92 protein-coding genes and 1 pseudogene are annotated in these 111596 nt (G+C 72.4%); 67 read left to right on the top strand and 26 right to left on the bottom strand.

Translation table 11 applies throughout. The features are described 5' to 3' along the window. Positions 1-318 precede the first annotated feature (318 nt). The 3 genes from ACZ5D2_RS25530 to ACZ5D2_RS25520 form a co-directional block, all read right to left on the bottom strand. Complete coding sequence (locus tag ACZ5D2_RS25530) at positions 319-600, bottom strand: metal-sensitive transcriptional regulator (protein WP_371675972.1); 282 nt, start codon at positions 598-600, stop codon at positions 319-321. 9 nt (positions 601-609) lie between these two features. Next, on the bottom strand, positions 610-2868 hold the full coding sequence (locus ACZ5D2_RS25525) for a heavy metal translocating P-type ATPase (protein ID WP_371675971.1): 2259 nt from the start codon (positions 2866-2868) through the stop codon (positions 610-612). A gap of 96 nt (positions 2869-2964) precedes the next feature. Beyond that, entirely contained in the window at positions 2965-3246 is a 282-nt protein-coding gene (locus ACZ5D2_RS25520) for a cation transporter (protein ID WP_371675970.1), read from the bottom strand. Positions 3247-3431: 185 nt separating this feature from the next. On the opposite strand from ACZ5D2_RS25520, the gene ACZ5D2_RS25515 reads away from it, so the two are divergent. From ACZ5D2_RS25515 to ACZ5D2_RS25495, 5 genes are all read left to right on the top strand, one after another. Then, positions 3432-4415 carry a hypothetical protein gene (locus ACZ5D2_RS25515; protein WP_468932258.1) on the top strand — a complete coding sequence of 328 codons (984 nt, stop codon included), beginning with the start codon at positions 3432-3434 and terminating at the stop codon, positions 4413-4415. A 95-nt stretch (positions 4416-4510) separates the two neighbouring features. Further along, complete coding sequence (locus ACZ5D2_RS25510; RefSeq protein ID WP_371681121.1) at positions 4511-4816, top strand: metal-sensitive transcriptional regulator; 306 nt, start codon at positions 4511-4513, stop codon at positions 4814-4816. 233 nt (positions 4817-5049) lie between these two features. Then, positions 5050-9015, top strand: coding sequence for a Pls/PosA family non-ribosomal peptide synthetase (locus tag ACZ5D2_RS25505; protein WP_468932255.1), 3966 nt, complete (start codon positions 5050-5052; stop codon positions 9013-9015). A 50-nt stretch (positions 9016-9065) separates the two neighbouring features. After that, entirely contained in the window at positions 9066-10445 is a 1380-nt protein-coding gene (locus tag ACZ5D2_RS25500) for a M1 family metallopeptidase (RefSeq protein ID WP_371675967.1), read from the top strand. A gap of 118 nt (positions 10446-10563) precedes the next feature. Then, complete coding sequence (locus ACZ5D2_RS25495) at positions 10564-11019, top strand: DUF7144 family membrane protein (RefSeq protein ID WP_468932251.1); 456 nt, start codon at positions 10564-10566, stop codon at positions 11017-11019. A gap of 1 nt (position 11020) precedes the next feature. Here ACZ5D2_RS25495 and ACZ5D2_RS25490 read toward each other — a convergent pair whose 3' ends face one another. The 3 genes from ACZ5D2_RS25490 to ACZ5D2_RS25480 all read right to left on the bottom strand — a co-directional run bounded on the left by ACZ5D2_RS25490 (position 11021) and on the right by ACZ5D2_RS25480 (position 12792). Further along, positions 11021-11644: a 4'-phosphopantetheinyl transferase family protein gene (locus ACZ5D2_RS25490; protein WP_371675965.1), complete on the bottom strand. Its 624-nt coding sequence runs from the start codon at positions 11642-11644 to the stop codon at positions 11021-11023. After that, a complete protein-coding gene (locus ACZ5D2_RS25485) occupies positions 11635-11865 on the bottom strand; it encodes an acyl carrier protein (protein ID WP_371675964.1) in 231 nt (76 codons plus the stop codon). The genes ACZ5D2_RS25490 and ACZ5D2_RS25485 overlap by 10 nt, the downstream gene beginning before the upstream one ends. 69 nt (positions 11866-11934) lie before the next feature. Further along, complete coding sequence (locus ACZ5D2_RS25480) at positions 11935-12792, bottom strand: class-II aminoacyl-tRNA synthetase family protein (protein WP_371675963.1); 858 nt, start codon at positions 12790-12792, stop codon at positions 11935-11937. A gap of 564 nt (positions 12793-13356) precedes the next feature. Here ACZ5D2_RS25480 and ACZ5D2_RS25475 point away from each other — a divergent pair. From ACZ5D2_RS25475 to ACZ5D2_RS25455, 5 genes are read left to right on the top strand one after another with little or no spacing between them, the layout of a single operon-like run. Continuing rightward, positions 13357-14439, top strand: a complete 1083-nt coding sequence (locus tag ACZ5D2_RS25475; RefSeq protein ID WP_371675962.1) for a phytanoyl-CoA dioxygenase family protein — start codon at positions 13357-13359, stop codon at positions 14437-14439. Next, the gene (locus tag ACZ5D2_RS25470; protein ID WP_468932245.1) at positions 14421-15758 is read left to right on the top strand and encodes a DUF6271 family protein; all 1338 of its coding nucleotides are present in this window, start codon (positions 14421-14423) and stop codon (positions 15756-15758) included. The genes ACZ5D2_RS25475 and ACZ5D2_RS25470 overlap by 19 nt, the downstream gene beginning before the upstream one ends. Beyond that, positions 15755-17527, top strand: coding sequence for a condensation domain-containing protein (locus ACZ5D2_RS25465; RefSeq protein ID WP_468932243.1), 1773 nt, complete (start codon positions 15755-15757; stop codon positions 17525-17527). The genes ACZ5D2_RS25470 and ACZ5D2_RS25465 overlap by 4 nt, the downstream gene beginning before the upstream one ends. 1 nt (position 17528) lies before the next feature. After that, positions 17529-18785: an MFS transporter gene (locus ACZ5D2_RS25460; RefSeq protein WP_371675959.1), complete on the top strand. Its 1257-nt coding sequence runs from the start codon at positions 17529-17531 to the stop codon at positions 18783-18785. A gap of 58 nt (positions 18786-18843) precedes the next feature. After that, positions 18844-20127 (top strand): NAD(P)/FAD-dependent oxidoreductase, encoded by a 1284-nt coding sequence (locus ACZ5D2_RS25455; RefSeq protein WP_468932239.1) that lies wholly within the window; start codon positions 18844-18846, stop codon positions 20125-20127. Positions 20128-20184: 57 nt separating this feature from the next. Here ACZ5D2_RS25455 and ACZ5D2_RS25450 read toward each other — a convergent pair whose 3' ends face one another. The 8 genes from ACZ5D2_RS25450 to ACZ5D2_RS25415 all read right to left on the bottom strand — a co-directional run bounded on the left by ACZ5D2_RS25450 (position 20185) and on the right by ACZ5D2_RS25415 (position 30021). Beyond that, a complete protein-coding gene (locus tag ACZ5D2_RS25450) occupies positions 20185-20958 on the bottom strand; it encodes an enoyl-CoA hydratase/isomerase family protein (RefSeq protein WP_371675957.1) in 774 nt (257 codons plus the stop codon). Beyond that, positions 20955-22202, bottom strand: a complete 1248-nt coding sequence (locus ACZ5D2_RS25445; protein WP_468932236.1) for a cytochrome P450 — start codon at positions 22200-22202, stop codon at positions 20955-20957. Before ACZ5D2_RS25445 ends, ACZ5D2_RS25450 begins: the two co-directional genes overlap by 4 nt. A gap of 104 nt (positions 22203-22306) precedes the next feature. Then, the gene (locus ACZ5D2_RS25440; RefSeq protein ID WP_371675955.1) at positions 22307-23686 is read right to left on the bottom strand and encodes a cytochrome P450 family protein; all 1380 of its coding nucleotides are present in this window, start codon (positions 23684-23686) and stop codon (positions 22307-22309) included. Positions 23687-23696: 10 nt separating this feature from the next. Then, positions 23697-24257 (bottom strand): GTP-binding protein, encoded by a 561-nt coding sequence (locus ACZ5D2_RS25435; RefSeq protein ID WP_371675954.1) that lies wholly within the window; start codon positions 24255-24257, stop codon positions 23697-23699. A 3-nt stretch (positions 24258-24260) separates the two neighbouring features. Further along, positions 24261-24653: a DUF742 domain-containing protein gene (locus ACZ5D2_RS25430; RefSeq protein WP_371675953.1), complete on the bottom strand. Its 393-nt coding sequence runs from the start codon at positions 24651-24653 to the stop codon at positions 24261-24263. Continuing rightward, entirely contained in the window at positions 24646-25488 is an 843-nt protein-coding gene (locus tag ACZ5D2_RS25425; RefSeq protein ID WP_371675952.1) for a roadblock/LC7 domain-containing protein, read from the bottom strand. Before ACZ5D2_RS25425 ends, ACZ5D2_RS25430 begins: the two co-directional genes overlap by 8 nt. Beyond that, entirely contained in the window at positions 25485-26672 is a 1188-nt protein-coding gene (locus ACZ5D2_RS25420) for an ATP-binding protein (RefSeq protein ID WP_371675951.1), read from the bottom strand. Before ACZ5D2_RS25420 ends, ACZ5D2_RS25425 begins: the two co-directional genes overlap by 4 nt. Positions 26673-27195: 523 nt before the next feature. Next, the gene (locus tag ACZ5D2_RS25415) at positions 27196-30021 is read right to left on the bottom strand and encodes an AfsR/SARP family transcriptional regulator (protein ID WP_468932230.1); all 2826 of its coding nucleotides are present in this window, start codon (positions 30019-30021) and stop codon (positions 27196-27198) included. A gap of 185 nt (positions 30022-30206) precedes the next feature. Here ACZ5D2_RS25415 and ACZ5D2_RS25410 point away from each other — a divergent pair, with 185 nt between their 5' ends. The 30 genes from ACZ5D2_RS25410 (at position 30207) to ACZ5D2_RS25265 (ending at position 62735) form a co-directional block, all read left to right on the top strand. Next, positions 30207-30506, top strand: a complete 300-nt coding sequence (locus ACZ5D2_RS25410) for a trypco2 family protein (RefSeq protein ID WP_371675949.1) — start codon at positions 30207-30209, stop codon at positions 30504-30506. 8 nt (positions 30507-30514) lie between these two features. Continuing rightward, entirely contained in the window at positions 30515-33430 is a 2916-nt protein-coding gene (locus ACZ5D2_RS25405) for a trypsin-like peptidase domain-containing protein (protein ID WP_468932226.1), read from the top strand. After that, complete coding sequence (locus tag ACZ5D2_RS25400; RefSeq protein WP_468932224.1) at positions 33403-34455, top strand: DUF6801 domain-containing protein; 1053 nt, start codon at positions 33403-33405, stop codon at positions 34453-34455. Before ACZ5D2_RS25405 ends, ACZ5D2_RS25400 begins: the two co-directional genes overlap by 28 nt. Before the next feature lie 348 nt (positions 34456-34803). Continuing rightward, positions 34804-35007, top strand: a complete 204-nt coding sequence (locus ACZ5D2_RS25395; RefSeq protein WP_189725621.1) for a cold-shock protein — start codon at positions 34804-34806, stop codon at positions 35005-35007. A 272-nt stretch (positions 35008-35279) separates the two neighbouring features. Further along, on the top strand, positions 35280-36800 hold the full coding sequence (locus ACZ5D2_RS25390) for a DEAD/DEAH box helicase (protein ID WP_468932220.1): 1521 nt from the start codon (positions 35280-35282) through the stop codon (positions 36798-36800). A 39-nt stretch (positions 36801-36839) separates the two neighbouring features. Further along, entirely contained in the window at positions 36840-37139 is a 300-nt protein-coding gene (locus ACZ5D2_RS25385; RefSeq protein WP_468932217.1) for an SCO5918 family protein, read from the top strand. 193 nt (positions 37140-37332) lie between these two features. Further along, on the top strand, positions 37333-37671 hold the full coding sequence (locus ACZ5D2_RS25380; protein WP_371675944.1) for a MerR family transcriptional regulator: 339 nt from the start codon (positions 37333-37335) through the stop codon (positions 37669-37671). Between the two features lie 203 nt (positions 37672-37874). After that, positions 37875-38279, top strand: a complete 405-nt coding sequence (locus ACZ5D2_RS25375; protein WP_371675943.1) for a hypothetical protein — start codon at positions 37875-37877, stop codon at positions 38277-38279. A 252-nt stretch (positions 38280-38531) separates the two neighbouring features. Further along, on the top strand, positions 38532-39194 hold the full coding sequence (locus ACZ5D2_RS25370; protein ID WP_371675942.1) for a hydrolase: 663 nt from the start codon (positions 38532-38534) through the stop codon (positions 39192-39194). Positions 39195-39199: 5 nt separating this feature from the next. Next, positions 39200-39721, top strand: a complete 522-nt coding sequence (locus ACZ5D2_RS25365) for a DoxX family protein (protein WP_371675941.1) — start codon at positions 39200-39202, stop codon at positions 39719-39721. Positions 39722-39825: 104 nt separating this feature from the next. Further along, positions 39826-40404 (top strand): Dps family protein, encoded by a 579-nt coding sequence (locus ACZ5D2_RS25360; protein WP_468932211.1) that lies wholly within the window; start codon positions 39826-39828, stop codon positions 40402-40404. Continuing rightward, positions 40404-41828 carry a dihydrolipoyl dehydrogenase family protein gene (locus tag ACZ5D2_RS25355; protein ID WP_371675939.1) on the top strand — a complete coding sequence of 475 codons (1425 nt, stop codon included), beginning with the start codon at positions 40404-40406 and terminating at the stop codon, positions 41826-41828. The genes ACZ5D2_RS25360 and ACZ5D2_RS25355 overlap by 1 nt, the downstream gene beginning before the upstream one ends. A gap of 115 nt (positions 41829-41943) precedes the next feature. Continuing rightward, complete coding sequence (locus ACZ5D2_RS25350) at positions 41944-42075, top strand: hypothetical protein (RefSeq protein ID WP_468932208.1); 132 nt, start codon at positions 41944-41946, stop codon at positions 42073-42075. Further along, positions 42072-43019, top strand: coding sequence for an alpha/beta hydrolase (locus ACZ5D2_RS25345; protein ID WP_468932205.1), 948 nt, complete (start codon positions 42072-42074; stop codon positions 43017-43019). The genes ACZ5D2_RS25350 and ACZ5D2_RS25345 overlap by 4 nt, the downstream gene beginning before the upstream one ends. Continuing rightward, positions 43016-44932 carry an amidohydrolase gene (locus ACZ5D2_RS25340; RefSeq protein ID WP_468932202.1) on the top strand — a complete coding sequence of 639 codons (1917 nt, stop codon included), beginning with the start codon at positions 43016-43018 and terminating at the stop codon, positions 44930-44932. The genes ACZ5D2_RS25345 and ACZ5D2_RS25340 overlap by 4 nt, the downstream gene beginning before the upstream one ends. A 16-nt stretch (positions 44933-44948) precedes the next feature. Then, positions 44949-45686: a GPR1/FUN34/YaaH family transporter gene (locus ACZ5D2_RS25335; protein ID WP_468932199.1), complete on the top strand. Its 738-nt coding sequence runs from the start codon at positions 44949-44951 to the stop codon at positions 45684-45686. Positions 45687-45731: 45 nt separating this feature from the next. Continuing rightward, on the top strand, positions 45732-46061 hold the full coding sequence (locus tag ACZ5D2_RS25330) for a GNAT family N-acetyltransferase (protein ID WP_468932196.1): 330 nt from the start codon (positions 45732-45734) through the stop codon (positions 46059-46061). 65 nt (positions 46062-46126) lie between these two features. After that, positions 46127-46852: an alpha/beta fold hydrolase gene (locus tag ACZ5D2_RS25325; protein WP_468932193.1), complete on the top strand. Its 726-nt coding sequence runs from the start codon at positions 46127-46129 to the stop codon at positions 46850-46852. Positions 46853-46954: 102 nt separating this feature from the next. Beyond that, complete coding sequence (locus ACZ5D2_RS25320) at positions 46955-48295, top strand: ABC transporter substrate-binding protein (RefSeq protein WP_371675933.1); 1341 nt, start codon at positions 46955-46957, stop codon at positions 48293-48295. Continuing rightward, the gene (locus tag ACZ5D2_RS25315) at positions 48295-49260 is read left to right on the top strand and encodes a carbohydrate ABC transporter permease (RefSeq protein ID WP_468932189.1); all 966 of its coding nucleotides are present in this window, start codon (positions 48295-48297) and stop codon (positions 49258-49260) included. The genes ACZ5D2_RS25320 and ACZ5D2_RS25315 overlap by 1 nt, the downstream gene beginning before the upstream one ends. Then, the gene (locus tag ACZ5D2_RS25310) at positions 49257-50144 is read left to right on the top strand and encodes a carbohydrate ABC transporter permease (protein ID WP_371675931.1); all 888 of its coding nucleotides are present in this window, start codon (positions 49257-49259) and stop codon (positions 50142-50144) included. Before ACZ5D2_RS25315 ends, ACZ5D2_RS25310 begins: the two co-directional genes overlap by 4 nt. Further along, entirely contained in the window at positions 50141-52909 is a 2769-nt protein-coding gene (locus tag ACZ5D2_RS25305) for an ATP-binding protein (RefSeq protein WP_468932184.1), read from the top strand. Before ACZ5D2_RS25310 ends, ACZ5D2_RS25305 begins: the two co-directional genes overlap by 4 nt. A 134-nt stretch (positions 52910-53043) precedes the next feature. Beyond that, positions 53044-53880: an alpha/beta fold hydrolase gene (locus ACZ5D2_RS25300; protein ID WP_371675929.1), complete on the top strand. Its 837-nt coding sequence runs from the start codon at positions 53044-53046 to the stop codon at positions 53878-53880. A gap of 103 nt (positions 53881-53983) precedes the next feature. Further along, positions 53984-55069 (top strand): LLM class flavin-dependent oxidoreductase, encoded by a 1086-nt coding sequence (locus ACZ5D2_RS25295; protein ID WP_468932180.1) that lies wholly within the window; start codon positions 53984-53986, stop codon positions 55067-55069. Further along, the gene (locus tag ACZ5D2_RS25290) at positions 55066-55680 is read left to right on the top strand and encodes an FMN reductase (protein WP_468932177.1); all 615 of its coding nucleotides are present in this window, start codon (positions 55066-55068) and stop codon (positions 55678-55680) included. Before ACZ5D2_RS25295 ends, ACZ5D2_RS25290 begins: the two co-directional genes overlap by 4 nt. Positions 55681-55800: 120 nt before the next feature. Continuing rightward, a complete protein-coding gene (locus ACZ5D2_RS25285) occupies positions 55801-58632 on the top strand; it encodes a helix-turn-helix transcriptional regulator (RefSeq protein WP_468932174.1) in 2832 nt (943 codons plus the stop codon). A 136-nt stretch (positions 58633-58768) separates the two neighbouring features. Further along, a complete protein-coding gene (locus ACZ5D2_RS25280; protein ID WP_371675924.1) occupies positions 58769-60016 on the top strand; it encodes a PucR family transcriptional regulator in 1248 nt (415 codons plus the stop codon). A 138-nt stretch (positions 60017-60154) separates the two neighbouring features. After that, positions 60155-61006, top strand: coding sequence for an alpha/beta fold hydrolase (locus ACZ5D2_RS25275; protein WP_371675923.1), 852 nt, complete (start codon positions 60155-60157; stop codon positions 61004-61006). A 149-nt stretch (positions 61007-61155) separates the two neighbouring features. Continuing rightward, entirely contained in the window at positions 61156-61980 is an 825-nt protein-coding gene (locus tag ACZ5D2_RS25270) for a helix-turn-helix domain-containing protein (RefSeq protein ID WP_371675922.1), read from the top strand. 41 nt (positions 61981-62021) lie between these two features. Further along, entirely contained in the window at positions 62022-62735 is a 714-nt protein-coding gene (locus tag ACZ5D2_RS25265) for an alpha/beta fold hydrolase (protein WP_371675921.1), read from the top strand. A gap of 153 nt (positions 62736-62888) precedes the next feature. On the opposite strand, the gene ACZ5D2_RS25260 is transcribed toward ACZ5D2_RS25265, so the two are convergent. After that, complete coding sequence (locus ACZ5D2_RS25260) at positions 62889-65135, bottom strand: WD40 repeat domain-containing protein (protein ID WP_468932169.1); 2247 nt, start codon at positions 65133-65135, stop codon at positions 62889-62891. A gap of 202 nt (positions 65136-65337) precedes the next feature. On the opposite strand from ACZ5D2_RS25260, the gene ACZ5D2_RS25255 reads away from it, so the two are divergent. The 3 genes from ACZ5D2_RS25255 to ACZ5D2_RS25245 all read left to right on the top strand — a co-directional run bounded on the left by ACZ5D2_RS25255 (position 65338) and on the right by ACZ5D2_RS25245 (position 66675). Continuing rightward, complete coding sequence (locus ACZ5D2_RS25255) at positions 65338-65580, top strand: hypothetical protein (RefSeq protein ID WP_371675919.1); 243 nt, start codon at positions 65338-65340, stop codon at positions 65578-65580. 366 nt (positions 65581-65946) lie between these two features. Beyond that, positions 65947-66207: an SDR family oxidoreductase gene (locus ACZ5D2_RS25250; RefSeq protein ID WP_371675918.1), complete on the top strand. Its 261-nt coding sequence runs from the start codon at positions 65947-65949 to the stop codon at positions 66205-66207. Between the two features lie 30 nt (positions 66208-66237). Continuing rightward, positions 66238-66675: an NUDIX hydrolase gene (locus tag ACZ5D2_RS25245; protein WP_371675917.1), complete on the top strand. Its 438-nt coding sequence runs from the start codon at positions 66238-66240 to the stop codon at positions 66673-66675. Positions 66676-66744: 69 nt separating this feature from the next. On the opposite strand, the gene ACZ5D2_RS25240 is transcribed toward ACZ5D2_RS25245, so the two are convergent. After that, entirely contained in the window at positions 66745-68127 is a 1383-nt protein-coding gene (locus ACZ5D2_RS25240) for a hypothetical protein (RefSeq protein ID WP_371675916.1), read from the bottom strand. A gap of 231 nt (positions 68128-68358) precedes the next feature. Between ACZ5D2_RS25240 and ACZ5D2_RS25235 the strand changes: the two are divergent. From ACZ5D2_RS25235 to ACZ5D2_RS25225, 3 genes and pseudogenes are all read left to right on the top strand, one after another. After that, positions 68359-69066, top strand: a pseudogene (locus tag ACZ5D2_RS25235) (helix-turn-helix domain-containing protein); the annotation flags it as partial. Next, a complete protein-coding gene (locus ACZ5D2_RS25230) occupies positions 69063-69617 on the top strand; it encodes a flavoprotein (protein ID WP_371675915.1) in 555 nt (184 codons plus the stop codon). The pseudogene ACZ5D2_RS25235 and the gene ACZ5D2_RS25230, both read left to right, overlap by 4 nt. Before the next feature lie 54 nt (positions 69618-69671). Beyond that, positions 69672-70085, top strand: coding sequence for an NUDIX hydrolase (locus ACZ5D2_RS25225; RefSeq protein WP_371675914.1), 414 nt, complete (start codon positions 69672-69674; stop codon positions 70083-70085). A 70-nt stretch (positions 70086-70155) separates the two neighbouring features. Here ACZ5D2_RS25225 and ACZ5D2_RS25220 read toward each other — a convergent pair whose 3' ends face one another. Together ACZ5D2_RS25220 and ACZ5D2_RS25215 are read right to left on the bottom strand one after the other, a co-directional pair. Next, positions 70156-70863, bottom strand: a complete 708-nt coding sequence (locus ACZ5D2_RS25220) for a plasmid mobilization protein (protein WP_371675913.1) — start codon at positions 70861-70863, stop codon at positions 70156-70158. A 353-nt stretch (positions 70864-71216) separates the two neighbouring features. Further along, positions 71217-72377, bottom strand: coding sequence for a magnesium and cobalt transport protein CorA (locus ACZ5D2_RS25215; RefSeq protein ID WP_371675912.1), 1161 nt, complete (start codon positions 72375-72377; stop codon positions 71217-71219). 160 nt (positions 72378-72537) lie between these two features. On the opposite strand from ACZ5D2_RS25215, the gene ACZ5D2_RS25210 reads away from it, so the two are divergent. From ACZ5D2_RS25210 to ACZ5D2_RS25165, 10 genes are all read left to right on the top strand, one after another. Beyond that, on the top strand, positions 72538-73638 hold the full coding sequence (locus ACZ5D2_RS25210; RefSeq protein ID WP_371675911.1) for a winged helix DNA-binding domain-containing protein: 1101 nt from the start codon (positions 72538-72540) through the stop codon (positions 73636-73638). A 140-nt stretch (positions 73639-73778) separates the two neighbouring features. After that, positions 73779-75320 (top strand): AMP-binding protein, encoded by a 1542-nt coding sequence (locus ACZ5D2_RS25205; RefSeq protein ID WP_371675910.1) that lies wholly within the window; start codon positions 73779-73781, stop codon positions 75318-75320. Positions 75321-75700: 380 nt separating this feature from the next. After that, positions 75701-77701, top strand: a complete 2001-nt coding sequence (locus ACZ5D2_RS25200; RefSeq protein WP_468932160.1) for a hypothetical protein — start codon at positions 75701-75703, stop codon at positions 77699-77701. A gap of 27 nt (positions 77702-77728) precedes the next feature. Continuing rightward, positions 77729-78916: a hypothetical protein gene (locus ACZ5D2_RS25195; RefSeq protein WP_371675908.1), complete on the top strand. Its 1188-nt coding sequence runs from the start codon at positions 77729-77731 to the stop codon at positions 78914-78916. Further along, on the top strand, positions 78913-81465 hold the full coding sequence (locus tag ACZ5D2_RS25190; RefSeq protein WP_371675907.1) for a hypothetical protein: 2553 nt from the start codon (positions 78913-78915) through the stop codon (positions 81463-81465). Before ACZ5D2_RS25195 ends, ACZ5D2_RS25190 begins: the two co-directional genes overlap by 4 nt. Beyond that, positions 81462-82802 (top strand): hypothetical protein, encoded by a 1341-nt coding sequence (locus ACZ5D2_RS25185; protein WP_371675906.1) that lies wholly within the window; start codon positions 81462-81464, stop codon positions 82800-82802. Before ACZ5D2_RS25190 ends, ACZ5D2_RS25185 begins: the two co-directional genes overlap by 4 nt. Continuing rightward, the gene (locus ACZ5D2_RS25180; RefSeq protein ID WP_371675905.1) at positions 82799-84382 is read left to right on the top strand and encodes a vWA domain-containing protein; all 1584 of its coding nucleotides are present in this window, start codon (positions 82799-82801) and stop codon (positions 84380-84382) included. The genes ACZ5D2_RS25185 and ACZ5D2_RS25180 overlap by 4 nt, the downstream gene beginning before the upstream one ends. Beyond that, positions 84379-85038 carry a 4Fe-4S single cluster domain-containing protein gene (locus tag ACZ5D2_RS25175; protein WP_371675904.1) on the top strand — a complete coding sequence of 220 codons (660 nt, stop codon included), beginning with the start codon at positions 84379-84381 and terminating at the stop codon, positions 85036-85038. The genes ACZ5D2_RS25180 and ACZ5D2_RS25175 overlap by 4 nt, the downstream gene beginning before the upstream one ends. Beyond that, the gene (locus tag ACZ5D2_RS25170; protein WP_371675903.1) at positions 85028-86395 is read left to right on the top strand and encodes a hypothetical protein; all 1368 of its coding nucleotides are present in this window, start codon (positions 85028-85030) and stop codon (positions 86393-86395) included. The genes ACZ5D2_RS25175 and ACZ5D2_RS25170 overlap by 11 nt, the downstream gene beginning before the upstream one ends. Further along, positions 86392-89019 carry an AAA family ATPase gene (locus ACZ5D2_RS25165; RefSeq protein ID WP_371675901.1) on the top strand — a complete coding sequence of 876 codons (2628 nt, stop codon included), beginning with the start codon at positions 86392-86394 and terminating at the stop codon, positions 89017-89019. The genes ACZ5D2_RS25170 and ACZ5D2_RS25165 overlap by 4 nt, the downstream gene beginning before the upstream one ends. Here ACZ5D2_RS25165 and ACZ5D2_RS25160 read toward each other — a convergent pair. Then, positions 89009-89956 (bottom strand): coiled-coil domain-containing protein, encoded by a 948-nt coding sequence (locus ACZ5D2_RS25160; protein WP_371675900.1) that lies wholly within the window; start codon positions 89954-89956, stop codon positions 89009-89011. The two genes, ACZ5D2_RS25165 and ACZ5D2_RS25160, sit on opposite strands and share 11 nt — an antisense overlap. A 94-nt stretch (positions 89957-90050) precedes the next feature. Here ACZ5D2_RS25160 and ACZ5D2_RS25155 point away from each other — a divergent pair, with 94 nt between their 5' ends. Continuing rightward, a complete protein-coding gene (locus tag ACZ5D2_RS25155) occupies positions 90051-90380 on the top strand; it encodes a CU044_2847 family protein (RefSeq protein ID WP_371675899.1) in 330 nt (109 codons plus the stop codon). Positions 90381-90385: 5 nt separating this feature from the next. After that, positions 90386-94792 (top strand): tetratricopeptide repeat protein, encoded by a 4407-nt coding sequence (locus ACZ5D2_RS25150; RefSeq protein ID WP_371675898.1) that lies wholly within the window; start codon positions 90386-90388, stop codon positions 94790-94792. A gap of 74 nt (positions 94793-94866) precedes the next feature. Here the strand turns inward: ACZ5D2_RS25150 and ACZ5D2_RS25145 are convergent, their stop codons facing one another. After that, positions 94867-95355 (bottom strand): glutathione peroxidase, encoded by a 489-nt coding sequence (locus ACZ5D2_RS25145; protein ID WP_371675897.1) that lies wholly within the window; start codon positions 95353-95355, stop codon positions 94867-94869. Between the two features lie 86 nt (positions 95356-95441). Next, positions 95442-96248 carry a hypothetical protein gene (locus tag ACZ5D2_RS25140; protein WP_371675896.1) on the bottom strand — a complete coding sequence of 269 codons (807 nt, stop codon included), beginning with the start codon at positions 96246-96248 and terminating at the stop codon, positions 95442-95444. Between the two features lie 267 nt (positions 96249-96515). Here ACZ5D2_RS25140 and gcl point away from each other — a divergent pair, with 267 nt between their 5' ends. After that, positions 96516-98303 (top strand): glyoxylate carboligase, encoded by a 1788-nt coding sequence (gene gcl / locus ACZ5D2_RS25135; RefSeq protein ID WP_371675895.1) that lies wholly within the window; start codon positions 96516-96518, stop codon positions 98301-98303. Between the two features lie 159 nt (positions 98304-98462). Here the strand turns inward: gcl and ACZ5D2_RS25130 are convergent, their stop codons facing one another. Together ACZ5D2_RS25130 and ACZ5D2_RS25125 are read right to left on the bottom strand one after the other, a co-directional pair. Next, positions 98463-99044, bottom strand: a complete 582-nt coding sequence (locus ACZ5D2_RS25130) for a TetR/AcrR family transcriptional regulator (RefSeq protein WP_371675894.1) — start codon at positions 99042-99044, stop codon at positions 98463-98465. Between the two features lie 108 nt (positions 99045-99152). Next, on the bottom strand, positions 99153-99872 hold the full coding sequence (locus tag ACZ5D2_RS25125) for a TetR/AcrR family transcriptional regulator (RefSeq protein WP_371675893.1): 720 nt from the start codon (positions 99870-99872) through the stop codon (positions 99153-99155). A gap of 129 nt (positions 99873-100001) precedes the next feature. Here ACZ5D2_RS25125 and ACZ5D2_RS25120 point away from each other — a divergent pair, with 129 nt between their 5' ends. Then, complete coding sequence (locus ACZ5D2_RS25120) at positions 100002-101399, top strand: MFS transporter (protein WP_468932149.1); 1398 nt, start codon at positions 100002-100004, stop codon at positions 101397-101399. Positions 101400-101835: 436 nt separating this feature from the next. On the opposite strand, the gene ACZ5D2_RS25115 is transcribed toward ACZ5D2_RS25120, so the two are convergent. The 3 genes from ACZ5D2_RS25115 to ACZ5D2_RS25105 all read right to left on the bottom strand — a co-directional run bounded on the left by ACZ5D2_RS25115 (position 101836) and on the right by ACZ5D2_RS25105 (position 105340). Then, on the bottom strand, positions 101836-103293 hold the full coding sequence (locus ACZ5D2_RS25115; protein WP_371675890.1) for a catalase: 1458 nt from the start codon (positions 103291-103293) through the stop codon (positions 101836-101838). Positions 103294-103540: 247 nt separating this feature from the next. Then, positions 103541-104431 carry a 2-hydroxy-3-oxopropionate reductase gene (locus tag ACZ5D2_RS25110; RefSeq protein WP_468932145.1) on the bottom strand — a complete coding sequence of 297 codons (891 nt, stop codon included), beginning with the start codon at positions 104429-104431 and terminating at the stop codon, positions 103541-103543. A gap of 75 nt (positions 104432-104506) precedes the next feature. After that, positions 104507-105340, bottom strand: coding sequence for a TIM barrel protein (locus tag ACZ5D2_RS25105; RefSeq protein ID WP_371675889.1), 834 nt, complete (start codon positions 105338-105340; stop codon positions 104507-104509). A 126-nt stretch (positions 105341-105466) separates the two neighbouring features. Here ACZ5D2_RS25105 and ACZ5D2_RS25100 point away from each other — a divergent pair, with 126 nt between their 5' ends. The 7 genes from ACZ5D2_RS25100 (at position 105467) to ACZ5D2_RS25070 (ending at position 111451) form a co-directional block, all read left to right on the top strand. Further along, positions 105467-105718, top strand: a complete 252-nt coding sequence (locus ACZ5D2_RS25100) for a thiamine-binding protein (RefSeq protein ID WP_371675888.1) — start codon at positions 105467-105469, stop codon at positions 105716-105718. After that, positions 105715-106110: a helix-turn-helix domain-containing protein gene (locus ACZ5D2_RS25095; protein WP_371675887.1), complete on the top strand. Its 396-nt coding sequence runs from the start codon at positions 105715-105717 to the stop codon at positions 106108-106110. The genes ACZ5D2_RS25100 and ACZ5D2_RS25095 overlap by 4 nt, the downstream gene beginning before the upstream one ends. 154 nt (positions 106111-106264) lie before the next feature. Then, positions 106265-106783, top strand: coding sequence for a 2-oxo-4-hydroxy-4-carboxy-5-ureidoimidazoline decarboxylase (gene uraD, locus ACZ5D2_RS25090; protein ID WP_371675886.1), 519 nt, complete (start codon positions 106265-106267; stop codon positions 106781-106783). Positions 106784-106785: 2 nt separating this feature from the next. Next, positions 106786-107190 (top strand): hydroxyisourate hydrolase, encoded by a 405-nt coding sequence (gene uraH, locus ACZ5D2_RS25085; RefSeq protein ID WP_266843595.1) that lies wholly within the window; start codon positions 106786-106788, stop codon positions 107188-107190. A 2-nt stretch (positions 107191-107192) separates the two neighbouring features. Beyond that, complete coding sequence (pucL, locus tag ACZ5D2_RS25080; protein ID WP_266843597.1) at positions 107193-108116, top strand: factor-independent urate hydroxylase; 924 nt, start codon at positions 107193-107195, stop codon at positions 108114-108116. A gap of 190 nt (positions 108117-108306) precedes the next feature. Next, positions 108307-109710: an 8-oxoguanine deaminase gene (locus tag ACZ5D2_RS25075; RefSeq protein WP_371675885.1), complete on the top strand. Its 1404-nt coding sequence runs from the start codon at positions 108307-108309 to the stop codon at positions 109708-109710. 349 nt (positions 109711-110059) lie between these two features. After that, the gene (locus ACZ5D2_RS25070; protein WP_371675884.1) at positions 110060-111451 is read left to right on the top strand and encodes a nucleobase:cation symporter-2 family protein; all 1392 of its coding nucleotides are present in this window, start codon (positions 110060-110062) and stop codon (positions 111449-111451) included. Positions 111452-111596: the final 145 nt, after the last annotated feature.

Genomic DNA, 111596 nt, shown 5'->3' with positions numbered 1-111596 from the left:
CGCGTACTGGACGTACTTGGGCTTTCGGTCGGTGCGGCGAGAGTGCGTGCCGGGCGTCGCGACGCCGCGGATATCCGTCAGACACCCCCTAGCCCAGCCCCCTCGCGCTGCTGTGGCCTGCAGACTCGCGTGATCAACGGGACTTTGAAACGCCCCTGATGCCGGTCCTGAGCCCGCACGGGCCCAGAATGGCGGGCAATTCGGGTGGTCGGGCAGCCGGGTTGGGTCCGCTACGCCGGCCCCGGGCGGGCACGGAAAAGCCGACCGCCCCTCCACGAACTGCCGTGTGTGGAGGGGCGGTCGGCGCACCGGCCGGGTTTATGCGCGGATCAGCCGGGCGATGGCCCGGGTGGCCTCGCCCACCTTGGCCTTCGCCGCATCCCCGCCCTCGGCGATGGCCTCGGTGACGCACGAGCCCAGGTGTTCGTCGAGCAGGGTCACGGCACAGGACTGGAGCGCGGCGTTGACGGCGGACACCTGGGTGAGCACGTCGATGCAGTAGACGTCCTCTGCGACCATCCGCTGCACGCCGCGGACCTGGCCCTCGATCCGCCGCAGGCGTCTGATGACGTCTTCCTTGTGTGGTTCGTAACCGGCCACGGGAGCTCCTCAGTTGGCGGCGGCCCGGAAGCCGCGCAGACGCAGGCTGTTGCCGACGACGAAGACCGAGGAGAAGGCCATGGCCGCTCCGGCGATCATCGGGTTGAGCAGTCCGGCCGCGGCGAGCGGCAGGGCGGCCACGTTGTAGGCGAAGGCCCAGAACAGGTTCGAGCGGATGGTGCCGAGCGTCTTGCGGGCGAGCCGGATCGCGTCGGCCGCGGCCCGCAGGTCACCCCGTACGAGGGTCAGGTCGCCGGCCTCGATGGCGGCGTCGGTGCCGGTGCCCATGGCCAGGCCCAGGTCGGCCTGGGCGAGCGCGGCCGCGTCGTTGACGCCGTCGCCCACCATCGCGACGCTGCGGCCCTCGGACTGCAGCCGCTTCACGACGTCGACCTTGTCCTGCGGCATGACCTCGGCGATGACCTCGTCGATGCCGACCTCGGCCGCGACGGACTCCGCGACGGCCTTGTTGTCGCCGGTCAGCAGGATCGGGGTGAGGCCCAGGGCGCGCAGCCGGCGGATCGCCTCGGCGCTGGTGTCCTTGACGGCGTCCGCGACCTCCAGGACCGCCCGCGCCTCACCGTCCCAGGCCACCGCGATGGCGGTGCGCCCGGCGCCCTCCGCCGCGGCCTTGGCGTGCTCCAGGTGAGGGGGCAGCGCCATCGCCCACTCGGCGAGCAGCTTCTCGCGGCCCACCAGGACCGCGTGCCCGTCGACGACGCCCTGGACGCCGAGGCCGGGGATGTTGGCGAAGTCCTCGGGGGTGGGCAGGGAGCCGACCCGGGCGGCCGCGCCGGTCGCGACGGCCTGGGCGATCGGGTGCTCGGAGGAGTGCTCCAGGGCGCCCGCCAGGCGCAGCACGTCGTTCTCGGCGACGCCCTCCGCGGTGTGCACGGCGAGCAGGGTCATCCGGCCGGTGGTGACGGTGCCGGTCTTGTCGAGCACGATGGTGTCGACCTTGCGCGTGGTCTCCAGGATCTCGGGTCCCTTGATCAGGATGCCGAGCTGGGCGCCGCGGCCGGTGCCGACCATCAGGGCGGTGGGGGTGGCCAGGCCCAGGGCGCAGGGGCAGGCGATGATCAGTACGGCGACGGCGGCGGTGAAGGAGGCCGCGAGGCCGGAACCGGTGCCGAGCCAGAAGCCGAGGGTGGCCAGGGCGAGGCCGATCACGACCGGGACGAACACGGCGGAGATCTTGTCGGCGAGGCGCTGCGCGGCGGCCTTGCCGTTCTGCGCGTCCTCCACCATCTTGGCCATCCGCGCCAGTTGGGTGTCGGCGCCGACCCGGGTGGCCTCGACGACCAGGCGGCCGCCCGCGTTGAGGGTGGCACCGGTGACGGAGTCCCCGACGGAGACCTCGACCGGGACGGACTCGCCGGTGAGCATGGAGGCGTCCACGGCGGAGGAGCCCTCGACCACGGTGCCGTCGGTGGCGATCTTCTCGCCGGGGCGGACCAGGAAGCGCATGCCGGCCTGGAGTTCGGCCGTCGGCACGGTGACCTCGTGGCCGTCGCGGAGCACCGTGACCTCCTTGGCGCCCAGTTCGAGCAGCGCCTTGAGGGCCGCGCCGGCCTTGCGCTTGGAGCGGGCCTCGAAGTACCGGCCGGCGAGGATGAAGGCGGTGACGCCGGCGGCGGCCTCCAGGTAGATGTTCCCGGCGCCGTCGCTGCGGGCGATGGTGAACTCGAAGGCGTGGGTCATGCCGGGCGTGCCCGCGGTGCCGAAGAACAGGGCCCACAGCGACCAGAGGAAGGCGGCGGTCGTGCCCACCGAGATCAGCGTGTCCATGGTGGCCGCGCCGTGCCGGGCGTTGGTCCAGGCGGCACGGTGGAAGGGCCAGGCGGCGTAGGTGACGACGGGGGCGGCCAGGGTCAGCGACAGCCACTGCCAGTAGTCGATCTGCAGGGCCGGGACCATGGCCATCGCGATGACCGGCACGGCCAGGGCGACGGCGGCGGTCAGCCGCTGGCGCAGGGGGCGCAGTTCGTCGGCCTCCTCCGGCTCCTCCCCGGCGCCGGACGGGCCCTGGGCGCGGACGGGGGCCGGCTCCTTGGCGGTGTAGCCGGTGGCCTCGACCGTGGCGATCAGGTCCGCGACGGAGACGTCGGCGTCGAAGGTGACCCTGGCCTTCTCGGTCGCGTAGTTGACGGTGGCCTCGACGCCGTCCATGCGGTTGAGCTTCTTCTCGATGCGGGCCGCGCAGGAGGCACAGGTCATGCCGCCGATGGCGAGCTCGACCTGGGCGGCGCCGGGAGTGATGGTGGTCATGAGGGCTGCTCCTCGTTCGAGCGCGGGGTGGGGGCCGGGGCCCGGTGGTGTAGGGACGGGGCCCCGGCGGCCGGTGGGTCGGGGCCGGGCGGTGTGTCAGGCCCGGCCGGTCAGCTCGTAGCCGGCGTCGTCGATCGCGGCGCCGATCGCGGCGTCGTCGGGGGCGCCCGCCGTCGTCACGGTGACCAGGCCGCCGTCCACGTCCACGTCCACGGAGACGACCCCTTCGAGGGCGCCGACGGAGGCGGTGATGGCGGTCCTGCAGTGGCCGCAGCTCATGCCGGACACGCGGTAGGCGGTCGCGGTGCTGTCGACGACGGCCGTGACGGTGGTGGTGCCGGTACCGCAGCTGCCGTCAGGGGTGCAGCAGGAAGACATACGTTTCTCCTTGATCCGTTCGGATACCCACTGGGGGTATCCGGTTTCTGGTCTCAGGTATACCCCCCAGTGGTATCCGGCGCAAGCGTCGGCCCGGCTTGACTTGGTACCCCCCAGGGGTATGGTGAAGTCATGAAACCGCTGGATGCGGCCTTACGTCGTCTACCTCGTACGGGAGAGCAGCCATGAACACCGGAGTGAGGATCGGCGTCTTCGCCGCCGCGCTAGCAGCGACCTTCGGGACCGCGTACGGGGTCGGCGTGGGCGTGGGCCCCGTGGGCGCGCCGGCCGCTGCCGGGCACGCCGCCCACGCGGCGCCGGCCGGCGGGGGAGCCGCCGGACACGCGGAGCACGAGAAGCCCGGCAAGGGCCCGGCGGCCGGCGGGCTCCAGGTCTCCGAGGGCGGCTACACGCTGAGCCTGGAATCCCCGCGCAGGACGTCGGGGCAGGGTGAGCTGCGGTTCTCCGTCAAGGACGCCGCGGGCCGCCCCGTCACCGCCTTCAAGACCGAGCACGGCAAGGAACTGCACTTCATCGTCGCCTCGCGCGACCTCACCGTCTACCGCCACCTCCACCCGGTGAGGGCCGCCGACGGCACCTGGTCGACCCCCGTCGACCTCCCGGCGGCGGGCGCGTACAAGGCCTTCGCCGACTTCACCCCCGCCGCCGAGGGCGCCGAGGGCGTCACCCTCGGCGCGGACCTGTCGGTCGCGGGCGCCTACACCCCCGAGGCGCTGCCCCCGGCGGAGAGGACGGCGGAGGTGGACGGCTACCGGGTCGCCCTGGCCGGCGACCTCGACCCCGGCAAGGCCGGCGAGCTCAGGCTGACCGTCAGCAAGGACGGCAGGCCGGTCACCGACCTGGAGCCGTACCTCGGGGCCTACGGACACCTGGTCGCCCTGCGCGACGGGGACCTGGCCTACCTCCACGTCCACCCCAACGAGGGCGGGCCCGGCCCCGACGTCTCCTTCACCGCCACCGCGCCGAGCAGCGGGACCTACCGGCTCTTCCTGGACTTCCAGCACCAGGGCAAGGTCCGCACCGCGGCCTTCACCGTCCGGGCGGGCGCCGCTCCCGCGTCCCCCGCCGAACCGCCCGCGTCCCCGGCCGCCCCGGCCGCCCCCGCCGCCCCGGCCGCCCCCGAGCAGTCGGACGGGCACTCCCACTGACCGCGCCCGCCCCGGCCCGCTACCGTCGCGGGCCCGGGGCGCCGCGGGTCCGGACCGCCCGGCGGAACACGAAGCCGCCGGCCGTCGTTGCATGGATACCCCCCAGGGAAGGAACCGCCGTGCAGGGGTACAGCGGACACAAGGACGAGGTCCTCAAGCGGCTGCGCCGCATCGAGGGCCAGGTACGCGGCCTCCAGCGCATGGTCGAGGAGGAGACGTACTGCGTCGACGTGCTCACCCAGGTGAGCGCCACCACCAAGGCCCTGCAGTCCTTCGGGCTCGCCATGCTCGAAGACCACCTCCACTCCTGCGTCGCCGACGCCGTCGCGGAAGGCGGGGACGCCGCCCGCGACAAGGTCACGGAGGCCTCGCGCGCCGTCTCGCGCATGGTGCGCGTCTGAATCCGGCGCCCGGCCGCGTCCGACCGCGCACGACCGCGTCCGACCGCGTCCGGACGGCGCTCCGGACGGTCTCTCCCGGTGTCTCCTTCCCGGCCACGCCACAGGCTTCAACGAGAAAATCCTTGATGCCGCACTAGACTGGCGGGTTGTTTGGCGCTGGACCGGAACAACCCGGGCGAACCCGGGCTCCGTCCGGCGACCCGGACGTTTCCGGGAACGAGACGCGAGGGCCCATGACAGCCACACCGGAGCACGGTGAAGTCACCCTGCTCGACGACGACGGGCACACGGACGGGCGTACCGGCGGGCGTACGGACGGGAACACGGACGGGCACCCGTACGAGGAGCCCGGGAAGTCCGCCCGGTTCACCGCGGGCCCCGCGGCCCCGGTCCGCACCCTCGTCGACGTCTTCGAGGCCTCCGTCCGGGCCCACCCCGACGAGCTCGCCCTCGACGACGGAACCACCCGTCTGACCTACCGGGCCCTCGCCGCCGAGGTGGAACGCCGCCGGCGCGCCCTGGACGCGGCCGGAGTGGGCCTCGGCGACCGGGTCGGCGTACGCGTGCCCTCGGGCACCACCGAGCTGTACGCGGGCATCCTCGCCGTCCTCGCCGCGGGCGCCGCCTACGTGCCGGTCGACGCCGAGGACCCCGACGAACGCGCCGAGCTGGTCTTCGGCGAAGCCGGCGTACGGGCCGTACTGGGCGACGGAGGCCGCATCGACCCCGTCGGAACCCCCGGCGGCGCCGGCGTCCGCGCACCGGCCGCACGGCCCGGACCCGAGCACGACGCCTGGATCATCTTCACCTCCGGCTCCACCGGCCGGCCCAAGGGCGTCGCCGTCAGCCACCGCAGCGCCGCCGCCTTCGTCGACGCCGAAGCCGCCCTGTTCCTCACCGACGAACCGATCGGCCCCGGCGACCGCGTCATGGCCGGACTCTCCGTGGCCTTCGACGCCTCCTGCGAGGAGATGTGGCTCGCCTGGCGCTACGGAGCCTGCCTCGTCCCCGTACCCCGCTCCCAGGTGCGCAGCGGCGCCGACCTCGGCCCCTGGCTGGTGGAGCAGGAGATCACCGTGGTCTCCACCGTGCCGACCCTGGCCGCCCTCTGGGAGCCGGAGACCCTCGACGAGGTCCGGCTGCTGATCTTCGGCGGCGAGGCCTGCCCGCCCGAACTGACCCAGCGCCTGGTCACCGAGGGCCGCGAGGTCTGGAACACCTACGGCCCCACCGAGGCCACCGTCGTCGCCTGCGCCGCGCTCCTGACCGGCGAGGAACCGATCAGAATCGGCCTTCCTCTCGCCGGCTGGGAGCTGGCCGTCGTCGACGGGGCCGGTGAACCGGTGCCCATGGGCGGCAGCGGCCAGCTCGTCATCGGCGGCGTCGGGCTCGCCCGCTACCTCGACCCCGAGAAGGACGCCGAGAAGTACGCCCCGCTGGAATCCCTCGGCTGGCAGCGCGCCTACCGCAGCGGCGACCTCGTCCGCGCCGAACCGGAAGGGCTGGTCTTCCTCGGCCGCGCCGACGAGCAGATCAAACTCGGCGGCCGCCGCATCGAACTCGGCGAGGTCGACGCCGCCCTCCAGGCCCTGCCCGGGGTCGCCGGCGCCGCGGCGGCCGTCCGTACCGCGCGCAGCGGCAACCAGCTGCTCGTCGGCTACCTCGTCACCCAGGACGGCTGGGACCACGCGGCGGCCGTCACCCGGCTGCGCGCCGAACTGCCCGCCGCGCTCGTCCCCCTGCTCGCGCCCGTCACCGAACTGCCGACCCGCACCTCCGGCAAGGTCGACCGCGACGCCCTGCCCTGGCCGCTGCCCGAGCTGGAGACCACCGGGCCGGCGGAGCAGCTGTACGGCACCGAGGCCTGGCTCGCCGAACAGTGGAGCGAGACCCTCGGGGTGGCCGTCACCGGCGCGGCCGACGACTTCTTCGCGATCGGCGGCAACAGCCTCGCCGCGGCGCAGCTCACCACCCGCCTGCGCACCCGCTACCCCAGAGCGGCCGTCCTCGACATCTACCAGCAGCCCGTCCTGCGCAAGCTGGCCCGGCGCCTGGAGAAGTCCGTACGGGACGACGACGCCATCCGCACCATCGCGCCCGTGCCGCGGCGGGCCAAGGCGGTGCAGGCGCTCCTGCTGCTCCCCCTGTTCACCCTGGTCGGAGCCCGCTGGACGGTGGCGCTGCTGGCCCTGGGCAACGTACTGCACCACTTCGGGCCCTATCCGTGGGCGCCGGCCGCCTCGTGGTGGCTCGTCGCCGCCGGTGCGGCCCTGCTCTTCAGCCCGCCGGGGCGCCTCGCGATCGCGGCCGGCGGGGCGCGGCTGCTGCTGCGCGGGGTGAAGGCCGGGCGGTACCCGCGCGGCGGAAGCGTGCACCTGAGGCTGTGGACGGCCGAGCGGCTGGCCGAATGCGCCGGCGCCACCTCGCTCACCGGTTCCTGGCTGGAGCGCTACGCGCGGGCGCTCGGCGCCAAGGTCGGCCCCGAGGTGGACCTGCACTCGCTGCCGCCGGTGACGGGCATGCTCAAGCTCGGCCGCGGCTGCGCCGTGGAATCCGAGGTGGACCTCTGCGGGCACTGGCTGGACGGGGACCGGCTGGAGATCGGCCCGGTCAAGGTCGGTGCCGGCGCGGTGGTCGGCACCCGCAGCATGCTGTTCCCCGGCGCGCGGGTCGGCAAGCGGGCCGAGGTGGCGCCCGGCTCCGCCGTGGCCGGGCAGATCCCGACCGGGCAGCGCTGGGCCGGGGCGCCCGCCGTCAAGCTCGGCCGGGCCAAGCGGAACTGGCCCAAGGAACGCCCGCCGCGCGGGCTGCTCTGGCGGGCCGCCTACGGGGCGGCCGGCTTCGGCCTCACGGCCCTGCCCGTGCTCGCCGCCCTGCCCGCCCTGCTCGTGGCGAGCCGGTTCGTGCCCGCCGACGCCGGGTTCGCGCAGGCGCTGCGCGGGGCCCTGCTCGCCGTGGTTCCCGGGGCACTCGCCTTCGGGTTCGCGTACGCGCTGCTGCTTCTGGTCTCCGTACGCCTGCTCAGCCTCGGACTGCGCAGGGGCACCCACCCCACGCACAGCCGCACCGGCTGGCAGGCCTGGACCGTCACCCAGCTGATGGACCTGGCCCGCGAGACGCTCTTCCCCCTGTACGCCGGGCTGATCACACCGGTGTGGCTGCGGCTCCTCGGCATGAAGATCGGCCGCGGCGCCGAGGTCTCGACCGTGCTCGCCCTGCCCAGCCTGACCACCGTCGGCGAGGGCGCCTTCCTCGCGGACGACACCCTTACCGCCCCCTACGAGCTGGGCGGGGGCTGGATGCGCGTCGGACACTCCGAGATCGGCCGCCGGGCCTTCCTCGGCAACTCCGGGATGACCGCGCCGGGGCGCAGCGTCCCCGACGACGGACTCGTCGGCGTCCTGTCCGCCACCCCGAAGAAGGCCAAGAAGGGCAGCTCCTACCTGGGCCTGCCGCCGGTCAGGCTGCCGCGGTCCGCCGCGGGCGCCGACGACAGCCGCACCTACGACCCGCCCACCCGCCTGCTGTGGGCGCGCGGCCTGGTCGAGCTGTGCCGGCTCGTCCCCGTGTTCTGCTCGGCCGCGCTGGCCGTGCTGACCGCGGCCGCGCTCTGTGCCCTGATCACGGCCCCGGGCCCCGGGCTCCGGCAGGCCGCGCTGCTGTCCGGCGCCGTCCTGCTCGCCGCCGGAGCAGCCGCCTGCGCGGTCTCCGTCGCGGCCAAATGGCTGCTGGTGGGCCGCCACCGCACCGGCGAGCACCCCCTGTGGAGCGGCTTCGTCTGGCGCAACGAACTGGCCGACACCTTCGTCGAGGTCCTGGCCGTGCCCTGGCTCGTCGGATCGGTGCCCGGCACCCCGCTGCTGTCCCTGTGGCTGCGCGGCCTGGGGGCGCGGATCGGGCGCGGAGTGTGGTGCGAGAGCTACTGGCTGCCGGAGACGGACCTGGTGGTCCTCGGCGACGGGGTCACCGTGAACCGGGGCTGCGTCCTGCAGACACACCTCTTCCACGACCGGATCTTGAGGACGGATACTGTGGTCCTCCGCGAGGGCGCCACCCTGGGCCCGGGCGGCATCGTCCTGCCCGGGAGCACGGTCGGGGCCCGGAGCACACTGGGACCCGCCTCGCTCGTGATGGCCGGGGAATCCGTCCCCGCCGACACCCGGTGGCTGGGCAATCCGATCGAGGCGTGGCGGTCCTGAACGGCCGGGCACAGCGGCACAGCGGCACACCGCAGGGAGCAGGGACGGCCATGAACCTCAGCGGCCAGAAGACAGCGGCGTCGGACCCGTACTTTCCGGCCAACGGCGACCCCCGTTACCGCGTGCACCGGTACGAACTCGCTCTGGAGTACCGTCCCGGCCCCAACCGGCTGTCCGGGACGGCCCGGATCAGCGCGATCGCCGGCCGGGCCCCGCTCGCCGAGTTCGCCCTGAACCTGGCCGAGTTCAAGGTGGGCCGCGTCCTGGTCGACGGCCGCGTCCCGCACTACGCCCACCGGGGCGGCAAGCTGCGCATACGGCCCGCCAAGCCCCTGCCCGCCGGCGCCGCCTTCACCGTGGAGGTGCACTGGGCGGGCAACCCCAAGCCCGTGCGCAGCCCCTGGGGCGGCCTCGGCTGGGAGGAACTGACCGACGGCGCGCTCGTGGCCAGCCAGCCCGTCGGCGCGCCCTCCTGGTACCCGTGCAACGACCGGCCCGCCGACAAGGCCTCGTACCACATCTCCGTCAACACGCCCTCCGCCTACACCGTCGTGGCGGGCGGCCGCCTGCTGACCCGGACCACCCGGGCGAGCACCACCACCTGGGTCTACGAGCAGCCGGCACCGACCTCCAGCTACCTGGTCGGCCTCTCCATCGGCCTCTACCAGACGGTGCTGCTCGGCGACCCCGGTCTCGAAGGCGTCGCGCAGACCGCCCACGTACCGGCACACCTGCTGCCGCGGTTCTCCCGCGACTTCGCCCGGCAGCCCGCCATGATGCGCCTCTTCGAGGAACTCTTCGGGCCCTACCCCTTCGGCGAGTACGCCGTCGTCATCGCCGACGAGGAACTCGACGTCCCCGTCGAGGCCCAGGGCCTCTCCCTCTTCGGCGCCAACCACGTCGACGGCGCCCGCGGGTCGGAGCGCCTCATCGCGCACGAACTCGCGCACCAGTGGTTCGGCAACAGCGTCACCATCGCCGACTGGCGGCACATCTGGCTCAACGAGGGCCTCGCGAAGTACGCGGAATGGCTCTGGTCGGAGCGTTCCGGCGGCCGCCCCGCGCACGACCTCGCCGCCACCGCCCACCGGCTGCTCTCCGCTCAGCCACAGGACCTGCGCCTGGCCGACCCGGGCCGCAAGCTGATGTTCGACGACCGCCTCTACCAGCGCGGGGGGCTGACCGTCCATGCGATCCGCTGCGCCCTGGGCGACACCGCGTTCTTCCGCATGCTCCGCGACTGGGCGGGCGTGCACCGCCACGGGGTGGTCACCACCGCCGTGTTCACCGCCCACGTGGCCCGCTACGCCACCGAGCCCCTGGACGACCTCCTCACCGCCTGGCTCCACACCCCCGCGCTCCCGCCCCTCCCGGCGCCCCCCGTCACCCCGGCCCGCCCGCCCTACCCCCCGCATCCGGCCTCGGCGTAGCCACGGGCGGGTGCCGGGGCGCCCGGAGTGCCGATGCGGGTCCGCCGTGCCAGGCTGAAACGGGGAATTCCGCCGGTCGCGGTACGCCGGACCGGCTCCGCAACCCATGGAGGCCGACATGGCCAGTGACGCCAGCAGAGCCCGCGCGGGCCACGAACACCCCCAGCCCTGGCACGCGCCCACGTCCGGCCGCACCCAGGTGGCCGCAGCCCTGATGATCCTCGGCGGCGTGATGGCGCTGCTCGAAGGCATCTCCGCCGCCTCCAGGGACCCGGTGTTCGTCGCGACCCGCCACTACGTGTTCGAGTTCAGCCTGGTGGGCTGGGGGTGGGTGCACATCATCCTCGGTGCCCTGCTCCTCTTCGCGGGCGTCGCCGTGCTCCGAGGGGCCCTGTGGGCCCGCTACTTCGGCGTCACCGTCGCCGGCCTGGGAGCGATCGCCAACTTCCTGTGGCTGCCGTACTACCCGTGGTGGGCCATGGTGCTGATCGCCGTGAACCTCCTCGTCGTCTGGGCCCTCCTCACGGGCGTCCACCACGAGGCGGACGCGGCCCATGCCGCCCGCACCGCCTGACTCATCCGGTCGACAGGACCGTGACGGGGGCCGCGCAGGCCACGGCCGCGACGGCCCCCCGTTCACGGTCCGACCACTCGACGAGCCGCAGACCGTCCCGCCCCGCCTTGAGCGAGGCTTCCGCGCGGACCCACAGCCGGAGCAGCGCCGGGCCGGGATCCGGCCCGGCGCCGGCCTCGCGGAGGTCCGCCTCGGGCAGCAGGCGGCGGAGCACGCGCAGCGGGCCGGGGCGGCGCGTCGAGGGCTCGACGTCGATGCCGACGGCGCCCGGACCGACGGCCGCCGCGACCAGACCGTCCGCGTGGCTCATGCTCAGCCCCAGCCCGGGACGGCCGCGCAGGTACGGGCGCCCGTGGCCGTGCCGTCCGCACCCGGGGCACCTCTGCGCCGGGGCCGACTCGTGCAGGGACAGGCCCGTGTGACGGGCGACGCACAGCCGGACGAGGAGCCGCGCCGCCAGTACGTCGTCACGGCGGCCCGGCACCCGTATCCCGGCGAGCCGCCGCCGTTCCCAGGGCGCGAGCAGGCCCTCGTGGAGCCCGGGGCGGGCCAGGACCTCCCGGGTGGTCGCCACCACCGCGATGCCCGTGTCCCGGCCCCGCGCCGCGCCGTCGGTCAGGGGCACGCGCTCAGGAAGCGCTTCTGGACGCTGTCGAGGGTGCGGAAGTCGTCGATGGTGACCTCCTGGAGGTCGATGGTGGCGCCCGAGAGCTCCTCCAGGAGGTCGACGAACTCCAGGAAGTCCATGGAGTCGATGAGACGTGCCTCGATGAGGTCCTCGTCGGTGCCGATGGGGCCGTCGAGGCCGGGGTTCTTCTCGTGAAGCCACGTGGCGATGCGGTCCATGGGGGAGAGTCGCTCCTTGCTGCTGTTGCGGTGACGTGAGGGTGGGGCGGGCAGCCTCAGAGGGCCGCCTCAGAGGGCGGCGTCGCGGAGCCGGTCCAGGGCCCGTTCGGGGGTGCCGTGGGCGAGGACCATCGCGTGGACCCAGCGTTCGAGGCCGAAGGCGACGCAGGCGCTGTACGCCGGGCCGGCGGAGCCCGCGCGGATGTCCAGCCGCTCGCCGAAGAAGTTGCGGTGCCGGTTCACGGAGGCGATGGCCGTGCCGTCGGGGGCGGAGAACTCGTGCTTGACGGGGTCCAGGGCCATCAGCCGGGCCCGGGCGCCCCCCTTGTCGTAGAACGGGTCGTCGGCGACGGCCCTGTCCAGTTCCAGTCCGAGGCGCGCGGCGGCCTCCAGGATGAAGCCGGCGCCCTGTTCCAGGTGCTCGACCGCGCCCTGTTGGGTGCCGAGGTAGAGCACCTCCCGCATGTGGAAGCCCCACAGGCGCCGCAGCCCGTCGTAGTGGGTCTCATTGCGGAAGCAACGGCCGGCGGCGGAGAGGCGCAGGCCTTCCTCGCCCACGTCCCCACCCTCCAGGGAGAGCAGCAGCCCGTAGCAGGTGGCGGACGGCAGGAGGTAGCCGGTCGGCCGCAGCGGCAGCTCTCCCGGCGCCTCGCCGGCGGCGAGCCCGTCGAGCGCGTCCGGGGCGAATCGCGCGGCGGAGACGCCGAGGTGGGGGAAGTTGCGGAAGAAGTCGAGCCGGGCCAGCCCCTCCACGGACAGCAGCGGCGGACCGACGACCTCGGGGGCGCACAGCCGTGCGGCCAGCCCCGTGAGCAGGTCGTCCAGTCCGCGCAGGAGGGCGGTCCGGACCGGATCCAGCGTGATCAGGCCCGCACCTGGGCTCTTCAGGCCGCCGTCCGGCAGGGCCGTGGTGCTGGGTGTGCTCATGGGAACCGCTTCCTCTGGGCGTGGGTGAACAGTCGGACGGGGCCGGCCGTACGGATGGGCGCGCCGATCGCGCCAAGGCTTCTGCGCGGTGGCGCCGACGCGCTTCCACCGGGGCGCGGACGGGTGTGGTCGAGGTCCGCGCGCACGGTCGGCGTTGACCGCGACGGGTGCGCAGCGGCGAAGAAGTCGAATGTCCGATTAGGGGCGGACTGCGCATCAGGACACTAAGCCGCCCGTGCGGCTATTGTCTAGACCAAACCTGGCGGACGGTCGAGTGGAGCCCCAGGCTCCGTTTCGGCGCAACTCCGTCTCTTGAGATGCCACTTGGCAGCGGTTATGGTCTAAACCAATTCCGCCGAACGGCACGGTCCACGCACCCGCGCCACGGCGTGACCACCCGTCCGTGCCGTCCGCCACCGGCCCGCGCCGAGGGCCGCCCCGCGCTGTCCTCCGGCCGAGGAGGAGCGCGCGTCACCGCTCTCCTCCCCCCTTCGCACCCGCCGGCGCGGCCGCGCCCGCCGACGAGCCGAACCGCCGCCCCGACTCCCTTTCTGGAGGGACCGCATGACGACACCCGCTCCCCGCCGCCCCCGTCTCCACCGGGCGGCCTCGGACCTGCCGTACTTCAGCGCGGACGGCGAGTCCTACCTGGCCCAGACCACCCTGCGGGAGCTGAAGAAGTCGAGACCGCTGCGGGTGCTGTCGGACGAGGACTTCGCCCACTGGCAGACGTACGGCTACGTCATCGTCCGCGAGGCGGTCCCGGCGCAAGCGGCGCGGCGCCTCCTCGACTTCACCTGGGAATTCCAGGGCCTCGACCCGGACCGGCCGGACAGCTGGTACGAGGACCGGCCGTTCCGCTCCGACCTGGACCGGCAACTGCACGTGTACGGCTTCGTGGAGGCCTACCACCACCAGCTCCTGTGGGACAACCGGCAGGCCCAGCGCGTCTACGACGCCTTCGTCGACGTGTGGGACTGCGAGGAACTCTGGGTCACCCAGGACCGGCTCAACCTCAACCCGCCCAACGTCGGGAACCGCGACCGCGCCCTGATCGAGCCCACGGACCGCGGCTTCGACATCGAACTGCACTGGGACATCGACACCACGCTCGGTGTTCCGCCGCAGCGCGTCCAGGGGATCATCGCGCTCAACGACACCCGGCCGGAATCGGGCGGCTTCCAGTGCAGTCCGGAGCTCTTCCGGCGGTTCGACGAGTGGAAGGCCGGCCGGCCGGCCGACCGGGACCCCCTGCGCCCCGGCGCCGACCCGGCGGAGTACCCCGTCGTCCGCCCCGACCTGCACCCCGGAGACCTGCTGATCTGGAACGGCCTGCTCGCCCATGGCGTGGCGCGCAACACCTCCCGGGACCAGGTGCGGGCGGTCCAGTACCTGTCGATGATGCCGGCCCTTGAGGAACACGAGCGGCTGAGGCGCTCCCGCGTCGACTCCTGGCGGCACCTGCGGACCCCGCGCTGGAACCGCACCCTGGTCGGCGACCCCGTGCTGCACGAGTCCGAGCGGTACCCCACGGCCACCCTGAACGAGCTCGGCAGCCGACTGCTCGGGCTCACGTCCTGGAAGGAGACGGGCACCGCCGCCCGCACCGACCGGAGCGGGGAGCCGGCGTGCGCCGTGTCTGCCTGACCCTTCCCACCAACCGGCCCTGCGCGGCGACGATCAGGGCCGTGGCCGAGGAGGCCGCGTACGGCGCCCGCCGTTTCGGCGCCGAGGTGCACCTCCTCGTCCTCGACTCCTGCGACGCCCCGGCACTCGCCGGGCACCGGGAGACGGTCGCGGCCCTGCCCGCGGTCCCCGGCGTGGTCGTGCACCACCTCGACGAGGACGCCCAACGGGCCTTCCTGGACGCGGTGGTCACCCGGTCCGGAGCCGCCGCGCCCGAACGGCTGCTGGAACTGATGCTGCCGTCCGGCGTCTCCTACGGAGCCTGTACCAACCGCGCCTTCCTGATCGCGGAGGCCCTGGGCTGCACCTCGGTCCACCGCCGGGACTCGGACAGCCGCTACCAGTACCTGGACGGAGAGCCGGTCTTCCCCCTCCACCACGAGCTGACGTCCCTCGGGCGGCCCGCCGCCGACGTGTCCGCCCTGGTCACCCGGAGCAGGCTCGACCCCGCCTGCGCGGACCGGCCGGTGGCCCTGGTCGGCGGTTCCTTCGTCGGCGAGATGTCCGTGGACGTGGAGGAGATCCGCCGCCTCGACCCGTCCGTCTACGAGGAGGTGGTGGGCCTCTCGGTCCCCGCCGGCCACCCCGAGATCTGGCGCAGGAACCTGATCGCGGAGTCCTTCCGGGGCGCCGGGACCGCCGCGTTCACCGGCGACCTCACCACCCTCACCAGCGTCAGCCCCATGCGCGTCGACATGTGCAACATCGCCCTCGACCGCGAGGTCTACGGCCGGGTGCCCCTGCCGCCGGCCACCGACACCATCGGCAGCGACTACTTCCTCCTCCACCTGGTCCACGACGCACGACTGCCGGGAGTCCTCCACAACCGGCACATCGTCAACTTCCACACCGGGGAGCGCCGTTCCGACGCCGGCTTCCTCGCCTACCAGCTGCGCTTCGTCAAGTTCCTGCTCTCCGGCCCGCACCTCGACGCCGTGTACGCCGCCACGAAGCGGGCCGGTGACGCGCTGCTCGACCCCGACGGCCACGTCCGCACCGCCGCCGTCGCGGGCTTCCTCAGGGACGGCGCCCGCGTCGCCCCCGAGGAGGGCGCACGACGGCTCGACGTCCTCGACCGCTCGTACCGGACCCTGGGCGGCCGCTACGCCACGGCCGCGGAAGCGCTCACCGCCCGCCGCGCACGGCTCCTCGACGACGCCCGGCAGGACATGGAGGACTTCGCCGTCCTGACCGACGCCTGGGAGGACCTGACCCGCGCGAGCCGGGCGCAGGGCCGCCCCGGCCCGACGCACCCGGAGTCCGCGCGATGCACCGCATGAGCCGCTCCCGTCAGCCGGGCGGCACGCACGTCCTCACCGTCACGTACGCGGGCGGGGAGGAGCGCCGGGGTCCCGTCACGATGGGGCAGGCCAACATGATCCGCTGCATGCTGCGGGACGAACCCGCGCACATCAACATCCACGACGTGTGGCCGGTTCCCGAGGGGACCCGGACGGACTCGGTGGTCGAAGCCCTGCGCGCCCTCGTCGTACGGCACGAGGCCCTGCGCACGACCTTCCCGCACGCCCCGGGCAGCGCGCCCCGCGAGCAGGTCGTGGCGTCCCGGGGATCGTTCACCGTCACCGTCCTCGACCACGGGGAACTCCCCGAGGGCCCCCTCGGGTACGCCGAGTCGCTGGCCCGCCGGGCGCGCGAGGAACGCTTCCGCCTGGACCGGGACTTCCCCCTCCGCCTCTCCCTGGTGACACGCGCCGGCACGCCGGTGTGCGTGGCCATGGCGGCGAGCCACGCCCTGACCGACGCCGGCGCCCTCGCGGTCCTGAAGGAGGAATGGCTCGGCCTGCTCGCGGGCGAGGAGCTCGCCCCGCCCGCCTCGCTCACCCCGCTCGGCCTCGCCGAGGAGGAGGCCACCCCGGCCGGTCTGCGCAGGTCCGAGGCATCCCTGCGGCACTGGGAGCGGATCATCCGCACCGGACCCCAGGCGATGTTCGCGGAGCCGGGCGCGGAGGGCACCGAGGTGCGCACGCCCCTGCTCACCCTCCGGTCGCGGCGGGCCGCCCGCGCGCTGGCCGGCGTGGCCGAACGCACCGGCGCCCTGCCGTCCACCGTGCTGCTGACCGCCTGGTGCGCGATCGTCGCCCACCGCGCCGGGCAGGACGCCTGCGTCGTCGCCGCCCCGACCTCCAACCGGTACCACCCCCGGCTCGCGCGCTCGGTGAACACCCTCTCCCAGGACGCCCTGCTCTCCCTCGACGTCCGGGTGCCGTCCTTCGACGTGCTCCTCAAGAAGGCCTGGGGAGCGGCCCTCAACGCCTACCGGCACAGCCGGTTCGACGCGCTCGGCCTGTGGGAGGTGATCGGCAGGGCCACCTTCGAGCGGGGCAGCCGGTTCGCGCGCGACGTCGTGTTCAACGACGTGAGCACGCTCCCGGCCACCGTGGCATCCCTCACCGCGGACGGGCCGCCGGAGGGCCGGGACCCGTACGGGCCGGAGCTGGAGCTGACCTGGGGCCCGGAGCAGGTCCTGCCGACCCGCGTCCTCGCCTTCGTCCACGCGACCGATCCGCTGCTGCACCTCGGCATGTGGGCCGACCCGGCGCTGTTCGGGCCCGAGGAGGCCGAGGGGCTCCTCACCGGTCTGGTACGGCTCCTGGAGGCCGCCGCCACGCGGGACGTGCCGCTCGCGTCGCTCACCGGGGCGACGGGGGTCCGGCCGGTGGAACGCGGACCCCACTGGCTCCGGGTGGACGGCTCCTGGACCTCGCCGCCGCTCGTGGCCGCGACGCTGAGCCGCGCCCTCGACGGCCTCCCCGTACACGTCACCGCGGACGCCCCGGCCGGGAGCGCGGCGGCCGGGAGCGCGCCGGCGGAGAGCGCCCTGACGGCGTACATCGCCGCGGGCGACACCCCGCTCACCCCGGCGCAGGCCCACACCGCGCTGATGGACGCGCTTCCCGGCCGCCCCGGAGTACTGGCCCCGAGCCGGTACGTGATCGTCCGGCACCCGCCGGCGGAGGCGGACCGGAGCGGCGCCTGGCTCCACCGGAAGATTCTCAGGGAAGGGACCGGCCGGCAGCGGCCGATGTGACATGACGATGGATGAGGCAACCGCGCGGCGGGAACAGCAGACCCCGCCGCCCAGCCCGTGGCGGTCGAGTCGCTTCCGGCTGTTCTTCACCGCCCGCAGCACCTCGCTGCTCGGCGACGGCATGCTGATGGTGTCGCTGACGACCGCCGTGCTCGGGGCGGGATACGGGGCGGCCGGCGTCGGCTACGCGCTGGCCGCGTGGATGGCGCCGATCGTCCTGCTCGTGCTGTTCGGCGGTGTCCTCGCCGACCGGTTCACCCCGCAGGTGATGATGGTCGGCGCGGACGTGGTGCGCACGGTCGTCATGCTCGCGCTCGCGCTGCTGCTGGTCGGCGACCACGTACGGCTGTGGCACGTCATGGCGCTGCTGGCCCTCAGCGGCGCCGCCACCGCCATGTTCCAGCCGGGCCTGGCGAGCCTGGTGCCCCGGGTCGCCGAGGACATCCAGCGGGCCAACGCCCTCCTGCGGATCTCCGAGGCCATCTGCACCCTGCTCGGTCCCGGGGTCGCCGGTCTCCTCGTGGCCTACTGGAACGTGGCGGGATCCTTCGTGGTCATCGCGGCGGCGTACGCGCTCAGCGCCCTGGGCCTGGCGCCGCTGCGCGGGCTCGGCGCCGCCCGGGACGAGAGCGACGACCCGATGTGGCACCGACTGGCCGCCGGATGGCACGAGTTCCGGTCCCGCTCCTGGCTGTGGGGGGTCATCTCCGTATGGGCGGTGTACGGCCTCTTCGTCTTCGGCCCGGCCCTCCCGCTGGGCGCGACGCTGCTCACCGAACAGCACGGCGCCGGGGGATACGGCTGGATCGCCTCGGCCGACGGCGCCGGGACGATCGTCGGCGGCCTGCTCGGCATGCGGGTCCGGCCCCGCCGCCCCCTCGTCGCGGGGGCCTGCGCGATGTTCTTCTTCGCCCTCAACCCCCTCGCGCCCGCCCTGGGCTGGTCCTTCACCGTGACGGCGCTGACCGGGGCCGTGGCGGGCTGCGGGTTCGCGTTCTGGGGCGTGATGTGGGCGACGAGCGTGCAGTCCCACATCCCGCTGGCCGTCCTGAGCCGCGTCTCGGCCTATGACGTGGCCGGCTCCATCATGGTCATCCCCGTGGGCCGCGCCCTGGCCGGCCCGGCGGCGGCCGCCTTCGGAGCGGACCGGGTGCTGCTGTTCTCCTCGGCCGTGGGCGTCGTGTGCATCGGCGTGATGCTGAGCGTCCCCGCGATCCGCGCACTGGAACGAGCACCGGAGAAACCGCAGTCCGCCTAGAGTTGGTCATGTTCCTGACAGCAGGAGCACTGCACCACCCGGAGGGGGCGATCAGCGCATGACCAACCCTGAGAGCGCGGGAGACGGCTACGACGTCGTCATCAGCGGAGCCGGCCCGGCCGGCTCCGCCGCGGCGATCCTGCTCGCCCGACGCGGCGTCCGCGTCGCACTCCTGGAACGCCGCTCGGACCCCGCGGTGTACAAGGTGCTGTGCACCCACTCGATCACGGCCAACGCCTATCCGGTGCTGGACGAACTCGGCCTCGTTCCCGCTCTCGAAGAGGCGGGGGCCGTCCGCAACGAGGCGCGCTGGTACACCCGTTGGGGGTGGATCGAACCGAAGGCCGCGCCGGGCGGCCCCGAGCTCCCGTACGCGTACAACATCCGGCGCAGCGTCCTCGACCCGCTGATCAGATCCCGCGCGGCGCAGACCCCCGGCGTCGACCTGCTCCCCGGTCACCGGGTGACCGGGCTGCTCCGGGAAGCCGGGCGGACCGTGGGCGTGCGCGCGTCGACACCACAGGGCGAACGGGAGCTCCGGGCCCGACTGGTGGTCGGCGCCGACGGCAAGGACTCGGCGGTGGCGAAGCTCGCGGAGGTGCCCACCCGGCTGCACGAGAACGGGCGTTTCGGTTACCTCGCCCACTTCCGCGGCCTTCCGCTGCACGGCGGGATCGGTCAGACCTGGTTCCTCGAACCCGACATGGCCTACGCGTTCCCGAACGACGACGGGGTGACGGTTCTCGCGGTGCTCCCGGACAAGAGGCGACTGCCGGCCTTCCGGGAAGACCTGGAGGGCAGCTTCTTCGAGTTCGTCCGCGCCCTGCCCGAGGCGCCGCCCATCGACTCCGCCGAACGCATCACCAAGATCATCGGTACGGTCGACTACCCCCTCGTCACCCGGGATCCGACCGCACCGGGCATCGCCCTGATCGGCGACGCCGCCCTGACCGGGGATCCCCTGTGGGGCGTGGGCTGCGGTTGGGCCCTGCAGTCCGCGCACTGGCTGGCGCGGGCGGTGGCGCCGGCCGCGGCCGGCCGCGGCGACCTCGACAGGTCCCTCGCGGCGTACGCCCGCACCCACCGCCGCCGGCTGCGCGGCCACCAGGGCCTGGCGGTCGACTTCGCCAAGGCCCGCCCGTTCAACCCCGTGGAGCGGCTGGTCTTCTCGGCGGCGGCGCGCGACGCGTCGATGGCGCGGCACATGTACCTGTTCGCCTCCCGCCTGATCGGCCCGCCGCGCTTCCTGAACCCCGTGGCACTGGCCAGGGCCGCGGCGGTCAACATCAGACACCGCCGGGCATCCACGCCGACCACGCAGCGCCCACACCCGGACTCCTGAGCGGCTCCCCTCCCACCCCGACCGGTGAGCCGGCCCGGCGGTCCGCGGCCCCGGGGATCAGCACGTCGGCGGCTGGTGGAGCGAGGCCGCCAGGAGATGGGAGTCGAGGAGGGAGACGTCCGCCGTCCTGTCCGCCCGCGCGTAGCCGGCCAGCATCCGCTTGGTCAGGACGAGCGCTTCGGGCGAGCGCCGGGCGAGGGGCCCGGTCCAGGCATCGATGACCTTGTCCAGCCGGTCGAGCGGGGCGGTCCGGTGGAGCAGACCGAGCCGGTGGGCCGTGTCGGCGTCGAAGACGTCGCAGGTGAGCATGAGCTCGCGGATCCGGGAGGCGCCCACCTCGGAGACCAGGCGCCCCATCGCCCCGCCCCACGCCGGCGGCAGCCCTATGCCGACCTCCGGCATCCGGAAGCGGCTGGTGTCGGCACCGGCGCGCAGATCGCAGAAGGAGGCGAGGGCGAGACCCGCGCCGATGACCCGCCCGTGCAGGCGGGCGATGGTGACCGCGTGAGTGTTCTCCAGCGCCTGGCACAGCCGGTGCGCCTTGTCGGCGATGCGCCGCAGGCCCGCTCCGGACGGATCGGCGGCCAGTGCCTCCCGGTACTCGTCGCGGTCGGCACCCAGGCAGAAGTCCGTACCCATGGACGACAGCGTCAGGATCCGTACGTCGGGTCTCTCGTGGAGGTCGTCCAGCAGGGTGATGAGGTCGTCCAGGACCGCGGAGTCCAACGTGTCCTCCTGCCCCCAGGGGTTGAGGCGGACGCGCAGTACGGGGCCGTCCTGCTCGGCGGTGATCGCCTTGGGCACGGTCCGGGTGCGGGTGGATTCGGTCATGCGACGGCCACGTCCAGGTTCAGCAGGCGCCGGAACGCCACGCGGGGCGCCATCGACGGGGGGCGTACGAGGGTGAGGCGGGGAAGGCGCCGGATCAGCTGGCGGAGGAGGGTCTGGGCTTCGAGGCGGGCCAGCGGCGCGCCGAGGCAGTAGTGGATGCCGCCGCTGAACGCGAGGTGGCCGGGCGTGCGCTCGGGGTCGAACCGGTCCGGGTCGCCGTGCCTGGCCGGGTCCCGGTGCGCGGCCCCGACCATGAGGTGGACCATCTCGTCGCGGCGGATCTCGACGCCCCCCAGCACGCAGTCCTGCGAGGCGACCCTGCTGATCACGTGGGTGGGCGGGTCGTAGCGGAGCGTCTCCTCCACGAACCCGGGCACGAGGTCCGGGTTGTCGGCGACCATGTCCCAGCGTTCCGGGCTCTCGACGAGCCGCAGCGTCATCGTCGAGAGGAGGGTCGCGGTGGTTTCCAGGGCGGCCAGCAGGACGAACAGCACCAGGAAGTAGACCGCCTCGTCGGCCTCGTCCCGGTCGGGCTCGATCGCGTCCCACGTCCGGATCCACCGGGTGACGGGGTCGTCGCTGGGGTGGGAGCGCCGGTCACGCACCAGCTCCATGAAATAGGTGCGGAGTTCGGCCGTGGCCGCGTCGGACAACGCCAGCTGGCTGGCCGAGGGCAGCAGCTCCTGGGTGAAGACCTGATCGTGCGTCAACTCCCGTAGTCGGGGCCAGTCGGCTCGTGGCAGACCCAGCCAGTCACCTATGGTGGCCACGGGCAGCTCCTCGCAGACGAGCGCCGAGATGTCCGCCTCGCCGGTGCGTATTCGCTCCGTGAACGCGTCGAGGAGCTGGTCCGCGGTCCGCTGCACGTTGCGGCCGATGCGCTCCACGCTGCCCCGGTCGAACGTGCCCGCCGCCCGTCGCACCCTGGTGTGGTCCGGGGTGTTGAGCGCGGCGAGCGTGTTGCTCATCTCGCGCGAGCTGGGCGCGTTCCAGCGGGTGCCCGGCCCCTGGCGCTCCCGCCATTCCCTGTCGGGCTCCAGCCATTGCCTGCTGCGCAGAACCTGGTCGCAGGCGGCGAAGCCGGTGACCGCCGAGCCGCCCCAGGGTGCGGGCACCACTTCGCCCCGCGAGAGGAGTTCGGCGTATATCGGGAAGGGGTCGGCCTGCCCTCTGGCCGTCCGCAGACGGGAGAAGAGGGAGGCGGACGCCCGGCGGTCGTACGACGGACTTGCGGCAACGCCCATGATGGCGGCTCCTTTCTGAGAACCAGCCGCCATGCATACCCACATGATCGTTAAAGACTCCACTACCACTGAGTACTCAGGACGTTACTAGAATCACACTCGATTCACCCGCCCTTGGTCCACGCCAGGAAGCGGCTGAACAGGCCGCCCTTGGGCTGCGGCGCGGCGCCGGCGCTCGTACGCGAGGGGCCTGCGTTGGAGGGGGAGGATGCGGCCGCCTGCTGCTGCGACGTTTGGACGGCGTTCGATCCGGCCGACTCGGCAGCCGGGGGAGCGGCCCTCGGGGTGAACCGGATCGGGAGGGTGACCAGCGAGCGGATCCACGGGCTCGGCGCCCAGGTGAGCGCCTTGAACGGGACGCGCATCTCGACGTCGGGAAGCTGGTTGAGCAGCGTCTCGACGGCGGTCACGGCGATCATGAAGGCCGGATCCTTGGCGGGGCAGGCGTGCGGGCCCGCCCCGAACGCCAAGTGCGCCTTGGCGCTGAGCTGTTCGCGGTGCCTGGTCAGCTTCGGGTCGGTGTTGGCCGCGGCGAACGAGATCAGGACCGGATCGTTGGCCCGGACCAGCCTGTCGCCGAGCTCGACGTCGTGAGTCGGGTAGTGGGCCGCGTAGTTGGCGATCGGCGCGTAGTTCCAGAGGGTCTGGGAGACCGCGTCCTCGACCGGGAGGCCGATCTGCCAGTCCTCACCCAGGTACAGGGCGCTGCTGGTGCCGATGGCCGCGGCCAGCGGCGCGGTGCCACCGGAGAGGAGGGTGACCAGCTGGTGGAGCACCTCCTCGTCGCTCAGCTGGGCCGAGTGCTCCATCAGGCGCGTCGTCAGGTCGGCCCTCGGGCGACGCCGCTTGAGGGCGATCAGCTCGGTGAGCGCACTGCCGAGCACCTCGTCGGCCCCGGGCGTCCCCTCGAAGATGCCGCTGATCCCGGCGATCACCCGGTCGCCGATCTCGGGCGGGCAGCCGAACAGCTCGCTGAAGACCAGCAGGGGCAGCGGCTGGGCGTACTCGGCCATCAGCTCCGCCTGCCCGCGGATGTCGGTGCTGAACTGGCTGATCAGGTAGTTGGCGGACTGCTGCGTCTGCCTGATGAGCTGGTGCTCGTTGACCGTGGCGAGACTGTCGGTGACGGCCCTGCGCAGCCGGGCGTGGGCCGCACCGTCACTGAACAGTGCGTTGGGGCGGTAGCCCATCATGGGCAGTGCCGGGCTGTCGGCCGGGACGCGCCCCTCGTTGAGCGCGTTCCAGCGGCGGGAGTCGCGTACGAAGGAGGCGGGGTTCTGCAGGACGTACAGCGCGGCGTCGTAGCTGGTGACGAGCTCGGCCGGGACGTCGGGGGCGATGTCCACGGGCGCACTGGGGCCGTACGGACGCAGCTGCGCGTAGTGGCTGTCGGGGTCGGCTCCGAACGAGGGGCCGTACATCTGGACGTTCCCGTGCGCGGGGCAGCCGGGGGGTATCTCCTGCGGTTCACGTGGCTGTTGCATTCCTGCGCTCCTAGCCGAGTTGGGACATGAGGTGTTTCGCGAGGGTGATGAGGGCCTGCGCCGAGGAGTTCTCGTCCCGTACGTCGCACTTCACGACGGGGGTCTCGGCGGTGAGGTTCAGGGCCTCGCGCACCTCGTCGAGCGGGTAGTCCGTGGTGCCCTCGAAGTGGTTCACGGCGATGGCGTACGTCAGGCCGAAACGCTCGACGAGGTCCAGGACGGGGAAGGACTCGTGCAGTCGCTCCGGGTCCACCAGGACCAGCGCGCCCAGAGCGCCGCGGGAGAGCTCCTCCCACATCTCCTTGAAGCGTTCCTGGCCGGGCGTTCCGAAGAGGTAGAGCACCAGGGTGTCGCTCAGGGTGAGCCGGCCGAAGTCCATGGCGACGGTGGTGGTCTTCTTGCCGGGCGTGCCCGACAGGTCATCGAAGCCCGTGCTGGCCTCGGTGATCTCCTCCTCGGTCCGCAGCGGCTCGATCTCGGAGAGACTGCCGATGCAGGTGGTCTTGCCGACCCCGAAGTGCCCCACTATGAGGATCTTCACCGCGTGGGAGACGTCTGGATCCAGGTACACGGGCTATGCTCCGAATCGATTCTTCAGGCCCTCGAGCACGGCGCTGACCAGTTCTCTGTCGACACGTTCGGCACGCGGAATCGGTCTCCTCGCGAGGATGAGACCGTCCTCCTCCAGCTGCGCCAGCAGGATGCGGACGATACCCAGGGGCAGGTGCGTGTGCCCCGCCACCTCGGCCACGGACAGGAAGCCGTTCGCGACCAGGTCCATGACCTGCCCCGCTTCCGGGGACAGCGTGCGCGGTGTGACCTGTCCGCTCTCCGCCGCCGCCGTCACGAGCGTCGTGTGCTCGTACTCGTGGTCCGGGGGCAGCGCCCGTCCGTTCGTGATCACGAAGAGGGGGACTAACGGAGACGTAAGTTCCAGATCTTCGTCGTGTTCGGGTCCGTCAGGCACGGCCTGTTCCCTTCCCCGGTGTCGCCCCCGCGATCAGTCTGGGAACCACCTCGTGCAGACGCATGGTGAACTCCTCAATGTCACAGTCGTGTTCGGCGGCAGCGGCCAGGAGGGCATCGGGGCCGGCCGCCATCAGGAAGATCCAGCCGTGCTGGAACTCGATGACCGTCTGACGCCATTCCGCGTCCTCGACGACCCCCGCGAACTGGGAGGTCACCCGGCTGTAGGCGTGGATGCCCGTCATGGCCGCGGAGATCGTGTCCGCGAGGTCGCGGCTCATCCCGTCGGTCGCGCCGCGGGGAAGGCCGTCCGATCCCAGCAGCACCGCGTGCAGGGCCCCCTCGACCCGGGACACCACCCGGTCGAGCTCGCCGAGGACGAACCCCGAGTCGCCGGAGTCCTGCTGCCGGGGGGCGCTCCTGCGCGCACCCGCGGCGTCCTCGGCGCTCACCCTCGGGGGCGAGGTGAGGTTGTTGCCCAGCCGGGCGACGAGGCGGTGCATGCGGAAGGAGATCTGCTGCATGTCCACGTCGGGCGCGGCCGCGGCGGCCAGATAGGAGCCCTGCCCGGCCCCGATCAGGAAGCTCCAGCCGTGCGAGAACTCGATGATGGTCTGGTTCCACTGCCGGTCCTCGTCCGGTCCGGCGAAGTGGGCCGTCGCCCGGCTGAGCGACTGCATCCCGGCCATGGCGGCCGAGATCGTGCGTACATCCTTCTCGGCCAGGCCTTCCGTAGCGCCGCGAGGGAGGCCGTCCGCGGACAGCAGGACGGCGTGCCGTGCGCGGGGCACGTTGTGCACGATGTCCTCAAGCATCCACGACAGGTCTGCGGTCATGCGTCTTCGGGCCCTTCGAACGAGGTGGCGTCAAGGTTGCGGCCGGAGAGCGTGCCGCGCTGGAAGGCGCCCAGACCGCGTCCGGACGCGCGACCCGGCTCTCCCGGGGGCCACGGCGCCGGCGGGGCGGCGTCGGGATCGGGAACGCTCGCGATGGGCGCCTGGCGTGCGCCGCGCTTGGGCAGACCGTGCATCGTGCGCGACGGCGGGCTCTGGGGCCGGCTCTCGGCGGCGCGCCGGATGTTGGCGACCGGAGCCTCCTGGGCGGGCGGTATCTCCTCCATGGTCCACAGCTCCTCGGGCAAGAGGACGACGGCCCTGACGCCGCCGTATCGGGAGACTCCGGTGACGTCCACCTTGAAACCGTACTGACGTGCGATCAGGCCGATCACCGGGAAACCGAACTTCGGCTGGGTCCCGAGCTCCGACAGGCGGGGGGCGACCTCTCCGGAGAGCAGCATGGTCGCCCGCTGCCGGTCCTCGTCGTTCATGCTGACACCGGCGTCGTCGATGACGATGCACAGGTTGTTCTGGACGCGCTGGAACGTCACCTCGATCGGTGCGTCGTGCTGCGAGAAGCTCGCGGCGTTGTCGAGCAGCTCCGCCACGGCGAGGGCGACGGGCGCGACCGCGGACGCCTTCAGCGCGAGACCGGTCTGCTGCATGATGGCGACCCGGTGGAAGTTGCGGATCTGGCCCTGGGCGCTGCGCACCACGTCGTAGACGCTGGCGGGCCTGTTGCGACGGCCCAGCGGCGCGCCGCACATGACGGCGATGCCCTGGGCCTTGCGCGCCATCTGGGCGTTGGCGTGGTTGACGTCCATCAGGTCGCTGAGGACGGCGTGTCCGCCGTACTTGCGCTGGATGTCGTCCAGAAGCGTCGTCTGCTCGGCCGCGAGGCTCTGCAGGAACCTGGCGGCACCCTTGAGAACGGCCTTGGTGTTCTCCTCCGCCGCTTCCTTGGCTTCGCGGAGCGTGGCGTCCTGCTCGCTGCGGAACCTCTGCAGGTCGGCGTGCAGGGAGTGCAGGTGGCCGTCTGCCGTGAGCAGCGCCTGCCTCAGTTCGGCCTCGGTGTGCCGCTTCTTCGCCCCCAGCGCTCGGTTGCGGGCGACGAGTGCCGCGACCGCGGCGACGGCTATCGCCGCCACTGCAACCAAGCACCACACAAGTGCGTCTCGATTCATGGAAACCTTTCCCGGCGCATGGCATGCGGACGGCTGCAGATACACCTCGCGAGGCCCCGCAACACGGCTGATCGGCACGGTTCACCTGCGGTTACGCGGAGATCAAGCCGCCGATCGCAGATCAGCATCTGAGTCAAATATTGATCAAGATCACAGATGCCGGGATGCTATCACCCGGATCTGCGCCTCCCCGACCCCCACCGCGGCGCCGCGTGCGCCCAACCGGGCCGTCGCGGCGGCGGGTTGACATGGCCTTTCGGCTCCCCGTCCGCCGGTGGCAACCCCTTTCGTTGCCGGTCCGTCAAGGAGTTCTTCACGAGAGGAGCGACAATCTCTCACATCGGCCCGAGGCCCCGCCGGCGGAACCCCTGGAGTGCCTCACCGGCGGCGGACGCCGCCCTTGCGCCGCATCCCGCGTTTCTTCAGATCGATTTTCCGCCACTGGCGCATTTCAGACCCCATTCGATTGCGGCCCGGCGGAATCCCCGACGCGGCGCCATTCTCCCCGGACGCCGACGCGCGGTCAGCGCGGTGGGCCCGGGCGCCCCGGCACCTCCAGCACGGCCCGGAACTGCCCGAGCGCCTCGTCGATGCGGCCCGTCGCCACGTAGGCCCGGCCCAGCCGCGAGCGGATGTCCATCTCCAGCCAGTCGTAGCCGGGTTCGGTGAGCGGGGACAGCAACCGGTGCCGGTGGAGCGCCTGGTGGTGGAGGACCACTGCCGAGTCCGGGTTCCCCTCGGCCTGCTCCGCCGTGCCCAGCCGGGTCAGGCCGCGCGCGCAGAGGAACGCGTCCCCGCCCTCCTCGACCAGCTGGACCGCCTGGCGGAGCAGGATCCCGGCCTCGGCGTGCCGGCCGAGGTGGAGGTGCACGTCGGCGGCGAAGCTCAGGACCCTGCCGAGCATGCGCGGTCTGCCGCTCCGGTCGGCGTGGGTACGGGCCTCGGCGAAGCGGGCCAGCGCCTCCTCGTGCCGTCCCTCCAACTGGTGGGCGAGGCCATGGATGACGAACCCCATCGAGGCGACCCAGTCGTTGTCCACCGGCCGGGACAGGCCCAGCGCCTCGGTGACACGGGCGATCGCCCGCCCGCTCTCGCCCACGCTCAGGTCGACGGATGCCAGCCCGAGGAGAGCACGGGTCTCTTCGGCCGGGTCGCGGCTGCGCCGGCTGAGGTGGAGCGCCTCGGTGAACAGGGTCCGCGACTGCGCGTACCGGCGTTGGTACACGCCGGTGAAGGCCAGGCAGTTCCGCAGGGCGATGGCCATCCGCGGGTCGGCGGCCTCGTCCACGCGCGCGAGTGCGATGTCGAGGGCGGTCTGGCACTCGTGGTAGCGGCCCTGCCGTGTGAAGTAGTCCACCAGCGCCTCGGCGATCCAGCACGCGTGGTCGATCTCGCCGAGGGCCACGGCGTGCCCGACGACGTCGGGGAGTTCCCCGCCGGCCGCGTCCAGCCAGACCTCCGCGTCCTTCCAGTGCGTGAACGGTGCTCCGGCGGGTCGGGGCCCGGTGGGGAAACCGGTGGCGAGGCCCCAGTCACTGGTGACCCGGGCCGCGTCCAGGTAGAGGCGCAGGGCGGCCGTGCGCGTGCCGGCGGCCTCGTCGGGCAGGGCTTCCGCGAGGCGCCGGGCGTGCACGCGCACCAGGTCGTGCAACCGGTAGCGGCCCGGACGCGGCTGTTGCAGAAGGCTCGTGTCGACCAGGCTCTCCAGGATCTGCTCGGTGTCGTCGGCCGACCCGCCGAGCATGGCCGCGGGCGTCAGCACGTCGAACTCGACCGTCGGCGCCTGGCCCAGGGCACGGAATCCGCGCCGCTGGTCGGGTGCGAGCTGGTCGTACGACAGCCGGAAGGCCGCCTCGACGCTGCGGTTGCCGATGCTCAGTTCGCCCAGCCGGCGCTCGTCGCCCGCCATGCGGCCCACCAGGTGCTCCACCGTCCAGGTGTGGCGGCTCTGCAGCCGCGACCCGGCGATGCGCAGCGCCAGCGGCAGACCGTCGCACAGTCCGACGAGCTGTCGCGTAGCCTCCGGCTCGTGGCTCGCGCGCTCCTCTCCGATGAGGTGCGTGAGCAGCAGCACCGCGTCCCCGCCGGTCAGCGGCTCCAACGTGACGCGCCGGTCGGCGTCCAGTTCGGCCAGCCGCCGGCGGCCGGCCACCAGCACCCTGCTTCCCGCGCCCGCGGGCAGCAGCGGTCGCACCTGGTCGGCGTCCAGGACGTCGTCCAGTACGAGGAGCAGCCGTAGCGCGCTGGTCGCCGCGCGCCAGGCGGCGGTGAGTTCTTCGAGGTCGCTCGGCAGCTCGCCCTTGGCCGCGCCCAGGGAACGCAGCAGGCGCTGCAGCGCCTGCTCGGGGGACTGGCGCCGCTGCGTGCTGTGCGCGCGCAGGTCCACGAACAGGCTGCCGTCCGGGTACCGGTCGCTGAGCTCACGGGCCGCGCGTACGACGAGCGCGGTCTTGCCGACCCCGGCCGTACCGTCCACGGTCACGATCGATACGGATCCGGGCGCGGAAGGCCCGGTCAGTTGCGCGAGCGCGGCCTCCCGGCCGATGAGGCGGCCGGCGTCGCCCGGCAGTTCATTGACGGCGCGGCGGGTCCCGGGCCGGCCGGGACGTGCGGCGGAGCGTTCGGCGCCCGTACCGAGCAGGAGTTCGTCGTCGCGGCGCAGCACCGCCTCGTACAGCCGGCGGAGCTCTTCCCCCGGACCGACGCCGAGCTCGTCCCTCAGTCGTACGCGCAGGCCCTGGTAGGCGTTGAGTGCTTCCGCCTGGCGCTCACAGCCGTACAGGGCCCGCATCCGCAGCGCCAGCAGCGACTCGTCGTACCGGTCGGACGGGGACAGGGCGCCGAGGTCGTCCAGGACCTCACCGAACCGCCCCAGCAGGAGCAGGCACGTGAGCCTCTCCAGCCGGAGCCCTCGCCGGCGCTCCGACAGCCGCTCCCGCTCGGCCTGCGCGAACGACCCCGGCAGGCCGGTCAGGGGCTCGCCCCGGAACAGTGCGAGCGCCGCGGACAACCGGTCGGCGGCCCCGGCCAGATCGCCGGACCCCTTCGTACGCCGCGCCTCATCGGCCCGTTCGGTCACATCCGCCACATCGAGCCGGACCCCGTCGACGACGAAGCGGTACCAGCCCTTTCCGCTGCGGATCACCGACTCCGTATGCCGCGTGCCCTCCGCGTCGAGCGCCCGGCGCAGCGGGTTGACGTGACTGGCCAGCACTTTGTGACCGGATGCGGGCGGCTCCGTTCCCCACACTCCGCGCATCAGCTGCTCATGGCTCAGCACGGCACCTTTGCCGAGCAGCAACGCCGCCAGCACGGCCTGCCGTTTGACCGGCCCCAGATCCAGTGGCACCGCGCCCCGCCACGCCCGTAAGGGACCGAGTACCGCGATTCGGAGCTGCTCGGGAGGTGCGCCGTCCATGGACAAGCCCGCTTTCGCACATCATCGGAATTTCATCTGCCTTGCAGCGTGTCCGCTCATGGTTGCAGAGATGCGACGGACGACGGCTGAGAAGCCGGGAGCGCGAGGGGCGCGGTGTGATCGAGCTGGCGAGTGTGATCAGGGACCTACGGGAGGAGCTGGGGCGGGCGATCGCCGATGCCGAGGGCGAGGCACTGCGCTTCGAGCTGGGCCCGATCGAGTTGGAGCTGACGGTCGCGCTGGAGCGGTCCGGGCAGGCGGGGGCGCACGTGCGGTTCTGGGTGGTGGAGTCCGGTGCGGAGGCGGCGGTGAGCGCCGCCTCGGCCCAGCGCGTCTCACTGGCGTTGCGACCGGCCTTGGTGGGGGTGGACACCACGCCGTTCATCTCCGGCAGCGCTGACGCGCACGAGCGGTGAGGGCCTTCGTGGGCGGGGCGACGGAGCCGGACGGACTCGACCGGAGGCGGGCCGTCCAGGTCCTCACCACGCACGGCACGGGCGCCGGCGGGCGGGGGTCGGGCTACCTGGTGGCCGCGAACACGGTGCTCACGGCCGCGCACGTGGTGGACGGCGCGACGACGGTGCAGGTGCGCTTCCTCACCGAGGACGGCGGTACGCGGGAGGTGCCGGGCGCGCCGGTCTGGGTGAACTCCGACGCGGACGTCGCGCTGATCGCCCTCGCGGACGGCTCCGGCCCGGACGGCCCGGCCGCCGCCGCGGTTGCGGCGGTGCGGTTCGCCCGTGTCGCGAAGCCGGTGGAGTGCGAAGCGCTGGGATTCCCGAGGTTCAGACTGCGCTCCGGGCCCGCGTCGCCGGATGGCGGCGGGCCCGCGTCGTACCGGGATTCCCACCACGCGCGCGGTGAGACCACCCCGTTGTCGAACCGGCGCGAGGGCAGTTTGGAGATCACCCTGAAGTCTTCCCCGGAGTACGACCCCGAGCGGGGCCGTTCCCCTTGGGAGGGCATGTCGGGGGCCCCGGTGTGGAGCGGCGGGTACGTGATCGGCGTCATCACCAGGCACTACCGCTCCGACGGGCTCAGCACGCTCGCGGCGAGCCCGGTGGACCGCTGGTATCGACGGATGAGTCCGCGGGAGATCGGCGAACTGAGCTCGCTGACCGCTCTGCCGGCGCATCCCGGCCAACTCGAAGCGCTTCCCCGGGCGGCGCCGCTGCCCGCGGCGCCGGAGCTGCGGGAGGCGGCCGGGCTGCTCGCCTCCAGGGTGGCCGGGCAATGGAGCAAGGAGGAGCGGCGGCGGCGCGTGCACGACCCGTTCCCGCTGCCCGTGGGCTTCCGGAACGCCGACGCGCGTCTGGTCGATCACTGGGCCAAGATCTGCGACGCTCCGCCCGGGGCCGATCCGGCGCCGCTCGCACTGGCCGGCCGCATCGACCGGATCGTGGACGTCTACCGGTCCGTTCCGTCCCGCCGGCTGGTGGTGCTCGGTGCGGCCGGGGCGGGCAAGACGATCACGACCGTGCGCTTCGTCCTCGACCGGCTGGCCGCCCGTACGCCCGACGAGCCCGTACCGGTGATCTTCAGCTTGGGGTCATGGGACCCGACCACCGTCTCCCTGCGCGACTGGATGTGCCACCAGCTGGTACGGGACCACGGCCTCGCCGTTCCCGCCGCACACGGAGGGAACCTGGCGGGCGCCCTGGTCGACAGCGGCTGGATCCTGCCGGTCATGGACGGGTTCGACGAGATCGCGGGCGGCCTGCGGCGTGCGGCGATGAAAGAGCTCGACCGCACCACCACCGCGCTGCTCCTCACCAGCCGTCCCCGGGAGTACGCCGAGGCAGTGGAGACGACCCGTCCCCTCCCGAAGGCCGCCGTGGTCGAGCTGGACGAGCTGGCCCTGGCCGACGTCGCCCTCTACCTGCCCCTCACCAGCCGCCCGGGGACGGGCGGCGGTACGGGCGGCACCGTGTGGGAACCCGTTCTGGACGAGCTGCGCAGGGAGCGGCGCGGCCCGGGTGCGGAGAACGTCGCCAGAGTGCTCACCACCCCGCTGATGGTCGCCATCGCCCGCACCGTCTACGGCGACACCCCAGGGTGCGACCCCGTACGGCTCCTGGACACCGCCACCTTCGCCTCCCCGGAAGCCCTGCGGGGACATCTCCTGGCAGCGTTCACCCCGGCCGCCTACGAGCCCTCGCCGGTCGACACCGGCAGCGGCGGCGGCCGTCGGCGGCGGCGGCCGGACTGGAACCCCGACCGCGCGCAGCAGTGGCTCGGCCACCTCGCCGCGCACCTGGACCGACTCGGCAGGGCGGCCACGGGCGCCCCGGCACGTGACCTCGCCTGGTGGCAACTGGGCACCACGATGAGCCGATCCTCGCGGATGCTCGTGATCGGATTCCTGGCCGCACTGGCCCTCGGGGTGACGACCGCCGTCGGGAACGTTCCCGCGGATCTGGTGGCGACATCGTTCGGGCTCAGGTTCGCGCTCGTACGGGGGCTCGTGGTCGGGTTCCTGCACGCGCTCGTGAACGGGCTGTTCTTCGGGCTCGTGTACGGATTCGTGACGCGGGGCGGGGCAGAGCCGTCGCGCGTACGCGTACAGGTCTTCGGCAGGACCGGGCGCGGGCGTACGGGGGTCCTCCCCAGGTTCGGGCTGGGGCTCGTGTGCGGGGTCCTGGCAGCGCTGGTGCTCCTGTTCCTGGACAGGGTCGTGGTCGAGTCCCTGGGACTCGGTGACGGCCTGGACGGCGGACTCGCGGGGGCCCTCGTGTTCGTACCGGGGCTCGGGCTCGGGGTCGGGTCGGTATTCGGGCTCATGGCCTGGCTGGAAGTACCCGTCGACATCGGATCCGGCGTCAGTTCCTCGGAGCTGCTCGCACAGGACCGCAGGAACGTGGTCGTCCATCTGCTGGTGTGGGCCTTCGTGTTCGGGACGGGCGCCGGATGCGCCAACGCATTCACGGGAGGGCCCGTGTGGGGACTTCTGCTGGGGCTGGCGTTCGGGATCGAAGCCGCCTTCGCGGGCGGACTCGCGTACGGACTCGCTTTCACCGCCTGGGGTCAGTGGGTGGCCCTCGCGCGCATCTGGCTGCCGCTCACGGGGCAACTGCCCTGGCGGTTGGTCGCTTTCCTCGACGACGCGTGCGAGCGGGACGTGCTGCGCCAGGCGGGCGCCGTCTATCAGTTCCGTCACGCACAACTCCAAGACCACCTGACCCGGGTCCATCGTGCGGGCCGCGACGGCAGCGGCGCGCCGACCACCGCCGCGTCGTGTACCGCGGGCGAAGCGGACCCGAAGGCGGCGGCTTGCCCTGTGCCGGCCGTGGCCGGCACATCACCGCACCACGTATGTCTCCGAGAGATCGAAACACCCTGATGGGGGTCGGCATGAGCACTGGCAAGCGCACCCAGAACCCGCTGGAACGGCGGCGGCCGGTCCCTGCCGTCCGGAGTACTCCGTTCTCACGCGGCCCGCTGCGCACGGCGTTGGTCGCGGCGGTCGCGGGCGGGGTGCTGGGACTCCCGGGAGCCGGACCCGCTGCCGCGGCTCCGGTGTCACTCACCCTGCGGTACACGTGCTCGACCGGGTTGATCGGGAATCTGCCTGTCAGGGTGCGGATCGACGCGGACGTCCCCGAGTCGGCCGAGGCGGGAAGGGCCACCCCGGCCTTCCCTGTCGACGCGGCGGTGCTGGTCCCCGCGGACGCAGCGAAAATGCTGGGCGGGATCGGTGCGAAGACCATCGAGGGCACGGTGGAGGCTCAGGCGCGCGTGGCGGCCCCGGAGGGGGACGTCCGGGTGAAGGTACCGGTCGGTGCGAAGGCCGGGATCCCGGCGTCCGGGTCCTTCCACATCGAGGCGTCCGGCTCCGCACCGGCGCTGACCTTCCGGCGTGCGGGCAGCGCGCGGATCACCGTCGGCGACCTCGTCGCGCATCTCGCGCTGAAGGACGTGAGCGGCGACGTCGTCCATCCGGGCGAGATCGACGCCAGGTGCACGCCGGATGCAGGGCAGAACGACGTCTTGGCGTCGTTCCGCATCACTGGGGGCGGGGGCGGGGGCGGGGGCGGGGGCGGGACCGAGGGCGGTACCGGGGGAGGGACCGGGAAGGACACGGACCCGGGCCCGGACACGGACACGGACACGGAGCCGGAGCCGGGCCCGTCCGCCGCATCGGGTACCGCTGGTACGGCCGCCGCCGCCGTCGCCGGCGTGCCGTCGGCCGACGGGACCGCGGCGGGCGCCACGGGGTCCACACCGCGGGGCGTGCTCCCCGATACCGGAGCCGATCCGGCCCCCTGGCTGTTCGGCGGCGCGGGCGTGTTGCTGGCTGCGGGCGCGGGCGCCCTGTTTGCCGTACGCCGATCCCGTGCGGAGGCGCCTCGATGTCCGTGTTCATGAGCGTGGCCCGGTGCCGGTAAGGGCACCAGCCCGGCGGAGGAGGAAACGCTGAGCCCCGGGCGGGTGAATACCTGTGCTCGCCATATGAGAATTTGACGGACCGCGCGCTGAGGGTTTTTCACCGCTGCAATGAGAGTGCCGATATTTACGGCGCGGGTCACCGTGCCGTGCTACTGTCGATCTCAGTTGCAGTTGTGGTTCCCAAAATTTCAAGCACTCGGACCGGACTTCGTGTCTGCTGCGGGGGCTTGTGTATTTCCGGTCTTTTGGTCCGGCGGGGCAATCATCGCGGCGACACGTGGTCCGCACGTTGCGGATCACGTTGTACTGCCCCAAAGGAGATTTGACATGGCTACTGGTACCGTGAAGTGGTTCAACGCGGAAAAGGGTTTCGGCTTCATCGAGCAGGACGGTGGCGGCGCTGACGTGTTCGCCCACTACTCGAACATCGCCACCCAGGGCTTCCGCGAGCTGCAGGAAGGCCAGAAGGTCAGCTTCGACATCGCGCAGGGCCAGAAGGGCCCGACGGCCGAGAACATCGTTCCCGCCTGACGCTGACGCGTACTTCACAGCTGGGGCCCGCATCCCTCGGGGTGCGGGCCCCAGCTGTGCGTTTTCCCCGCAGTGAGTTCACCTGCGGGACGATCCGAGGATTCCGCGGCCCTCCGCACGAGGATCCTCGCCCGTTTCCAGCGCCTGAGCCCGCACGGAACTTCGCCGGCCAGAAACGCTTTCACACCCCATCCGGCCCATTCTCGCAATTCTCCGTGCGCTCGCCGCTGCGGGAATTCCTTGATATGCGCCGCATTCGAGGAAGGTTCCGCATGAACCGCACACGCACGAACACCCGCTCCGCCGCCTCCTCCTCCCGCACGGGCGGGAGCCGGTTCGGCTCGGCGGCCCCCAGCCGTTCCGGCGGTCAGTCCCGCTCCGGCGGCCAGGCCCGCTCGGGAGGACAGGGCCGCTCCGGCGGCTACGGCCGCCGGCCCGCCGCCGCCGTACAGGGCGAGTTCGCCCTCCCCCGGACGATCACCCCCGCGCTGCCCGCCGTAGAGGCGTTCGCCGAGCTCGACATGCCCGCCCCGCTGCTCGCCGCGCTCGGCGCGGAGGGCGTGAGCGTCCCGTTCCCGATCCAGGCCGCGACCCTGCCGAACACCCTCGCGGGCCGCGACGTGCTCGGCCGCGGGCGCACCGGCTCCGGCAAGACCCTCGCCTTCGGCCTCGCGCTGCTCGCCCGTACCGCCGGACGGCGGGCGGAGCCCCGTCAGCCGCTGGCCCTGGTACTCGTCCCCACCCGCGAGCTCGCCCAGCAGGTCACGGACGCCCTCACCCCCTATGCCCGCTCCGTGAAGCTGCGGCTGGCCACGGTCGTCGGAGGCATGTCGATCGGAAAGCAGGCCGGCGCGCTCCGCGGTGGTGCCGAGGTGGTCGTCGCGACCCCCGGACGCCTCGCGGACCTCATCGAGCGTGGCGACTGCCGGCTCGACCAGGTCGACATCACCGTGCTCGACGAGGCCGACCAGATGGCCGACATGGGCTTCATGCCGCAGGTCACCGCGCTGCTCGACCAGGTGCGCACGGGCGGCCAGCGGATGCTGTTCTCCGCGACCCTCGACCGCAACGTCGACCTGCTCGTGCGCCGCTACCTGAACGACCCCGTCGTCCACTCCGTCGACCCCTCGGCCGGCGCGGTGACCACGATGGAACACCACGTGCTGCACGTGCAGGGCGCCGACAAGCACGCCACGACCACGGAGATCGCCGCCCGCGACGGCCGCGTGATCATGTTCCTGGACACCAAGCACGCCGTCGACCGGTTGACCCTGGACCTCCTCAACAGCGGCGTACGGGCCGCGGCCCTGCACGGCGGCAAGTCCCAGCCCCAGCGCACCCGCACCCTGGCCCAGTTCAAGACCGGGCACGTGACCGTGCTGGTGGCCACCAACGTCGCCGCCCGCGGCATCCACGTCGACAACCTGGACCTCGTGGTCAACGTGGACCCGCCCACCGACCACAAGGACTACCTCCACCGCGGCGGACGCACCGCCCGCGCGGGCGAGTCCGGCAGCGTCGTCACCCTCGTCACCCCCAACCAGCGACGCGACATGACCCGCCTGATGGCCACCGCCGGCATCAACCCGCAGGTCACCCAGGTCCGCTCCGGTGAGGCCGAGTTGCAGCGCATCACCGGCGCCCGGACCCCGTCCGGCATCCCCGTCGTCATCACCGCGCCGGTGAGCGAGCGCCCCAAGCGCAGCGCCGCCTCGCGCGGCCGGCGCGGCGGCCCCTCGCAGGCCGCGCGGCGTAGCGGCCGGCCCCAGGCCAGGTCCGACGCCGCCGCCTAGCGAGACCCCTTCCCCCCTTCTCTCCGTAAGTGAGGCATCATGCGCTGTGTCATCGCCCGGTTCCCGTTCGACCTCACCAAGGCCGGAGTGCTGGAATCGATGAAGGGGGTCAAGCCCGAAACCGTCGTGGGCGAATCGGTGGTCATCGGCCGTCGCGTCTACCCCGTCATGCAGGTGGGACAGGTCATCACCCGCCAGGACCGCCGCGACTTCAGCGCCGGCGAGGTCATCCGGGCCATGACCCAGCTCGGCTTCACCGTCCGCGGCCTGCCCGCGGCTCCCGGCGCGGCCCTGAGCCCGCTCCGGCAGGCGTCCGCGATGCTCGGCGTCTCCGTCTGAGCGGCGGCACGACACGGAAGGCCCCGACCGGCACCCCGCCGGTCGGGGCCTTCGCCGTGCGCGGCGTCCGCGAGCGCGGGCACCTGCCCGGGGGGAAACACACCATGGCCGACAGATGGTGTTGAATTTCCCCCGGGGCCCTGGCGCCGTACGGCACCAGGGCCCCTCGACGCGCTCCCAAGAAGAGGTGCAGATGACAGAGGACGACTCGCTCGGCGGCCGGCTGGACGACGATGACTACCCCGCCTACACGATGGGCAGGGCCGCCGAGCTGCTCGGCGCCACCCCCGGCTTCCTCCGTGCCATCGGCGAGGCCCGCCTGATCACCCCGCTCCGCTCGGAGGGCGGCCACCGCCGCTACTCCCGCTACCAGCTGCGCATCGCCGCCCGCGCCCGGGAACTCGTCGACCAGGGCATGCAGGTCGAGGCCGCCTGCCGCATCGTCATCCTCGAGGACCAGCTCGAAGAGGCCCAGCGCCTCAACGAGGAATTCCGCCGCGCCGCGGGCACACCACCCGACCCGTCCGACTGACCCGGCCGATGCGCTGCTCGGAGCGGCCCCTCACCACGTCCCCGAGAACCTTGCCCTTGCCCGGGAACGGGTGGCACATCACCTGCTGTGCCACCCGCCCCGTCGGCGGGCCGGGCGCCGCGTCTCATGCCGCTCGACGCCAGGGCAGACGGGCGAGGCTCGCGGGTGGTCCGTGCAAGGGTGTGGTCGGGCAGCATGGGGCGATGGACTTCGATCAGCCGCTGCCCCGCGAGGTGAAGGTCATCGATTCGGCCTCGCTGTTCGGGCTGGAGGAGCGGGCGTGTGACCTCGGCCTGAACCAGCGGCTGGACCCGGTGTGGGTGCGGGCGAATGCGGCTCCCGACGGTGCCCACTACCTGTGGCCGGCCCTGTGGAACAGCCTGTCCCACCGCCCGGACGTGCCACGTCAGCTGCGGTGCGAGCTGTTGATCACGCTGCGTCCGGGAGACCGCGTGAGGAGTCTGCTGGACGTGCTTCCCGGCGACTTCACCCCGCTGCCGAGGGTGACCTCACGCGAAGAAGGCATGCGGGTCAGCCGGCTCCTTGACCGCTCTCCTTCGGTCAGGGAGTGGCTACTGCGGGAAGGCCAGGGCTCGGACCTGCTGTGACGGGCGTCGCCGCGGAACTCTGATCGGCACTGTCGTAGTCCCCCAGGCCCGGCAGCACGGGCGGGCGGCGCACGCTGCTGGGCTGATGGCTTCCGGGGCCTGCCTGTCGGGTTCGCCTCCGGCTGTGTGCGCTGTCGTGTCAACTCCTGGGCGCAGGAGGTCAACGCGGCCGTTCGGGTCGCTCGTAGCGTGAAGAAGTGCCGGGCCGCGGAAGCGGCGGGCGCGCTTCCGATTGCTGCGAAAGGACCCCTCATGTTCGACATCAACCAGGTGCAGGCTGCCCCCGGCGCGGACCTTCTCACGCCCGACAACGCGGTCATGCTCTTCGTCGACCACCAGCCGCAGATGTTCTTCGGCACCGGCAGCGGCGATCGTGCCGCCATCATCAACAGCACCGTGGGTCTCGCCAAGGCGGCCAAGGCGTTCGATGTTCCGGCCGTCCTGACCACGGTCGCCGCCGAGTCGTTCTCCGGGCCCCTGCTGCCGCAGCTCGCCGAGGTGTTCCCCGGGAACGAGGTCATCGACCGCACCACCATGAACGCCTGGGAGGACGAGGCGCTCGTGGCGGCGGTCAGGGCGACCGGGCGCAGGAAGATCGTCCTGGCCGGCCTGTGGACCGAGGTCTGCCTGGTGCTGCCCGCGCTCTCGGCGCTGGAGCAGGGGTACGAGGTGTACGTCGTGACCGATGCCTCCGGGGGCGTCAGCCCGGCCGCCCACGAGCACGCGCTGCAGCGGATGATCGCCGCCGGCGCGGTCCCGGTGACCTGGGTCCAGGTCCTCCTGGAGCTGCAGCGCGACTGGGCGCGCCAGGAGACGTACGGCGCGGTCATGGAGATCGTCAAGGCCCACGCGGGCGCGTACGGCCTGGGTGTCGTGTACGCGCAGAGCGTCATCGGCGCGCACGCGGCGGGCTGACCCCCGTGGACACCGGCATTCTGATCCTGCGTCTGCTGGTGGGACTGCTCGTCGCCGGGCACGGTGTGCAGAAGGTCAGCTCGCACCTGGGCGGCAAGGGACTCAAGGGCGGTAGCGAGGAGTTCCGCGCCGACGGCTTCCGCGGCGGTGCCCTCACCGCCCTGGCGGCGGGCGGCGGTCAGATCGGATCGGGCCTGCTGCTCGCCGTCGGCCTCCTGACCCCGCTCGCCGCGACCGGGGCCATCGGGGTCATGACGGTCGCGCTCACCGTGAAACGGCGCCACGGGCTCTGGGTGCAGAACGACGGATACGAGTACCCACTCGTCCTCATCGGCACCGCCGCCGCCCTCGCCGCCGCCGGCCCCGGCGCCTGGTCCCTCGACGCGGCCCTCGGCCTCACGCCCTACCCGCTGTGGTGGGCCGCCCTCGCGCTCGTGGCCGGCCTGGGCAGCGGACTCCTCACCCGGCTCGTCCTGCACCGGCGGGCCCCGGCGGCGCCGCACGCCGCCGCCCCCGGCAGGCGCTGAGCGCTGAGCGTTCAGCGCGAGCCGCGCAGACCGGGTCCGGCCGCCCGCGTACCCCCGGCCGGGCGGCCGGGCCCTTCCCACTCCCTCCCGAGCAGGAGCACCCGATGGACACACTCACGACCCCGCACGGCGGCGGCCAGCCGCTTCTGCACCAGAAGGGCGCCGAGACCCAGGCGTTCGGCACGCTCAAGCAGTTGCCGATCGGCCTCGGCCACGACACGCGCATGTACGGCTGCCAGCGGCTGAACCGCGTCCTCGCCGACACGCAGATCCTGTACTCCCTCTACAAGAAGCACCACTGGCTCATGCGCGGGGCGACCTTCTACTCGCTCCACCTGATGCTGGACAAGCACGCAGAGGCCCAACTGGCCATCGTGGACGCGCTGGCCGAGCGGGTCCAGAGCCTCGGCGGCGTCGCCGTCGGGGATCCTCGCCACGTCGCGGAGCTGACCGCGATCCCCCGGCCGCCGGACGGCGTCGAGCCGGTGCCCGTCATGCTGTCGAGGCTCCTCGACGGGCACGAGCGGATCCTGATCGACGCCCGGGACGCCGCCGCCCGGCTCACCGGGGAGGGCGACGAGGGCAGCGCCGACCTCCTCGTCTCGGATGTCATCCGGACCGGCGAGGCGCAGGTGTGGTTCCTGGCCGAGCACCTCGTGGACACCCCCCTGGTGCACGGCTGATGGACACGTACGACGTCGTCGTGGTCGGCGGCGGTCCGGCCGGCGAGGTCGTCGCCGGCCGGACCGTCCGGTCGGGGCTGACCGCCGTCGTGGTCGAGGCCGAGGCGGTCGGCGGCGAGTGCTCCTACCGTGCCTGCGTGCCGAGCAAGGCCCTGCTGCGACCCGGCACCGCCCGAGCGGCGGCCCGCTCGGTGGACGGTGCCCGGCAGGCGGTCACGGCGGCACTCGACCCGGCGCGCGTCCTGGCCCGCCGTGACCGCTTCACCGGGCGCGGCGACGACACCGGCCAGGCCGACTGGCTCGACGGTGCGGGCATCGCGCTCGTACGGGGGCACGGACGGCTCGCCGGCGAGCGCCGGGTGGAGGTGACCGGGGCCGACGGCACGGTCCGTACCCTGCGCGCCCGGCGCGCGGTCGTGGTCTGCACCGGCACGGAACCCGCCCTTCCGCCGGTCGAAGGGCTCGACCGGATCGGTGTGTGGACCAGCCGGCAGGCCACCACGGCCGACGCGGTGCCCGAGCGGCTCGTCGTCATCGGCGGGGGAGTGGTGGCCTGCGAGATGGCCACCGCATGGCGCTCGCTCGGTTCCTCCGTCACTCTGCTGGTCCGCGACCAGGCCCTGCTGACCGGGTGGGAGCCGTGTGCCGGCGAAGAGGTCACCCGGGGGCTGGGCGATCTGGGCGTCACGATCCGTTTCGGGGCGTCGGCCGTCCGGGTCACCCGCGGCGCCGACACCCGCACGGTGACCGTGAACACCGACGACGGCACCGCCCTCGTCTGCGACGAGGTCCTCGCCGCAGTGGGCCGGCGCCCGCGCACGGCGGACCTCGGCCTGGGCTCCGTCGGTCTGCCCGCAGGCGACTGGCTCCCGGTCGACGACACCTGCCGGGTCACCGCGGTCGGCGGCGAATGGCTCTATGCCGTCGGCGACGTGAACCACCGTGCGCCGCTGACCCACATGGCCAAGTACCAGGCCCGCGCCTGCGCGGCGGCGATCGCCGAGCGAGCCGCGGGGCGCCCGGCCGTCACCGGCGGCCGGCAGCCGTGGAGCGCGGAGGCCGACCACGTCGCCGTCCCGCAGGCCGTCTTCACCCGCCCCGAAGTCGCGAGCGTCGGTCTCACGGAACGCGCGGCGCGCGAAGCGGGTCTCGCGGTACGCACGGTGGAGTACCGCATCGACGACGTCGCAGGGGCCGCGCTCTACGCGGACGACTACCGCGGCCTCGCCAAGCTCGTCGTCGACGAGACCCGACGGGTCGTCGTCGGCTGCACACTCACCGGCCCGATGGCGGCCGAACTCGTCCACACGGCCACCGTGGCCATCGTGGGCGAGGTCCCCCTGGAGCGTCTGTGGCACGCCGTGCCCGCCTTCCCGACGGTGAGCGAGGTCTGGCTCCGGCTCCTGGAGGCGTACGGCCTCTGAGGCGAGGTCCCGTCCGCTCGTCCGGCGCGCCCCTCCCGCTCACCCTGCGCGCCCCCCGACCGGCGCCCCCCGACCGACCGAGGCCGCCCGAACGCTTCACCCGAAAAGAAACCTCATGCATCCCACGAGACGCACCCTCGCCCTCGCCCTGCCGGCCCCGGTGGCCGCGCTGACGGGCGCTGCCCCCGCCGTACCCGCGAGCCTCCCGGCCGCCGCCACCGGCACCCAGAAGGAGAAACCCTCATGACAAACCGTCCGGTCCTCGAACCCGCCGCCCGGGCCTTCGCCGACGCCACCGCCCAGCCGCCGTACCTCTACCAGATCCCCGTCGCCGAAGGCCGTAAGGCCGTGGACGACGTCCAGAGCGGCGAGGGCGTTCCCCTGCCCGACGTCGACGAGGAGTGGATCACCGTTCACGGCGGCCCGGCCGGCGACGTCCGCGCCCGGATCGTCCGCCCGCGCCACGCCACCGGCCCGCTCCCCGTCATCCTCTACATCCACGGCGCCGGCTGGGTCTTCGGCAACGCCCACACCCACGACCGGCTCGTCCGCGAACTGGCCGTCGGCACGGGGGCGGCCGTGGTGTTCCCCGAGTACGACCTCTCGCCCGAGGCGCGCTATCCCGTCGCGATCGAGCAGAACTACGGCGTCGCCCAGTGGATCGCCCGCGAGGGCCACCACAAGGACCTCGACGGCACGCGGATCGCCGTCGCCGGCGACTCCGTCGGCATGAGCGCCGCCCTCACCCTCATGGCCAAGGGGCGCGGCGACGTCGCGCTCGTCCAGCAAGTCCTCTTCTACCCGGTCACGGACGCGAGTTTCGACACCGACTCGTACCACGAGTTCGCCGAGGGCCACTTCCTGCGCCGCGACGCCATGAAGTGGTTCTGGGACCAGTACACGACCGACGAGGCCGAGCGCGCCCAGATCACCGCCTCCCCGCTGCGCGCCTCCACCGAGCAGCTCACCGGCCTGCCGCCGGCCCTGGTCATCACCGCCGAGGCCGACGTCCTGCGCGACGAGGGCGAGGCGTACGCGGCGAAGCTGCGCGCCGCCGGAGTCCCCGTCACCGCCCTGCGCGTCCAGGGCGCCATCCACGACTTCGTCATGCTGAACGCGCTGCGCGGGACGCGGGCCGCTGAGCTCGCCCTCGGTCTCGCCACCGACACCCTGCGCGAGGCCCTCGCATGACCGGGCCGTCGACGACGAGCATGCCGGTGGCGGGCCTCGTCCCCGCCCCGCGGAGGGAACACGAGCACGCCGACCTCCTCGTCCGCAACGCCAAGGTGTTCACCGGCGACCCCGCCCGCCCCGAGGCCCGTGCCGTCGCCATCCGCGGCGGCCGGGTCGCGGCCCTCGGTGACGACCACGGCCTCGCCCACCTCGTCGGGCCGGGAACGAGGGTCGTCGACGCCCTGGGCCGCCGGGTGATCCCCGGCCTGAACGACTCGCACCTGCATGTCATCCGGGGCGGCCTGAACTACGTCCTGGAGCTGCGCTGGGACGGCGTACGAAGCCTCCGGCACGCCCTGGCGATGCTGCGCGAGCAGGCCGGCCGCACCCCCAGGGGGCAGTGGATCCGGGTGGTGGGCGGCTGGACCGCCGAACAGTTCGCCGAGCGCAGGATGCCGACCGTCGCCGAGCTGAACGCCGCCGCCCCCGACACCCCCGTCTTCGTCCTGCACCTGTACCAGTCGGCCCTGATGAACCGGGCCGCGGTGCGGGCAGCCGGATTCACCCGTGACACCCCGGATCCCCGCGGCGGGCAGATCGTACGGGGCCGGGACGGCGAACCCAACGGCGTTCTCCTCGCCGCGCCGAGCGCTCTCCTCCTGTACTCGACCCTGGCCAAGGCACCGGCTCTCGACGAGGACGACAAGCGGACGTCGACCCGTCACTTCCTGCGCGAACTGAACCGCTTCGGACTGACGTCCGCGGTCGACGCGGCCGGCGGGTTCCAGAACTTCCCCGACAACTACGCCACGGTCGCCGACCTCGCCGGGTCGGGGGAACTGACCCTGCGGATCGCCTACCACCTCTTCCCGCAGACGGCCGGGCAGGAACTCGCCGACCTGACGCGCTGGACCGAGATGGTCAAGCCCGGGGACGGGGACGAGTGGCTCCGGCTGAACGGCGCGGGCGAGAACCTGACCTGGGCGGCCGCTGACTTCGAGAACTTCTCCGAGCCCCGGCCCGAGCTCGCCGCGGGCTACGAGGGCGAGTTCGAGAGCGCCGTCCGGCTCCTCCTGGAGAAGGGCTGGGGCTTCCGGCTCCACGCGACCTACGACGAGACGATCCGCCGCGACCTGGCCGTCTTCGAGAAGCTCGCCGCGGAGGGGCTGTTCCCCGGCGGCAACCGCTGGCTCTTCGACCACGCGGAGACCGTCTCGGCCGGCAGCCTCGACCGGATCGCCGCCCTCGGCGGCGCCGTCTCGGTCCAGAACCGGATGTCCTTCCAGGGCGCCGCGTTCCTCGACCGCTACGGCGCCGGGGCCGCCGCCCACACCCCTCCGGTCCGGGCCATGCTCGACCGCGGTCTGACCGTCGCGGCCGGAACCGACGCCACCCGCGTCTCCTCGTACAACCCGTGGGTCGCACTCCACTGGCTCGTGACCGGGCGCACCGTCGGAGGCACCGCGCTCTATCCGGCGGGGAACCTGCTCGACCGCGAGACCGCCCTCGACCTCTATACCCGCGGGGGTGCCCGGCTCACCGGCGAGCAGGACGTCAAGGGAACCCTGCGGGAAGGCTCGTACGGCGACCTCGCCATCCTCTCCGACGACTTCCTCACCGTGCCCGAGGACGTCATTCCCGACATCGAGTCCGTCCTCACCGTCGTCGGCGGCCGCATCGTCTACGCGACCGCGGAGTACGGGGGTCTCGACGAGACGGTTCCGCCGGTGACCCCCGAGTGGAGCCCGGTGGCCCATTTCGGCGGCTACCAGTCGGGCCGGGAGGGCCGGGAGGGCCAGGGCGGCGCCTACCAGGCGTCACGCGTGGCCGAGGCCGTCGCCGAGTCCGAGCAGCACCGCCGCTGGCGCGTCGCGCGCGGCTCCGTTCCCGAGACGACGCCGTCCCTCGTCGACCCCTGCTTCGATCACTGAAAGAGAGACCCACTCGATGAACGCAGCCTCCCCCGTCGCCGACGGCGGCGACACCCCGCCAACCCAGCCGGACGTTCCCCCGGGACGCGGTTTCGAGCCGGACCTCCGGTCGATGACCCGGATCAACCTGCGTCCCATCGCCTCACCCATGCCGCTCGGCTTCTTCACGATAGCCATCGCTTCCGTGATGACGGGCTGCCTGCAGCTCGGTCTCTTCGACGAGGCGGCCCGCGCCGCCGTCGCCTTCACCGTGCTGCCGGCCTTCGTCCTCCAACTCCTGGTGAGCGTGCTGGCCTTCGGTGCCCGTGACGTGATCGCGGCGACGCTGATGGCGGTGTTCGCCGGCAGCTGGCTGCCCTACTCGCTCGTCATGCTCAGCGGCGCGGCCGACGGCCTTCAGGTCCTCGGCGTGTTCAACCTGGCGCTCCTTGGCTTCGGGGCGCTGATGACCGCCGTGACCCGGCCCAAGCGCGCGCTGTGGTTCGTGCTCGCGGTCTCCCTGCCCCGCTGGGCGGCCACCGGCCTCGCGGGCATCACCGGCGCCCAATGGCTGACCCGCACGTCCGGCGCGCTCGGCCTCGTGGTGGCGCTCGTCGCGATGTACACGGCGTTCGCCCTGATGCTCGAGGACATGCGCAGCGAGCAGGTCCTGCCCATCGGCCGCAGCGGCCCCGCCCACCTCGCCGTGGAAGGCGACCTGGCCGTCCAGCTCCGCGACCTGGAACGCCAGGCGGGCGTGCGCCGCACGCTCTGACCCGAACCCACCACCACGTCACACCACGACCGCACAGGAGCACCCATGGAACCCCAGGTGACGGACCGGCCCGAGAAGTCCCGGTACGAGATCCTCGTCGGCGACGCCGGTACCGAGACCGCGGGTACCGAGACCGCGGGCTTCGCCGAGTACCACCTCTCGGAGGGCGAGATCGCCTTCATCCACACCGAGACCGACAGCCGGTTCGCGGGCCGGGGCCTGGGCGGGCTGCTCGCCCGTGGGGCCCTTGACGACGCCCGGGACCGAGGGCTGCGCGTCCTGCCGTACTGCCCGTTCATCCGGGGCTGGATCGGCAAGCACCCCGAATACACCGACCTGGTGCCCGAGGCGCGGCGTGCCCGCTTCGGCCTGTGAAGCGCCGCGCATCCGCCTCCGGCACCTCCCACCCCATCCCGTTTCACGCACCCCGGAGTTCTCCCATGCCCCGACACGCCCGCCCCACCGTCGTCCTGGTCCACGGCGCCTTCGCCGACGCTTCCGGCTTCGCCCGCGTCGTCCCCGAACTGATCGCCGCCGGGCTGGACGTGGTGGCCCCCGCGGTGCCCAACCGCGGCCTCGTCGAGGACGCCGCGTACGTCGCCTCCGTGATCCGTGCCGTCGAAGGCCCCGTGATCCTGGTGGGGCACTCCTACGGCGGCGCCGTGATCACCCTCGCCGGGACGGAGGACAACGTCCGCGCATTGGTGTACCTCGCGGGATACGCGCTGGAGGAGGGCGAGAGCCTGGCCGAACTGCAGGGCCGCTTCCCCGACTCCGGCCTCGCCGACGCGCTCGTCCACACCCCGTTCCCGGTGGCCGGTTCCACCGAGAGCGGCACCGACGTCTCGGTGGCGGTCGACCGGTTCCCCGCCCTGTTCGCCGCGGACGTCGACCCCGGACTCGCCGCGGTGCTCGCCGTCTCCCAGCGCCCCCTGGCAGCACGTGCCTTCACGGAGGCGGCGCCGGTCGCCGCGTGGAAGACCAAGCCTTCGTGGGGCCTGGTCGCCTCCTCCGACCGCACGATCAACCCCGATGTGGAGCGCTACGGCTACGAGCGCGCCGGCATGACCACCGTCGAGGTCGACTCCTCCCACCTGGTCATGCTCGCCCGGCCCAAGGCCGTGGCGGAGCTGATCCAGGACGCGATCCGGTCCACCGCCCCATGACGTGATCGTTCGGAGTCGAACGATTAGTCGATGTTGTTCGAGCGCTGGTAGCTTCTGATCGCCCCGAGAACCCTTCGGCGGGCGATCGGAGGAGATGCACCCATGAGGTTCGGCGCGAGGCCCGCGCTCGCCGTCATCGCCCTCGCCGCCCTTGCCACCCTCGCCGCCGCCTGTGGTGTTCCGCAGGACGGCGCGTCGCCGTCGCACACCACCGCGGACTGCGGGCAGTACGCCCGGTACGGCAAGCACCCCGGCACCCAGGTCACCGTCTACGCGGAGAACCGGGACCGGGAGGCCGACCTGTTCGAAGAGACCTGGGCGGACTTCGCGCACTGCACGGGAATCGACGTCCAGTACGAGGGGGACGGGGAGTTCGAGGCCCAGATACAGGTCCGGGTCGACGGCGGGAATGCGCCCGACGTGGCGTTCTTCCCTCAGCCCGGCCTCCTGGAACGCTTCGCGCGGGCAGGGCAGCTCAAGCCCGCGAGCCCCGGGGTCGCGGCCCTCGCGAAGCAGGGCTGGTCGGCCGACTGGAACAGCTACGCGACCGTGGACGGCACCCTCTACGGCACGCCACTGGTCGCGAACGTGAAGTCGTTCGTCTGGTACTCCCCGAAGTTCTTCCGCGACAGGGGACTGAGCGTTCCCCGCACGTGGTCCGAGCTGATGGCCGTGACGGAGAAGGTCGCGGCGTCGGGCGTCAAGCCGTGGTGCGCGGGCATCGGGTCCGCCGACGCCACCGGCTGGCCCGTGACGGACTGGATCGAGGACGTCCTGCTGCGCCAGCAGGGCACGGACGTCTACGACCAGTGGGTCTCCCACAAGATCCCGTTCAACGATCCGCGCGTGATCAAGGCCATGGACACCGCGGGGTCCATCCTCAAGAACGACCGGTACGCCAACGGCGGTTTCGGTCCGGCCCGGTCGATGGCGTCGATCTCCTTCCAGGAAGCCGGCACACCGATTCTCCACGGCGACTGCGCGATGCACCGCCAGGCCTCGTTCTATGCCGATCTGTGGCCCAAGGGCACCCGGATCGGACCGGACGGGGACGTCTCCGCCTTCCTCCTGCCGGGGGACGACCCGGTCGACCACCCCGTACTGGGCGGTGGCGTGTTCACCGCGGCGTTCGCCGACCGCCCCGAGGTACGGGCGTTCCAGGAGTATCTGGCCTCGGCGGACTTCGCGAACGCGCGCATGAAGAAGGGCCCGTTCGTCTCGGCGAACAGGGGCGTGGATCCGGCGAACGCCGCGACCCCGGTCGACAGGCTCTCGATCCAGCTGCTCCAGGATCCCGGGACACGGTTCAGGTTCGACGGTTCGGACCTGATGCCGGCGTCGGTCGGCGCCGGGACGTTCTGGAAGGGAGCCGTCGACTGGATCGGCGGCGCGAGCTCCCGGCAGTTCGCCGACTCCGTCGAACGGTCCTGGCCCGGCCGCTGATGTCGTTCGACGCCGTCGCCCAGCAGCCCAAGCTGCTGTACCTGCTCCAGGGCGTCGCCGCCTTCGCGGCGGTGGTCTCCCTGATCCTGCTGGCGCTGCACCGGGGGCCGGGACGGAGCAGGGCCGCGGCCCTGCTCCTGCTGGCCCCCGCGCTGCTGCTGCTCACGATCGGTCTCCTCCTGCCCGGTCTGCGCACCCTGGCGCTGTCGTTCACCGACAGCGGGGGAGACGCGTGGGCCGGGTTCGACAACTACGAGTGGATGGTCACCGACCCTCGGGCGCTGGTGGCGCTGCGCAACACCCTGGCGTGGGTGGTGCTCGTGCCGCTGACGGCGACCGCGGTCGGTCTCCTCTACGCGGCGGCCGTCGTACGCTCGCGTTTCAGAGCGTTCGCGCTGTCCCTCGTCCTGACGCCGATGGCGATCTCCTCCGTCGGCGCGGGTGTCGTCTGGAAGTTCGTCTATGCCTACCGTCCCGCGGAGGGCGGGCAGATCGGGCTGCTGAACCAGCTCGTCGTCGCCCTCGGCGGCGAACCGCGGCAATGGCTCGCCGACCCTCCCTGGAACGTCCTGTTCCTCATCGTGGCGATGGTGTGGACACAGGCGGGCTTCGCGGCCGTCCTGCTGGCCGGCGCGATCAGGGCCGTTCCCGGTGAGCTGACGGAGGCGGCCCGACTCGACGGTGCGTCCCCCCGGCAGATCTTCTGGCGGATCACCATGCCGTCGATCAGGCCCACGCTGCTCGTCGTGGTCCTCGCCCAGGCGATCGGCACCTTCAAGGCCTTCGACATCGTCAAGACCATGACCGGTGGACAGTTCGGCACGGGCGTCATCGCCCACGAGATGTACGACCAGGCCTTCCGCTACGGCGAGACGGGCCGCGGTGCGGCGCTCGCCGTACTCCTCTTCGTCCTCGTCATCCCCTTCGTCGCCCACCCGGTCCGGGCGCGGCGGAGGGCGGGGTGAACGGCGTCCGGGAACGTCTTGCCTCCCGCGCCCTCACGTCGGTCGCCGTGGTGATCGCGGTCTTCTGGACGACGCCGACCCTCGGTCTCCTGCTCTCCTCCTTCCGCCCCGAGGAGGAGATCAAGACGACGGGCTGGTGGACGCTGTTCGGCACGCCCCACCTCACGCTCGACAACTACGGCGAGGTGCTGTCCGGCGGCGGCAACGGGTCGGGGCGGCTCGTGGAGTACCTCGTCAACTCCGTCGTCATCACCCTTCCCTCGGTGCTGTTCCCGCTGGTCCTGGCCTTCTTCGCGGCGTACGCCCTGGCCTGGATCGACTTCAGGGGACGGGACGCGCTCGTCGTCGGTATCTTCGCCCTCCAGGCCGTGCCGCTCCAGATGGCGCTCGTCCCTCTCCTGAGGCTCTTCTCCCGGGGCTGGCTGTTCCTGCCCGCGTGGCACCTCACCGGCCCCGCGCGGTTCGGCCAGGTCTGGTTCGCCCACACGGTCTTCGCGCTGCCGTTCGCGGTGTTCCTCCTGCACAACTTCCTGGCAGGGCTGCCCCGGGACCTGATCGAAGCCGCCCGCGTCGACGGCGCGTCGCACGGGACGCTGCTGCTCCGGATCGTGCTGCCCCTGACCCGCCCGGCCCTGGTCACCTTCGCGGTCATCCAGTTCATCTGGGTCTGGAACGACCTCCTCGTGGCACTGACGCTGTCCGGCGGAACGGCCGAGACCGCACCGGTGACGGTCAGACTGGCGAGCATGGCCGGGACGTACGGCAACGAGTGGCAGCGGCTCACCGCGGGTGCCTTCGTGGCGGCGTTCGTCCCGCTGCTCGTCTTCTTCTGCCTCCGGCGGCACTTCGCACGGGGACTGCTGGCCGGATCGGTCAAGGGATGAGCTCCGACCGGACCGGGGCAGAACGCGTGGCGGCGCCCGGGAGCGAGGGGTCGAGCCGGCCCGGGCTGAGGGGCCGCGAAGCCGAGCTGGAGCGGCTGCGCGCCCTGGTCGAGGCGGTGCGCGACGGCGAGGGCGGAGCGATCGCGGTCCTCCTGGGCGAGCCCGGGATCGGGAAGACCGTACTGCTGCAGGAGACCGTCTCGATCGCACGGGCCCATGGATTCCTCGTCAGCCATGGACGCGCCGAGGAACTGCACGAGCTGGCACCCCTCGCCTCACTGGCCTCGGGTCTCCTGCACGGTGACCCGCCCCTGCTGGCCCGTACGGACTTCGCAGACCTCGCCGGCCACCACGACCAGCGCATCTGGCTCGTCGAACGGCTGGCCCAGCTGATCGAGGAGCGCTCGGCGGGCACGCCCGTACTGATCGCGGTCGACGACGTCCAATGGGCCGACCCGCTGAGCCGGTTCGCCCTGAGCGTCATGCCGGCACGGCTGCTCGGCTCCCCGGTCCTGTGGCTGCTCGCGGGCAGGAACGACCCGGAACTGTACGGGCACGGGCCGCGGACGACGACCCTCCCCCTGCGGCCGCTGTCCGGGACGGCCTTGGCCGAGCTGGCACGCGACATCCTCGGCGCTGACCTGCCCGCGCAGGTCGAGGAACTCCTCGACGGGGCCGGAGGCAATCCCTTCCTCGCGGCCGAGATGCTCTCGGGCATCGCGGCATCGGGCGCGGACCGGCCGGAACCGCCCGAGCGGCTGGTCCTGGGCGTACGCGGCCGACTGGCCGACCTCCGGCCGGACACCCTCCACTTCCTGCGGATCGGCTCGGTACTCGGCCGCGCGTTCTCGCTCGCGGACGCCGCCGCCCTGTGCGGCCGGCCCGCCTCCGGACTCAGCACCGAAGTGGACGAGGCGATCGCAGCCGCCCTCCTCCACGACGACGGCGAACGCCTCCTGTTCCGCCACGACCTGCTCCGCCAGGCGGTGTACGCCGACCTCGCCCCCTCCGTACGCCGGGCGCTGCACCGGGAGGCCGCGAGCCGGCTCGTCGCGGCGGGCCGGAGCTCCGGCGACGCGGTCCCGCATCTGCTGAAGAGCGCCGAACCCGGCGACCTGGAGGCGGTCGGGCTGCTCGGCACGGCCGCCCAGGACGTGATCGCCGTGATGCCCGACCTCGCCGCCGACCTGGCCGTACGCGCCCTGGAACTCGTACCGGCCCACGCGCCCATGCTGTTCGACGTGGGAGAACGGGCCGTCGTCGCGCTGACCCGCGCGGGCCGGTACACCCGGGCACGGGCCACCGGCGACGCGCTGCTCGCCCGGCAGCCGCCCCTGGACGTCTTCGCCCGTCTGCAGTCCGTACTCGGCGACACCCTGTGGCACCTCGACGACGTCCACGAGCTGACCCGCCGCTCGACGGCAGCGCTGGCAGCCGTCACCGACCCGGCGATCCGCGCCCGGCTCACCGCCCGGCAGGCCCTGGCCCGGTCCCGCGGGAGCGACCTCGGGGCCGCCCGCGAGACCGGCGAACGAGCGCTCGCCGAGGCGGAGCGGGCCGGTGACCGGGAGGCCCGCGTCCTCGCGCTCTGGGGCCTCGGCGAGATCGCGCTCAACGCCGGCGACTGCGCCGCCGCCGTCGAACACCACACGGTCCTGAGCGTGTTCGACACGGCCTTCCTCCCCGAGGAGGCCGTCGCCCGGATCCACATCGACGACTTCGAGACCGTACGGCGACTGCTCCGGACCGCGGGCGACGCTCCCCTGCGCCCCGCGATGCTGATCTGGGCCCAGGGAACCCTGAACATGGGACTCGGCCGGCTCGACGACGCGGACGCCGACTTCGTCACCGCCGAGCGGCTCGAAGCGGACCTCCACGTGCCCGGCAACCTGGTCAACATCCGCGTCAACCGCGGTCTCCTCGCGATGCTGCGCGGCGACCGCGAAGCCGCGCGGGAACACCTGGACGTCGTGAGGGCGACCGTGGCCGACCGGCCGAACACGGGCAACCACGCCACGCACCGGTACTTCGAGGCCGTCGTCGCGGATTCCGACGGCGACCACGCGGCAGCGGCCGAACTGGTCCGGTCCGTACAGAGGGACCACCCCTTCCTCCGGTGGCGGCTCCTGCGCCCCCATGTCGTCCAGGCCGTGCGGATCGCCCTGCGCGGCGGGGACCGGAAGCTGGCCGAGGACCTCGCCGCCCAGGCCGCCGAACACGCCGCCCGCCACCCCACCGTGCCGACCGCCCAGGGGACGGCCTCCCACGCGGCCGCCCTGGTGAACGCCGACCACGGACTCCTGGAGCGGGCGGTCCGCATCCTCCTCAGCGGCCCCCGGCCGCTGCCTCTCGCCGCGGCGTCCGCCGACCTCGGGCGCGCGCTGCTGACCTTGGGTGAAGCCGCTGCGACACCTGCCCTGACCAGGGCGTACGACATCTACGCCCAGGCGGGGGCCGACGCCGAGGCCGACCGGGTCCGGGCCGCACTGGAACGGGCCACAAGCCGCCCCGGCCGGCGCACCGGACACCTGCGGCCACGCGCCGACCAGGGGTGGGACGCGCTCACGGCCTCGGAACGCAAGGTGGCCCGGTTGATCGCCGCGGGCCACACCAACCGGTCGGCCGCTGAGGCCCTCGTCGTCTCCCCGCACACGGTCAGCACCCATCTGGCGTCGATCTTCCGCAAGCTCGCGGTGCGCTCGCGGGTCCACCTGGCCCGGATCGTCCTCGCGGAGGACGACGCCGCAACGGCCACCGGCGGTTGAGCGACCTCTGCGCCCCCGTGCCAGGTGTGGTGCGCGGTACGGCAACAGGAGGTGCGGGACCGGTCCTAGCGTGACGGGCGTACCGCGCCGCTTCGACGCGCGGACCAGTCGACCCGAATCGAGGAAGCATCCCCATGCCGTACATCACCGTGGGCCAGGAGAACACCAACCCCGTCGAGCTGTACTTCGAGGACCAGGGAGCCGGGCAGCCCGTCGTCCTCATCCACGGCTTCCCGCTCGACGGCCGTTCCTGGGAGCGCCAGAGCGCCGCTCTGCTCGACGCCGGCCACCGCGTGATCACGTACGACCGCCGCGGTTTCGGGCAGTCCTCGCAGCCGGCCACCGGTTACGACTACGACACCTTCGCCGCAGACCTGAACACCGTGATGGAGACCCTCGACCTGAAGGATGCCGTCCTCGTCGGCTTCTCCATGGGCACCGGCGAGGTCGCCCGCTACGTCTCCACGTACGGCTCCGGCCGGGTCGCCAAGGTCGCCTTCCTGGCCTCGCTGGAACCCTGCCTGCTCAAGAGCGACGACAACCCGGACGGCGTCGCCCCGAAGGAGTTCTTCGACGGCGTCGTCGCCGCCGTCAAGGCCGACCGGTACGCCTACTACACGGCCTTCTTCAACGACTTCTACAACCTCGACGAGAACCTGGGCACCCGCATCAGCGAGGAGGCCGTCCGCCACAGCTGGAACACCGCGGCCCGCGGCGGCTCCTTCGCCGCGTCCGCCGCGCCGGCGACCTGGTACACCGACTTCCGCGCCGACATCCCCGCCGTCGACGTGCCGGCCCTGATCCTGCACGGCACCGCCGACCGCATCCTGCCGGCCGAGGGCACCGCGCGCCCCTTCCACGAGGCGCTTCCGTCCGCCGACTACGTCGAGATCGAGGGCGCCCCGCACGGTCTGCTGTGGACCCACGCCGAGGAGGTCAACACGGCCCTCCTCGCCTTCCTGGCGAAGTGACGAACCACTGTCGGCCGCCGGGTGACGCCGGAGGAGCCCCCGGCGTCACCCGGCCCCCGGTTCCCGGCGCGGGAACCGGACGAGCTCAGGAGAGCAGACACCCATGCAGTTCGGCATCTTCACCGTCGGGGACGTGACCCCCGACCCCACCGACGGCCGCACTCCGACCGAACGCGAGCGCATCAAGGCGATGGTCGCCATCGCGCTCAAGGCCGAGGAGGTCGGCCTGGACGTCTTCGCGACCGGCGAGCACCACAACCCGCCGTTCGTACCGTCGTCGCCGACCACCATGCTCGGCTACATCGCCGCACGCACGCAGAAGCTGATCCTGTCCACGTCCACGACGCTGATCACCACCAACGACCCGGTGAAGATCGCCGAGGACTACGCGATGCTCCAGCACCTGGCCGACGGCCGGGTCGACCTCATGCTGGGCCGCGGCAACACCGGTCCCGTGTACCCGTGGTTCGGCCAGGACATCCGCCAGGGAATCAACCTCGCCAAGGAGAACTACGCGTTGCTGCGCCGGCTGTGGCGCGAGGACGTCGTGGACTGGGAGGGCACGTTCCGTACGCCGCTCCAGGCCTTCACCTCGACACCGCGGCCCCTGGACGGCGTCCCGCCCTTCGTCTGGCACGGATCCATCAGGTCCCCCGAGGTCGCGGAGCAGGCCGCCTTCTACGGAGACGGCTTCTTCCACAACAACATCTTCTGGCCGGCCGACCACACCCGGCGCATGGTGCTGCTCTACCGGCGCCGGTTCGCGCACCACGGTCACGGCCGGCCCGAGGACGCCGTCGTCGGCCTGGGCGGCCAGGTCTTCATGCGCAAGAACTCCCAGGACGCCGTACGGGAGTTCCGGCCCTACTTCGACAACGCGCCGGTGTACGGCCACGGACCGTCGCTGGAGGACTTCACCGAGCAGACCCCGCTGACGGTGGGCTCTCCCCAGCAGGTCATCGAGCGGACCCTGTCCTTCCGGGAGACCGTCGGCGACTACCAGCGCCAGCTGTTCCTGATGGACCACGCGGGCCTGCCCCTGAAGACCGTCCTGGAACAGCTCGACATCCTCGGCGAAGAGGTCGTGCCCGTGCTGCGGCGGGAATTCGCGAAGGGGCGTCCGGCCGGCGTGCCGGACGCCCCCACGCACACGTCCCTCCGAGCCGTCCGGGAGGTGTCCGCCGCGTGAAGCTGACCGTCGTCTCCGCGGGGCTGAGCACCCCCTCCTCCACCCGCCTGCTCGCGGACCGGCTGGCCGCATCGGCCCGCGACGAACTCGCCGACCGGGGGCGGGCGCCATCGACCGAGGTCGTGGAGCTGCGCGAACTGGCCGGCGACATCGCCGACCACCTCGTGACCGGGTTCCCACCGCCACGACTGAGCTCCGCGATCGACGCGGTGACGGCGGCCGACGGTCTGATCGTCGTGACCCCCGTGTTCGCGGCCTCCTACAGCGGTCTCTTCAAGTCCTTCTTCGATGTCATCGATCCGGATGCCCTCACCGGGAAGCCGGCCCTGATCGCGGCGACGGGCGGTACCGCCCGCCACTCCCTGGTCCTGGAGCACGCCGTGCGCCCGCTCTTCGCCCATCTCCGCGCCGTCGTCGTCCCCACCGCCGTGTTCGCGGCCTCCGGGGACTGGGGCTCGGGCGGAGACGAGTACACCGACGGCCTGCCCGGCCGCGTCCGCCGCGCGGGCGCCGAACTCGCCGCGCTCATGGCGGCGCGCCCGGTCGGAGAGGAGCCCGAGGACGACGTCACGGTCCTCGAACGGCAACTGGCCGACCTGCGCTTCGACTGAGAGGGGTCCCCGGGCCGGGCGACGGCGGGGTGGTGCACATGGTCCATACTGTTCCGCCGTACCGCACGAGGACCGAGCCCGTCCCGTGTGGCCCAGGCCGTCGGAATGAGCGTGAACCGAGTGACGACAAGGACCGTGCGCGAGGAGCCCGACGGCCTGCGGACACCCCTCCGCGGCAGGGACACCGAACTGGCGTTCATCGAGGCGCGGCTCGACGCGCTCGACCGGGGCGAAGGCGGGATCGTCCGTGTCGAGGGTCCCGCAGGCATCGGCAGGTCCAGGCTCCTCGCGGAGGCCGGGGCGGCCGCGAGGCGGCGCGGGACGCGGGTGTTCGAAGGGGCGGCGGACCCCGACGAACAGTTCGTGCCGCTCGGCCCCCTCCTCGAAGGCGTACTCGCCGGCGAGGAACCGCTGTCGGGCGCCCAGCGTCTGCGGGACCTCGCCACCACACCCGGCCAGCGGTTCTGGCTGCTTCAGGAGATGGGGGACGGCCTGCGGGCGGCGGCTCGGAAGGGACCCCTGCTCGTCGTCCTCGACGACCTCCAGTGGTGCGACGACCTGACCCTGCTCACCTTCCACACCCTCGCGGCGGGGCTCTCGTCGCACCCGATCCTGTGGCTGGTCGCCGTGCGCGGCGGCAACGTGCCGCCGGGGGTGCGCACGACCCTGGACAGGATCCGCCAGGCGGGCGCGCACGAGCTGCTCCTCGGGGCGCTCGGGGAGCGGGCGATCGCACGGATCACCGAGGACGTCCTGGGCGCCCCTCCCGACGGGGACGTCCTCCGTCTCGCCCATCGCGCCGAGGGGGTGCCGCAGTTGCTGGTCGAGCTGCTCGGCTCGCTGCCCGAGGAGGCGGTGACGATCGAGAACGGCACGGCCGGGCTGTCGGCCGGACCCCCCGCTCCACGTGAACTCCCCTCTGTCGTGCGCCGCCTCGGCCAGCTGTCCGGTGAGGCACGGGAGCTGGTGCAGACGGCGGCGGCCGTGGGCGGCCCGGTCACCGTCGCGCTGCTGGCCGAACTGCTCGGCAGGTCCTCGGCGGCGCTCATCGCAGCGGTACGGGAATCCCTCGACGCCGATCTGCTCGCCGAGAGCGGCGATCGCCTCGCGTTCCGCCACGACCTGATCCGCGAGGCGGTCGAAGCCGGCCTCCCCCTGCCCCTGCGTCAGGCCCTTCGCCGTCAGCTCGCCGGGCTGCCGCCGGGAAGCGCGGCCTCCTCCGTCGACCGTCCCGGGCCGTCGGCGGGGACGGCGGGCCCGGGAAACGCCGCGGAGGCCGACCGGCTGCGCACCGCCGCGGCGGAACTCGCGGCCACCGCTCCCGGACCGGCTGCCGAACGCAGTCTCAAGGCCCTGGAACTCACCGGGGCGCATGCTCCGGAGCGGCCGCGGGTCATCGCCGAGACGATCCCGCTGCTCTGGCAGACGGGCCGGGCCGCCGAGGCGTGGGAGCTGGGAGCCTCCGCACTGGCGGGCGGCGGTCTCGGGCCCGAGGACGAGGCGCGCATACGCCTCGCCCTGGCACGCCTCGCCGTGTCGTTCGACTTCTCCGAGGCGGTCCGGCAGGCCCGCGCCGGGGCGGCACTGTCCGGGATCTCCTTGGCCGCGAGGGGACGACTGCTCGCCATGCTCGCTGTCGGCCTGTCGATGTCGGGCGAGCACTCGGCGGCCGAGCGGGTCGCCGCGGAGGCGTGGGAGACCGCGGCGGCGGCGGGGGACCGTGCCGCCGAGGCCACGTTGACGACGGTCCGCTCGGCCGTCAGTTTCCATCGCATGGACCTGGCCGAGGCGTTCCGGCAGGCCGAGCGGTCCGCCGCGCTGGCCGACGCCCTGGGCGTCAGCACCTCGCTGTGGGTGCCGGAGGCCTTGTGGCACGCTCTCCTGTCGAACACCACCGGACGCACCGAAGAGGCGCTCGCCGCCGCGGAGGAGGGCATCCGGATCACCAGGGAGCAGGGCCGGACGGCCGCCACCCGCATGTGGCTCATGACCCGCTCCCGCATACTTCTGGACGTCGGACGGCTGACGGACGCCCGGGCCGACGCCGAAGCCGCGTCCGAGGCGACCGGCGGTCCCGGCCCGGGGAACCTCGCCGACGTCACACTCCGGTACGTGTTGATGCGCGTCGCCCTCCACACCGGCGACCAGCGGGCCGCACGGGCGTACGCGGCGGAGGCGAGGCGCATGCGGAGCGACGGCGCACCCGTCGTCCGGCACTTCGGCTCCTGGATGCTGGCACTGATGGCCGACTTCGAAGGCCGGCCCGACCGTGCCATGGCCGAACTCGACGAGGTGATGGCGTCGCCCGCCGCGGACCGGCCCGCCTACGCCGGCTTGATCGACCCTGCCGACGCCCCGGTGCTCGTCCGTCTGGCGCTGCGCGCCGGCGCGCACGAACGGGCCGCGCAGGCGGTCGCCCTGGCCGAGCGGCGAGCCGTGCTCAACCCCGGCCTCACCTTCCTCGCCGCCACCGCCGCGCACGCCCGGGGGCTCCTCGACAACGACCTCGGCCGGCTGGTACGCGCCGTCCGGCTGTACGAGGACTGCCCCCGGGTGCTGGCCCGGGCGTCGGCACTGGAGGACGCCGGACGCAAACTGGCGGCCACCCGCAAGCCCGAAGCGGTGCCGTACTTCGAGACGGCCCTCGCGCTCTATGCGCGAGCGGGCGCCGAACGGGACGGCGCGCGGGTGCGCCGGCGCCTGAGGGCCGCCGGTGTCCGCCGGCGGCCCTCGCCGGCCGGACTCACCGGCGAATGGCCCGAGCTGACGGCGGCGGAGACACGAGTGGTACGGCTCGTGGCCCGAGGGCTGAGCAACCGACAGGCGGCCGAGCACCTCTCCCTCTCACCGCACACGGTGAGTTCGCACCTGCGCCGGGCCTTCACCAAGCTGGACGTCACCTCGCGCGCGGAGCTGACCAGGCTGGCGAGGCTTCGTGACAGCGGAGAGTAATCCCTTCGTATCCCACATGGGTGTCATCGCAATGGACGATTCGTGTGATGTGCCGACGTCTTCGCTTCCTCAGAATGATCAAGAGCCGCGGAATGGAGAAGTCCGCGGGGACAGTTGATCGAGAGAGGAGCCGCGCATGACCGTAAGGCCCCAGCGAGCGCGCCCCGGCAGCCCCGAGCTCCAGGCACTCGTCGACGAGCTCGCGGAGCGGCTCGGCCGGTCCGTCGCCGTCGACGACCCGCTGGTCCGCATGGTCTGCACGAGCCGCCACTTCGGCGACGAGGACCCGGTGCGCATCGGCACCCTGTTGCAGGGCCGCGCCGACAACGCGACCATCCGCTACGTCCTCGCCCAGGGCGTGACCCGGTGGTCCAGGCCCGGATTCATCGACGGCCGTGACGACCTCGGGCTGCTGCCCCGTTACGTCGTGCCGCTGCGCAAGCGCGGGCATCTCCTCGGGCTGCTCCTGGTGGTCGTGCCCGCGAAGACGCTGGGGGAGGAGGAGACCGCCGCCATCGCCCGGGCCGCGGACGCCATGGCCGCCCAGATGTACGCAGAGCACATCTCCGGCGACACCCGGACGACCGACGAGCGGGACCTGGCCCTCGCACTCGTCGGCGGCGACGCCGGCGCACGCAGCACCGCGCGTCGACGCGGCAAGGAAGCCGGGCTGCTCGGGGCGGCGGAGCACGTCCTGGTCACCGTCGTCCGGCTGAGCTGCGGGACGGAGCTCGTTCGGCAGTCCGAGGCCGCCCTGTGGGCGGCGTTGGAGGGGTTCCGGCAGACGCGCTCCGCCCAGGGCCTCATCGCGATCGGCAAGGAGCGGGCGATGCTGCTCCAGCTCCGCGACCGGCCGCCGGGCCCGGACGAGGTCGCCGCCCAGTCCGCTCGCATCCTCGACGAACTCCGCACCTTCCTGGACCCGTCGGCGGACCCCGTGATCGGCGTCGGTGGCCGGCACGCCGGCCTGGACGACGCATGGACGTCGTACGAACAGGCGCTCGTGGCGGCCCGCGCGGCACGCCGACTGCCCGCCCTGAAGAACATCGGTGACTGGGAGTCGCTCGGGGAACTCGCCGTGCTGCTGCAGCTCCCCGAGCACGCCCTGAACGCGTCCCTGGTGCCGAAGCCGCTCCGTACCCTGGGCAAGGCCCATGGCGGCGACCGCCTGCGGGACACCCTGCGCCGCTTCCTCGAACACGCGGGATCGATTCCCAGGACCGCGGACACGCTGGGCATCCACCGCACCTCGCTCTACTACCGCCTGCGCCGGATCCAGGAGATCACCGGACTCGACCTCGACGACGGCGCCCACCGGCTCACTCTGCACCTCGGCCTCAGGATCGAGGAACTCCTCGCCCCGGGCGACGACCGGGCCGCCTGACCGCCGACCCGCTTCGACAAAGCGAGGAGGATCCACGGCCCGATTCCTACAGCGGGCGGTGGTGCGGGCGACGGGCCCCATTCGATGATGTCCGGGACGGGCGGGAACGGCACACCGCCTCTGACCAGGGGAGAGGTCATGAAGGAACTGATCACGACGGACGGAGTACGGCTCGCGTACCAGGACACCGGCGGCGCGGGCGTCCCGCTGGTGATGCTGCACGGCTGGGGGCAGACGCAGGCGGTGTTCCGCCACCAGATCGAGGGGCTGGCGCCCGGTCGTCGCGTCGTCACCGTCGACCTCCGCGGCCACGGCAAGTCCGGCACACCCCGTCACGGCTACCGCATCGCCCGGCTCTCCCGCGACGTGCTCGAACTCGTCGACCATCTCGGGCTGGCCCGCTTCGACGCACTGGGCTGGTCCATGGGCGTCTCGGTGTGGTGGAGCTTCGTCGACCAGTACGGGACCGGACGGATCCGGCGCTTCGTCGCCGTCGACCAGCCCGCGGCGGTCGCCGCCGTGCCCTGGATGACCGAGCGGGAACAGCGGGACGCCGGTGCCATCTTCGATGTGTCGGGGCTGTTGTACCTGGGCGCGGCACTCGCGGGGCCGGAAGGCGACACGGTCCTCGCCGACTTCGTGCGCGGCATGTTCACCGGCGAGCCCGACCCCGAGGTGCTGGCCTTCGTCGCCGGGGAGATCAGGTCGACACCCGCCCACGCGGGCGTACCGCTGCTGTTCGACCACTGCGCGCAGGACTGGCGCGACGTGCTTCCCCGGATCGACGTGCCGACCCTGGTGATCGGCTGTGAGGGAAGCCATGTGCACCCCGATTCGCAGCGCTTCGTCGCCGAGCGGATTCCCGGCGCACGCCTGCACGTCTTCGCCTCCGACGTGGCGAGCTCGCACTTCCCCTTCCTGGAGAACCCGCCGGCCTTCAACGCCGTGGTGGAGAAGTTCCTGGCCGAGGAGCCGGCGATCGGGGCGTGAACCCGCCCTCCGCCCGCGCGAACCCACGGCTAGGAATCCCGATGACTCTCACCCTGACGTCACGTGCGCCCGAACGGGTGCCCCGGCAAGCGTCTGATCCGACCCCGCCCCCCTCCCGCTCGGGGCGGCTGGTCCAGGTGCTTTCCGAGATGCCGGACACGAACGACCGCAACCACGTCTACCTCGGCGTCCATGTCCGTGGGCCCGTCACCGTGGTCCACGAGCGTGCCAAGAGTGCCAATGCCCTGTTGGAGCCGAACGACCTGGTCTTCTGCGACCCGGCCCGACAGCACCTGCTGCAGTTCGGCGAAGACTGCCAGATGATCTTCTTCCGGGTGCCCCGCTGCTACCTGGGCGTCACGGAGCCGGAACTGGACCAGGTGCTCGGCGTACCCGTACGCGGCGGGGAGGGGATCGGGGCGCTGGCGTCCGGCTTCCTGACCGCGCTCGCCGCCGAGGCGGAGTTCTGCCGCTCCACGATCGGGGACCGGCGTGCCCGGACGGCCGTACACCTCCTCTCCGTCCTGGTCATGGAGCTCCTCGAAGCGGACGTGACGGCCGGGGCCGACGGCGCGGCCGGGGCCGGCAACGAGATGCTGTCCCGTATCCGCGCCTACATCGAAGAACATCTGATGGACCCGGACCTGTCCCCCGAGTCGATCGCACGCGCCCACCACATCTCCGTCCGGTACCTGCAGAAGCTCTTCCAGAACGGCGGCAGCACGGTGAGCCAGTGGGTGCGACGGCGCAGGCTCGAGTTCTGCCGGTTCGAGCTGGGCCGCTCCCACCGGAGGATCACCATGGCCGCGGTGGCACGCCGCTGGGGCTTCAGCAGCCCCTCGCACTTCAGCCGCACGTTCCGCGGCGCCTACGGCATGAGTCCCAGCGAATGGCAGGCGCTGGCGACCTCGGCCTTCGCCCCGACGAATGCCGGCGCCCAGGAATGCCGGGCCGCGCCTCGGCCGTCGCCGTGACGACGCCCCACACGTGGCCCGACCCTGAGAAGAGGACGCGCATGACCAACCCCACCGTCGTCCTCGTGCACGGTGCCTTCGCCGACGCGACCGGCTGGATAGGCGTCATCGCGGAACTGCGGAGCAGCGGTATCCCGGTGATCGCTCCGTCGAACCCGCTCCGGGGCCTGACGTCGGACGCCGCCTACCTCGCCTCCGTCCTGACGCAGGTCGAGGGTCCGGCCGTACTCGTCGGCCACTCGTACGGCGGTGCGCTGATCACCGTGGCGGGCGGCGCGGAGAACGTCGTGGGGCTCGTCTACGTGGCCGCCTACGTGCCCCACGAGGGCGAGAGCCTCGGCCAGCTCCAGGGGAGCTTCCCCGAGCCCCCGCTGACGGGCAACCTGAAGGAGTGGACGTACCCGCTCCTCGACGGCGACTGCGCGGTCGAGGTCACCATCGAGGAGACGGCCTTCCCCTCCGTCTTCGCGGCGGACGTGCCCGAGGCCGTGGCCGGCGTCCTCGCGGCGACCCAACGCCCGCTCGCCACGGCCGCGTTCACCGACAGCGCGTCCGCGGCGGCGTGGCGCACGAAACCGTCCTGGGCCCTGGTGGCCGGGGCGGACCGCACGATCAGCCCCGAGGTCCAGCGCTTCGGCGCCGCACGGGCCGGAGCCGTCGTGGTCGAACTCCCGCACGCCTCCCACGCCGTCGTCCTGTCCGAGCCCACGCGGGTCGCCGACCTGATCAGAGTCGCCGTCCGGGCAACGAGCTGACCAACCGGCCTCCGCGACCCCAGGAGCGGCCCCACGACCGCCGCCGGGCCTGCGCAACCGGTTCGCGCATGGGCCTACAGCCAGTCCCGGCGCTTGAAAACAGCGTACAAACTGACGCACCCCCAACGGAGGCTGCCCCTGGGGAGACACGGCCTAGGCGTACAGGGTGACTCGTTCCTTCGTTGCGACGGCGAGTACGGAGGAGTCGGGGGAGAATGCCAGCGAGGCGACGGCCCCGTCATGGGGGACGGGGGCGCCGAGCTGGCCGCCAGTGGCGGCGTCCCACAGGCGCAGGGTTCCGTCCGTGTCACCGGTCGCGAGAGTCCGGCCGTCGGGGGAGAACGCCACCGCCGGAACCGCCCCGGAATGGTCCGCGAGGGGGATGCCGATCGGCTCCCCGGTGGTGGCATCCCACAACCGGACGGTCCCGGCGATGTCGCCGGTCGCGAGAAGGCGGCCGTCCGGTGAGAAGGCCAGGGCGAGGGAGCCCGCGCCGATACCGCCGAGCGGAACGTCGATCCATGATCGGCCCACCGTGTCCCACAGCCACACGGTTCCGTCGCGGCCTCCGCCGGCGAGGAGGGTGCCCTTCGGCGAGTACGCCACGAACGTGATGTCTCCGCCGTGATCGACGAGGGGAGCGCCGATGAGATCGCCGGTGACCGTGTTCCGTAGTCGCACGGTGCCGTCGGCACCGCCGGTGGCGAGGATGACGCCGTCTGGGGAGAACGCCATGGAGAGGACGGCATTCTCGTGGGTAGGGAGGGGGCCGTGGCGCAGGGTGCGCAGGATGGGGTCCCACAGTTGCACGGCGCCGTCGTCGCTGCCGATCGCGAGGACGTCCGCGGCGAACGCCACCGTGTGGACGTCGGTGTCGTGCAGGAGTCCGCCCAGCTCCAGGGGGTGGCCCGCGTGGAGTCGGCGGTGCAGCATCGCCCGGACGGCGAGGGGCAGCGGTGCGGGCGGCTGCGGGGACGATGTGCTGTCCGGGGTATCCGGTTTCCGGGGCCGTGTGGGGGAGTCCTCGTACCGGAGCCGTGTGGTCGGCTCTTCCCCGAGCGCCACGGACGCGTCCGTTTCCCCCGGCCGTACGGAGGTGCCCTCTTCCCAGAGTCGTACGTTGGTGTCCTCGCCTCCGGTGACGAGGCGGCGTCCTCCGGGGGAGAACGCCACGGCCCAGACGGGTCCGGTGTGCCCAGTCACGGGATCACCGATCGGGGTGCGGCCGGTGGCATCCCAGAACCGGAGCGTGCCGTCCTTGCCCGCCGTGACGAGCAGAGTGCCGTCCGGGGAGAACGCCAGCGCATACACGGATCCGGCGTGGCCAGTGAGCGGTTCGCCGGACCGCGTCCGGGTGGCGACGTCCCAGAACCGGAGAGTGCCGTCCTTGCCCGCCGTGGCGAGCAGAGTGCCGTCCGGGGAGAACGCCAGAGCGTGCACGGACGCGGTGTGCCCCGCAGGGAGGATGACAGCCTCCGCGCGGGTGGTGAGGTTCCAGAGCCGGACGGCGGTGTCCTCGCCTCCGGTGGCGAGGAGGCGGCCGTCGGGAGAGATCGCGAGGGCCCGGATGGATCCGGCCGGGCCTGTGAGGGGCTCGCCGATCTGAGTACCGGTGGCGACGTCCCACAGCCGCACGCCGCTGTCGTCGCCCGCGGTGGCGAGAAGACGGCCGTCTGGTGAGAATGAGACCGCCCACACGGTGGCCTCGTGACCTTTGAAGGGCACGAGAGCCGGTGGCGGGGCGGCCGTGTCCCACATCAGCACGAGTCCTTCGCGGTTGCCGAAGACGACGCGGTCGCCGTCCGGCGAGAACGCGACCGACAACGCCACCGACAATGCGGCCCTGTCGCTGATGCGTATCTCGCTGATCACCCTGTGCGTGGCGAGGTTCCAGAGCCGCACGGCGCCGTCGCCGCTCGCGGTGACGAGGCGGCCGCCGTCCGGGGAGAACGCCAGGGACACGACGGGTCCGTCATGGCCGGTGAGGACGTCTCCACGTCTGAAGGAGACTGGACGGGGTCCGGACGGCCGAGGCGAGGGTGGCGCCGGGTGGCGGCGAGCCTGCGTACGGAGGGTATTGAGGGACTGCCAGCAGGCGCGCCAAGGGGTGAGTTCCTCGTCGCGCCGGCCGGGCGGCGCGCACTCCTCCCCGTACTCGTCCCAGGACATCACGGCCCGCACCAGCCAGATCAGCTTGTCCAGCGAGATGAACTGTCCGCCGGCGAAGACCTTACTCATGGTCCCTTTGGAGCACGCGCTGGCGGCATCGCCGACGACCTTCAGGCCGCGGGCACGCATGCGGTCGAAGGACGGCGCTCCGCGCTGAGCGCGCAGCTCACTGAGTTCCTGTCCGAAGTGCCGGAGGGCTTCCTCGTACGTGACGTACGTCCGACTCTCCATCATTCCGCCCCCGATCGGTCCGTGAGCTCGAGGATAGGCCCGCGTACACGACGGCGCTGATCCTTCACTGAACATGAGTGAACACCGCTGAACGCGCCTCGGGTTGAGTCGTTCTGTCCGGTCGTGGACCGGACTGGTCTGACTGGGACAGGTGTGTTCGGCGGGTGCAGACCAAGTCGGGAGGAGGGGGCACGGTCGAGCCATGAATCCGACGCCGCCGGTCGACTCCGGCTCCTCCGCCACCCCTTCGCCGGACCCCGTGTTCCTGTCCCTGCACACCAGCGTCGTCCTGCTCGCCGCATTCGTCATCGGTCTGATCACGGGCGGGCTGACGGCGCTGACCGGTGTGCCGGTGAGGGGCGCGGTGTTGGCCGGTCTCGTGGCCGCTGGCCCGGCCGTACCGGTGCTGCGCGCACTCATCAGTGCGCCGTGCGATCGCCGCTAGGGGCTCTCTATTCGTGATCACCGGTCGGATGGCCTAGGTCTCTGACCTGGGCCTCCATTCACGAGCGGATGTCGGGAATCGAACTCGCTCCATAAGCTTGGGAATCACCCAGCACCCGGGCCCACATGTAAGGTACGAGCTGAGGAAACTCGTGTAGGCGCGCTTGTTCCGGGTGTTGTGCCTCCGGCGGGAAAGTGCACCCTGTGGGTCGTCCCAGCCACAACGGCGGACTGGCAATCCTCGCCCGAGTGGCCCTGGCGGAGCTGCCGGGCAACACGGTGGCATCTCCCGCCCTTCCCCGAGCGCGAGGCCGCGGTGCTGTAGGGCACTGCTAGCCAGGGGCGCGACTCGCGGAAGGCCCGAGACTTGCTTTGTCTGCCAAGGTCCACGCGGGCCGTACGGGTCTGCGTCAACACGGTCCTGCCCGGAGCCATCCAGGTAGAGGCAGACAACGCCCTCCCCGCCCGGCACCGTGCGCGGCCGGAGGACCAGATCAAGCGCCAGTGCGTCCCGCGCCGTGGCCGGCCCGAGGACGTCGCGGCCTTGATGGCGTTCCTCGTGGGCCCCTCCGCCTCGTTCATCACGGGGCAGTCCGTCCACGTCGACGGCGGCTGGCTGCTCCACTGAGACCGTCAACAAGCAAGGAGACGAACCGAAATGATCGAACGAGTCCGCGCCGTCCTCGTCACCGCCGACGACACGATGCTGGTCATCCGCCGCACCCGGCCCGGCATCCCCGAGTACTGGGTCCTGCCCGGCGGCGGTGTCGAGCCCAGCGACGAGTCCCGGGAGGCCGCCCTCCACCGGGAGATCCACGAGGAGATCGCGGGGAAGGCGGACATCGTCCGCCTTCTCCACACGATGGAGACCGACGACGAACGCCAGCTCTTCTACCTCGCCCGCGTCGCGACCTGGTCCTTCGACGACCGCACCGGCCCCGAGTTCAGTGCTGAAGGCCGCGGCGAGTACGCGCTGGAGGAGGTCCCGCTGACCCCGGAAGGGCTCGACGGCATCGACCTCAAGCCCGAAGAGATCGCCCATGTGCTGAGGGGAGCCATCGGCGCCGGAAGCCTCGGAGTCGGGGCGTCGCTCTGAGCCAGCGCGTACGTCGTCCTGCTGCAAGGACCGGCTCTGAGATGAGCCGGTCCCTGCAGCCTTCCGAGGTCAGCGTGGGGAGCCCGGACGCGGCTCCTCGTCCTGGCCCGGCAGCAGCCGCAGGGCGAGGACCGAGCCGTCGGCGTGGACGGAGACGGGGCCGCCCCAGTCCTTGTCGAAGGTGAGGCGGGGGCGTACGTGGCGGCTCGCATGGACGAGGGCGCGGTACTCCTCGACGTCGCCCCTGGCGAGCAGGCGGAAGATCTCCTCGTCCACGCCGGAGAACGCCTCGACGCGGGGTCCGTTGAGGCGGAAGACGTGGTCCGTGCCGACGTACTCGGTGCCGAGGAGCGTGTGGGCGGCGTCCTGGACGCTCATACTGGCCGCGTGTTCGAGGCCGGTGAAGCGTTTGCGGCCTTGGCGATCGGTCAGGTGGCGGGCGGTGGCGTGGCCGGAGCCGGTGAAGGCCATGAGGCCCGCCGCCGTGGTGTGGGCCAGGGACTCCTGGAACCAGGCATAGTCCTGCGGCTGCACATGGCAGCCCCGTACGGGCTCCGGTGCCACCGTGGCCGGCGGGTGAATGTCCGGCATCACGTTCGCCTGGAACGGCGGAGCGTTCAGGTTCGGCTCACGACCTTCCGCCGGGTACAGCTGACCTCCGCTGCCGGGTGCCTGGAGGGCGTGGACGGTCATCGTGCCGCCGTCCGTCGGGAGCTGCGTGCTGAACAGCAGGCAGGGGGTCTCGTTCCAGGTGCCGATGTGGACCGCTTCGGCGTGGGCCGAGGCGGAGGCCAGCTGCTCGGCGGAGGTGGCGGGGTCGCTGTGGTTGCCCTTGCAGGCGAGGGGGATGACGCGGGACGGCTCGCCCGGCCGCCAGACCTCCGCGAAGTATTGGGGACGGTAGCGGTACTTCACCTTGTCGCCCTTGTCCCTGCTGGTGAGGGCCCAACCCGCGCGTAACGCCGTGTCGGCGGGGACGATCGTCACCGAGTGGTCGGGGAAGCGGCTGCGCAGCATGTGCTCGGTGAGGGTGAGGGCGAAGCCGATGCCGAGTTCGCCGGACTGCAGCGACTTGTAGTGGTCCGCGATGCGGTGGCCTTCGTCGGTGAGGCCGAGGAAGGAGTTGCGACCGCCCGCCAAGGCCTGGGTGTACTTGAGGGCGCCCCAGTGTTCCGCCAGCCCTCGCCCCGCACCCCGCCACGACAGAGCGGTGGCTCGGGCGAGGGTGTGGAGGACGTCCCAGAGGGTCACTTCGAACTGCCGGGGCAGCTCCGTCTGCGGGATCGGGGCGAGGTCGGGCTTCCTGCGGAGCGGCTCGTCCTCGTTCTCCTCCCGCTTCGTGTCGTCCGCCGTGATGGCGCCTTCCACCTTCCCGACGAGCGCCACGTCGGAGTGGATGGAGATGTTCGACGGCTGGGTCAGGTCCTGGAGCACTTCCTCGGTCGGCTTCAACAGCTCTCCTCACGGTGTGCGCGGGCGGTTCACCATCGGCCGGACCGTACGGAAGGGAGGAGCAGCGCACGCAAGTGCGCAGGGGCGCGTGACCTGGAGCCCGGCCTGAGCGACGGACAGCGCGCGGCCGGTGGTGGCGTTCCACCACCGGCCGCGCTGTGCTGTACGGAGCCGTGGCCCCTGCACGCAGTTCTCGCGAATTGCGGAGAGCCCGCGGCGATGATGCCGCACAGCCGGTCGGTCTTCCTCAAGCAGGGAGACGCGGGAACGGCCTGGCTGGCCGTCGGCCGCGCCATGGCGGAGGCCGAACGCTTCGGCGACCCCCTCGTCCTCGCCGCCAGCGTCCGGCTCCACGCGCACGTCCTCGTCCGCGAGAAGCCCGCGGGTCAGGCCGTCACACTGATCCGGCACGCCGCTTCCCAGCTCACCGGCTCGTACGACCGTCGCTCCCCGCACCACCTCGCCGTCCTCGGGCTGCTCCTGTTGCGCGGAGCCACGGCCGCGAGCCGCGCGGATGACAGCGCCGCCACCCGGGAGTTCCTCGCCGAAGCGGAGGAGGTGGCCCGGTACGTCGCTCTGGACCGGCCCGACGCCTGGGCCAACTTCAGCCCGACGAACGTCACCCTTCACCGGATCAGCGCGGCGGTTTCCTTCGGCGACGCGGGCATCGCCCTCGACGCGGCCCGCCCGCTCATGCACCGCCACATCCCGGTCCCCGAGCGCCGTGCCGCACTCTGGATCGAGGCCGCCCGCGCCTACGCCCAGCTGGGCCGCCTGGCCGACGGCTACCAGGCCCTGCGGATCGCCGAGACCTGCGCCGCCCAGGACGTACGCCGTCCCCCCGTCCGCGAGCTGGTCGCCGGCATGGCCGCGCGGGACCGCCGACGTACGCTGCCGGAGCTCCACCACTTCAGCCGCCGACTGGGAGTACCCGCGTGACCGAGCCGCAGCCCAAGCCCTTCCTGTACGTCATCGTGTGCGCCGCCGGGATCGCCGGCGACGTCGGCAGACTCATCACCGCAGCGCAGGAACGGGGGTGGGAGGTCGGGGTCATCGCCACCCCACAGGGTCTGGAGTTCCTCGACGTCCGGGCGATCGAGGAGCAGACCGGGTACCCGGTCCGGTCCGCCTGGCGCTCGCCCGGCGAGGCACGGACGTACCCGCGAGCCGACGCCATCGCGGTTGCGCCGGCCACGTTCAACACGGTCAACAAGTGGGCCGCCGGATTCGCCGACAACCTGGCCCTCGGCATCCTCTGCGAAGCCCCCGGCATGGGCGTCCCCGCGGTCCTGCTGCCCTACGTGAACACCGCGCTCGCCGCCCACCGGGCCTACCGGCGCAGCATCGACGAGCTCCGGGAGATGGGCGTCCTGATCGGCAGCTACGAGCCCCACCGTCCGAAGTCCGGCGGCGGGGCCGACCGCTTCCCTTGGGAGGAGGCGGTCGATCTGCTCGCGCCACTCCTCCGCGCCGGGGCCGGGCCGCAGTGAACGTGTCGCCATCACCGCTCGGGGCAGCCGGCCCACCCGACCTGGAGGAGCAACGTGGAGCAGCAGAACGCTGAGGGTCGACCGGCCATCGCAGCGGCCGTCGTGGTGCACGAAGGTCGCGTGCTTCTCGTGCGGCGCCGGGTCAGCGAAGGGCGGCTCTCCTGGCAGTTCCCCGCCGGTGCGGTCGAGCCGGGCGAAGCCCTGGAGGAGGCCGCCGCACGCGAGACCCTGGAGGAGGCCGGCCTCACCGTGAAGGCGCTGAAGCTGCTCGGGGAGCGGATTCACCCTGACACCGGCCGCTCGATGTCGTACACCGCCTGCGAGGTGGCCGGCGGCCGCGCGCATGTCATGGACACCGACGAGCTGGCCGAGCTCGCTTGGGTGGCCCACGCCGAGATCTCTGAGTACATCCCGTACCGTCTGTTCGAGCCGGTGCAAGAATACCTCGACGTCGTCCTGGAGCGCTGACGCGGACCGATCGCGCGCATTGGGACAACACGCCAGACGGTGGATCTCGAGGACCACGGTGGGGCAGGTCCTAACTGTCCTCAAGAAGCCGGTCGGTGGCGTCCTGGACTCGGGCTGTCGCCCGGCGGACCGAGTCGAGTACGGCGTTGATCTGGGCGTCGGTCGGCTGGACGCCTGAATTGACGGCGCGGGTCAGCTGGTTCAGGTTGTTGCCGATCTGACCGAGGTGCCTGCGGGCAGAGAACAGCTCGGTGACGGTCTCACGACGCCCGGCGATGGCCGCGACGCTGTTGCCCGGGTCGTGGGCCGCGCTGAGAGCGGCTTTGGCGAAGAAGCCGGCGACGGTGACACCGACGGCCTTCGCGGCGATCGCGACGAGCGCGTGCTCGTTGTCGTTCGCACGCACGCTGCACACTTTGGAACTGCTGCCCCATCCGACGCTGGTGGTCACATCCCAACCTGTCTGCTGCTTCATCTGGGCAGCGAAGGCAGCCAGATGGTGCACCAAGCAGCCGCAGTCCAATGAGACACGAATGCTCATGTAGGGGCTTCGGGGGTTGTCGTTTCCGTACGGAGGGTTCTTCCATTTCACCTCGTGGGCGTGCTCCTTGAGGCCGTTCCGCTCATCGTCGTGCTTGATGCCGTGGGCCTTGGCGTACTCGTCCAGGTCGTCGATGAGGAACAGGTGGCTGGACCACTCGCCGGGCCAGACGGCAAAGAGGCGCGAGCTGCCGGCCAGTGCCCGTTCGTAGGCTTCCCGGCTGTTCCCGTTCGTCACCTTGCCGTTTTCATGGACTTCGGCGTAGCACGTCGTACGCGCGCTGTAAGGGAAGTCTCTTCCTGTACCGCGGCGCTTCTCGGTTCCAACCGACCCTGCCTGTGTGCGGTAGCCCGTGGAGCAGTCAACATGATCCACGGAGTGGCAGGGGTTTGCCCTAGTGGGGTCGGAAACCACCCGTGGCTGATGACGCCCTGGACCGAGCTCAACCGGCCGTAGCGGAACGGCCGCGGGTGAAGTGACAGTCCTGCTCCCGCTGCGGCGGATTCTCCCCAGATTCTCCCCAGGCCCCTGCAGCGGAGACAGCTCGGCATTCGCTGGCGCGAAGTGGATCGCAGGCTCTGTGCTGTCTGCTACAGCCAGTCGCGCTTCTTGAAGATGACGTAGAGGCTCGTACAGACCACTGCCATCAGGAGGATTGCGAAGGGGTAGCCCGCCGCCCAGTGGAGTTCGGGCATCGTCTCGAAGTTCATGCCGTAGATCGTTCCCACCAACGTGGGTGCAAACAAGATGGCCGCCCAGGAGGAGATCTTCTTGATCTCCTCGTTCTGTTCGAAGCCGGCTTCGGCCAGGGCGCGCATTTCGGCGTTCTGTTGTTGGGAGACGAGGGTGGCGTTGACCGTGAGGATTTCGGTGAGGGCCTGGCGGAAGCCGTCGACGCGTTCGCTGGTGTGGGTGACGTGGTCCGCCACGTCGCGGAGGTAGCGCTGGAGTTCCTCGTCGGTGCCGTACTTGGCGAAGCCGGCCATCAGGGCGTGGAGCATGCCGACCAGGGGGCGGGTGGCGCGCTGGAACTCGACCATTTCGCGGGAGAGTTCGTAGATGCGGCGGGATACCTCGGGGTCGCCGCGGAAGACCTCGGTCTCGATCTCGTCCATGTCGTTCTGGACGCCCGCGACGACCGGGGCGTAGCCGTCGACCACGGCGTCGAGGATCGCGTAGAGCGCGGCCTCCGGGCCCAGGGAGAGGAGGTCCGGGGTCTCCTCCATGCGGCGGCGGACCGCCGAGAGGTCGGGGGCGGCGCCGTGGCGGACCGTGATCAGGAAGTCCGGGCCGACGAAGACGTGGAGTTCCCCGAAGTCGACCTCCTCCGGGGCGTCCAGGTAGCGGGCCGCGCGCAGGACCACGAAGAGGGTGTGCCCGTAGCGCTCCAGCTTGGGGCGCTGGTGGGCCTCCATGGCGTCCTCGACCGCGAGTGGGTGGAGGTTGAACTCGGCTGCCAGGGAGTGGAGTTCGGATTCCGTCGGGCGGTGCAGGCCGATCCACGCCATGCCGCCGTGCTGTTCGCGCAGCTGCCGGAAGGTGTCCGCGAGGGTGGCGGGGGAGGCGACCCGGCGGCCGTCGCGGTAGACCGCGGAGTCGATCACGCTCCGGTGGTCCGCGGGGACGGGGGCGGCCGCGCCCGCCGGGCCGGAGGCGGCCGGCGGGGTCGGGGAGGAGGGGCCGGACGGGCGCAGCCACCCCGAGCGCTTCGCGGGCAGGGAGGAGGGGCGGCGGTCTGGGCGCTCCGACATCGCAGGTCAGCTCCCGGTCGAACGGGTGTTTACGGGCAAAGGGCAGGATATAGGGCGGGGGAGGGAGAGGGGGGAGGGGAGAGGGGAGAGGGAGGGAGGGGGGAGGGGGTGGTGGGGATTGCGGACAGAAGGTGTCCGCAAGGGGGGCTAGCGTGGTCGTATGGCCTCCACGACGAACCCCGTACTCGGCGTCCGCGCACTGAACCGTGCCACGCTCGCCCGCCAGCTGCTGCTGAGCCGCGCCGAGATGTCCGCGCGGGACGCCGTCGCGCACCTCATCGGACTCCAGGCCCAGAACGTGCAGCCGCCCTACTACCAGCTGCACGCCCGCCTCGCCGGTTTCGGGCCCGAGCGGCTGGCCGGGCTCATGGAGTCCCGGGAGGTGGTCCGGATGGTCACCATGCGCTCCACCATCCACACGCACACCGCCCACGACGCCCTCACCCTGCGCCCCCTCGTCCAGGCGGCCCGCGACCGCGAGGTGGGCTACTTCCGCAAGGGCCTGACCGGTGTGGACCTCGACCGGCTCGCCGCGCGCGCCAGGGCCTTCGTCGAGGACGAGCCGCGCACCATGGGGGAGATCCGCGAGGAGCTGCTCAGGGAATGGCCCGCGGCCGACCCCCAGTCGCTGTCCGTCGCCGCCCGCTGCCTGCTCCCGCTCGTGCAGGTCACCCCCCGCGGGGTGTGGGGGCGCAGCGGTCAGGTGCGGCTGACCACCGTCGAGCGGTGGCTGGGCGGGAACGTCGACGAGGTGGCGGCGCAGGCGGTCGACGACGTGGTGCTGCGCTACCTCGGCGCCTTCGGGCCCGCCTCCGTCAAGGACATGCAGACCTGGGCCGGCCTCACCCGCCTGCGCGCGGCCTTCGAGCGGCTCCGGCCCCGGCTGCTCGTCTTCCGCGACGAGAACGGGGTCGAGCTCTTCGACCTGCCCGACGCGCCCCGCCCCGACGCCGACACCCCGGCGCCGCCCCGCTTCCTCCCCGAGTTCGACAACCTGCTGCTCTCCCACGCCGACCGTTCCCGCGTCGTCGCCCCGGAGCACAAGGGCCGCACCTGGACCGGGAGCCAGTCCCACCGCACCCTGCTCGTCGACGGGTTCCTCGCCGGGCTGTGGCGGCCGGAGGGTGACGGGCTGGTCGTGGAGCTGTTCGGGACACGTTCCCGGGGCGTCGAGGAGGAGGTCGTCGCCGAGGGGGAGGCGCTGCTCGCCGGCATGGGCCGAGGTCCGGGGCCCGTGCGCTTCGGGTCAATCCACGGCTGACGCCACCCTGGTGGAGCGCCCGTCCGGCACGGCACGATGCCTTCATGATCGGAGTTCGGCGCCTCCGACGGCCCCGGCCGCGCGGTGCCGTTCCTCCGTACGGGTGTTCTGGCGATCCGGGATTCAGGAGTGAGTGGGCTATGCGGGTTCCAATGACTGTTGCGGACTTCCTCGACCGGGCCGAGCTGGGGTTCCCGTCCAGTGCCGGCGTGATCGACGAGCCCGACCAGCCCGGCGCGCCGGTACCCGTGTCGACGTACGGGCGGCTGGGCGAACGCGTACGGGCCTGGCAGGCGGGCTTCGACGCGCTCGGTGTCGGCGAGGGCGAGAGAGTGGCCGTGGTCAGCCACAACTCGGCCCGGCTGCTGGAGCTGCTGTTCGCGGTGCCGATGAGCGGTCGCGTCTGCGTGCCGGTCAACTTCCGGCTCAAGCCCGAGGAGGTCGCGTACGTGGTGCGGCAGAGCGGGGCCTCGGTCCTGCTCGTCGACCCGGAGCTGGACGGCGTGCTGTCCGGTGTCACGGCGCGCCACCGGTTCGTCCTGGGCGAGGGGACCGAGACCGATCTGATGCGCTTCGGCGTCGAGCCTCGCCCGTGGTCGAAGCCCGACGAGGACGCCACCGCGACGATCAACTACACCTCGGGCACCACCGCCCGCCCCAAGGGGGTGCAGCTGACGCACCGCAACATCTGGGTCAACGGGCTGACCTTCGGCCTGCACACCCGCGTGTGGGAACGCGACGTCTACATGCACACGCTGCCGATGTTCCACTGCAACGGCTGGGGAATGCCCTACGTGATGGCCGGCCTCGGCGTGAAGCAGGTGGTCCTGCGCAAGGTCGACGGCGGCGAGATCCTGCGACGGGTGGAGGAGCACGGCGTCACCCTCATGTGCGGGGCGCCCGCCGTCTGGAACGCGGTACTCGACGCCGCGGCCACCTGGGAGGGGGAGATCCCGGGCCGTGACCGGGTGCGCATCGTGTGCGCCGGCGCCCCGCCGCCGAGCAGGATGATCCAGCGGATGGACGAGGAGCTGGGCTGGGAGTTCACCCAGATCTACGGCCTGACCGAGACCTCGCCCCTGCTCACCTTCAACCGGGCCCGGCCCGCCGACGCGGAGCTGCCCGCCGAGGAGCGGGCGCGCAGGCTGTCGCGCGCCGGACTGCCGGCGCTCGGGGTCAAGCTCAAGGTCTCCGGGTCCGGTGAGGTCCTGGCGCGCTCGAACGTCGTCCTCGACGGCTACTGGGACAAGCCCGAGGAGACCTCGGCGGCGCTGGAGGACGGCTGGTTCCGCACCGGCGACGGTGGCACCGTCGACGAGGCCGACGGGCACCTGACGATCTCCGACCGGAAGAAGGACGTGATCATCACCGGCGGCGAGAACGTGTCGTCGATCGAGGTCGAGGACGTGATCTTCAGCCACCCGGCGGTCGCCGAGGTCGCCGTCATCGGCGTGCCGCACGAGAAGTGGGGCGAGACGATCAAGGCACTCGTCGTCCTCACCGAGGGGGCCGAGGTGGGGGAAGCCGACATCGTCGCCCACTGCAAGCAGCGGATGGCCGGCTACAAGGCGCCGACGAGCGTGGAGTTCCGCGAGGAGATCCCGCGCACGGCCACGGGCAAGATCCAGAAGTTCAAGCTCCGCGAGCCCTACTGGTCCGGCCTGGGCCGGGAGGTCAACTGACCGGCGATGTGTCCGGCCGTACGGTCCGGCCGTACGGTCCGGGCGGAGGGTCCGTGCGGTCCGGGCGGCCCGCCCGGACCACACGGGACCGGGGCGAATGAAAGGTCCGAAACCAAACAGATGACCACTGAGCCGAGGGCTGTGCAAAACACGTCACATTCCCGCTCGGTTGTGCCACCATGATTCCGCTGAACGCTACGTGATCCCGGTTACATGTCGGGCGACAGCCGGGTTTCGCACCCACGTACGCGTGAACGTTGCTGGCGGTTTGTGCGGCGGGGGGCGGGAGTCGTCGGATGCGGGGGACCGGTATTGATCAAGCATGCCCCGTGTGCGGAACTCCCGAAGAGGGGGACCTGTGCACGGTCTGCCGGTGGCGGATGCGGGGCGACCCGGTCCTCGGGGACCTGACCGAGGAGGCCGCCCGCCGGGCGGCCGACGCCTTGGCGGCCGCCGCGCAGGGCTGGGACGTACGGGCGGTGGCGCTGTGCGGGAGCGTGGCGCCGGGCGCCGGAGCGAACGCCGGAGCGAACGCCGGAGCGGGCGCCGGGGCAGGCACGGAAGCGGGCCCCGGAGCGGGCCCCGATGCGGGTGAGGGCAGCGTCTCCGGGCGGCTCGCGGCCGTGGTCCGGGGAGGGCTGCCGCAGGCCGGTCCGGGCGCGTCGGGGTCACCGCTGGACCAGTCGGCGGGTCCATGGGAGGAAGTGTCGGTCCGCAGGCCGGCGCAATGGCTCGAAATGCTCGACGATTTGATCTTCGGGCGGGTCAGGGAATTGCTCTTCGTCGAATTCGACCCCGATCGCGTAAACATGATCAAGGCGTACCTGGACGAGAGCGGAATACCCCGCCAGAAGGACGCCGGGAGCGTGGACTGGGAGACCCTCGCCCCCACCCTGCACCCGCACCCGGAAATCCGCCGGTTCCAGCTGGCCGGGGGCATCGGCGAGATATCCCCGGTCGACAGGCGGGATTTCGACGCGGCCGTGCTGCGCCGGCTGACGGCGTCCTTACCGCCGCCCCGCGACCGCTCCACGGTGCTGCTGGTGGGCCACCCCGGCTGGACCCTGCTGGACCGCGCCGTCGCCACGCTCCGCCGCAGCCGCCCCCTGCGGGCCGAGCTGCACCGCCGGGACGGGCAGGCGTACGGCACCACGACGACGGACGCCGTGCGGGGGGTCCTGCGTACCGCGCCCCTTCCCGTGGACCACTCCCTGCTGCTGGTCAGCGCCGATCGGCGGACCGGCGCGGTGCACGTCCACCGCCACGTGCTCTTCCCCGCGGGCGTCCGGCTCCGTCCCGGGGCGGACGCGACCGCCACCGTCACGGTGCACGGCGGGGCCACCGGCAACACCTCCGTGCTCCTCCCCGTACTGGCCGGTCCCCCGGCGGGCGCCGACACGGGCCCGACGGTGCTGGGAGTGGGGCGGACCGCCCTCGGGGCCCTGGAACCGGCCCGGCTCACCTTCGTACTGCGGGGCCCCGGGGAGATCGCCCTCGCCGGGACCGGCGACGGCTGGCCCCGGCCCCACGAGGGCGGCGGAGCACAGGCGCCGCCCGCGCCGGACGGGGCGGAAGCGCCGGACGGGGCGGCACCGGCCCTCACCGCACTGGACGATCCCGACCTGAACCTGACCGCGCTGGTCACCGGCCTGCCGCGGCGGATCGTCCGCCCGCCGCGGCTGGAGGTGTTCTGCACCGTCGAGCTGAGCGGCGCGGACTCGGCCGAGACCGAAGAGCGGCTGGCCTTCGTACGGGACCTCATCGGTTCACTGGCCCGCCTCAGCGGTACCGGCAGCGCCCTGCGCGTCGGCGCCGTGGGCCACTACGACCACGCGATCCACGAGAACGGCTACGCCCCCCGGCGGATCCTGCTGATGCCACCGGTCCCGGCCGGGCCCGCGCCGGCCGCGCTCGCCGCGCTGGACGCCTGGGAGCCCGACCGGCGCCGCCAGGACACGGTGTCCTCGCTGGAGGACGCGCTCAGGACACTGGTGCCGCTCGCCACGGCGTCGCCCCACGGCGACGAGGCGGTACGACGGGTCGCCCTGATCGTCGCCCGCAGGCCGCCCGCCCCGCCCCGGCAGCACGGCATGGTGCCTTCCTGTCCGCTCGGCGCGGACTGGCGGGCCGAAGTCGACCGGCTGCGTGCCGCCGGAGTCCGCGTGATGACCAGGGCGGACCCGAGGACCGGGCCGACGCCCCCCGACCGGGCACGGGCCGCCGTCGAGCGCTACGGGGCCACGGCGTGGGCCGAGCTGTCCCGCGACGGTTCCTTCCGCCCCGGCGCGGACACGGCCGCCGACGTGGCCGAGGCGCTCAGTCCCACCTGGCAATGGGAGGGTCCGCCCTGCCCGTTGGCCTTCGCAAGTCCCTTGCTGTGATCGACCGCTCCGGCACGAGGAGACCCCATGGCCGAGGAATACTACGACCCGAACGACAGGCCCTCCGGCGGCGCGCCGGCCGACGGATCCCCGACACCCCTGGCGGGCGGCCCCCTGAAGCCCGCGCCCCCGCACCCCAACGGACAGCCGTGGTCCGGGCCCCCTGCCCGGCCCGCGGGCAACCCGTACCAGCAGGACCAGGTCCCCGTCATGGACGGCAACGCGGCTCCGGCGCCCATCCCCACCGCGCCGGCCGGCGCGGACGCCACCGACCACGTCCGCATAGGACTGTGGGGCGCGCCGCGCTCCGGCAAGACCAGCTTCCTCGGCGCGCTGCCGATCGCGGCGATGCAGGCCCAGCGGCACGGGCAGGGCAGCTGGCGGATCAGCGGCATGAGCAGGGAGGCCAACAACTTCCTCAACGACAGCGTGACGCGGCTCTCGACCCGCCGGATCTTCCCTGAGGCGAGCGTGGGCCTGCGCAGCATGAGCTGGTCCGTCCAGGGGGAGGAACCTCCCCCGGGCGGCCTGCGCAGGCGCAGCCGCAGGGCCAGCTTCGTCCTGGACATCAACGACGCGGCGGGCGAGGTGTTCCAGGCGAACAACCCGCTGCACGAGGAGATCACCGACCAGCTCGCCCGCGCCCAGGGCCTGATCTACCTCTTCGACCCGCTGGGCGACAGGGAGTCGGCGACGGAGAGCTTCAACTTCTTCTACGCGACGCTCAACGAGCTGAACGCCAGGGTCCGGGACAGGCGGGGGCACCACGACAACAGACTCCCGCACCACGTCTCCGTGTGCGTCGCCAAGTTCGACCACCCCGCCCTCTTCGAGCCCGCCATGCGGGCGGGCTGGGTCACCCAGGACTCCGTGGGATCCCGGCTGCCCCGCGTGCCCGCGCACCTCAGCGCCCGCTTCTTCCAGTGGCTGTGCGAGGACTTCCGGGGGGCCACCGCCCGGATGGTGCGGGACGGTCTGGCCACCTTCTTCCACCCCGACCGGATCACCTACTACGCGACCTCGGCCATCGGGTACCGGCTCAACCCGCAGCACATCTTCGACTACAACAACTACGCCAACGTGGAGGAGGTCGAGGGCCGCCCCCGGATCTGCACCTCCCCCGAGCCCATCAACGTCCTGGAGCCGCTGATCGACCTGGAGCGCAGGATCCACGCCAGGCCGGGCCTCTTCGGGACGAAGCGGAGCGGTCAGTGAGCGACGGTCCCGAAACCCACCGGCTGTCCGCCGACTGGTCGGTGGTGGGCAAGTACCCGGGGCGGACCATGGGGTACGAGGTCCTGCGCGGCAGCCTGCCGTCCGACCGGGCCGAGCGCTACTACTGGGGCGCGGCCACCGGCACCCCCGACGACCTGGAGGCCGACGGCGGACTGCCCTGGCGGGTGTTCCTCAGCGGCGTGCCGGGCGAGAGCCGCTCCGCCTGCGCCCTGGTCGAGACGACCTGGGACGGCAGCGCCGACGGCACCGGCGCCCCCAGCTACACCTGGCGCCTGCTCGTCGTGGACTGGATCCCCGCGAGCACCGCCCGGCTGACGTGGACCGCACTGGACCGGGCCGCCCCCCGTACACAGCCGGACCAGGCGGAGACCGCCGTGGCCGTCGACGCCGCCCGGACCACGGCCGGCGAACTCGCCGACGCCGTCGACCGGCTGGGCTTCGACTGGGCGGCCGGGATCGCCGCCCTGCTGCTGGAAGGCCGGCAGGTGGCGATCGTGCCGGCCCCCGGTGCCCGGCTCCCCGACACCGACGACCGGGTCCTGATCCTCGACGCCGTCTGCTCGCTCCTGCCGTACGGGTGCCGCGCCTGGCTGAGCGCGGCCACCTGGACCGGCCAGTCCGAGCACCGTCTGATGCTGGTCTTCGCGACCGCCGCGCGGACCGGCCAGGCCGAAGCCCGCCTGGGCGCGGGCGCCGCGGGCGGCCCCCCGTCGGAGCCGCAGACCGCCGTCGGGCGCGAGTACCTGAACGAGCTGCTGCGGCTCCGGGCCCGGCGGGAGTCCACCGCCGAACTCGTCAAGCACCTCCTGCGCGCCGGCGACGCCATCTCTTCCCAGGACCCGAAGGCCGCCCTGCGGGCGCTGCGCGAGGCGGACCTGCTGGACAGCGTGCTCACGGAGATCGGCCAGGGCGGCGGCGAACTCGTCGACGTGATGCGGGTGCTGGACACGTACGCGCCGAACGGCCTGACCGAGCGGCAGCTGGGAATGCTCCTGGCCTTCCTCGCCCGCCACGCGCCGGGAGAGGTGCTGCTGCGGTACTGGAGCCCACTGACCCCGCGGCTGCTCGCCGAGGACGTCCTGGCCGCGAGGGCGTCGCAGGCCACCTTCACCCGCGCCACGGACTACCTGAGGGTGGTGCGCGGCCTGGAGGCGTACCACCCGGGCGCGTTCGACGAGCTGTTCACGGCCATGGCGACGGCGCCGGGCCAGGAGCCCGGCTGGGTGGCCGCGCTCGTCTACCGGACGGAGCACGAGCTCGGGCACACCTCGGAAGCCGCCGACCGGGTGCTGATCGGCTCGCGCGAGGCGCGGGACGCCTGGCTGCGCACGCTCCTGAAGGACCGCAGCCACGACCTCTCGCCGCTCCACCGGATCGTCCGGTCGGCCCTGCGGGACGGGGGGAACGCCCCTGCCGGATGGCTGCGGTTCGCCGCGGTGCTCACCGGTGACCTGCGCGCCGGGCAGGTGGTGGCGTCCGACGTCAGCGAGTTCACCGACGCGGGTGAGGACGCCTGGCGGATCGCGCTGGACGCCGCCGCGCGCAACGGCACGCCGGCCGTGGTGGGCCTCATGTGGCCGCGCCTGCGCGAGGTCGCGGTGAGGACGGCCCCGCTCCAGCTGCTCACGGAGCTGAACAGGGTCGCCGCACCGGGTGGGCCCGGACTCGATCCTCAGGTGGCCGCCGACGCGGACCTGCTGTGCGCGATCGCCGGCGCCACCGTGCACGACGGCCACCGACCGGTCCCGACGATGCCCCGGCTCCGGGAGCTCACCGCCCCCGGCGCCGCCCGGCCCTACGCGTCCGCCGTGATCCAGCGGATCGACGCCGATCCCGACCTCAAGAGGCTCGCGGTCGAGGCGCTGCTGGGCGACAGGCCCGACCCCGCCTCGTGGACCGTGCTGACCCAGCTGATGAAGCAACGCCCCAGCACCGAGGAGGTCGTCTGCGACAGCCTGGAACGGCGGCTCGCCGAGGACCCCGGCCTGTGGATCGACGTACTGCCCGAGGAGCTGGTGACGGCCTTCGGCCGCCGGCAGCGGCTGGGCTGGCTGCGTCCCGTCTGGAAGCTGCGCAAGGCCGTCCTCGCCGGTGAGGACCTCGATCAACTGGCCAGGGTCATCGTCGAGGCCTGTCCCGACCGGCAGTTCTCCCCGCCGCTGCTGGTCGAGCTCGTTCCCCTGCTGTACAGCCGGGGAGCCCACGCCGTGTACGAGCTCGGATGCGAGCTGGACCTACGGGCGCCCGGACTGGGCATGGCCATGTACCGGGAACTCGGGCGGAGCGAGTGGGCCCGGGACCTGTGCGAGCAGCTGCGCCAATTCAGCTACGGGGAGATGGAGCGCCACCATCGGATCCTCAAGCGGCTGGGTGGCACCCGCCGGGATGCCCAGCCGCCTGCGCCCCCGTTCCCGCCCCCGGACCTTCCACGTCCGGCACCGCCGTCGCACCACGAGCCCGATCCGTGGCAGGCACCGCAGGAGAAGCGGGGAAGGCTGCGAGGCCTGTTCCCCTGGGGGAACCCATGACCGCCGCCTTCACCTCGGCCGTCGCCGTCGACGCGGGCTCCCGTTTCACGCGCATCGCCGTGCTCGGCGCCGACGGTTCCCCGGTACTGGCCCGGCTGTCCGGCTCCGTACCCGGCGAGGGCGTGCCCGTACCGCGGGAGACGGGCGCCCGCGGCGCCGCTCTGCGGGCGGCCTACGGGGAGTACTGCGGGAGCCATGGAATCCCCGACCGGGTGGTGCTGGTCGTACGGGAGCAGGACCGTGCCGGGGCCGCGGACCGGGCGGCCGACGCGCTGAGCGCCGTCCACGGCACGCGCCCGGCACCGCGGATCCGGGTCCTGGGCACGCCGCACGCGGTGCTGGCGCTGCTCCGGCACGCGGGCGCGCCGCCCTCGGAGCGGTACGCCGTCTGCGAGCTCGGCGCGAGCGCGGCGGAGGTGTCGGTGTGCGCCCCGGTCTCCGGCACCGTGGCCGTCACCGGCCGGGCGTGGCACGCTCCCGCCGACGGCTACGGAGCCGGACTCGACCGGGCGCTGCTCGCCGCCGTCGGGATGCCGGACGACGCGGCGGGACTGCGGGCGCTGGCCGGGGCCCGGGGGGAGACGGGCGCCGCGGAGCGGCTCGGCATCGCCCTGCGCCGCGCGGACAGCCATCGCGGCCCGTACTACGACACGGCCGTCCACCGGGTGGACGGGCGGGAGATCACCGCGGGCGTGGTGCTCCAGGCCCTCGGACGGCTCACGGAAGGACTCGACCGGGTGCTCGACGAGGCCCTGGGCGGTGCGCCGGCCCCGCCGGTGGTCGCGGTGGGGGGCGCGGCCCGGTTCGGCCCGCTGGCCGGGCACCTCGCCGCCCGGCACGGGCCGCTCGTGGCGCTGCCCGGTGACACGGACCCCGCCCTCGCCGCCGTCTTCGGCGCCGCGCTGGTCGCCGCCGGCCGGGCCGACCCGGGCGACCGCTACCCGCACGCCGTCTGCGTGGGTACCCACCGCGTCGTCGGCGGCGCTCCGCGGTCGCAGGAGCTGGTGATCAGCCCTGCCGGAGTGCTGGAACCCGGCGGCGCCACCGTCTTCGCCGAGACGGGCGGACACCGCGTCCCGGTGGCCGCGGGGACGGCGTCCCCCGCCGGTCCCGCGCCGCCCGTACGGGTGCGGGTGCGTGACGCCCGCGGTGAGCGCTCCGAGGCCGTGGGCACCCTGACCCTCCCCCCGGGAGGCGCGGGCGACCGCTTCCACGTGGGAGTACGCATCGCCGTCGACGGTACGGCCCATCTCGTGCTGCACCCGCTGGGCTCCGCGGCGCCCGGCGAATTCCCCCTCGGCACCCTGCCGACCGACCTCAAGGGAGCAGGTCCGTGAAGCACCCCACCCCGCCACGGGCACCCCGGTTCGCGCGCGTCGCGCGGGTCGGCGCCGCTCTGGTGACCGCCGTCCTGCTGGCCGCCCCGCCGGCGGCCGCACGGGCGACGACCACCGACCCGGCCCCCTCCCGCTCGGAGGTCTACCAGGCCCTCGGGCTGAACGACCAGCCCGCCGACTACGTCGTCCTCGTCGACACCTCCGGGTCGATGAACCAGGACGGCCGCTACGACACGGTCCGTTCGACCCTCGGCAGCTTCCTGAACGGCATGTCACCCAAGGACCACGTCGCGCTGTTCACCTTCGACTCCCGTCCGCAGCCGCGCTACATCGGCTCGGCCGGCGACAGCGCCGCGATCACGGCCAGGCTGCCCGCCGCACCCGACCCCGCCGGGGACACCGACATCGGCGCGGCGCTCGACGCGGCACTGACCGAACTGGAACGCGATCAGGCCTCGGCGGTCGCCTCCGTGGTGCTGCTCACCGACGGCGAGCACCATCCCGTCGCCGGCTCCGGCTACCCCGATTCCACCGGCCCCGCCTGGACCGCGCTGCGCGGGCGCGCGCAGGCCCTCGCCGGACGCACCGAACTGGCCGGGTACGCGCTGCCGCTGGGCAACGGAGCGACGGGCGCGGGCCTGCTGGGCGACGTCGTGAAGAACACCACCGTCCTGCGCCCCGAGAGCATCCAGGACCTCGGCTCGTACCTGGCCCGGGCCGGGGAACGCACCCAGACCCGCAAGGCGCAGCTGCTGCTGGCCGGGGACGTCGGGCAGGGGGTGACCGCGGAGTGGCAGGACGCCGGGCGCAGCGATCTCACGGACGGGTCGGCGACCGCGAAGCTCACGCTCCGCTCGACCTCCCGGCACGTCCCCCTGACGGTCACCGGCGCGAGCGCCTCGGTCGGCGATCCGTCCGTCACGCTGGACGGGCTGCCGGGGCAACTGACCCTCCAGCCGGGCGAGTCCCGGTCCTTCGACGTACGGCTGAGGGGCCGGCTGTCGGCGGGTCCCCTGCCGTACCGCCGGGTGAAGGACGCCGACACCACGCTGAAGCTGTCCGGCCGGGTGACCTCCCCGTGGGAGCAGGCGCTCGCCCCGGACGTACGGCTGAACGTTCCCCAGCAGGTGCGCGTCACGCGGGCGGCGGTGCCGCTGCGGGCCACGGTGGGGTCGGCGGCCTTCCTGCCCGGGGTGCTGGGCGGTGCCGCGCTGGTGCTGCTGGCCGGCTGGCTGTACTGGCGCAGGATCCACCGGCCGCCCCTGCGGGGCGAGCTGCTGCTGACCCGGGTGTTCGGCGACGCGTTCACCGACCGCGTCGCGCTGACCGGCCGCGCGGTGACGCTGCGTCCCCCGTCGGTCGGCGGCCGGGGCCGCGTCCACGGCCGGCGCCGGTCGACCGACACCGGGCCCAGGATCGACCTGCTGATCCGCTACACGCCGGACGGCTCCACCGCCCGGGAGGCCACCGCGACCTGTCTCCCCGACCAGGAGGTCGTCGTCAACGGGGTCTCGTTCACCTACGTGTCCGGGCGCTTCGCGTCCGGCCCGTCCGACACCCTCATCGGCGGGCCGCGATGAACGCCGCCACACCGACGCTGAACGTCGCCGCGACCCGGGTCGGCACGCAGGCGCTGGGGCCGGGCCTGCGGTCGGTGCTCTGGGTGCAGGGATGCCCCTTCCGCTGCGCCGGCTGCATGTCGCCCGACTGGATACCCGAGCGGCCGGCCCGGTCGGCCGAACCAGCGTCCCTGGCAGCCGAGTTGCTGAGCGATCCGCGGGTGGACGGCCTGACCTTCTCGGGCGGTGAGCCGATGCTGCAGGCGGCCGGACTCGCCGAGGTGGCACGGCTGGCCCGGGAGGACCGCGAGCTCTCCGTGATCTGCTTCACCGGCTACCGGCTCGAACGCCTCCGTGCCGCGCCGCCGTCCCCGGGGGTCCCCGCGCTGCTGTCCGCGGTCGACGTACTGATCGACGGCCGGTACGTGGCGGAGCTGGACGACGGCCGCGGACTGCGCGGCAGCGCCAACCAGCGGATCCACCACCTCACCCGGCGGCTGGCGGACTGCGGTTACGACTTCGCCCGCCGCCCCAGGACGGCCGAGATCGCCATCAGCGGCCCGGAGGCCCTGCTCGTCGGCGTACCGCCGGCCGGGCTGCTGGCCGCCTTCGACGCCGCCGTCGACTCCGTCCGATCCGACACGCCCACCGGAAGGGAACTGCCCCATGAGCGGTAGGAAGCGCATCCAGGTCGACGAGTCCGAGTGGTACCGCCTCCAGCGCAACGCGCAGAAGCTGAAGGAGGTGCAGCGCAACCTGCCCCGGCTGATCGACGACGTCCGCAAGCAGACCCGCGCCGACATCGACCGCACCTTCGGCAGGGTCGAGGAGCGCCAGCGCCGGCACGAGGAAGTGGTGCGCGGCCTCAGCGCGCAGACCCGGCAGCTGGAGGCCGACACCTCGCGACGGCTCCAGGAGCAGGCCCGGGACCTGCACCGGACCCTCGACGAGACCGCGGGCCGCATCCGGGAGGAGTCCCGCCGCGAGCTGGCCGCACACCAGGAGGCCGTACGCCGGGAGATCGCCGCGGAGCGCGCCGAACGCCGTGCCGAGACGGCCCGGCTGTCCGGGGAGATCGACGTGATGAAGCAGGACCGGGCACGGGCCGAGGAGACCGTCCGCTCCTGGCTCTCCGACAGCCGGGCCATGGCCGGTCTGATCGAGGGGTCGCTGCCGCACGAGCGCTACGCCCCCGGAGAACTGGACCGGCTGACGCGACGGCTGGCCACCGCCGAGCAGAACACGGCGGGCGGCCGCTTCGACGCGGCCCTGGCCGTGGCGCAGGAGACGTACCACTCGCTCAGCGAACTGCGGCTGGAGATCGAGCAGCGCGAGCTGGACCGGTCCTGGGCCCAGACCGCCGCCGTGGAGGCCCTGGTGCGGATCGAGAAGCTGATCGAGGGCAACCGGGAACGCCCCGTCCTCGGTCCGGACGGCCAACCCCTGGCCGGGTACACGCTCGACGTCGTCTACTGGTCGGCCGGGGAACTCGACGAGCTGGGCCGGGAGACGGAGCGGGCACTGTCGCTCGCCCGCGACGACGGGACCGACACCGGCGAACTGCACGCGCTGCGGGAGCGGGCGCCGGAGCTCGAAGGCGCACTGGGAGACACCGTGGAACGGGCCGGCATGCGCCAGCTGGCCTCGCAGATCCGGGTGAACCTCGCCGACGCCGTCGCCCAGACCCTCAGTGACTACGCCTACTACGACCTCGTCGACGGAGAGTACGAGGACGCCGACCCCCGGGGCGCCTACTACGCCAAACTCCGCCACGACAACGGCAACGAGATCGTCCTGGACATCTCGCAGGCCGTCCAGGACGACGGGGAATGCGTCATCCGGGTGCACTCCTACGACCACGACACCACCGCCGAGGCCGATCTCACCGCCCGGGCCCGGGCGATCGGACAGGGGCTTGCGGCGGAGGGCCTGCGGGTGTCGGAGCCGGTGGGAGAGAAGGGCGACCCGGACCCGCTGCTGCGCGACATCGAACGTCACCGCACCCGGCAGCGGCCCCGGCCCGGGTCGGCATGACCGGCGCCGCGACGCCGCCCGCGGCCGGGCCGGGCGTGGAACGGTTCCCGGCCTCCGTGCTGCGCGGCGGTGAACCGTTCGCCGTCCTCTACGGCCCCGGCGTGGACGACGTCTTCGTCGACGGCACCCACCAGGTGCGCACCCTGGAGGAAACCCTGTGGCGGCTGCTGCGCGCCGAGGGCTACGAGCGGATCGTCTTCAGTTCCCTGCAGGATCCCGTCTACTTCCGCGACGACGCCTCCCGGGGCCTGTCCCGCAGCGCTCCCGCGCCGCGCCGGGCGCCGCGCACCATGCGCCACTCGCAGCTCAAGGGCCCGCTCGGCGGCATGCTGGTGTCCGGCCTCGGCCCGCGCGGTGCCGCCGGGGAGCAGCGGGAGGCCCCGGCCGGGGGCGGCGCGGGCGGCGCCGGGCCCGCACCGTCGGCGATGGGCGTCTCCGATCCGTTCGGGGTGATGACGCTCGCCGGGCACCTGCGGCAGCGCGGGCACCGGACCGCCGTGGTGTTCCCGTATGCCGAGGAGGTCCTGCGCCATCACAGCGCGGCGCGGCAGCTGGCCCACGCCATGGCGGACTGGTCCCAGCAGAGCGACGGCCGCAACCTCTGGGTGCTGGTCTTCCGCAGGCCCACCCTGGAGGGAGTGGCCGGGTTCGTCGAGGGACAGGGAGGCTATCCGCTGCTGGAGACCTTCGTGCGCCAGCAAATGGACACTCCGGGGCGTCCCGGTACGGCCCGGATCGGATTCCCGCAGGCGGCCGAGGTGGAACGGCTGATCCACGCGACGCGGCTGCGGGAAGGGCTGCGGATCGGCGACTGGCGGGAACTGGCCCCGATCGTGCGGGCCATGGCCGGACAGCCCTGGAAGGCCCGGACCTGGCGCACCGAGCTGGTCCGCCTGGCCCGGCAGGGCGGCACGCTCGACGCCGAAGCCGTCCGGGGCTGGGTCGAGGGTGCCGATACCGACCCCCGCCCGGCCTGGGAGCGGCTCGCCGCCATGCCGGGGCTGGACGCGGTCAAAGCGCACTTCGAGCAACTCCGGGCCCAGGTGGAGACCGCCGCGGCGCTCCGGGCCGCAGGTCACACCGGCGTGGCCGAACCCCCCTCCTTCCACCTGGTGTTCGCCGGCAATCCCGGGACCGGGAAGACCACCGTGGCCCGGCTGGCCGGTGAGATCTACCGGGACCTGGGCCTGCTGAGCCGGGGCCACGTCGTCGAGGCGAAGGTCCGGGACCTCGTCGCCGGATACGTCGGTCAGACGGCCGCACTGACCGACGAGGCGGTGGAACGGGCCCTGGACGGAGTGCTCTTCATCGACGAGGCGTACGGACTCAGCGACCAGGGCGACGGGTTCGGGAACGAGGCGATCCAGACGCTCGTCAGCCGCATGGAGAACGACCGCGGCAGACTGGCCGTCATCGCGGCCGGATACCCGGACAAGATGCAGGAGTTCCTGAACTCCAACCCGGGTATGCCGAGCCGGTGGACCGTCCTGGACTTCTCCGACTATCCCCCCGAGACCCTGATCGCGATCCTCCTCGGGCGGCTCACCGCGCGCGGTCCGCGCCTGAGCCCCGAGGCCGAGGAGCAGCTGACACGGATCGTCGCCGGGATGCACCGGACCCGGGACGCGACGTTCGGCAACGCGCGGGACATGCGGACCCTCGCGGACGGCATCTACACGCGGTGGTCCGCCCGCGTCCGCCGCCACGTCCACCGGCCGGTCGTACCCGAGGACATCCCGGAGACCTACCGGGCGCACCTGACCCCGCCGGCCCCCGACCCCGTGGCCCTGCTGGCGGAACTCGACCGCTACGTGGGACTGGGCCCGGTCAGGGAACACCTCACGCAGCTGGCCAACCGGCTGCGGCTGCGCCAGGCCAAGGGGGGAGGCGGGTTCGCGGCGCCGCACCTGCTGTTCACCGGACCGCCGGGGACGGGGAAGACCACGGTGGCCCGGCTGGTCGGCAGGATGTTCCGGGACCTCGGCCTGCTGCGCAAGGGGCACGTGCTGGAGGTCACCCGCGCCGAACTCGTGGGCGTCCACATCGGGGAGACCGCCCCCAAGGTGCAGAAGGCCGTGCGGGACGCGCTGGACGGCGTCCTGTTCCTCGACGAGGCCTACAGCCTGGCCCGCGACACCTCGTACGGGGGCTACGGGGCCGAGGCCATCGACACCCTGACCCGGGAGATGGAGCACTGGCGGGGCCGTCTGGTCGTGATCGCCGCGGGCTACCCGCGGGAGATGGCGGAGTTCCTCGACTCCAACTCCGGGCTGAAGTCCCGGTTCACGGAACCGATCCCGTTCCCCCCGTACTCCACCGCCGACCTGGTGGAGATCCTGCGCCGGTCGGCCGCCGCCGAGGGTTACACCCTGGGGACGGGCGTGGCGGACCGGGCCGCGCTCTGGCTGGAGCGCAAGCGCGCGGCCGATCCGGCCGGATTCGGCAACGCCCGGACGGTCCGCGGGCTGCTGGAGGACATGGAAGGCGCGATGGCGGCCCGGTTCGCGGTGCACGGCTGGCCGCGGGGACCCGGTTCCGGCCCCGGCCCCGACCCCGTCGTCCCCCTGGAGTTCGAACCGGCGGACGTCCCGGATCCGGCGGTGGGCGGCCCGGTCACCGGATGACCGAACGCCCCTCCGCGTCCTGGGAGTCACGTGCTTCCAGGACGCGGCCCAGCGCCCGGTCCGCCTCCCCGAGCCGCCGCTCGATGTCCGCCACGGTGGCCTCCACCTGCTCCAGCGAAGCCGTCTCCGGCCCCGCGCCCCCGGATCCCGCCGGGGCGAGGAGGGCCCGCGCGAGGTCGCGGTTGGCCTCGGCGTAGAGCCTCAACGACACCAGCTGTGCGCCCCGTTCGGCCCGGACCCGCTCCAGGAGCTCCTGCCCGGACGCGAGCGCCGCCGCGCCCTCGTCATGCTCGCGCTCCTCGACCGCCAGCGCGCTCTGCACCGCCGCGGCCCGTTCGAGCACCTGCCTGGTCTGCGGACCCAGGGCGGCCAGCTGGTCGTCCGAGAGGCGGATCAGCGCGTCGCCGCTCGTGCGCAGCGCGTCGTCGACCCCGGCGTCCCGGCCGCGCAGCGCGGCCAGCCGCTCCCCGATGACCTGCTGCTGCTCCCGGAGCGCGTCCAGCGCGACGACCAGCCGTTCCAGCCGGCGCAGTTCGTCCACCTGGCGGCGCAGCTCCCCGTGCTGCTCCAGCCGGGTGCGCAGGGCCTCCTGCGTTGCCACGAGCTTCTCCAGCTCGGCCCGTTCCTCCGCGACGCGCTCGGTCACCTCGGCGAGCCGGCGCACCAGCGCGTCCGTACCGCCGCCCACCCGGTCCCCGGGCATCGCGGCGGCCAGCAGCGCGGGCAGCGCCCCCTCCAGTTCGCGGCCGTGCTCCAGCGCGTCGTCCAACGCGTACAGGGCCCCGAGCGCGCGGGCGCCGCCGGCGTCGGCGCCCACCCGGCACACCGCCGCCGCGGCCCACCGGAAGGCGCAGCCCAGCACGCGCAGAGCGGCTTCCACGTCGTCGACGCCGGTGGCGCCCAGCGTGTCGGCTATCTCTCGTCTGGCGTCGTCCATGGCGATCACCGTATCGCCGTGAACGCGCCCGCGACCGGCACTTGCGCGACTACTCTTCCCGGAGCGGTTCCACAGCGATTAATTCGGGGGACTCATGGCCGAGTTGGTGCGATTCGACGGTCCTGACGGAACATCACTCTTCGTCGAGGTGGAGGAGGACTCGCCCGGTCTGGAACGGATCTCCCGGGACTCCGGCGGTGTGGTGCGGGCGGGCCGCCGGCTGGAGGACGCCCTGACGGCGGTCCGCCCCGCGATCCGCTCGGTGGTCGAGTCCGTGAGGGCCCTCGCGCCGGACGAGTACGAGGTCGAGTTCGGGATGAAACTCAACGCGGAGTCCGGAGTGGTGATCGCCAAGACGGCGATGGAGGGACACTTCAGCGTCAGGATCCACTGGAGCCGGTCCACCGACGGCCCCGCGGACTGACCCCGTTGTCCGCCGCCCGAGAGCGCCCGCCCTGGCTGGTGAGCATCCGCCGCTCCCCGGGGGAGAACCCGGTCGGGGCCGGGCTGCTGGTCGGCCCGCGGCACGTCCTGACCTGCGCCCACGTCGTACGGGCCGGGACGGCGCTCGGGATGCCGACGGAACCGGTCTACGTGGAGTTCCAGTACGCCGAGGCGCACGAGCCCCTGCCCGCCACCGTCGTACCCGGCGGCTGGCACCCGGCCACCGGCACCGACACCGGGGACGTCGCCGTCCTCGAACTCGGCTCGCCGCCGCCCCCGGAGGCCGTCCCCGCCCCCCTGCGGACCACGGACTCCGGCACCTGGGACCACCAGTTCCGCGCGTACGGCTACCCCCGCGAGCACCCCCGCCAGGGGGTACCCGTACGGGGCGAGATCATCGGCCACGCCGGCAGCGAGTGGCTCCAGGTGGAGGCCAGCCCCCACACCGGCTGGGCCCTGGAACAGGGCTTCTCGGGCTCCCCCGTCTGGGACGTGCACAGCGAGGGCGTCATCGGCATGCTCGTCGCCCGCGACTCCGTGACCAAGGTCGACCGGCGCACGGCGTACGCGATCAGGGTCGAGACGCTCGTCCGCTACTGGCCCGCACTGGGCGCGCACGTCCGCGCTGCCACGACGCGAGAGGTGCGGGAGCGGCTGGAGAGCCTGCTGTGGCTCCCGCTGACCGAAGACGGCGAGATCGCCCGCGTCGACCAGGTGGATCCGCACGACATAGGAGTCTCCCGCTCCAAGTACAGCGGCCGGCCCGGGGCCTCGCCGTACGTGCCCCGCCGTCCACAGGACGACCTCCTCGACACCGCCCTGGAGCAGTCGCGCTTCGTCCTGCTGGCCGGGCAGTCCAAGGCCGGCAAGTCGCGCACCCTGTACGAGGCGCTGCTGCGCACGCAGCCCGGAGCCCGCCTGATCGTCCCGCGCCCGGACGCCACGGACCGCCGGATCCTCGACGACCTCAGCCGGACCGCTCTGCCGCTCGGCCGGGACCGCGCCGTCCTCTGGCTGGACGACCTCCACCGCTACCTCCGGCCCGGCGGCCTGGACCTGCAGATCCTCGACCGGCTGACCCGGCGGCACCCGGCCGTCACCGTCGTCGCCACCATCCCGGCCAAACAGCGGGCCGCCCTCACCGGCATGGAGAACGACATCGGCCGTGTCGCCCGCACGGTCCTCGGCAAGGCGCACACCGTCGAACTGCCGGCGCTCCTGACGGAGCAGGACGCCGCCGCGGCACGGGAGCTCTACCCCCGCGAGGACTTCGCCGCGAGGGGCATCGGCGAGCACATGGTCGCCGCCCCCCGGCTGGAACAGCGCCTGCGCGACGGTGCGGAGACCTGCCCCGAGGGATGGGCGCTCGTGAAGGCGGCGGCCGACTGGCACCGGATGGGCATGACCGGACCGGTCCCCGAAACCGCCCTCCTGGACCTCTTCCGCTCCTACATGTCCACCCACTACCTGCGGTTCGACGCCGACGAGACCCACTACCGGACCGGCCTGGCCTGGGCCGGGGAGCCCGTGGCCGGGGCCATCGCCCTCCTGTACCGGGTACCGGGGCCGCGGGACCGGCCCGCGTACACCGGATTCCCCTACACCTCGGAGTACCTGGACACCCGTCTCGACGACCCCTCCGCCGCGGTACCCCGCATCGCCTGGGACTACCTCGCCGAGCACCGCACGCCCACCGAGCTGGTGCCGATCGCCTACGCGGCGCTGGTCCGGGAGGAGCCCGACGTGGCCGAGCGACTGCTGCGCCGGATCGCGCGGGCGCCCGGTGACCGGGACGGCTCGGCCTGGGCCTCACTGATGCTCGGGCAGATGTCCCTCGTCCGCGGGAACGTGGACGAGGCCCTGGAACTGCTGGACGCGGCGGCCTCCTCCCGGACGGAGAACGTCGCCCCGCTGGCGCAGGTCGAACTGGCCGCGGCACTCGTGATCAACGGCGACCGGACGCGCTCCAGGAGGCTCCTGGAGAGCGCCGTCGCCTCCACCGACCCGCAGATCTCCCGGCTGGCCCAGGTGGGCCTGGCCCGCCTCCTGGTCCTGCAGGGCGAGAGCGAACGGGCCGAACGGCTGCTGGAGGCCGTCCTCGCGTCCGGCGACACGGAAGCCGAGTACCTGGCCGGCGCCCAACTGGTCCGCACGCTGACCGACGGCGACCCGGCCGGCGTGCGCACCGGCCGGGAGCCGGGCACCGAACTCGGCAAACCCGCGACCGGCCTCGGCGCCGCCCGCGGCCCCGGCCGGCCGGAGCCGGCCGAGCGGCCGTGGACCCTGCCCCGCATGATGGGCGACACGGTCGCGGTCCAGATCACCTCCGCGGCCCGCGCGAACCTCGGCGGAGTACTGGTCCACCAGGGCAAGCTGGACCGGGCCGAGGCCCTGCTGCGCTCGGTGGCGGACAGCGGACAGGCGCACGTCGTGCCCTGGGCCCAGGTGAGCCTGGGAGACCTCCTCACCCTCCAGGAGAGGTACGGCGAGGCCAGGCAGGTACTGGAGGCCGCGATCGCCTCCGGACACCCCTTCGTGCTCCCGATCGCACGGGTCGGCCTGGCCGTCGTCCTGCTCGGAGGGGACGAGGAGGAGCGGGGAGTGGCCATCCTCCGGGAGGTGGCCGAATCCGGACGTCCCGACCAGGGCAACCGGGCGGCCTGCGCACTCGGCGAATGGCACGCCGCGCTCGGCGACACCGAGACCGCTGGGGAGTGGCTGGACCGGGCGATCGCCTCCGGTCACCCGGAGTGGGCGCCGCCGGCCCGCGTCGCCCTCGCCGTCATGCTCGCGGGGGAGGAGGGCGGGGCGGGCCGGGCGCGGGCGCTGCTGGCCGAGACGATCACCTCCGGGCACCCCCATCAGGGCCCGCGCGCCGCCGATCTCCTCGGCGACCTCCTCGTCCGCGAGGGCCACCCCCGGGAGGCGGAGGAGGCCTACCGCACCGCGATCGATTCCGGACACTGGTACTGGGCGCCGCCGGCCCGCGTCGGCCTGGCCGTCATGCTCGCGGGGGAGGAGGGCGGGGCGGGCCGGGCGCGGGCGCTGCTGGCCGAGGCGAGCGCCTCCGGGCACCCCCATGAGGGTCCGCGCGCCGCCGATCTCCTCGGCGACCTCCTCGTCCGCGAGGGCCACTTCCGGGAAGCGGAGGAGGCCTACCGCACCGCGATCGATTCCGGACACCCCCACTGGTCCCTGATCGCCCGCTACGACCTCGCCGTCATGCTCGCCGACCAGGAGGACCTCCCGCGCGCCGAGAGCCTGCTGCGCGTGCTGGCCGAATCCGAGGAGGAGACGGCGGCGTCGTGGGGGAGGGCCCTGCTCGGCATGGTGCTCATCCGCGCCGGGCGCAGGCCCGAGGGGATCGGACACCTGCGGGCCGCGGGCGACGCGGGCGTGCACCCCGCCTCCCCCATGGCCCGGTTCCAGCTGGCCAAGTGCCTGGCCGAGGACGGGGACGACGACGGCGCCGAGGAGCTCCTGCGGTCCGTGGTCGAGGACGAGCCCTCGGACGTCACCGAGGCGGCCAAGGCCTCGCTCTGCGTACTGCTGCTGCGCCGCGGCGACGGCGAGGCCGCCGAGGGGCTCCTGATGGGGGTGGAGACCTCGGGCGATGCCGGGGCGATCGCCCTGGCCTACCTCGGCACCGGCGAGTACCTGCTGGACGTGGGGGAGGTCATCGCGGCCGGCGACCTCCTCGAAGCCGCGCTGGAGACCGGCGACCCGCAGACGGCGCCCCGCGCCGGAGCGCTGCTCGGCGTCGTACGGCGATCCATGGTCGACGCCGGGAACGCCGCGTGCGGGGAGGAGCTGGAGGAGGCCCGGCGGCTGCTCACGGACGCCCTCGCCACCGGGGAGCAGTCCGTCGAACCGCTCGCCCGCCGCTACCTGGGCAGCACCCTCTTCCGCCTCGGGCTGTACGCCGACGCCGAAAGCACGCTGCTGCCCCTCGCCCGGTCCGACGACACCGTCCACCGGCCACAGGCGCTGCTCCTCCTGGCCCAGGTCCTGGCGGTCGGCGACCGGCCGGAGGAGGCGTACCCCTGGTTCGAGCGGGCGATGGACTGCGGTGACCCGGAAACCGAGCCCGAGGCCCGGCGCCTCTACTGCGAGCTGCTGATGGGCGCCGGCCTGCACGAACGCGCCCGCGAGGTCCTGGCCCCGCTGGTGACCGACGGCGACACGGAGGAGGATCCGCTCCCCGAACCGCTCCCGGCGCGGCCCGCCGGGCGGCCCACGGAGCCCGGACCGCCCGGTCCCGCCGCGCATCCGCTTCCGGTCGGGGTGCTGGTGCTGCTCGGGGACGTCGCGGCGGCCGAGGGGGACGAACGGGAGGCCGGCTACTGGTACGGCCTGGCCGGACGGCCCCCGGCCGGGACGGGCCCGCCGTGACGCGGCCGGCCCGCAGCCGACATGGCTGCGGGCCGGTGCGCCTGTGCGGGCAGGCGCCTGTGCGGGCAGGTCGCCTACGCGGGCAGGTGCGCCTCGATCGCGGCGATGACTTCGGGCGCCTCGGGCTCGGTGCGCGGGCGGAAGCGCGCGACGACCTCGCCGGCCGGGGAGATGAGGAACTTCTCGAAGTTCCACTGGATGTCCCCGGCCTCGCCCTCGGCGTCCGGGGTCTGCACCAGCTCGCGGTACAGGGGGTGCCGGTTCTCGCCGTTGACCTCGGACTTCTCCAGCATCGGGAAGGTCACGCCGAAACCGGCCGCGCAGAAGGTCTGGATGTCCTCCGCGGTGCCCGGCTCCTGACCGCCGAACTGGTTGCAGGGCACACCGATGACGGTGAAGCCCTTCTCCGCGTACGCGAACTGCAGCCGGGCCAGCCCCGAGTACTGCGGGGTGAGCCCGCACTGGGAGGCGGTGTTCACGAGGAGGACGACCTTGCCCTTGTGGGCCGCGAGGCTGGTGGGCTCGTCGTCCAGGGTGGTCAGCGGGATGTCGTACAGGCTCATCGGGCTCTCCTCGGCAGGCAGGGGGAACAAGGAAGACAAAGGGACGGACGGAAGAACGGGCGGGCACGGGCCCGCGCCCTCCGAGCCTAGGCCCCCTCCGCCACCAGTTCGTCCGCCGGGTCGTTGACCGGCTGCGGCACGCCCGTGAGGTCCATGACGAACAGCGGTACCGCCAGCTCGTCCGCCCGGCTCCGGGCCTCCTCGGTGTAGCCGGCGAGGGAGAAGTAGACGCCGGTCGCGGCGGCCGTGAGGCCGTTCAGCCAGACGCACTCCACCGCCCGCAGCCCGACCGGGGCCGTGGTCGGGTCCACCTGCGCCACCACCCCCGGAGCCCGCAGGTCCGCCGCCGCGGAGGGGATCGGCACGCCGTCGGGCTGCCGCACGTCCCGGAAGCCGAGCCAGCGCAGGTACAGCGCGGCCGTCGCCACGGCGTCCCGGCCCGTACGGATGGTCACCGGCCGGAACGCCGGCCGCGCGACGGCACCCGTCATGGAGGCCGCCCCGGTGCCCGACCCGGCTTCCGTCCCTGGCGTCCCCGCATGCGGATCCGTCCCCGCCGGGCCCGTCCGGCTCCCCGCCCCCGCTGTCGCGGGACCCGCCGCGCCGGCGTTCCTGCCCGACGCCGCCCCCGGCGGCCGGACCGGGACCCGGACCACGGTCCCGCACGCCCCGCAGCCCAGCTCCGGCTGGGGCCACTCGCCCTCCCGTCCGCAGGCCCCGCACCGCACCACCACCCAGCTCTGCGACCAGGTGCGGTGCGTCAGCGGCCGGGGCTCCGCCGACGGATCCAGGGGAGGGGTCACGGGGTTTCCGCAGGCGCAGGGGAAGGAGGGCGCCGCGTAACCGTTCTCGCGCCCGCATCCCGGGCAGCGCATCCGTACCGCTTCCGTCATGAGACCCGGCCCCCTCCGTCGCCGTGCGTAGTCCCATGCTCCACCACCGGCGACCGCCCGGGCGGCCAGGGCGGCGGATTGCCGCCGGATCCGGCCGAAGGACCGGCCATTTGTGCAACTCACCGAACGGGATGCGCCTTTTGGTGGGTTCCGGGGTGCCCCACCGCCTTGACGTGCGCGAAGTGGCCGCTTAGCTTGTTCCGTATAGCAGAACAAAAATTCCGCATTACGGAAAAAGTCTGACCGCCGGACCCGCAGGAGAACTCGATGCCTCGTATGACAGCCGCCGCCGCTGCAGTGGAGATCCTCAAGCTCGAGGGTGTCGAACAAGCGTTCGGTGTCCCCGGTGCTGCGATCAACCCGTTCTACCGCGAGCTCAAGAACGTGGGCGGGATCGGCCACACGCTGGCCCGCCACGTCGAGGGCGCCTCGCACATGGCCGAGGGGTACACCCGTGCCAAGGCCGGCAACATCGGCGTCTGCATCGGCACCTCGGGTCCCGCCGGCACCGACATGATCACCGGCCTGTACTCGGCGATCGCCGACTCGATCCCGATCCTGTGCATCACCGGTCAGGCTCCGGTCTCGAAGCTCCACAAGGAGGACTTCCAGGCCGTCGACATCGCCTCGATCGCCAAGCCGGTCACCAAGAAGGCCACGACCGTCCTGGAGGCGGCCCAGGTTCCGGGCGTGTTCCAGGAGGCCTTCCACCTGATGCGCTCCGGCCGTCCGGGCCCGGTCCTGATCGACCTCCCGATCGACGTCCAGCTGACCGAGATCGAGTTCGACCCGGAGACCTACGCCCCGCTGCCGGTCTACAAGCCGCAGGCCACCCGCGCCCAGGCCGCCAAGGCCCTGCAGTTCCTGCTGGAGTCCGAGCGCCCGCTGATCGTCGCCGGTGGCGGCATCATCAACGCGGACGCCTCCGACCTGCTGGTCGAGTTCGCCGAGCTGGTCAACGTCCCCGTCATCTCCACCCTGATGGGCTGGGGCACCATCCCGGACGACCACGAGCTGGCCGCCGGCATGGTCGGCGTGCAGACCGCCCACCGCTACGGCAACGCCACGTTCCTGGAGTCGGACTTCGTCTTCGGCATCGGCAACCGCTGGGCCAACCGTCACACCGGTTACAACCTGGACGCCTACACCAAGGGCCGCAAGTTCGTCCACGTCGACATCGAGCCGACCCAGCTGGGCAAGATCTTCGCCCCGGACTTCGGCATCGCCTCCGACGCCAAGGCCGCGCTGGAGCTCTTCGTCGAGATCGCCAAGGAGCTCAAGGCCGAGGGCAAGCTGCCGGACTTCTCCGCCTGGGCCGCCTCCGCGCAGGAGCGCAAGGCCACCCTGCAGCGCCGCACGCACTTCGACAACATCCCCCTGAAGCCGCAGCGCGTCTACGAGGAGATGAACAAGGCGTTCGGCCCGGAGACCCGCTACGTCACCACCATCGGCCTCTCCCAGATCGCCGCCGCGCAGTTCCTGCACGTCTACAAGCCGCGCCACTGGGTCAACTGCGGCCAGGCCGGCCCGCTCGGCTGGACCATCCCGGCCGCCATCGGTGCCGCCACCGCGCAGCCGGAGACCCCGGTCGTCGCCCTCTCCGGCGACTACGACTTCCAGTTCATGATCGAGGAGCTGGCGGTCGCCGCCCAGCACAAGGTCCCCTACGTCCACGTCCTCGTGAACAACGCCTACCTGGGTCTGATCCGCCAGGCGCAGGGCGGCCTCGGCATCAACTTCGAGGTCAACCTCGAATTCGAGAACATCAACACCCCGGAGATCGGCGTCTACGGCGTCGACCACGTCAAGGTCGCCGAGGGCCTGGGCGTCAAGGCCATCCGCGTCACCGACCCGGACAAGCTGGGCGAGGCCTTCGAGGAGGCCAAGAAGCTGGCGCAGGAGTTCCAGGTCCCGGTCGTCGTCGAGGCCATCCTGGAGCGCATCACCAACATCGCGATGAGCAAGACCGTCGACATGAGCGACGTCACCGAGTTCGAGGAGCTGGCGACCGAGCCGGGCCACGCCCCGACCGCGATCCGCCCGCTGACCGTCTGACGGTCCGCGCCCCCGGCGCGGTGAACGCCGCGCCGGTACCGGTGTGACAGCACGGAACGGCCCCCGTACCTCCCTGGGGAGGTACGGGGGCCGTTCCGCGTGCCGTGGACCCGTTCGCCGTCCGGGGCCCCGGGCCGCCGCTTCAGGCGGGTACGGGCCTCAGGCGGGGTACGGGCCCAGTTCCGCGTCCACCGCGCCCTCCAGCAGGGTCCGGGCCCGCTCCAGCTCCAGTGAGCCGCTCAGCCAGCGTTCGCTCAACCCCTCCACCAGGGAGTTCAGCCGCTCCGCCACGTCCAGCGGGACCGCGGCCGGGTCGGCCTGACCGGCCGCCTGGGCGTCCGCCACGGCGTCGGCGGTGTCCCGGTTCCAGCTGCGGGTGGACTCGGCGAGGGCGGCGCGCAGGTCCGCGTCGAAGATGGCGGTGGCCCGCAGCTCGCCCCAGGCGATGCTGTTCTCGCGCACCCGGGGGGTGTCCTGGAGCTCGCCGAGCAGCAGCTGGAGCAGGACGGCGCGGGCGTCCTCGGTGCCCTCCACGGCCTCGTCGGTGTAGCCGGTGGCGCGGTCGCTGATGAAGGCGAGGGTGCGCTGGACCAGGCCGGCGCGGTCCTTGAAGTGGTAGTAGATGAGGGCGGTGGACACCCCGGCCTCGGTCGCCAGTTCCTCGACCCGCAGCCCTCTGACGCCGTTGCGGGCGATGACGCGGACGGCTGCTTCCAGGATCAACGCTTGACGGTCGGCCACTCTTGCTCGCACCTCTTGCTCGGACCTCGCTCGGACAGGCTTGACTGAGCTTTCAGTCAGATCGCAACGATAGCCCGAGCGGCCCCTCCGCGGCCCCGCCCCGGGCCCTCAGTCCCCGTGCGATTCCCCGGCCAGCCCACCGATCAGCACCTCGATGCCGAGCGCCAGCCGGGCCGACGCCGGCCCCGCGGCCAGCTCGGCGGCACTGGCCGCCAGGTGCGGGTGCCGGGCGGGATCGAGCCCGGCCAGACGCTCCTCGATGGAGATCCGCTCGTGGCGGGAGTCCAGGGCGTCCTGCAGGGCGTCCGGACCGTCGCCCGCCGAGGGGTCCGCGGCGCCCACCTCGTAGGTGACCGCGCCGATGTGCAGGGCGATCAGATCGCAACCCCAGGCCGCGCGTTGGCGGGGTACGCCGCCCGCGAGCAGCAGGCCGAGGATCCGGTCGAACAGGTCCAGCCAGGCCGGGGCGGTCGGGATGTCGCCGAGCGAGACCCGGCCGATGCCGGGGTGGGCGTTGAGGGCGTGCACCACCTCGACGAGCAGTCCGGCCAGCTGGTCGCGCCAGTACGCCGGCTCGATCACGGGCAGCGGGACCGTCGCGATGACGGAGTCGTGCATCAGGCGCAGCAGTTCGTCGCGCTGGGAGACGTACACGTACAGGGACGCGGGTCCGGTGTCGAGCTCGGCGGCCACCCTGCGCATGGTGACCGCGTCGAAGCCCTCGCGGCGCAGGACGCGCAGACCCGCGTCGACGACCGCCGCCTCGCTGAGCGGCGGTTTGGCGGGGCGCGAGCGGGTGCTGCGGGAGCGGGGCGGTGTCGGCGGCATGGAGGAAGGCTAGCACTTGACAGCGAACGGTGTTCGTGGCGAACGTTGTTCGTAACGAACACCGTTCGTCAGGGTGGACCGCGTCCGTCCGTCCGTCCGAGCTCGCTCCGTTCCGAGGGGGAGAACCCGATGAATCCGCCGCACCCACGGCCGAAACCGCCGTACCCGCACCGCTGGGCCGTACTGGCCGTGGTCCTGGCCGCCGAGGTGATGGACCTGCTCGACGCCACCATCACGGGCGTGGCCGCCCCCGCGATCGCCGCCGATCTGGGCGGTGGCCGCGAGACCGCCCAGTGGCTCCAGGCCGGCTACACCCTGCCCTTCGCCGTTCTGCTGATCACCGCCGGCCGTCTGGGTGACCGTTACGGGCGCCGACGCCTGTTCCTGCTGGGCGCCGCCGGGTTCACCCTCGCCTCCGCCCTGTGCGCCTTCGCCCCGGGCCCCGCCTGGCTCATAGCCGCCCGGGCCGTGCAGGGCGCCTTCGGCGCGCTCCTGCTGCCTCAGGGCTTCGGCATCGTCAAGGAGGTCTTCGAGGGTCCGGAACTGGTCCGGGCCTTCGGGCTGTTCGGCCCGGTGATGGGGATCTGCGCGGTCGCCGGGCCGGTCCTGGGCGGACTGCTCACCGGCGCGGACCTCCTCGGCTCCGGCTGGCGCCTGGTCTTCCTGGTGAACCTGCCCGTGGGCCTCGCCGCCCTGCTGGGGGCCGCCCGCCGGATCCCGCGCGGTGTGCCCGACAGGGGCCTGCGCCTCGACGTGCCGAGCATGCTGCTGGTGGGGGCGGCCTCCGGAGCCCTGGTCTACCCCCTGGTGCAGGGGCGGGAGCTGGGCTGGCCCCTGTGGAGCCTCCTGGCGGCAGCGGCGGGACCGTTCGGTTTCTGGCTGTTCGCCCGGCTGCAGCACCGGCGCTCCTCCCCGCTGATGGCCCCGGCCCTGCTCGCCAACCGTGGCTACACCAGCGGCATCGCGGTGGCCGTGGCCTTCTTCGCCGCCTTCACCGGGCTGATGCTGGTGCTCTCCCTGTTCTTCCAGGGCCCCCTGGGACTCTCGCCGGAAGGCGCGGGCTACGCCGTCGCCCCGCTCGTCCTCGGGATCGCCGCCACCGCCGGCCCGGCGGGCGCCCTCGCCGTGCGGCACGGCCGGGCGGTGATCCAGGCGGGCATCGTGCTCACCGCGCTCGGCCTCGGGCTGCTGGCCGCCACCGCCGACGGAGCCGTGGACGGCTGGCGGCTGCTGCCGGGTACGGCGGTGACCGGCCTCGGGATGGGCCTGGTGATCCCGCCGCTCTTCGACGTGATCCTGGCGGAGGTGGCCGACGACCAGGTCGGCTCGGCCTCCGGAGTGCTCAACACGGCGCAACAGCTCGCCAACGCCGTGGGCGTGGCCCTGCTCGTCACCGTCTGGTCGGCTTTCACCGACCACGGCCGGGGCCCCGCCGCGGCCCTCGGCGGCACCGCGCTCGCCACGGCGGCCCTGCTCGTCGTCGCCCTGCTGCTCTCCGCCCGGCTGCCGCGGACGGCGCGCGCCTGAGCCCGTACGAGGGAGTGAGTACGGGGGAGTGAGTACGGGGGAACGACAAAGCGCCGGGTCACGGGACCGTCCGTGACTCGGCGCTCTGGTTTGTGACCGCCCGACGGGGCGAGGCTGGCGCGACAGGACGTTCGCACCGCCGGGCGGAGACTGTGGGGAGGGTCCTCCCGCTCCACGGGCAGGGGCTCTGTGCGTGGCCCCTGTACATGGAGGAGGAGGGAGTGGCTGGGACCGCGACGGGCGGTGACGAGAACTCCGGCGTCGTCTCCCTCAGGTCAAGAGACGGGCCTCGGAACCCATTACCACCGCACTGGCTCACACGCCCGTCACGGTCCTCGTCCTGCCCTCACCGCGTACCACCCCTCATCCGGGTCCGCGGTGCGGGCTCAGCACCCGGGGCATGACCTCCCGTCAGGCCCCCGGTACAACTTGCGGCTCAGGCGTCGCGCAGGGCGCGGACGGCCTCCTCGACGCGCTTGCCGTAGTCGGCGTCGGCGGCGTGGAAGTGAGCCAGGTTCTTCTCGATGACGTCCTCCAGGGTGACCTGGGAGAGACCGCCGGCGATGTTCGCCACCAGACGCTCCTTCTCGGCCTCCGACATCAGGCGGTAGAGCTCCCCGGCCTGGAAGAAGTCGTCGTCCTTGGTGTGGGCCGGGGCCTCGTGGGTGCCCGTGTAGCCGGAGACGGCCTTCGGGGCGCCGAGCGCCAGACCGGTCTCGGCCGGGCCCCGGTACGAGTTGGGCTCGTAGTTCTTGTCGTGCCGCGAGCCGTTGCGCAGCGCCATGACGCCGTCGCGGCCGTAGTTGTCGGCCTTCGTGGCCTTCGGGGCGTTGACCGGCAGCAGGGTGTGGTTCACACCGAGGCGGTAGCGCTGGGCGTCGGCGTACGCGAACAGGCGGCCCTGGAGCATCTTGTCCGGCGAGGCGGTGATGCCCGGGACGAAGTTGTTCGGGGAGAAGGCGGACTGCTCGACCTCGGCGAAGACGTTGTCCGGGTTGCGGTCGAGGACCAGACGGCCCACGCGCTGCAGCGGGTAGTCGCTGTGCGGCCACACCTTGGTGAGGTCGAACGGGTTGAAGCGGTAGTCCGCGGCCTCGGCGGCGGGCATGACCTGGACGTAGAGGGTCCAGCTCGGGTTCACGCCGCGCTCGATCGCCTGGAGCAGGTCGGTCTGGTGCGAGTTGGCGTCCTTGCCGACGACCTCGGCGGCCTGCTCGCCCGACAGGCAGCGGATGCCCTGGTTCGTCTTGAAGTGGTACTTGACGAAGAAGGCCTCGCCCTGGGCGTTGGTCCACTGGTAGGTGTGGGAGCCGTAGCCGTTCATGTGGCGGTAGGACGCCGGTATGCCGCGGTCACCCATCAGCCAGGTGATCTGGTGCGTCGCCTCGGGGGCGTGCGCCCAGAAGTCCCAGACGTTGTCCGGCTCCTGCTTGCCCGTGAAGGGGTCGCGCTTCTGGGAGTGGATGAAGTCGGGGAACTTGATCGGGTCCTTGATGAAGAACACCGGGGTGTTGTTGCCGACGAGGTCGTAGTTGCCCTCTTCGGTGTAGAACTTCAGGGCGAAGCCGCGCGGGTCGCGGACCGCGTCCGCGCCGCCGAGCGAGTCGGCCACGGTGGAGAAGCGCAGGAAGGTCTCGGTCTTCTTGCCGACGGTGTTCAGGAACGCCGCGCTGGTGTACGCGGTGACGTCGTCGGTCACCTCGAAGTAGCCGTAGGCGGCGCTGCCGCGGGCGTGCACCACGCGCTCCGGGATGCGCTCGCGGTTGAAGCGGGCGAGCTTCTCCAGCAGCTGCTGGTCCTGGACCAGCAGCGGGCCACCGACGCCGGCGGTGGCGGAGTTCTGATTGTCGGCGACCGGGGCGCCGGACTCGGTCGTCAGCGTGCGCTTCGACATGGTGACCTTCCGTACGGGGTAACTGCTGACGGAAAGCGTCTTCCGTCATGCGGAACAGCCTAATTTCGGCGTGAACTCGACGTCAACAGTTTGTTGAAAGAAAGAAAAGAGGAGAGGTGATCCGGACGGTGCCGGCACTTGGGCGCGACAGGACAGGTGTCAGCACCGGCACCATCCGGAAACTCGGGCCCCCGTTCGTGCGGGGGCGGGCGGCGGCCCGGGACAGCGGGCCACCGCGGGGGGTGGATCAGACCTGGGCGCCGGAGAGGCGCTCGACCGCGCGGAGCAGCGCGGAGTGGTCCAGGCCGCCGTCACCCTGGGCGCGCAGCGAGGCCACGAGCTGGGCGACGACCGCGCCGACCGGAAGGGCCGCACCGACGTTGCGGGCGGCGTCGGTGACGATGCCCATGTCCTTGTGGTGCAGGTCGATCCGGAAACCGGGCTTGAAGTCGCGGTTCAGGAAGTTGTCCTTCTTGCGGGTCAGGACCGTGGAGCCGGCCAGACCGCCGTTGAGGACGTCCAGGGCGGCGGTGAGGTTCACGCCCGACTTCTCCAGGAAGACGACGGCCTCGGCGCACGCCTGGATGTTGACCGCGACGATGAGCTGGTTGGCGGCCTTCACCGTCTGGCCGGAGCCGTGCGGACCGCACAGGACGATGACCTTGCCGAGGGCCTGGAGGACCGGGAGGGCCTCGTTGAAGTCGGCCTGCTCGCCACCCACCATGATCGACAGGACGGCCTCGATGGCGCCGGCCTCGCCGCCGGACACCGGGGCGTCGATGACGCGGATGCCCTTCGCGGCGGCGTTCTTCGCGAGGTCGACCGAGGTCTGCGGGGTGATCGACGACATGTCGATGATCAGCGCGCCGGACTTGGCGTTCTCCAGGATGCCGTTCTCACCGTAGGAGATGGCCTCGACCTGCGGGGAGGCGGGCACCATCGTGATGATGACGTCGGCGTCCTTGACGGCCTCGGCGATCGAGCCGGCCGCGGAGCCGCCGGCGGCGGCCAGGCGGTCCAGCTTGTCCTGCTCCAGCGTGAAGCCGGTGACCGAGTAGCCGGCCTTCAGGAGGTTCTCGGCCATGGGGGAGCCCATGATTCCGAGGCCGATCCAAGCGATCTTGGGGAGGGTGCTCATGATGAGGGTCCTTCTCTTGATGCATCGTACGAAAAGTGCGTGGGGTGCCCGGCTGATCGCCCGGACTTGGTCCGCCTATCGGGCGGCGCGGGCCTCGGCGGGGAGCCAGGCGAAGGACGCGGCGGCGTCGGCGGCCTTGTATTCGAGGCCTACGTGGCCCTCGTAACCGGCCTTCTTCAGCTGGTCCAGGAGCGCCTCGAGGGGCAGCTCGCCGGTGCCGGGGGCACCGCGTCCCGGCTTGTCCGCGATCTGGACGTGGCCGGTCTTGGCGGCGTACTTTTCGATGACCTCGGAGAGGTCCTCATCGTTCATCGCCAGGTGGTACAGGTCCAGTAGGAACTTGGCGTTCCCGAGGCCGGTGGCCTCGTTGACCTTGTCCACCACCTCGATGCCGGCCGGGGCGCTCACCAGGGGGTAGAGCGGCGACTCGGGCTTGTTGAGGGTCTCGATCAGGAGGATCGCACCCACGCGGTCCGCGGCCTGCGCCGCCACGACCAGGTTCTTCAGGGCCAGCTCGTCCTGCACGGCCGGGTCGACGCCGTCGACCCGGTTGCCGTAGAGGGCGTTGAGCGCCTTGCAGCCCACCGAGGCGGCGAAGTCCGCCGCCACGTTGATGTTGGCGTTGAAGCGGTCCGACTCCTCGCCGGGTACCGAGACCGCGCCGCGGTCCGGGCCCGGCAGCCGGCCGGCGTAGAAGTTCAGGCCCACCAGCTGAGTGCCGGCGTCCTCAAGAGCCTTCTTGAGGGCGTCGAGCTCCTCCGGGGCGGGAGTGGGGGTTTCGATCCAGGGCCACCACAGCTCGACCGCGGTGAAGCCCGCCGCGGCGGCGGCCGCGGGACGCTCCAGAAGCGGGAGTTCCGTGAAGAGGATCGACAGGTTCACATCGAAGCGCTGGTCCGTGTATCCCATGAGGGGTGTGCGCTCCTTCCGTATTGCGGAAGTTATTTTCTGCTTGATGGAAGACTGCATGGGCCTCGGCGCGGATGTCAAGTGCGGACTCCCGAAAAATCCCGACCGCGCAGTAGGTTGACCTGCGTGCGATTGAGAGTGGAGTTCACGACCGAGCCCTTCGACCTCGAAGAGGCCCCCGCCCACGCCGTGGCCGCCCGCGAGGTCATCCAGAAGGCCCAGCTGGACGCGGTGGACGTCGGCCCGTTCGGCAACACGGCCGAGGGCGAGTCCGACCGGGTGCTGACCGCGGTGGCCGCGCTGCTGCGCGGTTCCCTGGAGGCCGGGGCGACGCGCGTCTCGCTCCAGGTCAATGTGATCGGGGAGGGCACCCCGTGACCGAACCCCGTGACCACCCCTTCGTCACCGCGGTCAAGCCGCTGGTGGACGCGATGGGGGGCGAGCTGATGGATCCCGCCCTGGCGCAGCCCGACGACGTCGTGCTGTCGTGGGAGGGCCAGGAGGTGCTCGCGGTGCGCCTGCCCCAGCTCTCCGACTCGCTGGACCACATCCTGGCGGCCCTGGAGCGGCGGCACGGCGTACCGTTGGCGCAGCTCGACCGGAAGTCCAAGCAGGACGTGGTGCGGATACTGGAGGCGCGGGGCGCCTTCTCCGTGCGGCACGGCGTCGAAACGGTCGCGAGTGCCCTGGGCGTGAGCCGCTTCACGGTCTACAACTACCTGAACAGGGACGCCGCCACCCCGAAGGGGGCCAAGAGCAGCCAGGAGTGAAGACGGATTCACCCGCCGTGACCAGCCGCCGCCCAATTCACCCGGGCGGCGGCTTTTGTGTACGGGAAGTTTCAACAAAGTGTTGACGCCGTGTTGTCGAGGGCGTTAGCTATGCGCAGCCCGTCAAAGCAACAACAGGCCACGGAGGCCTACCGTGACTTCGAGTCCGACCCCGGGTCTCACCCGGTTCAACGCCTTGGACGACAGCGCGGCCGCGGCCGAGCTCCACGAGGTGTGCGCCAGCTCGGCTTGGGGGAGCAAGATGCTCGCCCAGCGCCCCTTCGCCGGCGCCGATGCCCTGTTCTCGGCCAACGAGTCCGCCATGGCGGAGCTCACCGCCGAGGACCTCGGCGAGGCGATGGGAGGCCACGCGCCGATCGGCCGGCCGAAGCCGGGAGACCCGACCTCCGCCCGCGAGCAGCGTGGCATGGCCGGTGCCTCGGAGGAGCTCAAGAACGAGCTCCTCGAACTGAACCTGGCGTACCAGGACAAGTTCGGCCACGTCTTCCTCATCTGCGCCACCGGTGCGACCGGTGAGTTCATGCGGGACGCGGTCAAGGTCCGGATCGACAACTCGCCGGAGCGGGAGCGCGAAATCGCCCGCGGCGAGCTCGTCAAGATCAACCGGATCCGTCTGACCCGCCTCGCCGAACTCGCAGAAGAAGGAGAGTGAGCATGAGCACCGCGACCACCGCGTCGGTGTCCACGCACATCCTGGACACCAGCATCGGCAAGCCCGCCGAGGGCGTCGCCATCTCCCTGTCGGCCCGTACGGGCCTGGACGGCGAGTGGGCGGCGCTCGGCGGTTCCGCCACCGACGCCGACGGGCGTTGCAAGGACCTGCCGGCGCTGCCGGAGGGCACCACACACGTGCGTCTCGATTTCGAGACCGAGACGTACTTCTTGAATAAGCACAGTGCAGAGAAGCAAGCCGAGGCGCAGCAGGACGCCCCCCGCGTAAGGGACAGCGGTGCGTTCTTCCCCGAGGTAACCATCACCTTCGCGGTGAACCCGGGCGAGCATTACCACGTACCGCTGCTGCTCAACCCGTTCGGCTACTCCGTTTACCGAGGGAGCTAGTCATGGCCACGATTCTGGGCCAGAACCAGTACGGCAAAGCAGAGAACCGCGTCGTCAAGATCACGCGGGACGGCGACACCCATCACATCAAGGACCTGAACGTCTCGGTCGCCCTCTCCGGCGACATGGACGACGTCCACTACAACGGCTCGAACGCCAACTGCCTGCCGACGGACACCACCAAGAACACGGTGTACGCGTTCGCCAAGGAGTACGGCATCGAGTCCGCCGAGCAGTTCGGCATCCACCTGGCGCGTTGGTTCGTCAACAGCCAGGAGCCGATCAAGCGCGCGCGGATCCGGATCGAGGAGTACGCCTGGGACCGGATCGCCACCTCGGACGCCAACTCCAAGTTCATCGGCTCCGACGAGGTGAACCACTCCTTCGTCCGCAAGGGCATGGAGACCCGCGTCACCCAGATCACGTACGACGGCCAGAACTGGGAGGTCATCTCCGGCCTCAAGGACCTGATCGTCATGAACTCCACGAACTCCGAGTTCTGGGGTTACGTGAAGGACAAGTACACGACCCTGCAGGAGGCGTACGACCGCATCCTGGCCACCCAGGTGTCGGGCCGCTGGCGCTTCAACTGGTCGGACGACGAGCAGCGGATGCCCAACTGGGAGAAGTCCTACGCCGAGACCAAGAAGCACATGCTCCAGGCCTTCGCGGAGACCTACTCCCTGTCGCTGCAGCAGACCCTGTACCAGATGGGTTCGCGCATCATCAACCACCGTTCGGAGATCGACGAGGTCCGCTTCTCGCTCCCGAACAAGCACCACTTCCTCGTCGACCTGGAGCCCTTCGGCCTCAAGAACGACAACGAGGTGTACTTCGCCGCGGACCGTCCGTACGGTCTGATCGAGGCGACGGTCCTCCGCGACGGCGTCGACGCCCGCATCCCCGTGGACATGACCAACCTCTGATCACGGCACGCCGGTCCCGGGGCTCCGCAGTGGCCCCGGGACGGGCGACACGTTCCCGCTTCCTGAATCGGCACCCGGACGCACCACTCGGGGCGGCAGTACTGTCAGCTGTCAAGGCCCCCGGCTCCGGCACTCAAATCCCCTGGGTTTTGCCGTGCCCGCACCGCCACTGAAAGCACGAGGAAGTCCCATGGCAGCACCCGCAGCCCAGGACAGCGCCGTCGAGCGCATCGTCATCGAAAACTGTGCGATCGCCACGGTCGACGCGAACGACACCGAGTACGCCTCGGGCCACGTGGTGGTCGCGGGCAACAGGATCGAGTTCATCGGTGCGGGCAAGGCCCCCGGGAACCTCGACAACGTCGTCCGCCGCATCGACGGCACCGGCCACCTCGTGACACCCGGCCTCGTCAACACGCACCACCACTTCTACCAGTGGATCACGCGTGGCCTGGCCACCGACCACAACCTCTTCAACTGGCTCGTCTCGCTGTACCCGACCTGGGCGCGCATCGACGAGCAGATGACGTACACGGCCGCGCAGGGCTCCCTCGCCGCGATGGCCAAGGGCGGTGTGACCACCGCGATGGACCACCACTACGTCTTCCCCAAGGGCTCCGGCGACCTGTCCGGCTCCATCATCCGCGCCGCGTCCGAGATGGGTGTCCGCTTCACCCTCGCCCGCGGCTCGATGGACCGCAGCGAGAAGGACGGCGGCCTGCCGCCGGACCACGCCGTCGAGACCCTCGAAGGCGCGCTCGCCGACACCGAGGCGACCGTCAGGAAGTACCACGACGCCTCCTTCGACTCGATGACCCAGGTCGCCGTCGCCCCCTGTTCCCCCTTCTCGGTCTCCACCGAGCTGCTGAGGCAGGGCGCCGAGCTGGCCCGCCGCCTGGGTGTGCGCCTGCACACGCACGGCTCGGAGACCGTCGAGGAAGAGCAGTTCTGCAAGGAACTGTTCGGCATGGGCCCGACCGACTACTTCGAGTCGACCGGCTGGCTCGGCGAGGACGTGTGGATGGCGCACAGCGTCCACATGAACGACTCCGACATCGCCGCGTTCGCCCGCACCAAGACCGGTGTCGCGCACTGCCCGTCCTCCAACGCCCGTCTGGCCGCCGGCATCGCCCGCGTCCCGGACATGCTGGCCGCCGGCGTACCGGTGGGCCTCGGCGTGGACGGCACCGCCTCCAACGAGTCCGGTGAGCTGCACACCGAGCTGCGCAACGCGCTGCTGATCAACCGTCTGAACCCGGTCCACCGCGAGCGCGCGCTCAACGCGCGCCAGGCGCTGCGCCTGGGCACCTACGGTGGCGCCCAGGTCCTCGGCCGCGCGGACAACATCGGTTCGCTGGAGGTCGGCAAGCTCGCCGACCTGGTCCTGTGGAACATGAACACCTTCCTGCACTCCTCCATCGCCGACCCGGTCACCGCCCTGGTCTTCGGCGCGGCGGCTCCGGTGACGGCCTCGTTCGTCAACGGCAAGCAGATCGTCGACAACAACCGACTGCTCTTCGCCGACGAGGACGCGATCGCCGTGTCCACCCGGGAAGAGGCCCAGCGCCTCGCGCGGATCTCCGCGCAGGCCTGATCCCACGGAGTCCGGTCGGGGGGGACGGCCCCCGGCCGGCGGCCGCGGACCCGAGCGGGGTCCGCGGCAGCCGTTCCCGGGAAGCGCCCGAGGAGAGATCCGAAGGCGTTCCCGGGGGCGGTGAGGCGTGACAACACCAGGACCGCGGCACCGTGCTGCCCTGTTCCGGTCCACTGCCACGGCGATACCGGCTCGATGCGCGGAACCTTTTTGGGCGAATCGTTTCCGCACCCCTTGGGGCAAGAAGTCGCACCACCCACAACTCCATACAGGCTCGACAGCAACGCTTTCGCACCCCCTCCATGACACTCACGTCCCTGCCGACGTGCTATACCGACCGGAGGAAGCCGTGGCCGCAACGCCCAGGTTTCGCAAAGACGCAGTCGCAGTACCGGAGGAGACGCACCCGGTCGACGAGACCCTGCCTCCGCTGAAGATGTTCACGAGCGGGCTCCAGCACGTGGCCGCCATGTACGCGGGCGTCGTCGCTCCGCCCATGATCGTCGGCCCCGCCGTCGGACTCTCCGCCACCGAGACCGCCTTCCTGATGGGCGCCTCGCTCTTCACCGCAGGGCTCGCCACCCTCCTCCAGACCCTCGGGTTCTGGAAGATCGGCGCCAAACTCCCCTTCGTCAACGGTGTCTCCTTCGCCGGAGTGACCCCGATGATCGCGATAGGCAAGGGTGAGGGCGCCGACGCCATCCCCGTGATCTTCGGCGCGATCATCGTCGCCGGACTGGTCGGCTTCCTCGCCGCCCCCTACTTCGGCAAGCTCGTCCGCTTCTTCCCGCCCGTGGTCACCGGCACCGTCATCACCCTGATCGGCGTCTCACTGCTCCCCGTGGCGTTCAACTGGTCCCAGGGCGGCAACCGCACGGCGACCGACTACGGCTCGATGAAGAACATCGGCATGGCCGCCCTCACGCTGGCGATCGTCCTCGTGATGCGCAAGTTCCTGCGCGGCTTCCTGCAGCAGATCTCCATCCTGCTCGGCCTCGTCGCGGGCACCGTCATCGCCCTGCCGCTGGGCATGACCAGCTTCGACGCCGTCAAGAACGCGGACGTCATCGGCTTCCCCACCCCCTTCCACTTCGGGGCCCCGCAGTTCCAGGTGGCCGCGATCATCTCGATGTGCATCGTCATGCTCGTCTGCATGACCGAGTCGACCGCCGACATCCTCGCCCTCGGCAAGATCGTCGGACGTCCGGCGGACGCGAAGACCATCGAGGGCGGCCTGCGTGCCGACACCCTCGGCAGTGCCCTCAGCCCGCTGTTCAACGGCTTCATGTGCAGCGCCTTCGCCCAGAACATCGGCCTGGTCGCGATGACCAAGGTGCGCAGCCGGTTCGTGGTCGCCGCCGGCGGCGGCATCCTGATCCTGCTGGGCCTGTGTCCGATGGCCGCCTCCGTCATCGGGGTCGTCCCGCTGCCCGTCCTCGGCGGCGCCGGCATCGTGCTCTTCGGCTCGGTCGCGGCCAGCGGGATCCAGACCCTGGCGGGCGCGGCCATGGAGAAGGGCGAGAACGCCCTGATCGTCGCCGCCTCGGTCGGCATCGGCCTGATCCCGATCGCCGCCCCCGGCTTCTACCACCACTTCCCGAAGGACCTGCTCGTCGTCCTCGACTCCGGCATCAGCACGGGCTGCGTGGTCGCGATCGTCCTCAACCTGGCCTTCAACCACCTCGGCGCCAAGAAGGACGCCGCGGCGGAGGCCTCCGCGGAGCCGGCCTTCGTGCACTGACCCTCCGGATGCGGAACGCGGACGAACGGCGGGGGGGGGGGGGGGGGGGGGGGGGGGGGGGGGGGGGGGGGGGGGGGGGGGGGGGGGGGGTGGGGGGGGAGGGGCGTGTGGGGATAGGGAGGGCGTGGTGGCTGGGGAGGGAGGG

The sequence above is a fragment of the Streptomyces sp. NPDC031479 genome, from assembly GCF_055581065.1.
This window is presented reverse-complemented; position numbering and strand designations above follow the sequence as displayed.

Excerpts from the sequence above, each read along its gene's own strand:
- ACZ5D2_RS25195 (WP_371675908.1), top strand. The coding sequence starts at position 77,729 with ATGGCCGAGGAATACTACGACCCGAACGACAGGCCCTCCGGCGGCGCG.
- ACZ5D2_RS25280 (WP_371675924.1), top strand. The coding sequence starts at position 58,769 with ATGACCGTAAGGCCCCAGCGAGCGCGCCCCGGCAGCCCCGAGCTCCAG.
- ACZ5D2_RS25500 (WP_371675967.1), top strand. The coding sequence starts at position 9,066 with ATGAACCTCAGCGGCCAGAAGACAGCGGCGTCGGACCCGTACTTTCCG.
- ACZ5D2_RS25165 (WP_371675901.1), top strand. The coding sequence starts at position 86,392 with ATGACCGGCGCCGCGACGCCGCCCGCGGCCGGGCCGGGCGTGGAACGG.
- ACZ5D2_RS25265 (WP_371675921.1), top strand. The coding sequence starts at position 62,022 with ATGACCAACCCCACCGTCGTCCTCGTGCACGGTGCCTTCGCCGACGCG.
- ACZ5D2_RS25120 (WP_468932149.1), top strand. The coding sequence starts at position 100,002 with ATGAATCCGCCGCACCCACGGCCGAAACCGCCGTACCCGCACCGCTGG.
- ACZ5D2_RS25255 (WP_371675919.1), top strand. The coding sequence starts at position 65,338 with ATGAATCCGACGCCGCCGGTCGACTCCGGCTCCTCCGCCACCCCTTCG.
- ACZ5D2_RS25215 (WP_371675912.1), bottom strand. The coding sequence starts at position 72,377 with ATGTCGGAGCGCCCAGACCGCCGCCCCTCCTCCCTGCCCGCGAAGCGC.
- ACZ5D2_RS25185 (WP_371675906.1), top strand. The coding sequence starts at position 81,462 with ATGACCGCCGCCTTCACCTCGGCCGTCGCCGTCGACGCGGGCTCCCGT.
- ACZ5D2_RS25105 (WP_371675889.1), bottom strand. The coding sequence starts at position 105,340 with ATGGGATACACGGACCAGCGCTTCGATGTGAACCTGTCGATCCTCTTC.
- ACZ5D2_RS25145 (WP_371675897.1), bottom strand. The coding sequence starts at position 95,355 with ATGAGCCTGTACGACATCCCGCTGACCACCCTGGACGACGAGCCCACC.
- ACZ5D2_RS25485 (WP_371675964.1), bottom strand. The coding sequence starts at position 11,865 with ATGGACCGCATCGCCACGTGGCTTCACGAGAAGAACCCCGGCCTCGAC.
- ACZ5D2_RS25125 (WP_371675893.1), bottom strand. The coding sequence starts at position 99,872 with ATGCCGCCGACACCGCCCCGCTCCCGCAGCACCCGCTCGCGCCCCGCC.
- ACZ5D2_RS25360 (WP_468932211.1), top strand. The coding sequence starts at position 39,826 with ATGGACACACTCACGACCCCGCACGGCGGCGGCCAGCCGCTTCTGCAC.
- ACZ5D2_RS25445 (WP_468932236.1), bottom strand. The coding sequence starts at position 22,202 with ATGGGCGTTGCCGCAAGTCCGTCGTACGACCGCCGGGCGTCCGCCTCC.
- ACZ5D2_RS25160 (WP_371675900.1), bottom strand. The coding sequence starts at position 89,956 with ATGGACGACGCCAGACGAGAGATAGCCGACACGCTGGGCGCCACCGGC.
- ACZ5D2_RS25355 (WP_371675939.1), top strand. The coding sequence starts at position 40,404 with ATGGACACGTACGACGTCGTCGTGGTCGGCGGCGGTCCGGCCGGCGAG.
- ACZ5D2_RS25175 (WP_371675904.1), top strand. The coding sequence starts at position 84,379 with ATGAACGCCGCCACACCGACGCTGAACGTCGCCGCGACCCGGGTCGGC.
- ACZ5D2_RS25305 (WP_468932184.1), top strand. The coding sequence starts at position 50,141 with ATGAGCTCCGACCGGACCGGGGCAGAACGCGTGGCGGCGCCCGGGAGC.
- ACZ5D2_RS25525 (WP_371675971.1), bottom strand. The coding sequence starts at position 2,868 with ATGACCACCATCACTCCCGGCGCCGCCCAGGTCGAGCTCGCCATCGGC.
- ACZ5D2_RS25380 (WP_371675944.1), top strand. The coding sequence starts at position 37,333 with ATGACAGAGGACGACTCGCTCGGCGGCCGGCTGGACGACGATGACTAC.
- ACZ5D2_RS25205 (WP_371675910.1), top strand. The coding sequence starts at position 73,779 with ATGCGGGTTCCAATGACTGTTGCGGACTTCCTCGACCGGGCCGAGCTG.
- ACZ5D2_RS25505 (WP_468932255.1), top strand. The coding sequence starts at position 5,050 with ATGACAGCCACACCGGAGCACGGTGAAGTCACCCTGCTCGACGACGAC.
- ACZ5D2_RS25495 (WP_468932251.1), top strand. The coding sequence starts at position 10,564 with ATGGCCAGTGACGCCAGCAGAGCCCGCGCGGGCCACGAACACCCCCAG.
- ACZ5D2_RS25170 (WP_371675903.1), top strand. The coding sequence starts at position 85,028 with ATGAGCGGTAGGAAGCGCATCCAGGTCGACGAGTCCGAGTGGTACCGC.
- ACZ5D2_RS25140 (WP_371675896.1), bottom strand. The coding sequence starts at position 96,248 with ATGACGGAAGCGGTACGGATGCGCTGCCCGGGATGCGGGCGCGAGAAC.
- ACZ5D2_RS25420 (WP_371675951.1), bottom strand. The coding sequence starts at position 26,672 with ATGAATCGAGACGCACTTGTGTGGTGCTTGGTTGCAGTGGCGGCGATA.
- ACZ5D2_RS25390 (WP_468932220.1), top strand. The coding sequence starts at position 35,280 with ATGAACCGCACACGCACGAACACCCGCTCCGCCGCCTCCTCCTCCCGC.
- ACZ5D2_RS25110 (WP_468932145.1), bottom strand. The coding sequence starts at position 104,431 with ATGAGCACCCTCCCCAAGATCGCTTGGATCGGCCTCGGAATCATGGGC.
- ACZ5D2_RS25480 (WP_371675963.1), bottom strand. The coding sequence starts at position 12,792 with ATGAGCACACCCAGCACCACGGCCCTGCCGGACGGCGGCCTGAAGAGC.
- ACZ5D2_RS25345 (WP_468932205.1), top strand. The coding sequence starts at position 42,072 with ATGACAAACCGTCCGGTCCTCGAACCCGCCGCCCGGGCCTTCGCCGAC.
- ACZ5D2_RS25270 (WP_371675922.1), top strand. The coding sequence starts at position 61,156 with ATGCCGGACACGAACGACCGCAACCACGTCTACCTCGGCGTCCATGTC.
- ACZ5D2_RS25450 (WP_371675957.1), bottom strand. The coding sequence starts at position 20,958 with ATGACCGAATCCACCCGCACCCGGACCGTGCCCAAGGCGATCACCGCC.
- ACZ5D2_RS25210 (WP_371675911.1), top strand. The coding sequence starts at position 72,538 with ATGGCCTCCACGACGAACCCCGTACTCGGCGTCCGCGCACTGAACCGT.
- pucL (WP_266843597.1), top strand. The coding sequence starts at position 107,193 with ATGGCCACGATTCTGGGCCAGAACCAGTACGGCAAAGCAGAGAACCGC.
- ACZ5D2_RS25200 (WP_468932160.1), top strand. The coding sequence starts at position 75,701 with ATGCGGGGCGACCCGGTCCTCGGGGACCTGACCGAGGAGGCCGCCCGC.
- ACZ5D2_RS25400 (WP_468932224.1), top strand. The coding sequence starts at position 33,403 with ATGTCTCCGAGAGATCGAAACACCCTGATGGGGGTCGGCATGAGCACT.
- ACZ5D2_RS25375 (WP_371675943.1), top strand. The coding sequence starts at position 37,875 with ATGGACTTCGATCAGCCGCTGCCCCGCGAGGTGAAGGTCATCGATTCG.
- ACZ5D2_RS25295 (WP_468932180.1), top strand. The coding sequence starts at position 53,984 with ATGCAGTTCGGCATCTTCACCGTCGGGGACGTGACCCCCGACCCCACC.
- ACZ5D2_RS25515 (WP_468932258.1), top strand. The coding sequence starts at position 3,432 with ATGAACACCGGAGTGAGGATCGGCGTCTTCGCCGCCGCGCTAGCAGCG.
- ACZ5D2_RS25300 (WP_371675929.1), top strand. The coding sequence starts at position 53,044 with ATGCCGTACATCACCGTGGGCCAGGAGAACACCAACCCCGTCGAGCTG.
- ACZ5D2_RS25330 (WP_468932196.1), top strand. The coding sequence starts at position 45,732 with ATGGAACCCCAGGTGACGGACCGGCCCGAGAAGTCCCGGTACGAGATC.
- ACZ5D2_RS25325 (WP_468932193.1), top strand. The coding sequence starts at position 46,127 with ATGCCCCGACACGCCCGCCCCACCGTCGTCCTGGTCCACGGCGCCTTC.
- ACZ5D2_RS25245 (WP_371675917.1), top strand. The coding sequence starts at position 66,238 with ATGATCGAACGAGTCCGCGCCGTCCTCGTCACCGCCGACGACACGATG.
- ACZ5D2_RS25350 (WP_468932208.1), top strand. The coding sequence starts at position 41,944 with ATGCATCCCACGAGACGCACCCTCGCCCTCGCCCTGCCGGCCCCGGTG.
- ACZ5D2_RS25340 (WP_468932202.1), top strand. The coding sequence starts at position 43,016 with ATGACCGGGCCGTCGACGACGAGCATGCCGGTGGCGGGCCTCGTCCCC.
- ACZ5D2_RS25465 (WP_468932243.1), top strand. The coding sequence starts at position 15,755 with ATGAGCCGCTCCCGTCAGCCGGGCGGCACGCACGTCCTCACCGTCACG.
- ACZ5D2_RS25455 (WP_468932239.1), top strand. The coding sequence starts at position 18,844 with ATGACCAACCCTGAGAGCGCGGGAGACGGCTACGACGTCGTCATCAGC.
- gcl (WP_371675895.1), top strand. The coding sequence starts at position 96,516 with ATGCCTCGTATGACAGCCGCCGCCGCTGCAGTGGAGATCCTCAAGCTC.
- ACZ5D2_RS25275 (WP_371675923.1), top strand. The coding sequence starts at position 60,155 with ATGAAGGAACTGATCACGACGGACGGAGTACGGCTCGCGTACCAGGAC.
- ACZ5D2_RS25075 (WP_371675885.1), top strand. The coding sequence starts at position 108,307 with ATGGCAGCACCCGCAGCCCAGGACAGCGCCGTCGAGCGCATCGTCATC.
- ACZ5D2_RS25155 (WP_371675899.1), top strand. The coding sequence starts at position 90,051 with ATGGCCGAGTTGGTGCGATTCGACGGTCCTGACGGAACATCACTCTTC.
- ACZ5D2_RS25315 (WP_468932189.1), top strand. The coding sequence starts at position 48,295 with ATGTCGTTCGACGCCGTCGCCCAGCAGCCCAAGCTGCTGTACCTGCTC.
- ACZ5D2_RS25320 (WP_371675933.1), top strand. The coding sequence starts at position 46,955 with ATGAGGTTCGGCGCGAGGCCCGCGCTCGCCGTCATCGCCCTCGCCGCC.
- ACZ5D2_RS25460 (WP_371675959.1), top strand. The coding sequence starts at position 17,529 with ATGACGATGGATGAGGCAACCGCGCGGCGGGAACAGCAGACCCCGCCG.
- ACZ5D2_RS25475 (WP_371675962.1), top strand. The coding sequence starts at position 13,357 with ATGACGACACCCGCTCCCCGCCGCCCCCGTCTCCACCGGGCGGCCTCG.
- ACZ5D2_RS25425 (WP_371675952.1), bottom strand. The coding sequence starts at position 25,488 with ATGACCGCAGACCTGTCGTGGATGCTTGAGGACATCGTGCACAACGTG.
- ACZ5D2_RS25115 (WP_371675890.1), bottom strand. The coding sequence starts at position 103,293 with ATGTCGAAGCGCACGCTGACGACCGAGTCCGGCGCCCCGGTCGCCGAC.
- ACZ5D2_RS25520 (WP_371675970.1), bottom strand. The coding sequence starts at position 3,246 with ATGTCTTCCTGCTGCACCCCTGACGGCAGCTGCGGTACCGGCACCACC.
- uraH (WP_266843595.1), top strand. The coding sequence starts at position 106,786 with ATGAGCACCGCGACCACCGCGTCGGTGTCCACGCACATCCTGGACACC.
- ACZ5D2_RS25260 (WP_468932169.1), bottom strand. The coding sequence starts at position 65,135 with ATGGAGAGTCGGACGTACGTCACGTACGAGGAAGCCCTCCGGCACTTC.
- ACZ5D2_RS25385 (WP_468932217.1), top strand. The coding sequence starts at position 36,840 with ATGCGCTGTGTCATCGCCCGGTTCCCGTTCGACCTCACCAAGGCCGGA.
- ACZ5D2_RS25395 (WP_189725621.1), top strand. The coding sequence starts at position 34,804 with ATGGCTACTGGTACCGTGAAGTGGTTCAACGCGGAAAAGGGTTTCGGC.
- ACZ5D2_RS25335 (WP_468932199.1), top strand. The coding sequence starts at position 44,949 with ATGAACGCAGCCTCCCCCGTCGCCGACGGCGGCGACACCCCGCCAACC.
- ACZ5D2_RS25370 (WP_371675942.1), top strand. The coding sequence starts at position 38,532 with ATGTTCGACATCAACCAGGTGCAGGCTGCCCCCGGCGCGGACCTTCTC.
- ACZ5D2_RS25440 (WP_371675955.1), bottom strand. The coding sequence starts at position 23,686 with ATGCAACAGCCACGTGAACCGCAGGAGATACCCCCCGGCTGCCCCGCG.